Below are 83,044 nucleotides of genomic sequence, written 5' to 3' on the forward strand. Positions count from 1 at the left end.
ATCCGGAAGTCGTGCGCGTAGACGAAGACCGTGCGGCCCTCGACCGTGCCCCAGCCGGTGATCACACCGTCCGTGTACGGCTTCTTCTCCTCCAGGCCGAAACCGGTCGCCCGGTGCCGGCGCAGTTGCTCGACCTCACGGAACGACTCCGGGTCGAGGAGGAGCTCGATCCGCTCCCGCGCCGTCAGCTTGCCCTTGGCGTGTTGTGAGGCCGTCGCCTTGTCACTGGGTCCGCGCAGCGCCAGCTCACGAATCTCGTGCAGCTCGGCCACGCGGCCACGGGCGTCGGTGGGCTCGCCTCCGGTGGATCCGGCATCGTCCAAAACGGTCATGTAGCGACCTTACGAAGCCGACCAACGAAAACGGGCCGTCGACTCCTCACAGTCTCGGGCCCGTTTTCCTGGTACCCCCGGACAGAAGCCGGACGGGTTGCAGCTGATGTGACTGCTTGGATCGGCGTGGCGTTGTAGGGGTCACACAACGACCTCGCGGGGCGGTCCGGCGTCGCCCCGGTTGCCGTGCCCGGCGCTCGCAGGACGATGGAGGGTGGCGGCGAGGCCGTTGAGCCTCGCGAGCCGACGGGCGCCGCAGTCAGTCGTACACCTCATTCCGTCCGTTTCCAAGGAGCAGCTCAAAGGAGCATGTCATGGGTCTCTTCGGCCGCAAGCAAGAGAAGGAAACCACCGCCCCCGCAGCCGAGGTGAACCCCGAGCTCGCTGCGCTCACCGGCGACTACACGCTCGACCCGATGCACACCACGATCGGCTTCGTCGCCCGGCACGCCATGGTCACCAACGTCAATGGCGCCTTCCACGACTTCGAGGGCACGCTGCACCTCGACGGCTCCGACCCGGGGAATTCGACGGCCACCGTCGACGTGCAGGTGGGCAGCATCGACACCGGGGTAGAGGACCGCGACACCCATCTCAGGAGCGCCGACTTCTTCGACGTCGAGAAGTTCCCGACGATGAGCTTCCGCTCCACCAAGTCCGAGGTCGTGGGCGAGAACACGTACCGGCTCACCGGCGATCTCACCATCAAGGACGTCACCAAGCCGATCACCCTCGACCTGGAGTTCAACGGCTCGGCCACGGACCCGACCGGCAACGAGCGCGTCGGCTTCGAAGGGGAGACCGAGATCCTGCGCTCCGAGTGGGGTCTGAGCTGGAACGCTGCCCTGGAGACGGGTGGCTGGCTGGTCTCGGACGAGATCAAGCTGAACCTCGACATCTCGGCCATCAAGAGCACCTCGGACTGAGCCGACTCCCCCTCAACTCCCGTTCCGCGCACGTACGATGCGCCGATGCCGGAGTTCATACAACAGCTTCCCGCGCTGCTCGGCGTGGTGATCGGTGCCCTGGGTTCGTACGTCGCGATCATGCGGGGCGACCGTGCCCGGTTCCAGCGCGAGCAGACGGCGCGCTGGGAGGAGCGGCGGCTCGCCGTGTACACCGACTACGCGCGCTCGGTGAAGGCGACCGTCACGCTCACCTATCGGATCGCCGCCCACCTGGGAGACGATCCGCACCCCCACCCGCTGACGCCCGAAGAGGCGGCCCCGCTGCTCGCCCAGGCGCTCGACGCGCGCGATCCGTCCGGTGAGGCGCTGCTGATGCTGGGCAGCGCGGAGGTGGTGGAGAAGGCCCGTGCCTGGGTGCTCACGGCGATCGAGATGGAGCAGTTCGTAGGGCGCCGGACGCATGACCCGGATGCCTGGCAGGCCCTGCTCGCCCGGCAGCGGGTCGGCCGCGAGGGCTACTACGCGGCCGTTCGGCGTGACTTGACGCTGCCGCCCGGGCACTCGGGGCGGTGGCGGCTTCCGGTCCCGCGGCCGGAGGTCCAGGAGCGCGGCTGAAGCCCTAGAACCCGCCGCCGAAGTCCCCGAAACCGCCGCCGAAGCCGCCGCCGTCGCCGAACCCGCCGCCGAAGTCGTCCCCGTGGAAGTCGGTGCCGGACATGTCGCCGCCCTCGTACCCGGCGCCGTAACCGTCCGCCGCGTACGCCGGGCCGTGCATCATCGAGCCCAGCATGGTGCCGATGAGCAGGCCGGGCAGCAGGCCGCCGCCGAAGTAGCCGCCCGCCCAGGGGGCGTAGGCCGGACCGGCGTCGTAGTAGGGGCGGCGGCCGTACTCGGTCTCGACGGTGCGGACCGCCGGGTCCTCGCCGTCGTCGATGCGGGCCTTGTCCGCGGCGCAGACCGGCACGTCGCGCGGGGTGCCGAGCTCCGGGGCCCAGCGGGCGTCGGTCACCGACGGGCCGTGGCGCGGGTCGAAGAAGCAGGGCGGGCGGCGCTCAGGGAGCGGCCTGCCCTCGCGGCGCGCGTCGAGCACGGCGAGCGAGAAGCGGCCGTCCTCCAGGGTCTGGGTGACGCCGCGGACGTCGCCCGGGTGCTGGGCCGCGCCCATGATCGACTTGGCCTTCTCGTACGCGTCGAGGCCGTGCTCGTAGTCGGTGCGCATCTCGTCGGTGGCGCCGGGCTCGCCGGGGTGGAAGTCGAGGCGGTCCAGCTCCTCACCGAAGGCGGTGATGTCCTCGTCGACGACCACGCGCAGCTTCTCCAGCGCGTCCTGCTCGGCCCGCTCCCTCTTCTTGCGGTTGCGCCGGACGATCGCGTACGCGCCCGCACCACCGGCCAGGGCGACCGCGCCGAGGCTGATCAGACCGGCGCCGACGTCCTGCCCGGGCTCCTGGGACGTGCCGCCCCCGGCGTCCCGGATCGCCAGGTCGGTGAACCGGTCGAGCTGAGCCGTGACGTCGTCCATGCCCTGGACCGTGGTGGCCAGGTTGGTCACGGCGTTCGGGGAGAGCACGCTGCGGTCGGCCCGGACGTCGAACTGGTCGCCGAGGCGCACGCCGTACACGCCCGTGATGCCGGTCTCCGCCCGGAGGTCGCCGAAGAGGTTCTCCGACGGGACGCTCGCGGGCAGCACGGCTATGAAGACCGGCTTGCCGGAGTTCTCGATCTTCTCCGACAGGGCGTCGGCCTCCGTCGTGGACACCTGGTCCGTCATGGCCGGATCGACGTAGACGTGGTCTTCGCGCAGCTCGGCGGCCGCCCGTACGACGGTGTCGTCCGGGGCCGCCCCGGCCCCGGGGGCCGCCACGAGGACGACGCCCAGGATCAGTAGCAGTCCGGAGAGCGCTACGAGGATCCGTTTCACCGGATTCCTCATAGTTCGAGTCTGCCTCAGTCCGGGCCCGAAGGGGAGGGGAGCGGGGCGGCGGTTTACTCGGCGGGCTCCACCCCGGCGCGCAGCAGGCCATAGGTGTACGCGTCCTCCAGGGCCTGCCAGGACGCGGCGATGACGTTCTCCGCGACGCCGACGGTGGACCACTCCCCCGCCCCGTCCGTGGTGGAGATGAGGACCCGGGTGGTGGAGGAGGTGCCGTGCTTGCCCTCCAGGATGCGGACCTTGTAGTCGACGAGCTCCAGCTTGGCCAGCTGCGGGTAGAACCGCTCGAGGCCCACGCGCAGCGCCCGGTCCAGGGCGTTGACCGGGCCGTTCCCCTCGGCCGTGGCGACGATGCGCTCGCCCTTGGCCCAGAGCTTCACGGTGGCCTCGTTGGCGTGGGTGCCGTCGGGGCGGTCCTCGACGATGGCGCGCCAGGACTCGGTACGGAAGTAGCGGCGGGGACGGCCCTCGGCCTCCTCGCGGAGCAGCAGCTCGAAGGAGGCGTCGGCGGCCTCGTAGGTGTAGCCCTTGAGCTCGCGCTCCTTGACCCGCTCGACGACCCGTCCGACCAGGGCGCGGTCGCCGCCGAGGTCGACGCCGAGCTCCTTGCCCTTGAGCTCGATGGAGGCGCGGCCCGCCATGTCGGAGACGAGCATCCGCATGGTGTTGCCGACCCGCTCCGGGTCGATGTGCTGGTACAGGTCCGGGTCGACCTTGATCGCGGAGGCGTGCAGGCCCGCCTTGTGCGCGAAGGCCGAGACACCGACGTACGGCTGGTGCGTGGAGGGGGTCAGGTTGACGACCTCGGCGATGGCGTGCGAGATCCGGGTCATCTCGCTGAGCGCGCCCTCGGGCAGCACCTTCTTGCCGTACTTGATCTCCAGGGCGGCGACGACCGGGAACAGGTTGGCGTTGCCGACCCGCTCGCCGTAGCCGTTGGCGGTGCACTGGACGTGGGTGGCGCCCGCGTCCACCGCGGCCAGGGTGTTGGCGACCGCGCAGCCGGTGTCGTCCTGGGCGTGGATGCCGAGCCGGGCGCCGGTGTCGGCGAGCACGGTGGAGACCACGGCCTGGACCTGGGCGGGCAGCATGCCGCCGTTGGTGTCGCAGAGGATCACCACATCGGCGCCTGCCTCGTACGCGGTACGGACCACGGACTTCGCGTAGGCGGGGTTGGCACGGTAGCCGTCGAAGAAGTGCTCGCAGTCGACGAAGACGCGGCGGCCCTGTTCGCGGAGGTACGCCACCGTGTCGGCGATCATCGCGAGGTTCTCGTCGAGCGTGGTGCGCAGGGCCAGTTCGACATGGCGGTCGTGGGACTTGGCGACCAGCGTGATCACCGGGGCGCCGGAGTCGAGCAGCGCCTTGACCTGGAGGTCGTCGGCGGCCTTGACACCCGCCCTGCGGGTGGCGCCGAAGGCGACCAGCTGGGCGTTCCGGAAGGTGATCTCCTGGGCGGCGCGGGCGAAGAACTCGGTGTCGCGGGGGTTCGCCCCCGGCCAGCCGCCCTCGATGAAGCCCACGCCGAACTCGTCCAGGTGCCGGGCGATGGTCAGCTTGTCCGCCACCGTGAGGTTGATGCCCTCACGCTGCGCGCCGTCGCGCAGGGTGGTGTCGAAGACGTGGAACGCGTCCGCGCTGGTGTCCGTCATGGCTGTTCTGGCTCCTGTATCGGATCTCGGTCTACCGGAATGACCGGTTCCACCGTCCCTCCATGATCCCTCGCGCTCCGCCTCCGGCTGTGGTTGGGCCGGGAAACAGAAAAACCTCTCGCGGGTGCGAGAGGTCTGCGCGCGGGTCGAGGACGACGGTGTCCGCCCGTACCGGGTCGTACGTGGCGGTCACTGCGGACCGGCGCGCCTGCTGCCAATAATCATGGCCTGCGTGAGCACAAGGGGAGTTTGGCACAATTCCCCTGGCTCGGGGGCGGGGTCTCACGATGCGGGCGCTACGTGATACAGCCCACGCGGTCCGGAAGGCGGGCTCACTGCGCCGCCAGCCCCTCGTCCAGGAACTCCCGTACGTGGCCCAGGACATGATCACGGTCCGTGCCCGGCAGGCCCATCGCCACGTGGATGGAGAAGCCGTCGAGCAGCGAGCGCAGCCGGGTCGCGAAGCGTTCCGGGTCCACCGGGCGGAACTCGCCGCGTGAGACACCCTCGGCGAGCAGGGCGACCAGGTCGCGGTGCCAGGCGCCCTCGATGGCGGCCTGGCGGGCGCGGGCGTCGGCCTCCTCGTCGGCGTACTGCGAGCGGTTCCAGACCTCGAGCCAGAGCGTCCAGTGCGGGTCGCGTGGGCCATCGGCGACGTACAGGTCGACATAGCCGTCGAGCCGCCGCCGTGCGGCGCCGCGCTCGGCGAGCAGGGCGCGGCGTTCCTCGCCGAGCCGCCCCTCGCTCCACTCCAGGGTCTGGAAGAGCAGCTCGTCCTTGGACTTGAAGTAGTAGAGGAGGTGGCCGCTGCTCATGCCGACCTCGCGGCCGAGGGCGGCCATGGTGAGCCGGTCGAGGCCCGCGTCGGCGATCATCGCCATGGCGGCGGCGAGTACGTCGTCGCGGGGTGGTGCGTTGCGGCGGGCACGGGTGGCGCGGCCGGTCATCGCGCGCCCCCTTCCCCTGAGTCGCGTACGGGCAGGGCCACCGGTTCCGGCCGGTGGCGGGCGCTCACCGCGCGACGCTGTACGTTCACCCATCTGTTTTACCGGATGTGCTATCGGAACCGTGCGGCGGGCGGCGCCCCGGGCCGGGGCCCCCGGGAGGGAAAGGCCCCGATCCGCTGCTGTCCCGCACCGCCCGCCGCACGTCGACCGCGCGCCTCAGGGGCGCACGGACGGCTGTTGCTGCGTGATGCAGTGGATGCCACCGCCCGCAGCGAAGATCGTCCGGGCGTCGACCAGGGTGACCGTGCGGTCCGGGTAAAGGCGGCGGAAGATCCCGGCGGCGATCTCGTCGCGCGGGTCGTCGAAGGCACAGAGCACCACGCCGCCGTTGCACACGTAGTGGTTGATGTACGAGTAGTCGACCCAGCCGTCCTCGTCGGTGAGCACCGTCGGGGCGGGCACCTCGACGACCTGGAGGGTCCGGCCGCGCGCGTCCGTCTGGGAGGCGAGCAGCCCGATGATCTCCTTGCTGACCTCGAAGTCCGGGTGAGCGGGGTCCTGTTGGGAGTGGACCACGACGACCCCGGGGGCGGCGAAGGCGGCGACGATGTCGACGTGGCCGATGGTGCCGAAGCCGTGGCCCGGGTAGTCGGCGGTCAGGCCGCGTGGCAGCCAGATCGCCTTCTTGGTGCCCAGGTGGGCGTGGATCTCGGCCTCGACCTGCTCGCGGGTCCAGCCCGGGTTGCGCTCCGGACCGAGCTGCACGGTGTCGGTGAGCAGCACCGTGCCCTCGCCGTCGACGTGGATGCCGCCGCCCTCGTTGACCAGGCGGGATGCGTATGTGCGCGCTCCGGCGAGGTCGGCGACGTACGCCCCGATCTTGCTGTCGTGCTCCCAGCGCGCCCATTCCTGCGCGCCCCAGCCGTTGAACGTCCAGTCCACGGCGGCGAGTTCACCGCTGCCGTTGGTGAGGAAGGTGGGGCCGATGTCCCGCATCCAGGCGTCGTCGAGTTCGCGCTCGACGATCTCTATGGAGTCGTCGAGCAGTTCCCGGGCGTCCGCCGTACGGCCGGGGCCCGCGACGACGGTGACCGGCTCGAAGCGGCGTACCGCGCGGGCCACCGCGGCCCAGGCGTGGCGGGACTCCGCCAGGCTCTCGGCGTCGTCGAAGGTCGGGTTGGGCCCCGGCCACGCCATCCAGGTGCGGTCGTGCGGGGCCCACTCGGCGGGCATCCGGAAGCCGTCGGCGGCTGCGGTCATGGCGTACCCCTTCAAGGGAGTAGGGACGGGAGGGAGTTTGAGAACAGCAGGGGTGACACCGGGGGCCGTGGGCGGCCCGGCCGGTGTCTACAAAGAAGCGACGGCGGTACGTCGGTGGCTACAGGAAGTAGAGCCGGTTCAGGGACATCGACTCGGCGGCCTCCGAGCGGATCGGCGCCCCGTCGAGCGACACGAGCCCGGAGCTCTGGTCGACATCGACGGCGCCGATCCGGGCGTTGAGCCGCAGGTCGGCCGGGCCGATGCCGCGGGTGCCGCGGACCGGGACGCGGCGGCGCCGGGTGGGCAGTGTGTCGCCGCCCTGCTCGACCGCGGCCTGCGCGACGAAGGCCACCGAGATCTCGGCGGGGGTCGCGCCGTGCGCCCCGAACTGGGGCCCCAGGACGAGGGGTTCGCAGGTGTCGGTGGCGGCGTTCGGGTCGCCGGTGACGCCGTAGGCCGGGAAGCCGGACTTGAGCACGAGCTGCGGCTTGGCGCCGAAGTACTGCGGCGACCAGAGCACGATGTCGGCGAGCTTGCCGACCTCGATGGAGCCGACCTCGTGCGAAAGTCCGTGCGCGAGGGCGGGGTTGATGGTCAGCTTGGCCAGGTAGCGAAGGACGCGCGCGTTGTCGTCGTGCGCGCCGTCGCCGTTCTCCCCGTCATGGGGAAGAAGGGGCCCGAGCTCGGCCTTCATCTTCCCGGCCATCGCGAAGGTGCGGCGGACCGTCTCACCGGCGCGTCCCATGCCCTGCGCGTCGGACGAGGTGATGCCGATGGCGCCCAGGTCGTGCAGGACGTCCTCGGCGCCCATGGTGCCCGCGCGGATCCGGTCGCGGGCCATGGCGGCGTCGCCGGGCAGGTCGGTCTTGAGGTCGTGGACCGAGACGATCATGCCGTAGTGCTCGGCGACCGCGTCCCGGCCGAACGGCAGCGTGGGGTTGGTGGAGGACCCGATGACGTTCGGCACGCCCGCCATCTTCAGGACGTTGGGGACGTGCCCGCCGCCGCAGCCCTCGATGTGGAAGGCGTGGATGGTGCGGCCGTCGAGCACGCTCAGGGTGTCCTCGACGGACAGGCACTCGTTCAGGCCGTCGCTGTGCAGCGCCACCTGGACGTCGTGTTCCTCGGCCACCCGCAGCGCGGTGTCGAGGGCGCGGGTGTGCGCACCCATGTCCTCGTGCACCTTGAAGCCGCACGCGCCGCCCTCGGCAAGGGCCTCGACGAGAGGGGCGGTGCCGGAGGACGACCCCCGGCCCAGGAAGCCGATGTTGACCGGCCAGGCGTCGAACGCCCCGAAGGCGTGGCGCAGCGCCCAGGGCGAGTTGACGCCCACGCCCCACACGGGGCCGAATTCCTGGCCGATGATCGTCGTGACGCCGGAGGCCAGGGATGCCTCCATGACGCGCGGCGACAGCAGGTGGACGTGGGTGTCGATGGCACCGGCCGTGGCGATCAGGCCCTCACCGGAGACGATGCTGGTGCCGGTGCCGACCACGACGTCCACGCCGTCGAGGGTGTCCGGGTTCCCGGCCCGCCCGATGGCGTGGATCCGGCCCTCGCGGATGCCGATGGACACCTTGCGGATGCCCTGTACGGCGTCGATGACGAGGACGTTGCTGATGACCACGTCGCAGGTCTCGCGCACCGCCGCGGCCTTGAGGTGGAGCCCGTCGCGCGCGGTCTTGCCGAAGCCCGCGAGGAACTCGTCGCCGTGGCGCTGGGAATCGGACTCGACCCGGACCACGAGTCCGGAGTCACCGAGGACGACCCGGTCGCCCGCGCGGGGGCCGTGGACGGCCGCGTACTCCTGTGGATCGATGCTCATGCCTCGGCCTCCTCCGCCTCGCCGTTCGCGCCTTCGCTGGTACGGGTTTCGCTCCCGGCCCCCAGATAGCCGCAGGCCGCGGCCTTGCGCAGGGCTTCTTCCTTGGCCCCCGGCGCGTCCAGGGCCCCGTCCACCAGACCGGCGAAGCCGATCGCCACGCGCGCGCCGCCGATGGGCAGCAGGCCGACCTCGGTCGCGGCGCCCGGGTCGAAGCGCACCGAGGACCCGGCCGGGACGGCGAGGCGCATGCCGTACGCGGCCGAGCGGTCGAAGTCGAGACGCGGGTTGGCCTCGAAGAAGTGGAAGTGGGAGGTGACGCTGACGGGCACGGTCGCCGTGTTCCGCACGACGAGACGTACCGTCTCCTCGGGCTCCTCGTGGACCGGGCCGGGCAGCACGGCCCCGGGGGCGGCCTCCCCCAGCTCCCCGCCGCTGAGCGGTTCGGAGACGACCGCGAGCCGCGAGCCGTCGTCGAAGACGGCCTCCACGTGCACCTCGGTCACCACGTCCGCGACGCCCGGCAGGACGTCGTCGGGGCCGAGCACCGTACGCGCCCGCTCGATCGCCTCGGCGAGCCTCAGCCCGTCACGGGCCGCCTCGCACACGGTGTCGGCGATCAGCGCGGTCGCCTCCGGCACATTGAGCCGCAGCCCGCGGGCGCGGCGGGCACGGGCCAGCTCGGCAGCGCCGAAGAGCAGCAGCCGGTCGCGTTCGGTCGGGGTCAACCGCACGGCGCTCCACCTCTCAGGTCATGGTCACGCATGGTTCGAACGTCACTCTAACCCTGTGATTCTTTTTACGGAAGCATTGACCCACCACCTTGACGTGAGTCACATTGAACGTCGTTCAAATCGTTGAGCGCCATTCCAACCGAGGGGCGATAGAGCCTTCGGACCCCCACCACCCATCGCCCATCAACGCAGTAGGCATCTGTCAGGGGAGCCCTTCCATGCCGATAGAACAGCGCGGTGTCGACACCATCCCGGAAGCGGAGCGCACCAGCGGTCCTCGTGATCTCATCTCGATCCTGCTCGGCTCGAATCTCTGCCTCGGCGTGATCGTCTTCGGCTGGCTGCCGCCGTCCTTCGGGCTCGGTCTGTGGCCCTCGCTGGCCTCGATCGTGATCGGCACTCTTGTCGGCGTGGTGCTCACGGCGCCGCTGGCCCTGGTGTCGCTGCGCACGGCGACCAATCTGTCCACGTCGAGCGGTGCGGCCTTCGGCGTACGCGGCCGCCTGATCGGCTCGATCGTGGGCCTGCTGCTCTCGCTCGGCTACACCGCGCTGACGCTGTGGATCGGCGGCGACGTCATGATCGGCACCTTGGCGCGACTGACCGGGCTGCCCGACAACGGGATGATGCACAGCCTGGTGTACGCCCTGCTCGCGGGCGCCACCGTGGTCGCCGCGGTCTTCGGGTACCAGCTCCTGCTGCGCCTGAGCAAGGTGCTCGCGCTCGGCATGACGGGCCTGCTCGCGCTCGGACTCGTCGCGTACGCGGGTGACTTCACGACCGCGGCGCCGCCCGACACCCCGTATCTGCTCGGCTCCTTCTGGCCGACCTGGCTGCTCGCCACGGTGGCCGCCGGGCTCAGCGGGCCGGTCGCGTTCATCACGCTGCTCGGCGACTACACCCGCTATGTCTCGCCCCGCCGCTACTCCCAGCGCAAGGTTTTCCGGGCCACGTGTGTGGGCCTGACGGTGGGTCTGCTGGTGCCGCAGCTCTTCGGTACGTTCACGGCGCTCGCCGCGCGCGCCGGGCTCGACTACGCGGGGCCGCTGGTCGACGCGGCGCCCGGCTGGTACCTGGTGCCGCTGCTGCTCGCCGCCTCGGCCGGGTCGATCGGCAACGCGGGTCTGATGCTCTACTCCATGGGCCTCGACCTGGACGCCATCGTGCCCCGGGCGACCCGCACCCAGTCCACCGTGATCGTCGCCGTGGTCGCCACCGCCTTCGTCTTCGCCGGGCACTTCGCCTGGAACGCGCAGTCCGCGATGACGTCCTTCGTGCTGCTGCTCACGGCGATCGGCACGCCCTGGGCGGTCATCACGCTCATCGGACACCGGCGCCTGCGGGGCGAGTACGACGCCGAGGCGCTGCAGGTCTTCAACCGCCGCTCCAGGGGCGGCGCCTACTGGTTCCGCGGCGGCTGGAACGTGCAGGCCACCGTCTCCTGGACGGCGGGCGCGGCGGTCGGCCTGGCGGCCGTGTCGACGCCGATCTACGAGGGGCCGCTGCTCGGCCTGACCGACGGGGTCGACTGCAGCTTCATCCTTTCGGCTGCGGTCGGAGGGGTGTTGTATCTGGCCCTGACGTTGAAGGACACGCGCGGGGGGCAGGCGGCGCCGGTCACCTCAACCCCCGTACCGGACAACGCTCTTCACGAAGTTCGCAGCTGAGGACGGGCCCGAAGTCGGGCACACGTCCGAAAGGTTCGGACTTGCGCTCCCGCGCGCAGGTGTTCGCTCCTGTTGGATCCTGGCGGTTGATGGCCCGTCAGAACGATCCCGGTGATTCCCACAGGAGGCAGAGACATGCAACGTACGAAGACCTTGTCGGGCAGGCGGACCGTGCCCCTCGCACTCGGCTCCGCACTCGCGCTGCTCCCCGTCACCCTCGCCACGGTCCCGGCCTCGGCGGACGGGCCCCCGGCCCGCGCCGTGGTGGCCGGAACGCCCGCGCCGGGCGACGGGGTCCGGGCGAACGACGAGGTCCACCGCACCGCGAGCGACCTCGCACGGGAGCTCGGCGACCGCAGCGCGGGCAGCTATCTGGACGCCAAAACCGGGGAGCTGGTGGTCACCGTCACCAGCGAATCCGACGCTACAAAAGTACGGACGGCCGGAGCGCGGGCCGAAAAGGTCACCTATAGCGGCGCAGAACTGAAGGGCGCCATCGCCGCCCTGAAGAAGCGCGCCCAGACACCCGGCACCAGCTGGGGCATCGACCCCAGACGTAACCAGGTGGTGGTCGAGGCGGACCGCACCGTCTCCGCCGCCGAGCTCGACCGCGTCAAGAAGGTGGCCGCCGGACAGCGGGCCGCCGGACAGCGCGACGCGGTCCACGTCCGCCGGGTGGCGGGCACGTTCCGCCCCGAGGTGTCCGGCGGCGACGCGGTCTACGGCGGCGAGATCCGCTGCTCGGTCGCCTTCAACGTGGCGTCCGGCAGCACCCGGTACTTCCTCACCGCCGGGCACTGCACCAACGACGCCGCGGAGTGGCGGACCAACCCGGACGGCCCGGAGATCGGGCAGCGCACCGGCTCCAGCTTCCCGACCAACGACTACGGCATCGTCAAGCACACCGACGGCTCGAACCCGTACGGCAACGTCAACCTCTACAACGGCAACCACCAGGACATCACGTCGGCCGCGGACCCGGTGGTCGGCCAGGCCGTCAAGAAGAGCGGCTCCGCCACCAAGGTCACCTCGGGCTCGGTCACGCAGACGAATGTCACCGTCAACTACGGCAACGGCAACATCGTTCACGGCATGGTCAAGACCAACGTCTGCTCGGCGGGCGGAGACAGCGGCGGCGCCTACTTCGCCGGTTCCACCGCGCTCGGCATCCACTCGGGCAGCGCCGGCGACTGCAACAACGGCGTGGGCTCGGCGCTGTTCCAGCCGGTCAAGGAGGCGTTGGGGGCCTACGGCGTGAACGTGTACTGACCTCGCGTACGGCAGGAAGGCGCACAGCGCGAAGGCGCACACGCGCAAGGGGCCGCGCCCGGATCTCCCCGGGCGCGGCCCCCGCGTACCGCCGAACCCGTCAGCCCAGCTCGTGCATCCAGCCGTGCTTGTCCTCGGCCGTGCCGCGCTGGATGTCCAGCAGCGCCTCGCGGAGCTTCATCGTGACCTCGCCGGGCGTGCCGTCGCCCTGGGTCCACTCCGCGCCGTCCGTCTTCACCGTGCCGACCGGCGTGATGACCGCGGCGGTACCGCAGGCGAAGACCTCGGTCAGCGCTCCGCTCTCGGTGTCGCGCCGCCACTGGTCGATGGAGACCCGGGCCTCCTCGGACTCGTAGCCGAGGTCGCGGGCGACGCTGAGCAGCGAGTCACGCGTGATGCCCTCCAGGATGGAGCCGGTCAGCGTCGGCGTGACGATCTTGTCTCCGTACACGAAGTACAGGTTCATGCCGCCGAGTTCCTCGACCCACTTGTGCTCCACGGCGTCGAGGTAGCAGACCTGGTCGCAGCCGTGCGCCGCGGCCTGGGCCTGGGCGAGCAGCGACGCGGCGTAGTTGCCGCCGGTCTTGGCGTCGCCCATGCCGCCGGGGACGGCGCGCACCCGGTCCTGCGAGGCCCAGATGGAGACCGGCTTGACGCCGCCGGGGAAGTAGGCGCCGGCCGGGGAGGCGATCACCGCGAAGAGGTACTCGCTCGCGGGCTTCACACCGAGCCCGACCTCCGTGGCGATCATGAACGGGCGCAGGTACAGGGACTCCTCGCCGCCGTGCGCGGGCACCCACTCCTTGTCGTGCTGGACGAGCAGGTCGCAGGCCTCGACGAAGGTCTCGACGGGCAGTTCGGGCATGGCGAGCCGACGCGCCGACTTCTGGAAGCGCTCGGCGTTGGCCTGGGGCCGGAAGGTGGCCACGGAGCCGTCGGGCCTGCGGTACGCCTTCAGGCCCTCGAAGATCTCCTGGGCGTAGTGCAGCACCATCGTGGCCGGGTCGAAGGAGAGCGGGCCGTACGGCACCAGCTGGCCGTCGTGCCAGCCGCGGCCCTCGGTCCACCGGATCGTCACCATGTGATCGGTGAAGTGGCGGCCGAAACCGGGGTTGGCCAGGATCGCCTCACGCTCCGCGGCGGACAGCGGGTGCGAGGAGGGCTTGAGCTCGATCGAAGGCGTCGAGAGAGCCGAGGGCGTCGAGGGCGTCGTCATGAGTGCTTGTCCTTCACCGGTTTGTGTGTGACGGACCGCGCCCACGCCGCTGCTCAGGCGGAACGGCTGAACGGCTGCGCTGTCACGCTTACCCGCATACCGCGGCCCCGCGTTCGATTATCGCGCGTGCGGGGGCGTGGTGGAAGCGGCGTGCGTCGCGGCCCAGGGATCGATGGTGGCACCCGGCGGCGCATACGAGAAGCCGCCGGGTGCGGATGCGACCCGGCGGCTCGGTCCAACGAGGAGTCCTACGAGGAGAACTTCGGAGACCTGCGCAGCCCTACGCAGACCTCCACGGAGTGGAACCGACGGGTCAGCCGGTTACTCGTCCGGCGAGCGCGTCGCCGATCTCATCCGTGGTACGAGACGATCCGTCCCGCTCCGCGAGGTCGGCCGCGACGGCCTCCTCGACCCGCGCGGCCTCGGCGTCGTACCCGAGGTGGCGCAGGAGCAGCGCGACGGACAGGACCGTGGCGGTCGGGTCGGCCTTGGCCTGGCCCGCGATGTCGGGCGCGGAGCCGTGCACGGGCTCGAACATGGACGGGAACTCGCGGGACGGGTTGATGTTCCCGGAGGCCGCGACGCCGATGCCGCCGGAGACGGCCGCGGCGAGGTCGGTGATGATGTCGCCGAAGAGGTTGTCGGTGACGATCACGTCGAACCGCTCGGGCTGCGTGACGAGGAAGATCGTCGCCGCGTCCACGTGCAGGTAGTCGGTGGTGACCTCGGGGAACTCGGCGGCCACCTTGTTGAAGATGTTGGTCCAGAGGTGACCGGCGTACGAGAGCACGTTGTTCTTGTGCACCAGGGTCAGCTTCTTGCGCGGACGCGCCTGCGCGCGGGCGAAGGCGTCGCGGACCACGCGCTCGACACCGAAGGCGGTGTTGACCGAGACCTCGGTGGCGACCTCGTGCTCGGTGCCCTGGCGGATGGTGCCGCCATTGCCGGTGTACGGACCCTCGGTGCCCTCACGGACGACCACGAAGTCGATCTCGGGCTGGCCCTTGAGCGGGGTCTCGACACCGGGGAGCAGCTTCGACGGCCGCAGGTTCACGTGGTGGTCGAAGAGGAAGCGGAGCTTCAGCAGGAAGCCGCGCTCCAGGACGCCGGACGGGACCGAGGGGTCACCGATCGCGCCGAGCAGGATCGCCTCGTGCTGCTTGAGCGCCTCGACATCGGCGTCGGTGAGGGTCTCACCGGTCGCGTGGTAGCGCTTCGCGCCGAAGTCGTACTCCTTGGTCTCCAGCTTCACGTCCTGAGGCAGGACGGCAGTGAGGACCTTGAGGCCTTGGGCCACGACCTCGGGGCCGATGCCGTCGCCGGGGATGACTGCGAGTTTGATGCTGCGAGACATGGAGCGAGCGTACGCCTCGTCTTAGGCCTTGACATAGGCTGTCCGCGATGTGGACGTCAGGTGTTGACCGCCCTCTGACCTCACCCCGGCCTCATCCCCAATCACCGTACGGGCTTGGGGTTTTCACCACACGTTCACTCGAAAGCCTGGCCCCAGTTCTAAGTTACTGGGAAGTTCAGAGCTCATGACTGCACACTCCAGGGGGACACCCCCCGGACCCCCCGTCCCTAACGTCGGCATCCCTGAGCAGCTCGCCAAGCGTCTCAGCATGCCGGAGCAGCACGAGTATCTGCGCGCCAAGCACGCCCGCCCCAAGGTCTCCCGGCGTGGTGCGATCATCGGTGGCCTGGTGACCGCCGGGGCCGCCGGTGGTGGCGGTCTCCTGGTCGGTACGGGGACGGCGAGCGCCCAGTCGCCGACGCTCGCCGCGTCGGCCGCCACCGCCGAGGTGGACGGTTCGCTCGTGGCCCCCTTCGGGCGGCATCTGGCCTTCGGGGCCGATCCCAAGACGCAGATGCGGATCTCCTGGCAGGTGCCGTTCGCGGTGAAGAACCCGTACATCCGGGTGGGCACCACTCCGTGGGAGCTGAGCCGGAAGATCGAGGCGGAGGTGCGGCCGCTGCACACCCCGGCGCTGTCCGCGAAGCTGCCGGAGGTGGACCAGTTCTTCCTGCACGCCGCGCTCGACGGTCTCAAGCCCGGCACGACGTACTACTACGGCGTCGGGCACGACGGCTTCGACCCGACGTCGCCGGAGCGGATGGGCACCCTCGGCACCTTCCGCACCGCGCCCGCGCAGCCGGAGAAGTTCGTGTTCACGGCCTTCGGCGACCAGGGCGTGAGCTACCACGCGCTCGCCAACGACCAGTTGATCCTGGGTCAGAACCCGTCCTTCCATCTGCACGCGGGCGACATCTGCTACGCGGACTCCAGCGGGCACGGCAAGGAATCGGACACCTACGACGCGCGCGTGTGGGACACGTTCCTGGCGCAGACCGAGTCGGTGGCGAAGTCGGTGCCGTGGATGGTGACGACCGGCAACCACGACATGGAGGCCTGGTACTCGCCGAACGGCTACGGCGGCCAGTCGGCCCGCTGGTCGCTGCCCGAGAACGGCTTCGACCCGAAGGCCGCGCCGGGCGTGTACTCGTTCACGTACGGCAATGTCGGGGTGGTGGCGCTCGACGCGAACGACGTCTCGTACGAAATACCGGCCAACAAGGGCTATTCGGACGGGAAGCAGACCGAGTGGCTGGACAAGCGGCTGCGCGAGCTGCGGGCGGACGCGAGCATCGACTTCATCGTGGTCTTCTTCCACCACTGCATGTACTCGACGGCGACGCACGCCTCGGACGGCGGGATGCGCGACGCGTGGCTGCCGCTGTTCACCAAGTACCAGGTGGACCTGGTGATCAACGGCCACAACCATGTGTACGAGCGCACCGACGCCATCAAAAACGGCGAGGTCGGCAAGCCGGTGCCGATCGGCGAGACGACGGATCCGACCCGCGACGGCATCGTCTATGTGACGGCGGGCGGCGCGGGCAAGGAGCTGTACAGCTTCGGCCCGGGCGTGCCGGACAGCTACGAGGGCGCGGTGGACGATCAGGAGACGATCGTCACGTTCCACTGGACGAAGCTGCGGGTGCCCGACCCGGACACCGTGGAGTGGTCACGCGTCAGGTACACCGGCTACTCGTTCCTCGCGGTGGAGGTGGAAACGGGTGCGCAACCCCGGATGACGGTCTCCGCGCTCGCCGAGAGCGGCAAGCGCGTGGACCACTTCGAGATTCGGCGTTCCGGCGGTACGTCGGCTCAGTGACGGCTCAGTGACCGGTGGCGCCGCCGTTGTCCCTGCGGTCGAGGGCACGCTGCAGGGCGGCGGCGGCGTTCTTGCGCTCGTGTTCGCTCGTACGGGAGAGGCGGCGGACGCGGCGGGCGGGGGCGACGGTCGTCTCGGACATGGTGCATCGACTCCTTGAGCACACGACGGCGTGCGGAGAGGGGGTGTTTCGAGACGCCGGAAGGGGCGGGGAGGCGCGGTCGCAGGGGTTGCCTGCTTCGGTGACCGGCTCACATCCGCCGTTCGCTTGATCGAGCGAGACGTTCGGCTTCTACAAAGTTAGGACAGCCGCGGGCTTCTGTCTCCACAATTACTCGGACTTCCTACTATCTGAGACGACGATCACGCGCGAGCCGCTGCGGCCCTCTGGTCAGGGTGGAGCGGCGGGCGGCACACTCGGCCGCATGCCAGAGACAGTTGAACGCTGGACACCGATCCACGGACAGCCGTATCGCCCCGTCCCGTACCGCCCCGAGCGGATGCCGCAGGAGGAGTCCCGCAGGCGCGCGGCCGAGCTGCGGGAGCGGATGGGGGCCCGCAGGACCGTCCGCCAGTTCGCGCCGGACCCGGTGCCGGACCAGGTGGTGCGCGACGCCATCGCCTGCGCGGCGACCGCGCCGTCCGGGGCGCATCAGCAGCCGTGGACGTTCGCGCTGGTCCGTGACCCGGAGATACGCCGCCGGATCCGCGAGGCCGCGGAGCATGAGGAGCAGATCAGTTACGACGGGCGGCTCGGCGAGCAGTGGCTCGCGGCGCTGCGGCCGTTGGGCACGGATGAGGTGAAGCCGCATCTGACGGATGCGCCCGCGCTGGTCGTGGTGTTCAAGGAGCGGTACTGGCTGGGGGACGACGGCACGAAGCACAAGCACTATTACGTCGACGAGTCGGTGGGCATCGCGGTCGGCATGCTGCTCTCGGCCCTGCACCTCTCGGGCCTCGCGGCCCTGGTCCACACGCCCAGCCCGATGCGCTTCCTGTCGGAGGTCCTCGGCCGCCCCGAGAACGAGAAGGCGTTCGCGGTGATCCCGGTGGGCTATCCGGCGGACGACTGCCAAGTGCCGGACCTGGTGCGCAAGTCGCTGGATCAGGTGCTGGTGGAGGTCTGAGCGGGGGGCTGGCCGGGGGCGTTTCCCCAGCGCCGGAGGGGCTACCAACAGCCCGTCCGGCGTTTGAGGACGACGCCCTCCCCCAAGCTCTCGGCTTCGCTCGAGCAGGGAGGTACCCCCCTGGGCGGACATGGGGGTCTGGGGGCTTGCCCCCAGTTACGGGAAGGGGCGGGCTGGGGAAGAAAGAAGCCGCCCCCGGACGGCACGGGGGGAGTCCATCCAGGGGCGGCGTTGACGGGGGCGTCAGCCCATGTGCGGGTGTCAGCCCATGTGCGGGTACGTGTAGTCCGTCGGCGGGACCAGGGATTCCTTGATGGCGCGGGTCAGGGTCCAGCGCATCAGGTTCTGCGGGGCACCCGCCTTGTCGTTGGTGCCCGAAGCGCGGCCACCGCCGAAGGGCTGCTGGCCGACGACCGCACCCGTCGACTTGTCGTTGATGTAGAAGTTGCCGGCCGCGTAGCGGAGCTTGTCCATGGCGTCGCGCGCCGCCGCACGGTCGGACGCGATGATCGAGCCGGTCAGGGCGTATGCCGACACCGACTCCATCTGCTTCAGCATCTCGTCGTACGCCTCGTCCTCGTAGACGTGCACCGCGAGGATCGGGCCGAAGTACTCGGTCGTGAAGACCTCGTTCTCCGGGTCCGAGCACTCGATGACCGTCGGACGGACGAAGTAGCCGACCGAGTCGTCGTACGTACCACCGGCGATGATCTTGCAGGTGGGGTCCGCGGCCGCACGGTCGATCGCCGCCTTGTTCTTCGCGAACGCGCGGTCGTCGATCACGGCGCCGATGAAGTTCGACAGGTCGGTGACGTCACCCATCTTGATGCTGTCGACCTCGGCCGCGAACTCGTCGCGCAGGCCACCCTCCCAGATCGAGCGCGGCACGTACGCACGCGAGGTGGCCGAGCACTTCTGGCCCTGGAACTCGTAGGAGCCACGGGTCAGCGCGGTCTTGAGGACCGCCGGGTCGGCCGACGGGTGGGCGACCACGAAGTCCTTGCCGCCGGTCTCACCGACGATGCGCGGGTACGACTTGTACTTGTCGATGTTGTTGCCGACCGTCTTCCACAGGTGCTTGAAGGTCTTGGTCGAGCCGGTGAAGTGGATGCCCGCGAGGTCCGGGTGCTCCAGGGCGACCTCCGAGACCGCCAGGCCGTCACCCGTGACCAGGTTGATGACGCCCTTCGGCAGACCGGCCTCCTCCAGGAGCTGCATGAGCAGCACGGCGGCGTGGGTCTGCGTCGGGGACGGCTTCCAGACCACCACGTTGCCCATCAGGGCGGGGGCGGTGGGCAGGTTGCCCGCGATGGCCGTGAAGTTGAACGGCGTGATCGCGTACACGAAGCCTTCGAGCGGGCGGTGGTCCAGACGGTTCCAGACGCCCTTGGAGTTGGCCGGGGGCTGCTCGGCCAGGATCTTGCGGGCGTACGCGACGTTGAACCGCCAGAAGTCGATCAGCTCGCAGGGGGTGTCGATCTCGGCCTGCTGGGCCGTCTTCGACTGCCCGAGCATGGTCGACGCGGCCAGCGTCTCGCGCCACGTCGTGGAGAGCAGCTCGGCGGCGCGCAGGATGATCGCGGCGCGGTCGTCGAAGGACGTCGCGCGCCAGCCGGGCGCGGCGGCGAGCGCGGCGTCGATGGCGTCCTGCGCGTCCTGCTGCGTCGCGTTGCGATACGTGCCGATGACGGCCTTGCGGTTGTGCGGCTGCACGACCTGGAAGGTCTCGCCGCCACCCATGCGCTTCTCGCCGCCGATGGTGCACGGCAGGTCGATCGGGTTCTCGGCCAGCTCCTTGAGCTTGGCCTCGAGACGGGCCCGCTCGGGGGTGCCCGGGGCGTAGGTGTGCACCGGCTCGTTCACCGGGGTGGGGACCTGGGTTACAGCGTCCATGGCTTCCTTGACTCCTTGTCGAGGGTGGAGGGCTCCTCGGCCCTGGGGTCGGTCGCGGTACTCGGCGCGGTGATCAGTTCTTGGTGATCATCGAGCGGGCGAAGAAGAGCAGATTGGCCGGCTTCTCGGCGAGGCGGCGCATGAAGTATCCGTACCAGTCGGTGCCGTAGGCGGTGTAGACGCGCATGCGGTGTCCCTCCGCTGCCAGGCGAAGGTGCTCGTCGCTGCGGATCCCGTACAGCATCTGGAACTCGTAATCGTCGAGCTTGCGCCCGGCGCGCCGGGCCAGCTCCTGGGCGATGGAGATCAGACGCGGGTCGTGGGACCCGATCATCGGGTACCCGTCGCCCTCCATCAGGATTTTCAGGATGCGGACGTACGCCTTGTCGATTTCCGCCTTGTCCTGGATCGCGACGGAGGCGGGCTCTTTGTACGCCCCCTTCACGATACGCACGCGGCTGCCGTTCGCGGCAAGCCTCCGGGCGTCGTCCTCGGTACGGAAGAGGTAGGCCTGGATGACGCAGCCGGTCTGCGGAAAGTCCTTCCGCAGCTCCTCGTGGATGGCGAACATCGAGTCCAGGGTGGTGTGGTCCTCGGCGTCCAGGGTGACGGTGGTGCCGATCCGCGCGGCGGCCTCGACGACCGGGCGGACGTTGGCGAGGGCCAGCTCGTGGCCTCCCTCGAGCGCCTGGCCGAACATGGAGAGCTTCACGGACATCTCGGCGCGCTCGCCGAGGCCGAGGCCCGCCAGGTGCTCGATCAGATCCAGGTAGGCGTCACGGGCGGCGGCGGCCTGCTCCGGCGTGGTGATGTCCTCGCCGACCACGTCCAGGGTGACCTCAAGCCCCTTGGCGGCGGCGTCCTGCACGACCGGAATGACCTGATCGACGGTCTCTCCGGCGATGAACCGTTCGACGACCTGCTTGGTGCCGGGCGCGGCCGAGACGAAGCGGCGCATCTTGTCGCTGCGCGACGCGGCGAGGATCACGGGAGCCAGCACGGGGCACCTCCAAGTGGGCAGGGATTGAGCCGCCACCGACCGGTCGCCCCTCGGGGACCCCCTTGGGGAACGAAGCAGCAACGGTGCGGGAGCAGCACGGAGAACCACCGTGAAACCTAAGGATCGCTCCGATCGTGGACCATCGACACCTGTCACGCATCCGTGGCCCGGATCTCAGACAGATGTATGAGGAAGCGCGCGGGGTGGCGCAGAATGGGCGGCGTGAAAGGCGATTACCAGGACCTGGTCGATGAGATCTCCGCGCTGCTCGGCGCCCCGGCGACCCTGGAGAACCGGGACTTCGGCCTGATCGCCTTCGGCGCGCACGAAGGCGGCGGGGAGCTGGACGAACTCGAGCTCGACCCGGTGCGCACCCGGTCGATCCTCACGCGCCGCTCGACGCCCGCGGTGCGCACCTGGTTCGAGGGCTTCGGCATCACGCGCGCCACGGAACCGGTGCGGATCCCGGCGGCCCCGGAGGCGGGCGTGCTGCGCTCGCGACTCTGTCTTCCGGTACGGCATCGGGGCGTCGTGTACGGGTACGTGTGGCTGCTCGACTCGGACCCGGGCCCCTCGGAGGACCAGCTCGCGGCCGCCATGGAGGTGACCGAGCGGATCGGGGTGCTTCTCGCCGACGAGGCGTCCGTGGAGGACGACGCGGCGCGCGAGTTCCGCGCCGTGCTCATGGCGGGCCGCGGGCGGCAGGGGGCCGCCGGTGCGGAGGCGTCGCTGGCCGCGCTGCGCACCGCCCTCGGGCCGGACGCGGACGCGCTGCACGCGGTCGTCTGCGTCACGCCGTGGCCGGGCGAGGACACCCTGGGCGCCCGGCGCGCGCCCGGGATCGCGGCGGTGTGCGTGGTGCCCTCGCCGGAGGAGGGTGCCGGGGGTGCGGCGGGCTCGGTGGGTGCCGCGGGTGCGGCCGGTTCTTCGGGGGTGGCGGGAGGCGCCGGTTCCGTGGGGCCGCCCGCGCCGGGCGTGAGCAACGGCCGCGGCGGCCGTTTTAACGGCTCCGCGCAGCACGCCGTGCCCGACTCCCCCGCGCCCGGCGGCGCGGCACGCGGCGGCACCGGGTACGCCCTGGCCGCCCTCGTCCGGCTCCGTTCCGCCGAGTCGCTCACCCCACCGCGTACCGCCGCGGAGCGCCTGTTGCGGGCGGCCGGAGGCCCGGCCACCGCGGGTATCTCGGCGCCCCGCCGTGGCCTGGCCGAACTCCTCGACGCCTGGCGGGAGTCGGGGGCCGCGGCGGCCACCGCGGCGGTCCGCGGCGCGGGGCACGGTCCGGGGAACGGCACGGCAGGGCGTACGACCAAAGCCACCAAAGCCACAGCGGGCACGCGCACCGGGCCGGGCGCCGAGCCCGGCTCCCGTATCGCCGAATGGGCCTCGCTCGGACCGTACCGGCTGCTCACCGCGCTCCCCCGCGAGATCGCCCACGACCCGAGCGTCCGCGAGCTGCTCCGCCACCCCGAACTCGCCCGCACCGCCGAGGCGTTCCTCGACCACGCGGGCCAGGCGGGCCGCACGGCGGCGGCGCTCGGCGTGCACCGGCAGACGCTCTACTACCGGCTGTCCCGCGTGGAGGCGCTCACCGGCCTCGACCTGGACGAGGGCGAGGACCGTCTGCTGCTCCACATGGCCCTGAAGTCGGCACACCTGTAGGCCCCACCGGCCCACGCCTGTAGGCCCACCGGCCCTCACCGCGTCGGCGAGCCGCGCACCCGCCCCGCGGCTACCGTGGAAGGCAGGGCGCCGCCTCCGCGCCGGACGGGTCGGCCCCCTGTGGGAGGCCCCGGTGTCCGCACAACCGCTCGATCCGACGACCGTGACGGCCCTGGTCGCGAATGCCGCCGCCGCACCCTCCCTGCACAACGCACAGCCGTGGACCTTCCGCTTCCACAGCGGCAGTCGTACGTTCCACGTCCGGGCGGATCTCGAACGGGCCATGCAGCACGCCGACCCGAGCACCCGCGGCCTCCATATCGGCTGCGGCGCGGCCCTGTTCAACCTGCGCGTAGCCGCCGCGGACGCGGGCTGGGAGCCCACCACCCGGCTGCTGCCCGACCCGGCGGACCCGGGGCTGCTCGCGACGGTCGAACTCGTCGGCCCCACGCTCCCCGAGACCGATCTCGCCCCGCTGCATCCCGCGATCGCGCGCCGCCACACCAGCCGCGCGCCGTTCTCGGACGAGGAACTGCCCGAGGAGATCCAGGACGGCCTCCGCGGCGCCGCCGTCGCGGAGGGGGCCCGCCTGGTCTTCCCCGACCCCTGGCACGTGGAGGAGATCCTGGATCTGGTCCACGACGCCGAGGCCCGCGACACGCTCGACGCCCCAGGGCCCGGTGTGGACGAGGACACGGCCCGCTGGACGCACACCGGCACCAGCTCCGATACGGAGGGGATCCCCGCCTACGCCTTCGGCCCCACTCAGCGGGACGGCCGGGCCCCCGTACGGGACTTCGCGGGCCGACGCCCCATGCCGCACCGCGAAAAGGCGACGTTCGAGAAGGAGCCCCACCTGGCCCTGCTCGGCACGGCCGAGGACCAGCCGCGTGACTGGCTGATCGCCGGGCAGGCCCTGGAGCGCGTACTGCTCCAGGCCACCCTGGACGGCCTGGCGACCTCGCTCACCTCGCACGCCCTGGAGTGGCCCGAACTGCGGTGGGCCGTACGGGATCCGCTGTCATCGATGGGGTACGTACAGATGGTGCTGCGGCTCGGATACGTGGATCCCCGATACGGGGAGAAGAGCCCCGCTACGCCGCGCCGCCCGGTGGGCGAGGTGCTCGACGTGCTCGACATCTCCTAGGCCGACCCGTCAGGGTCGTGGGCCGACCCCTCAGGCGGCAAGGCGGCGGATCGCCTCCACGATGTCCTTGCCCTTGGGCGCGACCTCCGGGTCGAGCGCCATCTGCACGACCATGCCGCTGACCAGCGTCATGTAGAAGGACCCGAAGATCCGGATGTCCTCCTCCGAAAGGTCTTCCTCCGCAAGCCCGTTGAACATCGCGACGAGCCCCGCGCGCCCCTCCGGCTGCGCCTTGACGAAGGCCGCACGCATCTGTGGGTCGGTGTCGCTGCGCATGATGGCCTCGAACTGCGCCCGCCACAGGCCCCGGTGCTTCCCGAACACCTCGACGGCGAGATTCCACCCCGACTCGAAGCGCTCCCCGAGGCTCGCGTCCGGGCGCACCCTGCGGTGCATCGCCGCCTCGATCTCGTCGCCCCAGTCGCCCATCGCCGCGAACATCGCCTCGCGCAGGAGCGCGTCCTTGGACCCGTAGTGGTAGCCGATCGAGGCGAGGTTGGTTCCGGACTCGGCCACGATGTCGCGCGCCGTCGTGCGCCAGCCCTTCTCGATGAGGCAGCGCTTCGCGCCTTCGAGCAGGTCTTCCCGGTGTCCCATGCGGCCAGCATAGGGCCCGCCCCGGACACCCGTACAAGACGGCCGTACATGACAGGCGTACATGACAGCCGCACAAGACGGCCGTACAAGACAGATGTCTCATACGCTCGTACTAGACATGCGTTTAAGACGCTCGTACATTGACCGTCATGACTGAATCCACGGAACTCCGCGCCGGCCGCAAGGAGTGGACCGCCCTCGGCGTCCTGATGCTCCCGCTGCTGCTGGTCTCGATGGACGTCTCGGTGCTCTACTTCGCGATCCCCGCGATCAACGCGGACCTCGCACCGAGCGGCACCGCGCAGCTCTGGATCTTCGACATCTACGGCTTTGTGCTCGCCGGACTCCTGATGACGATGGGCTCGCTCGGCGACCGCATAGGCCGCCGCAAGCTCCTCCTGATCGGCGCCACCGCCTTCGGCGCGGCCTCCGTCGCGGCCGCCTACGCGCAGAGCGCCGAGATGCTGATCGCGGCCCGGGCCGTGCTGGGCATCGGCGGCGCGACCCTGATGCCGTCGACGATGGGCCTGGTCCGCAATCTCTTTCAGGACGCGGGGCAGCGCGCGAAGGCGATCGGGGTGTGGTCGGCCGTGATGACCGGTGGGGTCGCGCTCGGCTCAATAATGAGCGGGGTGCTCGTCGAGCACTTCTGGTGGGGCTCGGTGTTCCTCGTGAACCTGCCCGCGATGGTGCTGCTGCTCGTTCTGGCCCCGGTCCTGATACCGGAGTTCAAGGCCGAGCGGCCGGGTCGCTTCGACCTGCCCAGCGTGCCGCTCTCGATGGCCGCCGTCCTGCCGGTCGTCTACGCCCTCAAGGAGCTGCCCGCGCACGGCGTGCGGGGTGAGTATCTCGGGGCGCTCGCCGCCGGTCTGTTCTTCGCGGTGCTTTTCGTACGGCGGCAGCGCACCGTCGCCGAACCGCTGATCTCTCCCGCCCTGTTCCGCGGGCCCGGCTTCGGCCCGGCCGTCTCGGTGAACCTCGTCGCGGCCTTCGGCATGATGGGCTCGGCCTTCTTCACCACGCAGTATCTACAGTCGGTGCTCGGCAACAGCGCGATGGAGGCCGCCCTGTGGTCGCTGCTTCCGTCGGTGCCCATCGGGGTCGCGGCACCGGTCGCCACCGGGCTCGTGCAGCGCGGCATACGGCGGGCGTACGTCGTCGGGGCGGGCTTCGTCATCGCGGCGACCGGGTTCGGGCTTCTGGCCCTGACCGGCACCGACTCGCTCTGGCTGGCGCTCGCCGGATGCGGGGTCCTGGCCTCCGGTCTCGTCATGGTGTTCTCCCTGGTGACCGATATGGCCCTGAGCGCGGCCCCACCGGAGCGCGCGGGCTCGGCGTCCTCGCTCCTGGAGACCGGGCAGGAGTTCGGCGGGGCGCTCGGGATGGCGGTACTCGGCTCGGTCGTCACCTCGGTGTACGCCCACGGGATGCCCGCGGGGGCGCCCGCGGCGGCACGCGAGACGCTGGGCGGGGCGGTCGCGGTGGCCGGGGAGCTGCCGGGCCGGTCCGGCACCGCGCTGCTCGCGGCGGCGCGGGAAGCGTTCACCACGGGGATGCACGTCGCCGCGCTGGCCGGGGCGGGGGTGCTTGTCGCCGCGGCGGTCCTTGCGGCGGTGACGCTGCGGCGGGCGGGGGCCGGGGCGTCGGGAGGTGAGACAGGGGCGCCGGAAGACGAGCCAGCAGCCGAGACCGGCAGCGGCACCGGCACCGGCACCGCCGTATCTCACACCGCCCCAACTCACACCGCCGCCGGGCGCGTTGCCGCCAGCGGAAAGTGACCCTTACTTCCGCAGCCGTACGTCGAACGCGTCCCGCAGCCCGTCCCCGATGAAGTTGAACGCGGCGACGACCAGGACGATCGCGATGCCCGGCGGGAAGATCAGCCACCAGTAGCCGTTCTGCGTATAGGTGATCCCGGCCGAGAGCATCGAGCCCCAGTCCGCGGACGGCGGCGGGATGGACAGGCCGAGGAAGGCGAGGTAGCTGACGTAGAGGATCGCGTCGGCGATCTGGAACGTGCAGTTGACGATGACCGTGCCGATCGCGTTCGGCACGATGTGCCGGAAGACGGCGCGCGCACCGCCGCCGCCCATCATGCGCATCGCCTGGATGTACTCGCGGTTGCTGAGGGACAACGCCTCGCCGCGTACCAGACGGGCCGGGGAGAGCCAGGCGACCCCCGCGATGATCACCACGAGGACGCCCTTGCTCGGCGTGATGATCGCCGCGACCACGACGAGCAGGAACATCGCCGGAATGGCGAGCGCCGCGTCCGTGATCCGCATCATCACGGCGTCGAGCCAGCCGCCGAAGTACCCCGCGACCGCGCCGTACACGGTGCCGAACAGGGTGGCCAACAGACCGGCGGCCAGGCCGATTTCGAGCGAGGTCTGCCCGGCGACCATCAGCCGCCCGAGCAGGTCGTAGCCGAGGTCGGTGGTGCCGAGAAGATGGCCGTCCGTGCCGGGCGAAAGGTTCGCCCGGGACAGGTCGGTGTGGATCTGATCCGTCGGGTGGAGCAGCGGCCCGAGATAGCTGAAGGCGAGCAGGAGGACCAGGAGCACCATGCCGGTCAGGGCGAGCTTGTTGCCGGTGAACACCCGCAGGGTGCGGCGGGCCAGCGAGGGCGTGGTGGTGGCCTGCGCAGCGTCCTCCTGGCCCGGCTGCTCGGTGCCGGGGACGGTCGTCGTCGTACTCATGCCACGCTCCGGATCCGGGGGTCGAGGACGGCGTACAGGACGTCGGTGAGCAGCGAGCCGAGCACGGTGGCGACCCCGACGACCAGCGTCACGCCGAGCAGCACGGGGAAGTCGGAGCCCTGCGCCGCGTTCCAGAACAGCAGCCCCATGCCCGGGTAGTTGAACATCGACTCGACGACGAGGGCGCCGCTGAACAGCGTCGGCAGATACAGGCCAAGGAGCGTGGCCAGCGGGATCAGGGCGTTGCGCAGCACATGGCGGACCAGGACGCGGCGGCTCGACATGCCCTTCGCCATCGCCGTACGGACGTAGTCCTCGGTGAGGTGGTCGAGGACCGCCGAGCGCATATAGCGGCTGAACATCGCCACGATCCCGAAGGCCATGGTGACCACCGGAAGCACCAGACCCGGGAAGCCGCCGAGGAGTTCACCGATGGACCCGCCCTGCGGGGCCTCCGCCGGGAAGACCGGCATGACCTGCGCGAACAGGATGATCATGATGAGGCCGAGGAAGAACACCGGCGTCGCGTAGAGCAGAAAGGCGAGCCCGGTGAGCACATAGTCCGAGGCCTTGCCCCGCCGCACCGCCTGAAGCAGGCCCAGCGGGATCGCGATGAGCACGGCGAGTACGGTCGAAAGGACCGTCAGAAGCAGCGTCTTGGGGAGGCGCTGCGCGAGGAGATCGAAGACGGGCGAGTTGAGCTTGAACGACTCCCCCAGGTCCCCGGTGAGCAGCCGCTCGAGGTACATGAGGTACTGCGTCGGCAGCGAACGGTCGTAGCCCTGCTGGTGGTTGAAGTGCGCGATCTGCTCCGCGGTGCCCTTGGGCCCGAGGATGGCGCGGGCCGGGCCACCCGGGAGCATATGAAGCAGGACGAAGACGATGACGGAGACGAGGAAGAGGACGACGAGCGCCTGCAGGAAGCGCTTGACCAGAAACCCGGCGAAGCCGTTCACGAATCGCCCCCCTCCTTCTGTACGGACTTCTTGACGAAGTACCAGTGCTGCGGCGCCAACGTGACCGTCGGGTTCTGCTCGATGCCGCGCAAGTCATTGCGGATCACCGACACTTGGTACGCCGGGTTCGGCATCCACATCACGGGCAGCTGCTCGGCCAGGTACTCGCCGTACGCGTGCACCGGCTTCATGCCGGGCTCGTACTGCACCGCCCTGATCAGACGGTCGGCCTTCTTGTCGCTGTAGTTGCCGAAGTTGGCGGACGCCCCGGTGGAGAAGAGCTGCTCACCGCTCGGGTTGAGCGGGTAGTACCAGCTGCCCGCCGTCCCGAAGAACGACATGTCCCACGCGCAGCCGGGGTCCTTCGCCGTGCAGGGAACGGAATTGCCGAGCACGGAGTTGAGCGGCTGCTCTCGCACGGTCAGCTGGATACCGGCCTTGCCGAGGGAGGACTTGAGCTCCTGCATCATGTTCGTCGTCTCGGTCGAGCCGGACTGCGAGAGCAGCGTGAGTTCGAGCGGCGCGTTCCGCTCGATGCCCCGGCCGCACTCGGTGGGACCCGTTCCGGGGCGGACGCAGCGCGCGGTGCCGTCCTTGGTCCGCCAGCCGTGCGCGGCGAGCAGCTCGCGGGCTTTGTTCACGGAGAAGGGGTACTTGTTTCGCTCCATGTCCTTGGACAGGTACTGGCTCTTCGGCGTCGCCGGCACCGGACCGAGCGTCGGTGTCGCGCTCCCCTGCCAGATGACCTCGCTCATCGCCTTCTGGTCGACCAGGTGCTGCATCGCCTGGCGGAGGTAGAGCTGGTCGATCAACGGACCCGCGTGCGTGGAGTTGAAGTTGTAGACGATGTACGTCGCCGCCCAGCCCTCCCACGGGTCCACCCGGTACCCCCTGCCCTGGAACTTCTCCTTCTGCGCGAGCACGGACGGCGGGATGTAGCCGTAGTCGACGCCGCCGGAACGCAGCACGTTGTACTCGGAGTCGGCGGTCGTAAAGGGCTTGAAGACCACCTTGTCGAGGTGCGGCCGCTCCGAAGACGGCCCGGTGTACTTCTTGTTGGGTATGAGGGTGACCTGGCCACCGGCCGTCCAACCCGCCAGCTTCCAGGGGCCGTTGATCGTCTGCCACAGCGGGTCGGAGGCGTACCGGCCGAGGTTCTTGGCGTGCCGGGTGAGCCGCGCGAAGACCGCCTTGGCACCCTTCGCCGTGCGGTCCCAGTCGCCGATCTTCCCGCCGTCCCGCTGGGCATCCCAGGCGTGCTGGGGCAGGGCCCGCATCAAGGTCAGCTGGTTGGCGGTGAACCAGTCCGGGTTGTACGCACGGTCCAGGTGCAGTCGTACGGTGTGGTCGTCGACCGTCTCGAACCGCTGGACGTTGTCCGGCATCGTCCCGACCGAGTAGTTGCCCCAGTCCGCCTTGTTGGCCTTGACCAGGTTGAACCAGAACTCCACGTCACGGGCGGTCACTTGGGTGCCTTCGGACCAGGTCACGCCCTTGCGCAGCGGCACCGTGACGGTCTTGTTGCCGTCGGAGTAGTGCGGCTTCAGGCCGAGCGTGCCCGGGCCGTACGAGGTCAGCTCGCCCTCCGCCGCGTCCTGCACGGCGCTGTACACCGGCAGGAACAGCAGCTGGTAGATGCCGCTGTTGTACGAGGCGCCATAGCCGGGCGCACCGATCGGGAAGATCCAGTTCGGGGTGGCGGCCGGGGGCAGCGCCATGGTCGCCGTACCGCCCTCGACGGGCACCCCGCCGGTGGGGCCCATGTCGATGCGGCCGCCCTCGCGGGTGCACCCCGTGAGCAGGAGCACCGCGAGCGCGAGCGCGGCTGCCGCCGCGGATCTGAGGGAGCGCATGCTGAAGGGGCCTCCATGGTGTGGACGGAGGGGCGCCCGAACGCTAGGACCGACGAGAAAAACAAGTCAATAGCTTCGTTCGCCTAAACGCCACCTCTGGTCAACTTCCTTTTGTTCGCCCTACGGTTGGGACCGTTACCGAAAGAAGTAGGAGGGCGGCGGCGTGGCCGGAACGACAGTCGGCGAACCAGGGTCCGAACCGGGGTCGACGCAGCACATCCTCCAGCTGGTCTCCTCGGGCGCCGCCTCCTCCCGGGCCGATCTCGTACGGGAGTTGAGGCTGGCCCCGTCGACGGTGTCGGCCCGGGTGCAGGAACTCGTCTCCGCGGGCCTGCTCAGCGAGTCCGGCGAGGGCGCCTCCCGCGGCGGCCGTCGGCCCCGGCTGCTTCGCGTGCGCGCGGAGGGCGGCGTCGCGCTCGCCGCCGACCTCGGCAGCCACCACGCGCGGCTCGGCGCCGTCGACCTCGGCGGCACCGTCCTTGAGGCCGTCGACCTGCCCCACGACATCACCGCGGGCCCCGAGTCCGCCGTCGACTGGCTCTGCGAACGCGTCACCCAACTCGCCGACGCGCAGCGCGAGTCGGGCAGTACCGTGCGCGCCCTCGGCGTCGCCTTCCCCGGCCCCGTACAACCCGGCGAGCAGCGCGTCATCAGCCCGTCCCGGATGCCGGGCTGGCACCGCTACCCGCTGCGCGAGGTCCTGTCCGAGCGCCTCGGCATGCCCGTGACCGTCGGCAACGACGCCACGATGATGGCCGTGGGCGAGCACCAGGCCGCACGGCCCGAACTCGATCACCTGGTCGTGGTCAAGGCGGGCCGCGGCATCGGCAGCGGCGTCATCACCGCGGGCAAGCCGCACGACGGCGCCAGCGGCTGTGCGGGCGACATCAGCCACGTACGCGTGGACGCGGCGGGCGACCGGCCGTGCAGCTGCGGCAACATCGGCTGTCTGGAAACCGTCGCCAGCGGCGCCGCCCTCATCCGTGAACTGGCCCTCCAGGGCGTGCAGGTGGCGGACACCAGCGCCCTGCTCCGCCTGATCGCCGACGGCGACCCGCAGGCCACCACCCTCGTCCGAGCCGCGGGACGGCATATCGGCACGGTCCTGTCCGTCGTCGTGAACTTCTTCAACCCGCAGGTCGTCGCGCTCGGCGGCGCCCTGTCCACCGCCGAACCGCTCGTCGCCGCCGTACGGGGCGTGCTCTACGAGCGCTGTCTGCCGCTCGCCACCGCGGACCTGGAGATCACCACCACGGTGACGGGGCGCGACGCGGGCCTCCTCGGCGCGGGCCTCACCGCCCTGCGCCGCCACCTCCCCACCACCCCGGACAAGCCGTCCCCGCCCGTGGCCCAGGAACCCCAGGGGCCCCAAGAACCCCAGGAAGAGAGCGTCCCCGTATGACCAGGACGCGGACCCGCACGCATCCGCACCCCGGACGCCGTCTGCGCATCGGCATCGGCGGTATCGGCATCGAGTCCTCCACCTTCTGCCCGCACCGCTCCACCACCGACGACTTCCGCCGGACCCGCGGCCAGGAACTCCTCGACCGCTACACCTGGACCCACCCCGACAGCGAGCTCGCGGACGCCGTCGAGTGGGTGCCCCTGCTGCACGCGACCTCGCTGCCCGGCGGCCCGGTGGAGGCGGAGTCGTATCTGATCCTCAAGGACGAACTCGTCGCGCGCATAAGGGAGTCGGGTCCCCTCGACGGCCTCGTGTACGACATCCACGGCGCCATGAGCGTCGTCGGGCTCACCGACGCCGAGGCCGATCTGACCGAGGCCGTCCGCGCGGCCCTCGACCACATCGGCACCCCCGACGGCGGCCGCCCCATGATCTCCGCCGCCATGGACCTGCACGGCAATGTCTCGCGCCGCTTCGCCGAGCCGGTCGACCTGCTCACGGCGCACCGGCTCGCCCCGCACGAGGACGCCTGGGAGACCCGCGAACGCGCGGCCCGCACCCTCATACGCTGCCTGCTCGAGGGCACCCGGCCGCACCGCGCCTGGGTCCAGATCCCCGTCCTGCTACCCGGCGAGAAGACCAGCACCCGCCTGGAGCCCGCCAGGTCCCTGTACGCCTCGCTCGCCGATATCGAGCGGCTGCCCGGCATCCTCGACGCCGCCCTGTGGATCGGCTACGCCTGGGCCGACGAGCCGCGCTGCCGGGCCGCCGTCGTCATCACCGGCGACGACCCGGGGCTCGCCACCGCCGAGGCCGAGAAGCTCGCCCGGCGCTACTGGGACGCGCGCCGCGACTTCGCCTTCGTCGGCCCGACCGGCACCGCCGAGGAGTGCGTCGAGTACGCCGTCGCCTCACCGAAGCGGCCGTTCCTGATCAGCGACTCGGGCGACAACCCCACCGCGGGCGGCGCCGGCGACCTCGCGTACATGCTCGGCAAGCTCCTGGAGAACGACGCGATCCGCACCGGCCGCGTCACCGCCGTCCACCCCGGCATCACCGACCCGGCCGCGGTCGCCCAATGCTTCAGGGCGGGCATCGGCGCCGAGGTCACCCTGTCCGTCGGCGGCAAGGTCGACCCGCACCACGGCGGACCGTACGAACTCACCGGCACCGTCACGGCGTTGCAGCGCGCCACCGACAAGCCGGACCGCGCCGAAGGCGGTGCGTACGACCGCGGTGTCGACATGGCCGCGGTACGCGTCGGCGGCCTCACCCTCATCCTGGTCGAGCGCCGCAAGCCCTTCCACACACTCGCCGACTTCATGGGCCCCGCCGACGGCGGCCTCGGGATCGACCCGCGGACGTACGACCTGGTGGTCGTGAAGATCGGCTACCTGGAGCCCGAGCTCTACGCCATGGCGGCCGACTGGCTGCTCGCCCTCACCCCGGGCGGCGTCGACCAGGACCTGCTCCGTCTCGGCCACCACCGCGTGCGGCGCCCGCTGTACCCCTTCGACGAAGACGCGTACGACACCGGTCCGGGCCCCGACCTCACGGCGACCCTCCTGAAGCCGCTGGCAACGCCGCCCGCCCCGCACGCATAACGCGCGGGGCCGGGGCCACCCTGAAGGTGACCCCGGCCCCGACCACGTACCGCCAGTCGCCCGTACTAGTCGACCAGGTTGACCGACCGCGCCGACGTCGCGCCGATCTCCGCCGCCAGTTCCGTCAGGACCGTCGCCGGGACCGTGTCGTCCACGGTGAGGACCGCGAGGGCCTCGCCGCCCGCGGCCGCGCGGGAGACCTGCATGCCCGCGATGTTGATGCCGCCCTCGCCGAGGACCCGGCCGACCCTGCCGACGACGCCGGGACGGTCCTCGTACCGCAGCACCACCATGTGCTCGGCGAGCGCCAGGTCGATGTCGTGCTCACCGATCGCGACGATCTTCTGGAGGTGCTTCGGCCCGGCGAGCGTGCCGGAGACCGAGACCTCCTCGCCGCTGCCGAGCGTGCCGCGCACGGTCACCACATTGCGGTGGTCCGGCGACTCCGAGCTGGTGGTCAGGCGCACCTCGACACCGCGCTCCTGCGCGAACAGCGGCGCGTTGACGTACGACACCGTCTCGTCGACGACGTCCTCGAACACGCCCTTCAGAGCGGAGAGTTCGAGCACCTTCACATCGTGCTGGGTGATCTCGCCGTACACCTCGACGTCGAGCCGCACCGCGACCTCGCCCGCGAGCGCGGTGAAGATCCGGCCGAGCCGCTCGGCAAGGGGCAGGCCCGGACGGACGTCCTCGGCGATGACGCCGCCCTGCACGTTCACCGCGTCCGGCACCAGCTCACCGGCGAGCGCCAGGCGCACCGACTTGGCGACCGCGATGCCCGCCTTCTCCTGCGCCTCGTCCGTGGAGGCACCGAGGTGCGGGGTGCAGACGACCTGGTCGAACTCGAAGAGCGGGGAGTCGGTGCACGGCTCCTTCGCGTACACGTCCAGGCCCGCGCCCGCGACCCGGCCCTCCTTGAGGGCGGAGAACAGCGCCTCCTCGTCGACGATGCCGCCGCGCGCGGCGTTCACGATGCGCACGGTCGGCTTGACCCGGTGCAGCGCCTCGTCGCCGATCAGGCCGAGCGTCTCGGGGGTCTTGGGCAGGTGCACCGTGATGAAGTCGGAGACCTCGAGGAGCTCGTCGAGCGAGAGCAGCTTGACGCCCATCTGGGCGGCGCGCGCGGGCTGGACGTACGGGTCGTACGCCACGACCTTCATGCCGAAGGCCGACATGCGCTGCGCGACCAGGACACCGATGCGGCCGAGGCCGACGACGCCGAGGGTCTTCTCGCTGAGCTCGACGCCGGTGTACTTGGAGCGCTTCCACTCGCCGTTCTTGAGCGCGGTGTTGGCCTGCGGGATGTTCCGCGCGGTGGCGACGATGAGGCCGCAGGCGAGCTCGGCGGCGGTGACGATGTTCGACGTGGGGGCGTTGACGACCATCACGCCGGCCTTGGTGGCGGCGGAGACGTCGACGTTGTCGAGGCCGACCCCGGCGCGGGCGACGACCTTCAGCTTGTTTGCGGCCGCGATGGCCTCGGCGTCGACCTTGGTCGCGGAGCGGACCAGGATGGCGTCGACGTCGGCGATGGCGGGGAGCAGTTCGGCGCGGTCAGCGCCGTTGCACTGCCGGATCTCGAAGTCCGGTCCCAGGGCGTCGACCGTGGCCGGCGACAGCTCCTCCGCGATGAGTACGACGGGTTTGGCAGGGTTCGAGCTCACGTGTGTCCTCACATGTCCAATGCGGACGGCCGTCCCGACGGCCGCATGCGGTGGAGGGTGGCAAGCCGCGTGGAAGACGCACGACGCTGTGGGCCTGACGCGTATTGGTTCAAGAGTGTAGTGGTGCTACGGACCAGGTTTTCAGCCTGTTCGGAAGGATCACTCGTCCGTGGTTGGACATACAGTCCAACCACGGACGAGTGATCTCCGGGAAGGCTCAGGCCTCGTCGTTCTGCACCCAGCTCATGAGCTTGCGCAGTTCCTTGCCCGTGGTCTCCAGGAGGTGCTCGGAGTCCTGCGTCTTGTACGCGTCGTACTTCTTCAGGCCGCCGTGGTACTCGTCCATCCAGTTCTTGGCGAAGGTGCCGTCCTGGATCTCGGCGAGGACCTTCTTCATCTCGGCCTTGGTGGCGTCGGTGATGATCCGCGGGCCGGTGACGTAGTCGCCCCACTCGGCGGTCTCGGAGATCGACCAGCGCATCTTCTCCAGGCCGCCCTCGTACATGAGGTCCACGATGAGCTTCAGCTCGTGCAGGCACTCGAAGTACGCGATCTCCGGCTGGTAACCGGCCTCGGTCAGGGTCTCGAAGCCCGCCTTGACCAGCGCGGCGGTGCCACCGCAGAGGACGGCCTGCTCGCCGAAGAGGTCGGTCTCGGTCTCCTCGGTGAAGGTCGTCTTGATGACACCCGCGCGGGTGCCGCCGATGCCCTTGGCGTACGACAGGGCGAGCGCGAAGGCGCTGCCGGAGGCGTCCTGCTCGACGGCGGCGATGCACGGAACGCCGCGGCCCTCCTCGTACTGGCGGCGGACCAGGTGGCCCGGGCCCTTCGGGGCGACCATGCAGACGTCGACGTTCTCCGGGGCCTTGATGAAGCCGAAGCGCACGTTGAAGCCGTGGCCGAAGAACAGCGCGTCGCCGGCCTTCAGGTTGTCCTTGATGGACTCCTCGTAGACCTGGGCCTGGATCGGGTCCGGGACCAGGATCATGATGACGTCGGCCTCGGCGGCGGCCTCGGCCGGGGTCACCACGCGCAGGCCCTGCTCCTCGGCCTTGGCCTTGGACTTGGAGCCCTCGTGCAGACCGATCCGGACATCGACGCCCGAGTCGCGCAGGGACAGCGCGTGGGCGTGGCCCTGGCTGCCGTAACCGATGACCGCGACCTTGCGGCCCTGGATGATGGACAGGTCGGCGTCGTCGTCGTAGAACAGCTCGGCCACTTCAGGTCTCTCCTTGCATATGGCGGGGTTCGCGCTTAGGGCCACACAGTACGTGGGCCCGGGGTGTGAGGGTTTGCGAGTCTCGGAATGCGGTCCGAGGCCTCGGGGGGACTCGGCCAGAACTCAGGCGGAACGGTCCAGGGCGCGCAGCGAGCGGTCCGTGATGGAGCGCGAGCCGCGGCCGATGGCGATGGTGCCGGACTGGACGAGTTCCTTGATGCCGAAGGGCTCCAGCATCTTCAGCATGGCCTCCAGCTTGTCGCTGGAGCCGGTGGCCTCGATGGTGACCGCCTCGGGCGAGACGTCCACGGTCTTGGCGCGGAACAGCTGCACGATCTCGACGATCTGCGACCGGGTCTCGTTGTCGGCGCGGACCTTCACCAGAACGAGTTCACGGTGAACGGCCTGGGCCGGTTCGAGTTCGACGATCTTCAGCACGTTGACGAGCTTGTTCAGCTGCTTGGTGACCTGTTCGAGCGGCAGGTCCTCGACGTTCACCACGATGGTGATACGGGAGATGTCGGGGTGCTCGGTGACGCCGACGGCGAGCGAGTCGATATTGAAGCCGCGGCGCGAGAACAGGCTGGCGATCCGGGCGAGGATGCCGGGGGTGTTCTCGACCAGGACGGAGAGCGTGTGCTTGGACATGTCGCGTCAGTCTCTTTCTTGAGTTCCGCTCTCGGACTCAGTCGTCTGCCATGTCGCCGAAGTCCGGGCGGACGCCGCGGGCGGCCATGACCTCGTCGTTGGAGGTACCGGCGGCGACCATGGGCCACACCTGGGCGTCCTCGTGGACGATGAAGTCGATCACGACGGGGCGGTCGTTGATCTCGTTCGCCTTGGCGATCACCGAGTCGAGTTCGGCCGGGTCCTCGCAGCGCATCGCGACACAGCCCATCGCCTCGGAGAGCTTCACGAAGTCCGGCACCCGGGTGCCCTGGCGGGTCCCCGCGCTGGCACCGACCTGGGAGCCGGTCGACTCGTGGCCGGTGTCGTCGGCGTGCAGCACGGTGTTGGAGTAGCGCCCGTCATAGAACAGGTTCTGCCACTGGCGCACCATGCCGAGGGCGCCGTTGTTGATGATCGCGACCTTGATCGGGATGTTGTTCAGGGCGCAGGTGACCAGCTCCTGGTTGGTCATCTGGAAGCAGCCGTCGCCGTCGATCGCCCAGACCGGGGCCTGCGGCTTTCCGGCCTTGGCGCCCATCGCGGCCGGGACCGCGTAGCCCATGGTTCCGGCGCCGCCGGAGTTGAGCCAGGTCGCGGGCTTCTCGTAGTCGATGAAGTGCGCGGCCCACATCTGGTGCTGGCCGACGCCCGCCGCGAAGATCGTGTCCGCGGGGGCGAGTTCACCGATGCGCTCGATGACCTGCTGCGGGGCGAGGCTGCCGTCCTCGGGCAGCTCGTAGCTGAGCGGGTAGGTCTCGCGCCAGCGGTTGAGGTCCTTCCACCAGTCCGCGTAGCCGGAGCCCGCGGCCTCGCCGACGGTGCCCTCGGCGTGCTCGGCCTGGACGGCCTGGACCAGGTCGGCGATGACCTCGCGGGCGTCGCCCACGATCGGCACATCGGCCTCGCGGTTCTTGCCGATCTCGGCCGGGTCGATGTCCGCGTGGATGACCTTGGCGTACGGCGCGAAGCTGTCCAGCTTGCCCGTGACGCGGTCGTCGAAGCGGGTGCCCAGGGCGATCAGGAGGTCCGCCTTCTGGAGCGCGGCGACCGCGGTGACGGCGCCGTGCATGCCGGGCATGCCCACGTGCTGCGGGTGGCTGTCGGGGAACGCGCCGAGCGCCATCAGGGTGGTGGTGACCGGGGCCTTGGTCAGCTCCGCGAGGACCTTCAGCTCGGCGGTGGCACCGGCCTTGAGGACGCCGCCGCCGACGTACAGGACCGGGCGCTTGGCCTGGGCGATCAGCTTCGCGGCCTCGCGGATCTGCTTGGCGTGCGGCTTGGTCACGGGGCGGTAGCCCGGCAGGTCCATGGCCGGCGGCCAGCTGAACGTGGTCGGCGCGGTCAGCGCGTCCTTGGCGATGTCGACCAGGACCGGGCCCGGGCGGCCGGTGGAGGCGATGTGGAAGGCCTCGGCGATCGTCCGCGGAATGTCCTTGGCGTCCTTGACCAGGAAGTTGTGCTTGGTGATCGGCATGGTGATGCCGCAGATGTCGGCTTCCTGGAAGCCGTCCGTGCCGATCAGGTGGGTGGCGACCTGGCCGGTGATCGCGACCAGCGGCACCGAGTCCATGTGCGCGTCCGCGATCGGCGTGACCAGGTTGGTGGCGCCGGGACCGCTGGTCGCCATGCAGACGCCGACCTTGCCGGTGGCCTGCGCGTACCCGGTGGCCGCGTGGCCCGCGCCCTGCTCGTGCCGCACCAGCACATGCCGGACCTTCGAGGAGTCCATCAGCGGGTCGTACGCCGGCATGATCGCGCCGCCCGGAATCCCGAATACCGTCTCGGCCCCGACCTCCTCGAGAGCACGGATAAGGGCCTGCGCACCCGTCACGTGCTCGGTGGGGGCGGACTGCTGGCTGGAAGGTCGGGGCCGCGGCTGCGGATGAGCTGCCCCGGTGGCCTGCTCGGTCATCGGCGTCTCTTCTCGATGCGTGTTTTGCGAGAGTTTGTGAGCTTATGGAGGGCGGTGCCAGTGCAACAAAAAACCCCTCGTGCCCGGAGGCAAGCGAGGGGAGCGCGTCGGTGCGGTCGCCAGGTCTTCATGGACCTGATCTCAGCCGACGCGCTTTCCAAGTACGAGAATTCGGGTGCGCATGGCACAGACCCTCCCCCTACCCCCTATCGACTGTCAAGCAGGTGGGACGGCCGTCTCATTATGTGAGCGTGTTGTGGTGCTGCCTTCCATGGCTCCCATACCTCCCCGACCTGCGACGCCGACCCCGCCGCCCCCGATGAACACCGGCTCGACCGGGGTGTGCGGCAGCGGATAGCGCCCGCCGACCAGGGCCCGGCGCAGCCGGTGCTCGTCGAGCGGCCCGGCGAAGGCCGCGCCCTGCCCGTGGGTGCAGCCCATCGCGCGCAGCGCGATCACCTGCTCGGGCAGGTCGACCCCGTCGGCCACCGAGTGCAGCCCGAGATCGGTGGCGATCCGAAGGAGACCGCTGGTGATCTTGTAGAGCCGGGCCGACTCCACCACGCCCTCGACCAGGGACCGGTCCAGCTTCAGTACGTCGACGGGGAGCCGCCGCAGCGCACTGATCGCCGCATGGCCGCTGCCGAAGCCGTCGAGCGCGATCCGCACGCCGAGGCGGCGCAGCGCGGTGAGCCGCCGCTCCAGGTCGTCGAAGGACACCCGCGGGTCACTGTCGGCCAGCTCGATGACGAGGGCACCGGAGGGCAGGCCGTGCCGGGTCAGGAGCGCCTCGATGGAGCTGAGGGGCATCGACCGGTCGAGCAGCCTGCGTGCGCTCATCCGTACCGCCACCGGCACGGCATGGCCGGTGCGGCCGCGCTCGGCGGCCTGCTGCACGGCCTGCTCAAGGACCCAGCGGCCGAGCTCGGCGGTGCGCTCGCTGTCGTCGGCCACCCGCAGGAACTCGGCGGGCGTGAAGAGTATCCCCTGGGCGGAGCGCCATCTGGCCTGGGCGGCGACGGCGGCGATCCGGCCACCGTCCAGCGAGACGACCGGCTGGTGCAGGAGCGCGAACTCACCCTCGTGCAGCGCCGAGCGCAGCCGGGTGGCGAGCTCGGCCTTGCGGACCACCTCGGCCTGCATCTGCGGGGCGTAGAGCACCACACGGCCCTTGCCCGCGGCCTTCGCGCGGTACATCGCCAGGTCGGCGTTGCGCAGCAACTCCCCCGCGGTGACGCCGGGTTCGGCAAAGGCCACGCCGATGGACGCGGCCACCCGTACGTCCTGATGGCCGTCGATGGCGTACGGCTGGGACAGTCGGACCCGGAGGCGGTCGGCGAGCTCGTGGATGTGGCGCTCGCGGGCGGTGCGGTCCCGGGTGCCCTCGCCGAGGATCAGGGCCGCGAACTCGTCGCCGCCGAGGCGCGCCGCGGTGTCCCCGGCGCGCACGGATTCGGCCAGTCTGCGGGCGGCCTGGACGAGGAGTTCGTCACCGGCCTGGTGGCCGATGGTGTCGTTGACCGCCTTGAAGCCGTCCAGGTCGATGAAGAGGACGGCGGTGCCCCGGTCGGTGCTTCTGCGCCCGCTCAGCGCCTGCCCGACACGCTTCGTGAACAGGGCGCGGTTGGGCAGGTCGGTGAGCGGGTCGTGCTCCGCGCTGTGCTGCAACTGGGCCTGGAGGCGGACGCGTTCGGTGACGTCACGGCTGTTGAAGATGAGGCCGCCCTGGTGCCGGTTGACCGTCGACTCGACGTTCAGCCAGGTGCCGGTGCCGGACTTGAAGCGGCACTCGATCCGGGCGGCGGGCTCGTCCAGGGGCTTGGCGGCGAGGAACCGGCGCAGCTCGTGGGCCACCCGGCCGAGGTCCTCGGGGTGGATGAGCGTGGCCAGTTCGGAGCCCACCAGTTCGTCGGCCTCCCGGCCCCAGACTCCGGCGGCGGCCGGACTGACGTACCGGAGGATGCCGTTCGGCGCGGCGATCATGATGACGTCGCTGGAGCCCTGCACCAGGGAGCGGAAGTGGTTCTCCTTCTGCGCCAGCTCCTGGGTGAGCGTGATGTTGTCGAGCAGCATGATGGCCTGGCGTACGACCAGGGAGAGCACCACCGTGCAGGCGGTGAAGAGCACGACCCGGTCGATGCTGCGGCCGTTGAGGGTGTTGTAGAGGATCCCCAGGGTGCAGACCGCGGCGGCGAGATACGGCGTGAGCGCGGCGAGCGACCCCGCGAGCGGCCGTGGACCACGGGGGCCGCGCCCGGACCAGACCGGCTGCGCGGGCTCCGCCGCACTGTCCGGGCGCCCGGCTTCGGGGCGCTGCGTCTGTGGTTGACCCGTGCGGGGCGTGACCCATGGGGCGTAGGCGAGCAGCAGCGATCCCGCGAACCAGCCCGCGTCCAGGATCTGCCCCGAGCGGTACGTCTCGCGCAGCAGCGGCGAGGTGAACAGGGCGTCGCACATCACGGTCAGGGCGAGCGCGGCGATCGCGGTGTTGATCGCCGAGCGGTTCGCCGCGGAGCGCCGGAAGTGCAGCGCGAGCACCATGCTGACCAGGACGATGTCCAGGAGCGGATACGCCAGGGCCAGGGCGGCCTGCGAGACGCTGACGTCCCCGAACTCCGCGGTGTGCGCGAGCGCGAGGCTCCAGGACAGGGTGAGCAGCGAGCCGCCGATCAGCCAGGAGTCGAGCGCCAGACAGACCCAACCCGCGCGTGTGACGGGCCGCTTGGCGAGCACGAGCAGGCCGACGATGGCGGGCGGTGCGAAGCAGAGGAAGAACAGGTCGGCGAGGCTCGGGCTGGGCACCGGGCGGGCCAGGACGACCTCGTACCAGCCCCAGACAGCGTTGCCCAGCGAGGCCATCGCGGAGGACAGCGCGAAGAGCAGCCAGGCGGGTCGAAAACGGCAGCCGGGCCTCCGCGCATACCGGAAGCAGGACACGGCGGCCACGCCCGCGGCCACGCTCAGGCCGAAATCCCCCATGAACAGGGAGAGTTGGTCCGAACCCCAGCCGAGCGCGGAACCCGTGGCGTACCCGCCGCACACGAGGGCGAGAAGCAGTTGGGGCAGGAACCCCGGCCTGCTCTGCCGCGATGGCGCGCTACCGGCCAGCAACGCCCACGGGGCGCTCACGAGATCGCCCTCTTCGGACCGGTCCGGCAGGTGGCCCTCGGGCCGCCGGGTCGGCGGGGCCCCCTCGGGCCGCGGGGCCGACAGCTCGGCCCCGGGCCGGTCCGGCAGGTTCCGTTGCGCGGGTGTCCGTGCGTCCGCGCGTGCCAGGGCCGCCGTCGGCGGCCTCGCCGCGTCGGAGTGTTCATCCATAGGCCGTGCATCGCCCGTCGCCCCCCTCGCGTGTCTCGTCTCTCCCCTGGCGCCGAATCAGTCCACGGCGCAAGCCCCTGCCCGGGACGATACACCAGGATCGTCACTCAGGGACATAGTCTCTCTACGCTCCGTGACGACCAGCAAGGATGCGGGCACAGGGTGCATGTGGACGGTGGCGGAGCGTGCGCGAAGAGGGGGTCACGCGCCCCCGGAGCGCCGGCGCGACTCCCGGCGGACGGACGCGCGCCGGGGCTCGGGGCGCGGGTTCAGGGCGGGCCCGGGACCGGGCTCGGGACGTGGCTCAGGGCGTCGTGAGGACGACGTTGTCGAGCGGCTCCCCGGCGGCCCAGCGGGTCAGTTGACGGACGAGCAGACGCTTGGCACGGGGCAGGAACGCCGAGCTGCTGCCGCCCACATGAGGGCTGATGAGGACGTTCGGGGCGTGCCAGAGCGGGTGGCCCGGAGGCAGCGGTTCCGGGTCGGTGACGTCGAGCGCCGCGCTGATCCGGCCGGTCCCCAGCGCGGCGAGCAGCGCGTCGGTGTCGACGACCGGGCCGCGGGCGACGTTCACCAGGAGCGCGCCGTCCTTCATCCGGTCCAGGAAGGCGGCGTCGACGAGCCCCGTGGTCGCCTCGGTGAGCGGGGTGCACAGGACCACGACGTCGGCTTCGCCGAGGAGTTCGGGCAGAGCGGTGAGCGGGTGCACGGGGCCGCGCTCCGTAGCGCGGGCGGAGCGCGCGAGGCGCGCCACCCGCGCGCACTCGAAGGGGGCGAGCCGGTCCTCCACGGCGGCGCCGATCGACCCGTACCCCACGATGAGCACGGACTTGTCGGCGAGCGCCGGATAGAACCCGCCCCGCCACTCCTCGCGCTGCTGCCCGGTGACGAATCCGGGGATGCCGCGCAGCGAGGACAGGATCAGGGTCAGCGCCAGCTCGGCGGTGGACGCCTCGTGCACACCGCGCGCGTTGCACAGCCGTACGCCCGCGGGCAGCACGTCGACGCCGGGAAGGATGTGGTCCATGCCCGCGGTCAGGGTCTGCACGACGCGTACCGACTTCATCGCGGCGAGCGGCCGCACCGAGACGGCGCTGCCCTTCATGTACGGCACTACATAGAAGGCGCAGTCGGCGGGGTCGGCCGGGAACTCCTCCTCGCCGTCCCAGAAGCGGTACGTGAACGCGTCCGGCAGACCGGGCACGGAGTCGGCCGTGAACGGGAGCCATACGTCTGCGGTGTTCATGACCAGGAGGCTAACCGCAGGGCGCGTGGCCGGGCCTCTCGGGGAGGCTGGGCGCGGTGGTCGGGGCGGCAGAGGTTACGTTGGGGCGCGGGTCGGCACGTGGGGAGGCAGGAGTCGGTGGAGCGCAGGACGATCGGGGCTGCGGCGCTCGAAGTGGGGGCGGTCGGGCTCGGGTGCATGCCGATGAGCTGGGCGTACACCGGCTCGCAGCAGCGCGGTGAGCAGTCCCTGCGGGCGCTGCACGCCGCGCTCGACGCCGGGGTCAGCCTGCTCGACACGGCCGACATGTACGGGCCGTTCACCAACGAGCTCCTTGTGGGGCGGGTACTGAAGGAACGGCGCGCGGACGCCTTCGTCTCCACAAAGTGCGGGCTCCTCGTGGGCGAGCAGCACATCGTGGCCAACGGCCGCCCGGGCTATGTGAGGCGGGCCTGCGACGCCTCGCTGCGCCGGCTGCAGACGGACGTCATCGACCTCTACCAACTGCACCGGGCCGACCCTGAGGTGCCCATCGAGGAGACCTGGGGCGCGATGGCCGACCTGGTCACCGCGGGCAAGGTGCGCGCGCTCGGCCTGTGCGCGGTGGGCGCGCGGGCCTCGCGCCGGTCGGGGGCGCGGCTGCACGACGCGACGGTGCGGCAGTTGGAGCGGGTGCAGCAGGTGTTCCCGGTGAGTGCGGTCGAGGCCGAGCTGTCGGTGTGGTCCCCGGAGGCCCTGGACGCCCTGATGCCGTGGTGCACCGCGCGGGGCGTGGGCTTCCTGGCGGCGATGCCCCTGGGGAACGGTTTCCTCACCGGCACGCTCCGGCCGGGCGAGGGCTTCGAGCCGGACGACGTGCGGGCCCGGCACCCGCGTTTCACCGCCGAGATGATGGCGGCCAACCAGCCGGTCGTGGCCGGTCTCCGCAGGATCGCGGAGCGGCACGGGCCCGAGGTCACCCCGGCCCAGGTGGCGCTCGCGTGGGTGCTCTCGCGGGGGCCGCACGTGGTGCCCGTACCGGGAACGAAGCGCGCCCACTGGGCACGGCAGAACGCGGGGGCCGCTGCGCTCACGCTGACGGATCAGGACTTCGCGGAGATTGCGGGGTTGCCTGCGGCGCGGGGGTCGTGGGACTAGGACCCCCGCCGTACGGGTCACGGTCCGTGCCGGGATTTACTCCCCGGCCCCGCTCCTTCCCGACAGTGTCGATATGCGGCTAACGCCGCGTGGCTGACGGAGCTTCGGGGGCTCCGCCCCCGGACCCCCGCTCCTCAAACGCCGGAGGGGCTGATTGCGAACGCCGGACGGGCTGTTGTTGCTGTAAGAACGGTAGTGGCCGCTCCGTACGCCCCGAAGGGACCCCCGCCGTGCAACGAACCGCCGTCACCGCCCTGTTGGCCACCGCCGCCCTGCTCCTCTCCGCCTGCACCGGGGGCGACGGAGCCACCCCCGAGCAGGACGGAACCTCGGCGTCCAGCCCCGGACACACCGGCTCCGGCAACGGCTCACCCCCGTCCGGCCGGGCCGCGCCGCCCGCGAAGGGCTCGGCGAAGGTCGTGAACACGGTCGCCGAGGACCTCAAGTCGCCCTGGGGACTCGCCGAGCTGCCCGAGGGCGACCTCCTCGTCTCCTCGCGCGACGAGGCCACGATCACCCGGGTCGACGCCAAGACCGGCGAGAAGACCGAGGTCGGCGTGGTGCCCGGGGTCGTGCCCGGCGGCGAGGGCGGCCTGATGGGCCTCGCGCTCTCCCCGTCGTACGCCCAGGACCGGCTGGTGTACGCGTACTTCACCACTGCCTCGGACAACCGGATCGTCCGCTTCCTCTACGACCCGGAGAAGCCCGAGGGAGAGCGGCTCGGCGCGCCCGACACGGTCCTCAAGGGCATCCCGAAGGGCTCCAACCACGACGGCGGCCGCATCGCCTTCGGCCCCGACAAGCTGCTCTACGCGGGCACGGGCGAGACCGGCGACGAGGAACTCGCGCAGGACAAGGAGTCCCTGGGTGGCAAGATCCTCCGGATGACGCCGGACGGCGACCCCGCCAAGGGCAATCCGGACCCGGACTCGCTGGTCTACTCGTACGGCCACCGCAATGTGCAGGGCCTGGCCTGGGATGCGGACAAACGCCTGTGGGCGTCCGAGTTCGGGCAGGACACCTGGGACGAGCTGAACCTGATCCAACCGGGGAAGAACTACGGCTGGCCCGAGGTCGAGGGCATCGGCAAACGGGAGGGCTTCGTCGATCCGGTCGCGCAGTGGCGCACCGCGGAGGCGTCCCCCAGCGGCATCGCGTACGCCAAGGGCTCCATCTGGATGGCCGGGCTCCGCGGGAAGCGGCTCTGGCGGATCCCGCTCGACGGCACGAAACCGGTCGCCGAGCCGGAGCACTTCCTGGAGGGCGAGCACGGGCGGCTGCGCACGGTCGTACCCACGGGCGACGACGAACTCCTCGTGGTCACCAACGAGACGGACAAGCGGGGCACACCGGAGCCCGGGGACGACAAGATCCTCCGGGTGAAGGTGTCCTGAAGGGCGGAGAGGGCGGAGGGGCCGGAGAGGGCGGAGAAGGCGGAGAGGCCGGAGAGGCCGCGGGGCTTGCGGCCCTCCAGGGCCTCCAGGGCCTCCAGGGCTTCAAAGGATTTTGCCCGTACGCCAACGGGGGCCTCAGGCGCGCAGGAGGGGGGTTGCGCACACCCGAGGCCCCCGGTCCAAGGGGCGGGCCGGAAGCGGCCCTCGGGCCATCAAGATGCCGACGGCAGTCCGAGTACGAGCCCGGTGTACTTGGCGACGGCGAGCAGCAGGCCGAGCACGCCGAGCGCGACGCCCGCCCACGCCACGGACTTGATCCACGGCGCCTGCGGCACACGGCCGGGCGTGCCGAACGCGGGCCGCACCAGGACCAGGGCGCCGGTGACGAGGGCGAGCAGCGCGAAGGCGCCACCGACCATGGCGATGAGCTGCCACTGGTTGCCGTAGAGCGCCTGGACCTGCTCCGCGACACCGGCCGACTGGGCGGTCTCGAGCTGCCCGATGATGTTGGACCGGGCGGCGGCCACGGTGCCGATCCAGCTGCCGGTCAGGGACACGATGCCGAGCCCGGCCGCGACAACGGCTGCGGCGCCCTGGCCTACTCCGGTGGGCTCGGGCTTCTCGGCACCGGTCTGATCCGCGTCATCGGTCTCGGCCTCGGTTTCGGCCTCGGTTTCGGCTACGGCTACGGCTACGGCGTCGGTATCGGTATCGGTCTCGGCATCCTCGCCCTCGGCGGCCGAACCAGCCGTATCAGCCGCATCAGGCCCATCAGGCGCATCAGCGGTGTCCGCCGTCTCTACTGGAACAGCAGCCTCAGCGGCCTCGACCGCCTCAGCCGCCTTCGTAGTCCCGGCCTCGTCGAGGCCGTCGGTCTCGCCGCCCTTGTCCGTCTTCGTCTTTGCACTCATCTGCCGCACGCTAGGTGCCGCGTCTGAGAGCTTCCTTAACGACCTGGAACGGACCCGACGACCTGGAACGACCCGACGCTCGTGGAACGGACCCGGCGCTCGTGGAACCGATCAGCGCAGCGCCGCCGTCTTCGCGTCCTCCCGCGGCGCAGGCATCTCGGTCTCGGACGGGTCGTCCGCGGCGGCGCGGCACTCCGGCGCCTCGATGCTGATCCGGGGCAGCCAGCGGTCGAGCCACCGGGGCAGCCACCAGTTGGCGCCGCCGAGCATGTGCATCAGGGCCGGGACCAGCAACGTACGCAGGACGAAGGCGTCGAGTGCGACCGCCGCGGCGAGGGCGATGCCGAACATCGCGATCACCCGGTCCCCGCTGAGCACGAAGGCCAGGAAGACCGAAATCATGATCACGGCCGCGGAGTTGATCACGCGGCTGGTCTCGGCGAGGCCGACCCGGACGGCCCGGCGGTTGTCGCCGGTCTCCAGCCACTCCTCGTACATCCGGCTGACCAGGAACACCTGGTAGTCCATCGAGAGCCCGAAGAGCACCGACACCATGATCACCGGCAGGAACGGCTCGATCGGTCCCGCGCGGCCGAGGCCTAGCAGCTCGCTCCCCCAGCCCCACTGGAAGACCGCTATGACGACCCCGAAGGCCCCTGCCACGGCGGCGACGTTCATCGCGGCCGCCTTGAGCGGGATCCCCACGGACCGGAAGGCGAGCAGGAGCAGCAGGCTGCCGAGGCCGATCACGACGCCCACGAAGAGCGGCAGCTTGCCGACGATGATCTGGGCGAAGTCGTCGTACGAGGCCGTGATGCCGCCGACGTGGACCTTGAGCGAGGTGCCGTCGGCCGCCTTCGGCAGGACGTCGCCGCGCAGCTCGTCGACGAGTGCGCTGGTGGCATCGGACTGCGGGGCCGAGTCGGGGACGACGGTGAGTTGGCCGATCCGGCCGCTGGTGTCGTACGTGACCGGGGTGACGGCCGCGACGTTGTCGGTGCCGCGCAGGGTGTCCGCGAGCCGGTCGAGGGCGAGCTTGTCCTCGGCGCCGTGCACCTCGCCGACGAGCGTGAGCGGGCCGTTCACACCGGGTCCGAAGCCGTCCGCGAGCTGGTCGTACGCCTGGCGCGTGGTCTTCGACGTGGGGTGGTTGCCCTGGTCGGAGGTGCCGAGGCGGAGGCCGAGCGTGGGCAGCGCCAGGAGCGCGACGAGGAGCAGGGCGAGGCCGCCGAGCAGCCGGGGGTGCTTCTCGACGAAGGTCGACCAGCGGGCGGCGAGCCCGGTGGGCGTCTCGGGCTGCGGCCCCTCATCGGCGAACCTGCGGCGCTCGCGCCGGGACAAGGCGCGCGTGCCGATGTACGAGAGCAGCGCGGGCAGCAGCGTCACGGACGCGGCGACGGTGAGGATCACGGTGAGCGACGCGGCGATGGCGACGCCGTTGAGGAAGCTCAGTCGCAGGATGAGCATGCCGAGCAGGGCGATACACACAGTGGCGCCCGCGAAGGCGACCGCCCGTCCTGTAGTAGCGACGGCGTTCTGCGCCGCCTCTTCTACAGTCAGGCCTCGTTTCAGGTCGCGCCGGTGCCGGGTCACTATGAAGAGCGCGTAGTCGATGCCCACCCCGAGGCCGATGAGCATGCCGAGCATGGGCGCGAAGTCCGCGACGTTCATGACGTGGCCGAGCAGCACGATGCCCGCGTACGCGGTCCCGACGCTGACCAGGGCGGTCGCGATGGGCAGCAGGCTGGCGGCGAGCGAGCCGAAGGCGAGGAACAGCACGACGGCGGCGACGGCCACGCCCACGGCCTCGGCGGTGTGGCCGCTGTCCGACTCGGTGAGGGCGACGGCGCTGCCGCCGAGGGCCACCTGGAGCCCGTCGCTACGGGCCGTCTCGGCGGCGTCGACGAGCGCCTGGGCCTCGGAGCTGTCGATGTCCCATGCGGCCTCTTCGAAGGTGACGGTGGCGTACGCGGTACGGCCGTCCTTGCTGATCTGACCGGCGCCGTCGGCGTGGTACGGGCTGACGACGGAGGCGATGCCGGGCAGCTGGGCGATGTCGTCGAGGGTCCGGGTCATCGTCTGCTGCACGTCGGCGGCGTTCACGGTGCCGGGGCCGGTGTGCCAGACGACGGTGTTGCTGTCCCCGCCGAGGCCGGGGAAGCCGGTCTTCAGAAGCTGGGTGGCGCGGCCCGATTCGGTGCCGGGGACCTCGTAGTCGTTCGAGTACGAGGGTCCCGCGAGGGCCGCCGCGGCACCGACGCCGACCAGGGCGAGTAGCCAAAGCAGTACGGCGATGAGCCGGTGTCGTACGCACCAGCGGGCCAGTACTGCCACGTGCCGCTCCCTGATATTCCGTGGTTCTGGGTCGGGAACAGCGCGGGTGGTGCGAGTGCTCCTGACGGGCGATCGTCCAGTTTACGAGCGCCCTTACTGCGGCCCACTTTCGCAGCAATAACTGATCCTTTGCCCGTTTCGTGGCCTTACTCACAGGGCCGATGGGGTGCTTCAGGACGTTGGTCCCGGGACCGGCGCGGTGGCCGGGCCCCGGGACCCACGGGTTTTCACCCCTTCGGGGGACGCGAAATGGGCGAGGCGGAGGCTCAGCCGGAGACGCTGGCCTCGCCGTTCTCGATGTGACCCATCAGACGCCGCCGGAAGCCCGGCTTCCCGTCGGCCGCCTGCGCGGTCACCTCGAGGTCGTACCAGCCGTGGGCCGCGGCGGCCGGGTGCACCACGGTGAGGCTACGGCCCGGGCGGACGGTGATCTTCCGGGGCTCGGGCTTGGCGTACGCGAGCGGCCGGACCGTGAACTCCAGGGCGGCGTCGCCGCTGTTGCTGAGCGTGAGGCTCAGCTCACGCTTGCGGGCGTCCAGTTGGCCGGTCAGCCCGGCGGCGTCCTCGGCGCTCCCGGCGAACTCGCGGCGGAAGCCGTTCGGTCCGGTCACCGTCACGTTGTAGGTGCCCTTCGTCAGGGGCACGTCCCATTGCGCCTTGCCCCTTACATCGGTGTGCTGCGGCTCGGCGAATTCGCCCGCGTACGGATAGAGCGCGAGGTGCGCGGACGAGCTCCCGCTGTTGGACAGCGCGAGCCGCAGCACCGGCTTGCCGCCCTTGCCGCCATCCGGCACGACGGTGCCGTGGGCGTCCGGCTGGTACGACAGCGGCCGGGCCGGGCGGCGACCCGGCTCCTGCTCGGGCATCTTCTGGTCGAGCGGCGGCTGCGGCGACCAGCGCCCGGTGAACGGCGGCACCGCGCCGGGCCGCTCGACGTCGGGCTGCGGCCGACCGCGCGTGAAGTCGAAGGCGCCGGTCAGATCGCCGGTGACGGAGCGCCGCCAGGCGCTGATGTTGGGCTCCTCGATGCCCGTCCAGCGCTCCAGAAAGCGCACGACAGACGTGTGGTCGAACACTTCGGACGAGACATAGCCGCCCACGGTCCACGGCGAGATCACCAGCATCGGCACCCGGATCCCGAGCCCGGTGGGCAGCCCCTGCCAGCGCTCGTCCGGGTCGTCGACCGGGGGCACCGGCGGCGGCACGTGGTCGAAGAACCCGTCGTGCTCGTCGTAGGTGAGGAAGAGCGCGGTGTGCCGCCACACCTCGGGGTGCGAGGCGAGCGCGTCGAGCACCTTGTAGACGAGGGTGGCGCTCTGCACCGGCGAAGAGCCGCTGGGGTGCTCGGAGTCCAGCTGGGAGGGGACCAGGTAGGAGACCTCGGGCAGCTCGCCCGCGGCGATGTCCTTGGCGAACTCCTCGGCCAGCTTCCCGGTCGGCACCCGGCGAAGCCCGCGCTCGAAGAGCGACCGCTCGCCGTCGTTCAGGGTGGCGACGCCCTCTTCGAGGACGGCGAGCAGCTTCTCGCGCTCCTCGTCGGACTCGGCGGCGCGCACCTGGGCGTAGAAGGACTCCATGTAGGTGTGCTCGGTCTGGGCGAGCACCTTGCGCGCGATGTTCTTGAAGGTGGTGAAGAACTCGATCTGGTTGTCGGTGAAGTTCTCCCACTCGGTGTACGTGCGCCAGCTGCGGCCCGCCTTCTCCAGGCGTTCGGCGTACGTGGACCAGCCGTACCCCGGGTGCTTGCCCTCGTCGTAGGCGTCGTTGCCGACGGCACGCGAACCGTCCGCCTCGTAACCGGTTTTACCGGACCACAGGTGGTTGCGATTGGGGCTGGTGGAGGTCTGGATCGAGGAGTGATAGGCGTCGCAGACGGTGAAGGTGTCGGCGAGCTCGTAGTGCAGCGGGATGTCCTCGCGGGTGTAATACGCCATCGTGGCGGCGGTCTTGGCGCTGATCCAGCCGTCCGACCAGCCCTTGTTCCACGCCTTGGCGCCGCCCTCCCAAGAGTGGTCGAGGGCGCCGATGTACTGGAGGTCCTTGTTCTGGGCCTCGGCCGCCTCACGTACCGGGAAGGGAAGCACGGTGCGCAGCGGCCCGGGCTGCTCGAACACCGGCTTGCCGCTGGGCAGTTGGACCGCGTTGCGGTCGCCGAAGCCGCGTACGCCGCGCAGCATGCCGAAGTAGTGGTCGAAGGACCGGTTCTCCTGCATCAGGATCACCACGTGCTTGACCGCGTCGAGGCCGCCGCGCGGAGGCTCTTGAGCGAGGGCGGCCTGCAGGGACGGGGGCAGGAGCGAGCCCACCGCCGCGGCACCGAGGGCGCCGCCGCCGAGTGCCATCAGGCGCCTGCGAGATATCTCTGGGGACACTGCCGACCTCCGCTTCGAGAGCCAATGGTTCTCTGCCGATCCATTGGGTGGTTCGGGCGGGACGGTAGTGACGTCCGGTTTCCCTGTGAAGACCTGCGGACGAAGTCGCGGTGAATGCCCAAGAGTTCGGCCTGGAACCAACCGCGTCCGCATACGCGAAGAGGGCGGAACCGGGTCGCTCCGGTTCCGCCCTCCCTACGTACGCAGGCGAGGCCGTCAGCCCTCGACGCCGAGCTTCTCCAGGATCAGCTCCTTGACGCGGGCCGCGTCGGCCTGGCCGCGGGTGGCCTTCATGACCGCGCCGACCAGGGCACCGGCCGCGGCCACCTTGCCGCCGCGGATCTTGTCCGCGATGGCCTGGTTGGCGGCGATGGCCTCCTCGACGGCGGTGGTCAGGGCCCCCTCGTCGGAGACGACCTTCAGACCGCGCTTCTCGACCACCGTGTCCGGGTCGCCCTCGCCCGCGAGCACGCCCTCGATCACCTGGCGGGCCAGCTTGTCGTTGAGGTCACCGGCGGCGACCAGGGCGCACACCCGGGCCACCTGCGTGGGCGTGATGTCCAGGTCCTCGAGCGCCTTGTCCTGCTCGTTGGCGCTCCGGGCCAGCGAGCCCATCCACCACTTGCGGGCCTGGTCCGCCGGGGCGCCCGCGTCGATCGTGGCCACGATGAGGTCGATGGCACCGGCGTTGAGCAGCGACTGCATGTCGTGCTCGGAGATGCCCCACTCCTCGCGCAGCCGGTTGCGGCGCACCCGCGGCAGCTCCGGCAGACCGGCGCGCAGCTCCTCGACCCACTCGCGCGTCGGCGCCACCGGCACCAGGTCGGGCTCCGGGAAGTACCGGTAGTCCTCGGCCTCTTCCTTCACCCGGCCGGACGTCGTGGAGCCGTCGTCCTCGTGGAAGTGCCGGGTCTCCTGCACGATCGTGCCGCCGGACGACAGGATCGCGGCGTGCCGCTGGATCTCGTACCGGGTGGCGCGCTCGACGCTGCGCAGCGAGTTGACGTTCTTGGTCTCGCTGCGGGTGCCGAACTTGTCGGTGCCGTTGGGGCGCAGCGACAGGTTCACGTCACAGCGCATCTGGCCCATCTCCATGCGGGCCTCGGAGACGCCGAGCGCCTTGATGAGCTCGCGCAGCTCGGCGACGTACGCCTTGGCGACCTCGGGGGCGCGCTCACCGGCGCCGACGATCGGCTTGGTGACGATCTCGATCAGCGGGATACCGGCCCGGTTGTAGTCGAGCAGCGAGTGCTGGGCGCCGTGGATACGGCCGGTCGCGCCGCCGACGTGCTTGGACTTGCCGGTGTCCTCCTCCATGTGGGCGCGCTCGATCTCCACGCGGAAGACCTCGCCGTCCTCGAGCTGGACGTCCAGATAGCCGTTGAAGGCGATCGGCTCGTCGTACTGGGACGTCTGGAAGTTCTTCGGCATGTCCGGATAGAAGTAGTTCTTCCGGGCAAAGCGGCACCACTCGGCGATCTCGCAGTTGAGGGCGAGACCGATCTTGACGGCCGACTCGACGCCGGTCGCGTTGACCACCGGCAGCGAGCCGGGCAGGCCGAGGCAGGTGGGGCAGGTCTGCGTGTTGGGCTCGGCGCCGAGCTCGGTGGAGCAGCCGCAGAACATCTTGGTGCGGGTGCCGAGTTCGACATGGACTTCGAGGCCCATGACGGGGTCGTACGACGCCAGCGCGTCCTCGTACGACACCAGGTCGGTGGTGACAGTCACGGTGAAACTTTCCCTCTCAGCCCAACAGGACGTCGTCGTCGCCGAGGCGCTTCAGCTCGCGGTAGAGCAGGGCGAGGCCGGTGACGATGGCGGCGGCGGAGACGACGGCGTCGACCAGCTTGAGCGTGTCGTGCTCGGCGCGGGCCTTCTTGGCCTGCTTGGCGACGTTGATCGCCCCGAACGCGGTGGTGCCGATGGACAGATACGTGCCGGTCTTGGACTTCTTGAAGCCCTTGGCCTTGGACAGCGCTTTGCTCACAGCGACGGTGCCTCCTCAAGGAGCGGGTGGCCCCACTTTTCCACGAAGGCGGCCTCGACGGCGGCGCCCACCTTGTACAGGCGGTCGTCCTTCATGGCGGGGGCAATGATCTGCAGACCGACCGGAAGGCCGTCCTCCGGCGCGAGGCCGCAGGGCAGCGACATGGCGGCGTTGCCCGCCAGGTTCGTGGGCAGCGTGCAGACGTCCGCGAGGTACATCGCCATCGGGTCGTCGACGCGCTCGCCGATCGGGAAGGCGGTGGTGGGCGTGGTCGGCGAGACGATCACGTCGACCTGCTCGAAGGCCTTCTCGAAGTCCCGGGTGATGAGCGTGCGGACCTTCTGCGCGGAGCCGTAGTACGCGTCGTAGTAGCCGCTCGACAGGGCGTAGGTACCGAGCATGATGCGGCGCTTGACCTCGTCCCCGAAGCCGGCCTCGCGGGTGAGCGCGGTGACGTCCTCGGCGGACTTCGTTCCGTCGTCGCCGACCCGCAGGCCGTACCGCATGGCGTCGAAGCGGGCCAGGTTCGAGGAGCACTCGGACGGCGCGATCAGGTAGTACGCGGACAGGCCCAGGTCGAAGGACGGGCAGTCCAGCTCGACGACCTCGGCGCCGAGCTCCTTGAGCAGCTCCACGGACTCGTTGAACCGCTGCACCACACCGGCCTGGTAGCCCTCACCGGCGAACTGCTTGACGACACCGACGCGCATCCCGGCCACCGAGCCGTTCCGCGCGGCCTCGACGACCGGCGGGACCGGGGCGTCGATGGAGGTGGAGTCGAGCGGGTCGTGCCCGGCGATCGCCTCGTGCAGCAGGGCCGCGTCGAGGACGGTACGGGCGCACGGGCCGCCCTGGTCAAGGGAGCTGGAGAACGCGACCATGCCGTACCGCGAGACCCCGCCGTACGTCGGCTTGACGCCGACCGTGCCGGTGACGGCGGCGGGCTGGCGGATGGAGCCGCCGGTGTCGGTGCCGACGGCGAGCGGCGCCTCGAAGGAGGCGAGGGCGGCGGAGGAGCCACCGCCGGAGCCGCCGGGGATGCGGGTCAGGTCCCACGGGTTGCCCGTCGGGCCGTACGCGCTGTTCTCGGTGGAGGACCCCATGGCGAACTCGTCCATGTTGGTCTTGCCGAGGATGACGACGTCGGCTTCCTTGAGCTTCTTCGTCAGCGTCGCGTCGTACGGCGGGATCCAGCCCTCGAGGATCTTGGAGCCGACCGTGGTCGGGATGCCCTCGGTGGTGAAGATGTCCTTCAGCGCGAGCGGCACGCCCGCGAGCGGGCCGAGCTTCTCGCCGCGGGCCCGCTTCTCGTCGACGGCGCGGGCCTGCGCGAGGGCGCCCTCGCGGTCGATGTGCAGGAAGGCGTGCACCTTCTCGTCGACGGCCTCGATCCGGGCCAGATGGGCCTCGGTGACCTGGACGGCGGTGAGCTCACCGGCCGCGATCTTGCCGGCGATCTCGGCGGCGGTGAGCTTGATGATGTTGCTGTGCTCCGTCATGCGACTCAGTCCTCCCCCAGGATCTGCGGCACCTTGAAACGCTGCTGCTCCTGGGCCGGAGCGCCGGAGAGCGCCTGCTCGGGGCTGAGCGACGGACGCACCTCGTCGGCGCGCATGACATTCGTCAGCGGCAGCGGGTGGGAGGTCGGCGGTACGTCTTGGTCGGCGACCTCGGAGACGCGGGCGACCGCGCCAATGATGTCGTCGAGCTGGCCCGCGAAGTGATCGAGCTCTTCGGGCTTCAGCTCCAGACGCGCCAGCCGGGCGAGGTGGGCAACCTCCTCGCGCGTGATGCCAGGCATGCGGATCCTCACTGGGTGAGCGTGATGGTGGTGTCTGGCCCAATCCTATGGGGCCCGGCGCGGTGCGCGTGAACGGCTTCCGACGGCTGTGGATAACCGCTGTGCCCACGGCTCAGGGCACCGTCACGTACGCCCCGGCCCCGGCACCCCGAGGGCTTACTGCACCACGTGCCCGGACGACCGCTCCGCGGCCTCCAGCTCCGCCGGGCGCCGCCACCCGTCGGCACCGCGCGCACGCAGCCACGCCGTCGTCTCCTCCGGCGGCATCGCCGCCGCGACCAGCCAGCCCTGGACCGCGTCGCAGCCGAGGTCGCGCAGCCGCTCCCAGGTCTCGTCGTCCTCGACGCCCTCGGCCACGACGAGCAGCCCGAGGGAATGCGCGAGGTCGACGGTGCAGCGGACGATCTCCGCGTCCTCGTTGTCCACCGCGAGCCGCGCCACAAAGGAACGGTCGATCTTCAGCTCGCTCACCGGGAGCCGCCGCAGGTGCACCAGGGACGAGTAGCCGGTGCCGAAGTCGTCGAGCGACATCTTCACGCCGTGCCCGGTGAGCCCGGCCATCGTGTCGGCGGCCCGCTGCGGGTCCTCCAGGAGCACATGTTCCGTGATCTCCAGCTGTAGCGCCCCCGCGGGGACGCCGTGCCGGGCCAGGCGCGCGGCCACCGCGCCCGCGAACCCCGGGGTGTGCACATCGCGCGGCGATACGTTCACGGCCACCGGGACCTTCAGACCAGCCGCCTGCCAGCGCGCGACCTGTGCGAGGGCGGTCTCCAGGACGTACTCCGTGAGGTGCGGCATCAGGCCGGACGACTCGGCGATGGCGATGAACTCGTCCGGCGGGACCTTGCCGCGCTCCGGGTGCACCCAGCGCACCAGGGCCTCGAGCCCGGCGACCTGGCCGTCGAAGCGGACCTTGGGCTGGTAGTGCAGCTCGACGTCCCCGGCGTCCAGGGCCCGGCGCAGGTCGCCCAGCAGGCCGAGCCGGTCCGGGGTGTTGGAGTCCCGCTTGGACTCGTACACCTCGACGCCCGTACGGTCCCGCTTCGCCTGGTACATCGCCACGTCGGCCCGGCGCAGCAGCCCCTCGGCGTCCGGCGCGTGCTCGGGGAAGACGGCGAGCCCGGCGCTGGCCTCCAGGACGAGGGTCAGGCCGTCGAGGTCGAGCGGCGAGCTCAGCTCGGCGACGAGGGTGCGCGCCACCCGCTGGGCGCTGGTGATGGAGTCGCAGGTCGGCAGGAGCACGGCGAACTCGTCGCCGCCGAGCCGGGCCGCCTCCGCGCCGCGCGGCAGCGCCTGCCGCAGCCGGTCCGCGATCTGCAGGAGCAGCCGGTCCCCGGCGAGATGACCGAGGGTGTCATTGACGGAACGGAAGCGGTCGAGGTCGATCAATACGAGGGCCGAACGCGCCCCGATGCGTTCGGCATCGTCAAGCGCGGTCCAGGTGCGCTCCAACAGCCACTGCCGGTTGGGCAGCCCGGTGAGCGGGTCGCGCAGCTGCTCCTCGGCCCGGGCCCGGGCGATCCACAGCGTGGAGTCGAGGGCGATCAGGGGCACCGCGAACAGCGGAAGCAGGATCGGCAGGGCGACCGCGACGACGCAGATCAGCGGGGCGATACCGAGCAGCGCGACGCCGACGAGGGCCTGTCTGACGAAGGCGGTGCGGGCGACGGTGGGCAGGCCGAGGGCGTGCGGCGCGTGCACGTACCAGAGGAGCAGCCGGGTCACCACGAGGTACGCGAAGGCGACCAGGGCGATCTCCGGGCCGGACCAGAGGGTCCAGCTCTCCGGCTCCCAGGGGTCCTCGACCGTCGGCGCCTGCCCGAAGGCCGCCATGACCAGGGCGCCCGCGCCGATGCCGAGGATGTCCACGGCGCCGTGCAGAACGCCCTGGCGCCAACGGTGCCGCCGGGCCAGGCCGACCAGGACGACGACGGTCAGGCTGACGAGGCCCGCGGGCACCCAGCCGTAGAGCAGCAGCACGGCGAGGGTGAGGGCGGCGCCGGAACCGGTGCCGCCCCACCAGCGTTCCCGCCCGAGCGCCACCAGGTGGCCCACGATGACGCCGGTGAGTACGGCAAGGGACCAGCCCGGGACGGAGCCGGGGAACACGGCGTGGTCATCGGTGAGTGCGCGGATGACGCCCGCGCCGAGGGCGAGCGCGGCCACCGCCATGACGACGGCCGGCAGCGGAGGGACGGTCAACCGGCGCAGCCCTGACACCGGATCGGCGCTTTCGGTCGGTTTCATTCCCGTCCCTCTCACTGCCGGCGGTGCCCACGCCACGCGGCCTCGTGCCAGATGCCGCCGCGTCCGAAACCCTTCCCCAAGCTCTAAAGGAGCAGGGGAGGCCCCATTCGCAGCTGGGCACGGCAGGCGCACATCTTCAACAGTAGGCCGCGGAAGGCTTACTCGGGCAGCGGTCGCCCATGGTTGCCCGAATGCGACCCGGCCACCCATATGCATCTGGTATGCGCCGAACGGGTGGCCTTCAACCGCTACTCCTCGGTCGGAAGCGCCACTTCCCGTGCCGCGTCCGGGCCTTGTTCGAGGAGAACGGCGAAACCGTCCTCGTTCAGAACCGGCACTTTGACCTGCATTGCCTTGTCGTACTTCGAGCCCGGGTTGTCTCCGACGACCACGAATGAGGTCTTCTTCGAGACAGATCCGGTCACTTTCGCGCCACGGCTCTGCAGTGCTTCCTTTGCGCCGTCCCGCGTATGGCCCTGGAGGGTTCCGGTCACCACGACCGTCAGGCCCTCGAGCGGGCGCGGGCCCTGGTCCTCGGCGCCCTCTTCCTCCATCCGCACCCCGGCGGCCCGCCACTTGCGCAGGATCTCGCGGTGCCAGTCCTCCTCGAACCACTGCTTGAGCGAGGCGGCGATGGTCGGCCCGACGCCCTCGACGGCGGCCAGCTCCTCCTCGCTCGCCTCCTCGATCCGCTCCAGGGAGCGGAATTCGCGGGCCAAGGCCTCGGCGGCGACCGGCCCGACATGACGGATCGACAGGCCGGTGAGGATGCGGGCAAGCGGCCGTTCCTTGGCTGCCTCGATGTTCTTCAGCATCGCCAGGGTGTTGGCCTTGGGCTCGCCCTTCTGGTTGGCGAAGAACGTGACGACCTTCTCCTCGCCGGTCTTCGGGTCCCGCTTGGGAAGCCCGGTGTCCTGGTCGAGGACGTACGACTTGATCGGCAGGAGCTCCTCGACGGTGAGGTCGAACAGGCCACTCTCGTCCCGCAGAGGCGGCTCAGCGGGCTCCAGGGGCTGGGTGAGGGCGGTGGCGGCGACGTACCCGAAGTTCTCGATGTCCAGGCTCTTGCGGCCCGCCAGGTAGAACAGGCGCTCGCGCAACTGGGCCGGACAGGAGCGGGAGTTGGGGCACCTCAGGTCGATGTCCCCTTCCTTCATGGGCCGCAGCGCGGTGCCGCACTCGGGGCACCCCGCGGGCATCACGAATTCCCGCTCGGTGCCGTCCCGCAGGTCCGCGACCGGGCCGAGGATCTCCGGGATCACGTCCCCGGCCTTGCGCAGCACGACCGTGTCGCCGATGAGGACGCCCTTGGCCTTGACCACGTCCTGGTTGTGCAGGGTCGCGAACTCGACCTCGGAGCCCGCGACGGTGACCGGCTCCACGCACGCGTACGGCGTGACGCGGCCGGTGCGGCCGACGCCGACGCGGATGTCCACCAGCTTGGTGTTGACCTCCTCCGGCGGGTACTTCCAGGCGATCGCCCAGCGCGGCGCGCGCGAGGTGGAGCCGAGGCGTCCCTGGAGCGGGATCTCGTCGAGCTTCACGACGACACCGTCGATCTCGTGCTCCACGGAGTGCCGGTTCTCGCCGTAGTACGCGATGAACTCGCGTACGTCTTCGATGCCCTTCACCACCTTGTTGTGCAGGGCGGTGGGCAGGCCCCACTCCTTGAGCAGGTCGTAGCCGTGGCTGAGGCAGTCGAGGTCGAAGCCCTCGCGGGCGCCGATGCCGTGCACGACCATGTGGAGCGGGCGCGTCGCGGTGACGCGCGGGTCCTTCTGGCGCAGCGAACCCGCCGCCGCGTTCCGCGGGTTGGCGAAGGGCTTGTCGCCGTGCTCCACCAGGCGGGCGTTGAGCTCCTCGAACTTCTCCATGGGGAAGAAGACTTCGCCGCGGATCTCCACCAGGTCCGGGATGCGGTCGCCGCTCAGGCGCTCGGGGATGTCCGAGATCGTCCGGATATTCGGCGTGATGTCCTCGCCGGTGCGGCCGTCGCCGCGGGTCGCGGCGCGGGTGAGGCGGCCGTGTTCGTACGTCAGGTTCACGGCCAGGCCGTCGACCTTCAGTTCGCACAGGAAGTGGTAGGAGCCGGTGCCGACCTCCTTGGCGACCCGGTCGGCCCAGGCGGTGAGCTCCTCCTCGTCGAAGGCGTTGTCCAGGGAGAGCATCCGCTCGCGGTGCTGGACCTCCGCGAAGTCCGTCTCGTACGTACCGGCGACCTTCTGGGTCGGTGAGTCGGGGGTGCGCAGCCCGGGGTGCTTCTCCTCCAAGGCCTCGAGCGAGCGGAGCAGCTTGTCGAACTCCGCGTCGCTGATGACCGGCTGGTCCTTCACGTAGTACCGGAAGCGGTGCTCCTCGATCTGCTCGGCGAGGCGCGCGTGCTCCTCGCGTGCCTTCGCGGGCACGCTCTGCGCCGCTGTCGCAGTCTGTGCGTCCTTGTCGCCGGCCACCGTATGTCCTCCCGTTACTGAGGGTTGTCCGCGAGTGATCTCGCGCCCGCGACGCAGTGGGCAAGGGCCTTACGGGCGTACGCGGGAGAGGCCCCCGCGAGACCGCACGACGGCGTGACCACGACCGATTCCGCGAGGGAACCCGGAGGCAGCCCCAGCCTGCGCCACAGCGTCCTGACACCACTGACGGTACTGGCAGGGTCTGACAATGCGGTGTCGGTGGACGGCACGACGCCGGCGAACAGCCGCAGGCCCGCCTCCACGGCCTCGCCGATCGCGTCGTCGTCACGCTCGGTGAGCAGTCCGGTGTCGAACGAGACCGCGGCCACCCCGGCCCGGCGAAGCAGCGCGAACGGCACGTCCGGCGAGCAGGAGTGGACGACGACCGGCACTCCGGCGACGTCGGTGTCATCGGTGTCGTCGGTGTCGTCGGCGGCATCGATCAGGTCCCGCAGCGCGGACTCGACCACCTGCCGGTCGACGGCGCGGTGGGTGCGGTAGCCGGAGGCCGTCTTGACCTGCCCGCGCAGTACGGCGGTCAGGGACGGCTCGTCGAGCTGGAGCACCGGGCGGGCGCCCGGGATCCGGCGGCGTACGTCCGCGAGGTGTGCGCGCAGGCCCTCGGCGAGCGAGCCGGTGAGGTCCCGGCAGGCGCCGGGGTCGGAGAGCGCGGCCTCGCCGTTCTTCAGTTCCAGGGCGGCGGCAAGCGTCCAGGGTCCGACGGCCTGCACCTTCAGCGGGCCCGCGTAGTCCTGGGTGAACTCCTCCAGGGCGTCGAGGTCCTCGACGAGCCAGGAGCGGGCGCGCCGTGTGTCCATACCGGGCCGGTCGCCGATCCGCCAGCCGCTGGGCTCCACGCGCGCGTAGACGTCCACGAGCAGCCCCGCGGTGCGCCCGATCATGTCGGCGCCGGGGCCGCGGGCGGGCAGCTCCGGCAGGTGCGGGAAGTCCTCGAAGGTGCCGGTGACGGCCTTGGCGGCCTCGCGGGCGTCGCCGCCGGGCATCGAGCCGACGCCGGTGGCCGGGCCCCAGACGGGCGGCGTACGCGGCGTATGTGGCGTGCTTTCGCTGTGCTCGCTGTGCTCGGTCATCGGCCCGGCCGCACCGTCAGGTCGTTGACCTCGGCGTCGCGCGGCAGGTCGAGGGCCATCAGGATCGTGGTGGCCACCGACTCGGGGTCGATGAAGCGCTCGGCGTCGTACTCCTTGCCCTCCTGCTGGTGCACCTTGGCCTGCATGGGGCTGGCGGTGCGGCCCGGGTAGACCGAGGTGACGTGGATGCCGTGGGGCTTCTCCTCCTGGCGCAGCGCGTCGGCGAGCGCCTTGAGGCCGTGCTTGGAGGCGGCGTACGCGGACCAGTCGGCGTGCGCGGTCAGGCCCGCACCCGAGTTCACGAAGATCACCTTGCCGTGGGTGAGCCGGAGTTGGGGCAGGAAGTGCCGGGTGATCTCGGCCGGGGCGATGAGGTTCACGTCGAGCTGGGCGCGCCAGACCTTGGGGGTGAGGTCGCCGACCGCGCCGAGGTCGACGATGCCCGCGATGTGCAGCAGCGAGTCGACCCGGTCGGGCATGGTCTGGTGCGAGAACGCCCAGGAGAGGCGGTCGGGTTCGGCCAGGTCGCCGACGAGGGTGCGGGCGCCGGGGTAGCGCTCGGCGAGCTCCTTGGCGCGGCCCGCGTCGCGCGCGAGCAGCACGAGGTCGTCCCCGCGCTCGTGCAGACGGCGCGCGACGGCCGCGCCGATACCGGAACCGGACCCGGTGATCACATGTGTAGCCATGCGGCACATTGTCGCAACAGCCCGGTCCGGGTTGTTGAACAGGCAGGCGGTTGCCCAGGTCAGCGGGTGCCGACGGCGCCTTCCAACCAGGCGAGCGCCTCGGCGGGCTCATCGGCGAAGAACACCAGGTCGGAGAGGGGCACCGGCAGGAAGCCCTCGTCCTCCATGCGCCGGAACTGGGTCCTGAGGCCGTCGTAGAAGCCCGCGGTGTTGAGCAGCACCACGGGCTTGTCGGTCCTGCCGTGCTTCTTCAGCTCCAGGATCTCGGTGGCCTCGTCGAGGGTGCCGGTGCCGCCGACCATGATCACGACGGCGTCGGCCTTGGCCAGGAGCAGCGCCTTCCGGTCGGCGAGGTTCTTGGTGATCACCATCTCGTCGGGCGCGGTCACCGGCCGCGCCTTCTCGGAGAGGAACTCGACGGAGACGCCGACGAGTCGGCCGCCCTTCTCCTGTACGCCGTCCGCGACGACCTTCATGAGACCGGCTTCCGAGCCGCCCCACACCAGGGTGTGCCCGGCCTTGCCGAGGCGTTCGGCGAACTCGCGGGCGGGGCGGGTGTAGCGGTCGTCGAGGTCGGCAGCGGAGAGGAAGACGCAGATGTTCATGCGCTCACCGTACGGTCCACGCGCGCGTGCGTAATGCGGATTTTGGACTGGCCGTGCGGCCTCTTCTCCCAGTCCGCCATGAACCGCGCCTCCAGGCCGTACTCGGCGGCGAGCCGGACCAGCGTCTCGGTGCGGTAGTAGAAGTCCTCGCGCAGGACGTGGTGTTCCTCGCCCTCGGTGCGGTCGAAGGTGAAGTCGAAGAAGCCCTCGGGGGCGAGGATGCGGCCGATGTGCGCGAAGCACTCCTCGATGACGTGCAGCGGCGAGTGCGAGAAGACGCTGTGCGCGTGCACGACGTCGAAGGACGCGTCCGGCAGGAAGTCGAAGGTGAGGTTGTCGGTCACGGTCAGATACGGCAGCTTCTCCTGTAGTCCATAGCGCACGAGGGTGCGTTTGGCGGCGATCAGGATGTCCGGCGAGATGTCGATGCCGTAGTAGTTGCCGGGTTCGAGGAAGTCGATGAAGAGCCGCCCCGCGCGCAGGTTGCCGCAGCCGATCTCCAGCATCCGGTGCTTGGGCGCGAGGCCGTGTTCCACCAGGTAGTCGAACTGCATCTGCCCGATCTCGCGCCAGCGGGCCGTCGAGGGCCCGCCGCCGACCGCGGCCTCCGCGCTGCGCGCCGCGTCGGAGGCCATCACGGCGCGGTAGTACGCCACGTGGTCCCAGCGGTGCCGTACGCGCAGGATCGCGTCGCGCGCGGAGCGGCGCAGATGGGCGGGTACGCGGCCGGGGTGCCGGACCGCGTAGCGGATCTTGTGTCGCAGGCTCCCGCGGTTGCGGGACAGGGCGCCGGGTTCCATGGATACCTCCACCGGGATCACCATTGACGGCAGATCTACCGCCTATGACAAGTGGCCGAATCCACACCGTAAAGGACAGATCAGTGACTGAAGGACACGTGATCACCGTCGAGCAGGGCACGCAGCACGTACGCGTGGTGCGTGACGGGCAGGTCATCGCGGAGAGCTCCCGCCCCTTGGTGCTGCGCGAGACGGGCTATCCCGCGCGCTACTACCTCCCTGAGGACGACGTCCGCACCGACCTGTTGACCCCGTCCGAGACCCACACGTACTGCCCGTTCAAGGGCACCGCCTCCTACTGGTCCCTGCCGGACGCCCCCGACCTGGTGTGGGCGTACCCGGACCCGAAACCCGAAGTGGCCGACATCAAGGGCCACTTCTGCTTCTACGAAGTAGAGACGCTCGCGTAGCACAGCCCTACCGGGGGCGACCAGCCCTACGCCGCCGTCGTAGTACGGCGGACCGTGGACGCGATGGTGGCCGAGCCCACCACGCGCGTGCCGTCGTACAGGACGATCGCCTGGCCCGGGGCGACGCCACGGACCGGCTCGGCGAAGGAGACATGCAGCTCGTCGCCGACCGGCTCCGCGGTCACCGGGGTCTCGTCGCCGTGGGCGCGCAGCTGCGCCGTGTACGCGCCGGAGCCCGCCGGGGCGGCGCCGCACCAGCGGGGCTTGATCGCGGTGAGCCCGGTGACGTCGAGCGCGGCCACCGGGCCGACCGTCACCGTGTTGTTCACCGGCGAGATGTCCAGGACGTACCGCGGCTTGCCGTCCGGGGCCGGGGTGCCGATCCGCAGGCCCTTGCGCTGGCCGATGGTGAAGCCGTACGCGCCCTCGTGGGTGCCCAGCTTCGCGCCGGACTCGTCGACGATGTCGCCCTCCGCCTTGCCCAGGCGGTTCGCGAGGAAGCCCTGGGTGTCGCCGTCGGCGATGAAGCAGATGTCGTGCGAGTCCGGCTTCTTCGCGACCGCGAGGCCGCGGCGCTCGGCCTCGGCGCGGATCTCTTCCTTCGTGGTGACGGTGTCGCCGAGCGGGAACATCGCGTGCGCGAGCTGCCGGTCGTCCAGGACCCCGAGGACGTACGACTGGTCCTTGGCCATGTCGGAGGCGCGGTGCAGCTCGCGGGTGCCGTCCTGGTTCTCGATCACCTTGGCGTAGTGACCCGTGCAGACCGCGTCGAAGCCGAGCGCGAGCGCCTTGTCGAGCAGCGCCGCGAACTTGATCTTCTCGTTGCAGCGCAGACAGGGGTTGGGGGTGCGACCGGCCTCGTACTCGGCGATGAAGTCCTCGACCACGTCCTCACGGAACCGCTCGGCCAGGTCCCAGACGTAGAAGGGGATGCCGATCACGTCGGCGGCGCGGCGGGCGTCACGGGAGTCCTCGATGGTGCAGCAGCCGCGGGCGCCGGTGCGGAAGGACTGCGGGTTCGCCGAGAGCGCGAGGTGCACTCCGGTCACGTCGTGGCCCGCTTCCGCGGCGCGGGCGGCGGCGACGGCGGAGTCGACCCCACCGGACATGGCGGCGAGGACGCGGAGGCGGCGCTGAGAGGCAGGGGTATCGGCACTCATAACTGTTCCAGAGTAGTCGGAACCTTTTGAAGCTCTTGCTTCGTTTTTACGATCACGGGATGGCACACGAGCGCTACATGGCATACGAGCACTACGGGGGAAGCGGTGGCCGAGGGCACTGATGCGAAGGCCGAGGGCACTGAGAAGAAGGGCGTGAGCAGACGCAAGCTGCTCGTCGGGGGCGGCTCCGCGGTCGTCGCGGGCGCGGCCGCGCTCACCTTCCAGGAGGAGCTGTCCCGCCTCTGGTGGCGGATCCCCGGGGTCGACAAGCAGCGGACCGAGGGCGAGGTGGACCAGTCGGGCGCGCGCTGGGTGGCGGCCTCGCGCGGAAATCTGCGGTACGCGGACCGGCCCGCGGACTACCGGATCGACCGCGTCATCGTGCATGTCACGCAGGGCAGCTACGCCACCGCGATCCGCGTCTTCAAGGACCCGCTGCACGCGGCGGCCGCGCACTATGTGATCCGCGCGAAGGACGGTGAGATCACACAGATGGCGCGCGAGCTGGACGTCGCCTTCCACGCGGGGAACCGGGGGTTCAACGAGCGGAGCATCGGCATCGAGCACGAGGGCTTCGTGGACAGGCCGTCGTCGTTCACGGACGTCATGTACCGGTCGTCGGCGCGGCTGTGCGCGGACATCTGCGCGCGGTACGAGATCCCGGTCGACCGCGAGCACATCCTGGGGCACAACGAGGTGCCGGGCGCCACGCACACCGATCCGGGCCCGCACTGGGACTGGGACCGGTACATACGGCTCGTACGGAAGGCGGCACGGGCCGCGTAACGCCAGGCCCTGTCTCCCCGATCTCCGCGGGCCCGCGACGCCGCCGTGACATCAGCCGCTGGTGCGGCGGGCGCACTCTCGCCGCACCAACTGCATCCATCGGCCGCTCCGCGGCGGGCGCGGTCCGATCCGCGGCGACCGGGGAGACAGGGCCAGGTCAGCTCAGGCCCGCCGACTGGGCCCGCTCCACCGCCGGGCCGATCGCCGCGGCCACCGCGTCGACGTCCGCCTTCGTCGACGTATGGCCGAGCGAGAAGCGGAGCGTGCCGCGGGCCAGGTCCGGGTCGGTGCCGGTGGCGAGCAGGACGTGGCTCGGCTGGGCCACGCCCGCGGTGCAGGCCGAGCCGGTGGAGCACTCGATGCCCTGCGCGTCGAGCAGGAGAAGCAGCGAGTCGCCCTCGCAGCCGGGGAACGTGAAGTGGGCGTTCGCCGGGAGGCGGTGGGCCGGGTCGAGCTCCGGGTCGCCGCCGAGGATCGCGTCCGGGACGGCCGTACGCACCGCCGTGACGAGCGCGTCCCGCAGGCCGCCGATCTCCCGCGCGAACCACTCGCGGCGCTCGGCGGCGATCCGCGCGGCCACCGCGAACGCGGCGGTCGCGGGCACGGCGAGGGTCCCGGAACGGACCTGCCGCTCCTGGCCGCCGCCGTGAAGCACCGGCACCGGGGTGTACTCACGGCCGAGCAGCAGCGCGCCGATGCCGTACGGGCCGCCGATCTTGTGGCCGCTGACGGAGAGCGCGGCGAGCCCGGAGTCCGCGAAGTCGACCGGGAGCTGACCCACGGCCTGCACCGCGTCGGCATGCAGCGGAATGCCGAACTCCGCGGCCACCTCCGCCAGTTCGCGGACCGGCATGACGGTGCCGATCTCGTTGTTGGCCCACATCACGGTGGCCAGGGCGACGTCATCGGGGTTGCGGGCGATGGCCTCGCGCAGCGCCTCCGGGTGCACCCGGCCGTACGCGTCGACGGGCAAGTACTCGACGGTTGCGCCCTCGTGCTCGCCCAGCCAGTGCACCACGTCCAGGACGGCGTGGTGCTCCACGGGGCTGGTGAGCACCCTCGTGCGGGCCGGGTCGGCGTCGCGCCGGGACCAGTAGAGCCCCTTCACGGCGAGGTTGTCCGCCTCGGTGCCGCCGGAGGTGAGGACGACCTCGCTGGGCCGGGCGCCGAGCGCCTCGGCGAGGGTCTCGCGGGCCTCCTCGACGGTGCGCCGGGCCCGCCGCCCCGCGGCATGCAGCGAAGAGGCATTACCGACGGCGGTGAGCTGGGCGGTCATCACCTCGACGGCTTCCGGGAGCATCGGGGTCGTCGCGGCGTGGTCTAGGTAGGCCATGGTGCGTCGATTCTACGAGCCGCAGTAGGGGAAATGACCAGACACCGATGTAAGGAGCTACTAGAGTTACGGTCATGACACAGGACATGGCGCGAGAAGACATGGCACAGGAACAGGAACAGGACATGGCACCGGACTGGATCCTTGACCGCACGTTCCCCAGCTCCGCCGGCGAGGTCCGCTGGGCCGAGCTCGGCGCACCGGACCTGCCGCCCGTGGTCCTCGTCCACGGCACCCCGTTCTCGTCGTACGTCTGGCGCGATATCGCCCGGGCGCTCGCGCGGGACCATCGGGTGTTCGTCTGGGATCTGCCCGGCTACGGGCAGTCGGAGATGCGCGACGGGCAGGACGTCTCGCTGCGCGCCCAGGGGAAGCTGTTCGCCGAACTCCTCGACCACTGGGGCCTGAACGGCCCGGACACCGACCCCGCCGCCGAACCCGTCGTCGTGGCCCATGACTTCGGCGGCTGCGTCGCGCTGCGCGCCCATCTGCTGCACGGGGCGCGCTACCGGCGCCTCGCCCTGGTCGACCCGGTGGCGCTCGCGCCGTGGGGCTCACCGACGTACCGCCTGCTCGGCGAGCACGCCGAGGTCTTCGGGCGCCTCCCGGCCCCGCTGCACGAGGCCGTGGTACGCGCGTATCTGAGCTCGGGCAGCCACCGCGGCCTGCACCCGGAGACGCTGGACCGGTTCACCGCGCCGTGGTGCACGGACGAGGGCCAAGCCTCGTTCTATCGGCAGATCAGCCAGAACGACCAGCGGTACACCGATGAAATCCAGGGCAAGTACGGCGAGTTGGAGCTGCCCGTCCTGGTCTGCTGGGGCATCGAGGACACCTGGATCCCGGTGGCGAAGGCCCACGAGCTGGCCGCGGCGGTGCCCGGCGCCGAGCTGCGGCTGTTCGAGGGCGCGGGCCATCTCGTCCAGGAGGACGCACCGGCCGAGCTGACGGCGGAGCTGATGCGGTTCTTCGCCGCCAAGGCGTAGCGGCCCGTCAGCCGATGTGCCAGGCCACCGCGCCGTTCGCCGTGACCAGGGCGGCGAGCACCGCCAGGTCGGCCACGCCGAGGCCGAGCCCGAGGAGGGCGCGGCCCCGGCGGGCGGTGCCGCCGCGCAGCGCGACGCAGGCGAGCGCGATGGCGAGCGGCCCCAGGATGACGTTCAGGACCAGGAGGCCGACGAGGCCGAGGACGAAGGAGGCGACGGCCGCGCCGTCGCTCGAACGGACCGCGCCCGAGGACGCCTTGGCGGTACGGGATGCGCTGAGCATGGCAGTCACGGCACTCACTTCGAACGGTGGTGGGCGAGGTGTTCCCGCACGGCGAAGGCGGTCAGCCAGCCGCCGATGACCGCGGCGGCCACGAAGGAGGCGGCGAGCGGGAGCTGAGCGACGGCGCCGAGCACGACACCTAGGAGGAGAAGTGCGGCAACCAGGACGATCACGAGAGCCCCTTCAGCGTACGACTGTTCACTGACTCCTCAGTCTAAACCCGCACTCCGCTCCCGCATTTCAGAAAACGGTTGTTTACTGAATGTCATGAGTCACACCGCCGCCGAAGCCTGCGCCCCCGCCGCACCCGCCGCACCCGCCGCACCCGCCCCCGAAGCCGTGGGCGCCCGTCAGGCGCAGAAGCTGAGGACCCGCCAGGCGCTGCTCGCCGCGAGCCTGGAACTTCTGGAGCGGCAGAGCCTGAGCAGCCTCGGGCTGCGCGAGGTGACCCGGGCCGTGGGCATCTCACCGGCCGCCTTCTACCGGCACTTCGCGGACATGGCGGACCTCGGGGTCGCGCTCGTCGAGGAGACCCTGGGCAGCCTGCACGGCGTGGTCGGCGCGATCCTCGCGGAGACCGGGGACAGCGAGGAGCGGGTGGCCCGCACCGTCGAGGTGATCGCCCGTCAGGTACGGGAGCAGCCGGGGCACTTCCGCTTCATCGTGCGCGAGCGGTACGGCGGCGTCGCGCCGGTACGCGAGGCCATCGCGGCCCAACTGCGCCGGTTCGCCGAGGAAGTGGCGGCGGCGCTCGCCGGGGAACCGGCGTCGGCGGGCTGGAGCCAGGAGGATCTGCGGATGCTGGGCGGGGTGTACGTCGGGCACATGGTGATGACGGCGGCGGACTTCCTGGAGGCGGGGCCCGAGGGCGCCGAGGAGGCGGCACAGGTCGCGCGGCGCAGGCTGCGGCTGGTGGCGGTGGGGCGGGAGCACTGGCTGGACGAGGCGTAGTTCGCGACGGAGCTCGGCCTCCTCGGCCTCCTCAGTCCCGGTACAGCAGTCTCCTCAGTCCCGGTACAGCTCGGTGATCGCCTGCGCCGCCCGGGCCAGTTCCGCTCTGGCTTCAGGCGGGTCCAGGACCTCCACCCGGTCCGCCAGGGAGAGCAGTTGGCGCACTTCGCGGACGTCGCCGAAGGCGAGGCGGACCCTGGCCCATCCTCCATCGCGTTCCGGTTCCGGATCCGCCACCAGAAACGCCCCATTCATCCGTACGAACATGTCCAGCCACCGCGCCCGCACCCGGGCCGTCACCATGACCGCGCCCGAGCGGTCCTCCACGCGGCGGCGCAACACCTCCCACGCATCGGCCAGTTCGACGCCCGGGCGGCGCCGTACCGGGTCCTCCGTCACCGTCGCCGTGTCGACGCGGTCCGCGCGGAACAGGCGCGGGGCGCCGCGATGGTCGGCGATCAGGTACCAGACGCCCGCTTTCAGGACCAGGCCGTACGGGTCCACGGTGTAGCGGCGCACCTCCCGCTGCCCGCTGTGCCGGTAGCGCAGCGCCAGGCGGCGGTCGCTGAACACCGCGTCCTGGAGGACGTCCAGGGCGTCGACCGCCTGGCGCGGGCCGCTGAGCCAGCGCACCGGGTCGACCAGGACGCGGCGGGACGTCAACTCGGCGGCGGGCCGGTGCGGTTCGGGCAGCGCGGCCATCACCTTGCGCAGGGCCGAGCCGAGCGCGGCGTCGAGCCCGAGGGCGGCGTGCGCGCCCTCGGCCGCCAGGATGAACAGGGCCCGCGACTCGTCGGCCGTCAGGCCCGTGACATCCGTACGGAATCCGGGGAGCAGCGCGATGCCGCCGTGCCGCCCGCGCTCGGCGTAGACCGGCACGCCGGTCGCGGACAGCGCCTCGACGTCGCGGTAAATGGTGCGTACGGAGACCTCGAGGCGCTCGGCGAGCTCATGGGCGGGGACGCGTCCGCGGGTCTGGAGCAGCAGGAGGATGGAGAGCAGCCGGTCGGACTTCACGGGTTCAGGATGCCGTCCCCGGTCCGGCCGTCGAACCGGCCCTACCGCGTGCGCGGCGCCCGCGCCAACTGCCGTGACTGGGCCACCAGGCGGTCCGCGCTGTCCCAGACCTCGGCGTCCTCCTCCAGGAAGCCACCCGCGAGGTTGCGTGTGCTGATCGCCACGCGCAGGGGGCCGGGTGCGGGCCTGCGCCGGACGTGCACGGTCAGTTCGACCGTGGGTACCCAGCCCTTCAGGCCCAGCTCGAAGGCGGTGGGCGGCAGTGCGTCCACGGCGAGGAGCAGGGACAGCGGGTCGTGGTCGCGGCCGTCGGCGAGCCCGAACCAGGCGCGCATCTCGCCGTTGCCGGACGGCTGCCCGAGCGCCCAGCCGAGGGTCGCGGGGTCGAGTTTCAGCCAGAGCCGGTCGGCGATCGCGGAGCTGCCGGGCACCGGCGGCCCGTCGGCCGGGGCGTCCTGCGGGCCGAAGCACTGCTCGACGGGCGGGATGGCCGGGGGCTCGGCCGTCGTACGGATCTCGTCGGTGAGGTCGTCGAGCGCGCCGTACGTGGCGAGCACCCGGATGCGTTCGACCTCCTGCCCGTCCTCGTCGCGCTGGACGAGCGACGCGGTGCCGGTGGAGAGGGTCCGTCCGGTACGGATCACGTCGGTACGGATGACCGCGGGGCCGGGCTGCGAGGCGGTCAGGTAGTGCGCGGAGACCGTGAACGGGTCGGAGTGCGGCAGCGCCGCGCCGAGCGCCCGGCCGAGCACGGCGAGGAGATAGCCGCCGTTGACCGCGTTGATGATGGTCCAGCCCGCGGAGAGCTCGGCGTCGTACACGCCGGGCTCGCGCAAGGTCACCGCGGTGTCGCGGTCGAATTCGCTGTCACCGATCGCGGCGGGGGCCGCCGTCGCACTGCCCTGATTCATGCGCAGCACCGTACAACACGAAACTACTAAGCGGTAGCTTTCTCGCGACGGCCCTGCCCGCTCTCACGGCTCCTCCGCCACCGTCACCCTGCGGTTCCAGGCGCGCGGGGCCCGCCAGCGGAACCGGAGGGCGAGCAGCCGGAGCACGAAGGCGAGGGCGGCGGCGAGGGTGCTGGTCACCGAGTTCAGGACGTCGAAGCTGATGCAGAGCGCCACGGAACCGGCGCCCACCATGGCCGGGACCGCGTACAGGTCGCGGTCCCAGCGCAGCAGCGACGGCACCTCATTGGCCAGGACGTCGCGGAGCACCCCGCCGCCGACCGCGGTCGCGAGACCCAGAGCGGCCGACGCGGTGAGCCCGAGCCCGTACTCGTACGCCTTGATCGTGCCCACCACACAGAAGAGGCCGAGGCCCGCGGCGTCGAAGACGCTGACGGCGCCGTTGATCCGCTCCACCTCGGGGTGCAGGAAGACCACCAAGGCCGCGGCGATCAGCGGGGTCACGAAGTAGCCGAGGTCCGTGAAGGCGGCGGGCGGGACCGCACCGATCATCACGTCCCGGAAGATGCCGCCACCGAGCGCGGTGGCCATCGCGAGCACGGCGATCCCGAAGACGTCGAAGTTCTTGCGGACGGCGAGGAGGGCGCCGGAGATCGCGAAGACGAAGATGCCGGCGAGGTCGAGGGCGTGCTGGATGGAGGGGGTGAAGAGATCCGTGAGGTCCTGGAACACGGACTGATTGTGCCGGGTGGCGGGGGCCGGGCTCGGCGTGGGCGGGCCCGCGGCGCCTTTTCCCCAGCCCCGCCCCTTCCCGGCTGTGCCGATATGCGGCTAACGCCGCGTGGGGGGCCTTGCCCCCGGACCCCCGCTCCTCAATCGCCGGAGGGGCTCTTTATGACGTCCTCCGTCGACGCAAGCAGCTTCGTGTCCCCGGGCTGCTGATCCGCGAAGTTCTCCGGATGGTGGCAGGCCACCTGGTGCCCGGTCCGGAGGGCCGTCAGCGGCGGCTCCGCCGTCCTGCAGATCTCCGTCGCCTTCCAGCAGCGCGTGTGGAAGCGGCAGCCGGGCGGCGGGGACAGGGGGGACGGCACGTCCCCGCGGAGCAGGATGCGGCCGTTGCCGTTGGTCTTGGCGGCGCGGCGCTTCGGGTCCGGGACCGGGACCGCGGAGAGCAGGGCCCGGGTGTACGGGTGCATCGGGGTGTCGTAGAGCGACTTGCGGTCGGCCAGCTCGACGATCTTGCCGAGGTACATCACCGCGATCCGGTCCGAGACATGGCGGATCACCGAGAGGTCGTGGGCGATGATCAGGTACGTCAGTCCGAGCTCGTCCTGCAGGTCGTCCAGGAGGTTGACCACCTGGGCCTGGATGGAGACGTCCAGGGCCGAGACCGGCTCGTCCGCGACCACCAGCTTGGGGCGCAGGGCCAACGCCCGTGCGATGCCGATGCGCTGGCGCTGGCCGCCGGAGAATTCGTGCGGATAGCGGTTGTAGTGCTCGGGGTTGAGGCCGACCACCTCGAGGAGGCGCTGCACCTCCTTCCTGACCCCGCCCTCCGGCGTGACGCCCTGAAGCTTGAACGGCGTCGAGACGATGGTGCCGACCGTATGCCGCGGATTCAGCGACGAGTACGGGTCCTGGAAGATCATCTGGACGTCGCGGCGCATCGGACGCATCGCGCGCACGCCCAGGTGCGTGATGTCGCGGCCCTCGAACTCGACCTGCCCGGCGGTGGGTTCGAGCAGCCGGGTGATCAGGCGGCCCATGGTGGACTTGCCGCAGCCCGACTCGCCCACCACGCCGAGGGTTTCACCCGAGCGCACGTCGAAGTCGATGCCGTCGACGGCCTTGACCGAGGCGACCTGGCGCTTGAGCACGCCCTTGCGGACCGGGAAGTGCTTCTGGAGCCCGGTGACCCTGAGCAGCGTCTCGCCCGGTGCCGGGTCCTCGGCAAGGGCCGCCGAGCCCGCCGAGCCGTCTTTCGCGGGGATGGTCACAGCCTTGTCCTGCTTGTCTTCGCTCACAGCTTGGGCGCAATCTCTTCGGTCCAGATACGTTCCCGCTGCTCCTGCGAGAGGTGGCAGGCGCTCCAGTGCCCGGACCCGGTCTCGGCCAGCTCCGGGCGGACGGTGCGGGTGACATTGCCCTTGGGCAGATCGGCGTACGGGCAGCGCGGGTTGAAGGCGCAGCCGGACGGGATGTTGATCAACGAGGGCGGGGAGCCCTTGACCGGGATCAGGCGGTCGGTCTGCTCCTTGTCGATGCGCGGCATCGAGCCCAACAGGCCCCAGGTGTAGGGGTGTTGCGGTTCGTAGAAGACCTTCTCCGCGGATCCGCGCTCGACGCAGCGGCCGCCGTACATCACCAGGATGTCGTCGGCGAGCTCGGCGACCACGCCCAGGTCGTGGGTGATGACGATGACGGCCGAGCCGAACTCCTTCTGGAGGTCCCGGATCAGGTCGAGGATCTGCGCCTGCACGGTCACGTCGAGCGCCGTGGTCGGCTCGTCCGCGATGAGCAGGTCGGGGTTGTTCACGAGCGACATCGCGATCATGGCGCGTTGGCGCATGCCGCCGGAGAACTCGTGCGGGTAGGAGTCGACCCGCTTGTCGGGCTGCGGGATGCCGACCCGGTCGAGCATCTCGATGGCCCGCTTGCGCGCGGTCTTCTTGTCCACGTCGTGGTGGACGCGGTACGCCTCCACGATCTGCTTGCCGATCGTGTAGTACGGGTGCAGCGCGGAGAGCGGATCCTGGAAGATCATCGACATCTCGCGGCCGCGCAGGCGACGTACCTCTTGCGGATCGGCGGTGAGCAACTCCTGGCCGTCCAGCCAGATTTCGCCGGAGAGCTGGGCCTTGCGCTTGCCGTACTGGCCCGCCGTGTGCAGGCCCATGATGCCGAGCGAGGTGACGGACTTGCCGGAGCCGGACTCGCCGACGATGCCGAGGGTCTTGCCCTTCTCCAGCTTGAAGCTGAGCCCGTCGACGGACTTGACCAGGCCGTCGTCGGTGGGGAAGTGCACCTTCAGATCGCGCACTTCGAGGAAGGCGGTGGGGGCGGCCGACGCGCCCGTGGACTCGGGTTCTCCGAGTGCGGCGCCGGTCTTGTTCAGGTCGGTCATCCGAGCCTCACTCGCGGGTCGATCACGGCGTACATCAGGTCAACGACGAGGTTGGCCAGGGTGATGGCGAGCGACATGCACAGCGTCACACCGAGGATCATCGGCAGGTCCTTGCCGTCGATCGCCTGCACCGCCTCACGGCCGAGCCCCGGCAGGTTGAAGGTCGTCTCGGTGAGGACGGCACCGCCCATCAGGATGCCCAGGTCCAGGCCGAAGACGGTGAGGATCGGGGTCATGGTGGAACGCAGCGCGTGCCGCCGGATGACCACGGGCTCCTTCACGCCCTTGGCCCGGGCGGTGCGGATGTAGTCCTCGCCGAGCACCTCCAGCATGGTGGCCCGGGTGAGCCGGGCGTACATCGCGGCCTGGAGGAAGGCGAGCACGATCCAGGGCAGGATCAGGGTCTCCACCCAGGTGCCGAAGGAGTCGTTGGTGGTGAGGCTGTCGTCGATGTGCACCCAGCCGAGGCTGTGCACGAAGATGCCCATGGCGATCATGCCGGTGAAGAAGATCGGCATCGAGACGCCGGAGAGCGCGGCCACCATCGCGGAACGGTCCCAGATCGAACCGCGCTTGAGCGCCGAGATGACACCGACGGCGACACCGCCGAACAGCCACAGGATCGCGGCGCCACCGGCCATCGCGGCGGTCACCGGCAGGGCGTCCTTGATGGTCTCCCACACCGGGGCCTCGGTACGGAAGGAGTAGCCGAGGCACGGCGACGGGCAGTGGGTCACGCTGTTGCCGCTGCCGAAGTCCCGGCCGAACGGGATGCCCTTGACGAACTCCGCGAACTGCACGAGGAGCGGGTCGTTCAGGCCCAGCTTCTCCCGGATTCCCTCGAGTTGCTCGGCGCCGGAGTTCTTGCCCGCGAAGAGCACGGCAAGGTCCTGCCCCGCCCACTTGGGCAGCATGTAGAAGATGGTGAACGTCGTGAGCAGCACGACAAGCACCATCACGATGACGGCGCCCAGGCGCCGGATGAGATAAGCAAGCACTGTGCGCGGCCCGCCGGCGGCCGGAATTCCGGGTTGCGGAGTTCCGGCCGCCGACCGGGGCCATCACCTGCCCTTCGGACTGGCGGGGTTCGGCGAGAGTGGACGGGCCAGCGGGCCGGTGACGATTACTTCACGCCGAGCGTGACGTAGTCGTAGCGGCCGCTGTAGGCGGCGGAGGAATAGACGTTGGTCAGCCGCGAGCTGCGCCAGGTGATGTTCTTCTCCTGCAGGAACGGCATCCAGTAGGCCTGGTCGATCACGCGGTGGCTCATGCCCTTGTAGATCTCGGCGGCCTTCTCCGGGCTGTCCGCTGCGATGGCGTCGTCGAAGAGCTTGTCGATCGTCTTGTCCTTGATCTCGGACTCGTTGTAGTTGCCGTTCTCGTAGATGAAGCGGCTGTCCCACAGCGGCTGGCCGAAGCCCTGGCCGGACGGGAAGTCCGGGCCCCAGCCGCTCATGATCATGCCGTAGCCGCGACTCTTGACCACCGAGGGGGAGCCGGTGATGCTCGGCGACTCGGAGCCGATGATGGTGTCGACCTGGAGCTTGATACCGACCTTGCCGAGGCTCTCCTGCAGCTGCGTGGCGGCCTCCTTCTCACCCGGGTTGTCGTTCCGCGCGGTGACCTTGGTGGAGAAGCCGTTCGGCTTGCCGCACTCCTTCAGCTCCGCCTTGGCCTTGGCGGCGTCCGGCTTGCCCTTGCGCTCCAGAATGCCGTACGGGTCGTACTCCGGGTCCGAGCCGGGGATGGCCTTGGGCAGCGGGCTCACCGCGATGTCACCGGCCGCGAGCTTGCCGCCGCGGACCTTCTGCAGCGCCGCGAAGTCGGTGGCGTAGAAGACCGCCTTGCGGCAGTGGACGTCGTCGAGCGGCTTGGCGGCCGTCACCAGGGCGACATAACGGATGAAGTCCGTCTGCATGTTGTCAACGTTGTCCTTGTGGTCCTGCATGGCCGTGATGCGACCCGACTGGGTCATGCCCGTGCCGTTCATGTCGAGGTCGTACTCGCCCGCGATCAGCTTCTTGTCGTTCTCCTCCTTGTTCGGGGAGAAGGCGACCGTGATCTTGTCGGGCAGGGCCGGGCGGATCGGGTCCGACTCCTTGTTCCAGTGCTTGTTGCGAACCAGGACGGCGCTCTTGCCCGGGCGGTAGGACTGGAACTTGTACGGGCCGTTCGAGAAGGGCTCGTTGGCGTACTTCGCCTTGGTGTCCTTCTCCTTCTTCACCGGCGAGCCGGACGGCATGGCCAGCATGTTCTCGAAGTCGCTGTTGGGCTCCGGGAGGTGGAAGATGATGGTCTTGTCGTCGGGCGTCTCGATCGCCTTCAGGCCCTCTTCGGAGTCGTCCTCGTAGGGGCCCTTGTACTTGCCCTCGGGGTCGAGCACGCTCTTCAGATACGCCGGGCCGCCGGTGATCACCTTGGTGGCCCAGGCGCGCTCGATGCCGTACTTGATGTCCTTGGAAGTCAGCTTGGAGCCGTCCTCCCAGGTGAGCCCGTCGCGCAGGGTGTACGTGTAGGTCTTGCCGTCGTCAGTGATCTTGGCGTTGTCCGTGGCCAGGTCCGGGACCAGCTTGTTGGACGCCTCGCCGGGCTTGGTGTCGTACGTGACCAGCTGGCGGGTGAAGAAGCGCATCGCGTCCCACGTCATGCCGTAGTAGGCGCGCTGCGGGTCGAGGGAGTCGAACGGCTGCTTCGCGATGAACTTGAGCGTGCCGCCCTTCTTCTTCGAGGGGTTGGCGACCTTGCCGATGCCCGCGTTGTAACCGGCGCCCTTCTTGGTCTCCTCGTCACCGCCGCCGCACGCGGTGGTGGTCATCAGCGCCGCTACCACGAGGGCCGCGCCCGCGGTGAGCCTTCGTTTGGTGAAACCTGTGGGCATTTCTCGCATCCTCCGAGATTCGCGGTCCCTGGCTCTGGTGCCGGAGAACCATGTGGAAGAGCCGCCTGACGGTACGGCAGGGGCAGGTCGGTCAGGGCTGTTCAGCGGGTTCCCTTGGGGTCCAGGGCGTCGCGCAACCCATCACCGAAGAGGTTGAAGGCAAGGACGGTGATGAAGATCGCCAGACCCGGGAAGACCATGAACATCGGGTCGTGCTCGTACACCTGGAGGGCGTCCCGGAGCATGCCGCCCCAGGAGGCGGTGGGCGGTCGCACACCGGCGCCGAGGAAGCTCAGCGCCGCTTCGGTGAGGATGTTGGTGGGGATCATCAGCGTGGTGTACACGGTGATGGGGGCCACCAGGTTGGGCAGCAGCTCCTTGAACAGGATGTGCCGGGAACCGCCGCCCAGGCTGCGGGCCGCCTCGACGTACTCCCGCTCGCGCAGCGACAGCGTCTGGCCGCGCACGATCCGGCCGATGTACGGCCAGCCGAACAGGCCGATGACCAGGATGAGGGTGGCGATCCGCACCCCGCTGCCGGTGAGTCCGAAGAGATCGTCCGGCAGCACCGAGACCAGGGCGATGATGAAGAGCAGCTGCGGGAACGAGAGCAGGACGTCCATCACCCGGCTGATCAGCGCGTCCACCCAGCCGCCGAAGAAACCGGCGATGATCCCGAACAGGGTGCCGAGGGCCACCGCGACCAGGGCGGCGAGCACGGCGACCAGCATCGAGACCCGGGCCCCGTAGACGATCCGGCTGAACACGTCCCGGCCGGTGTTCGGTTCGACACCGAACAGGAAGTCCCCGCTGATGCCGCCGAGGGCGCCCTTGGGCAGGTTGGTGATGTCCTCCAGCTGGTCCAAGTGGCCCTGGTTCGGGGGGTGTCCGAAGAGGCTCACGAGGAGCGGCGCGAAGACGCTGACCAGGACGAGCACGACGACAACGACCGCTCCGGCGAGCGCCACCTTGTCCTGCTTGAGGCGGTTCCAGGCGATCTGCTTGAGCGAACGCCCTTCGACCTTCTTGCCCGCGGCGTCGGCTGCGCCCTCTACGGGCGCGGCCTTCTCCGCGTCCGTGGCTGTGTCATGCATTGGCGCCGTCATCGTGGCAGGGTCCCCTCTCAACCGGTGGTGACCGGCCCGCACTTGCCGCTGTAGCGGCGGTTCCGTAGACGGTGCGAGCGACATCGACGCACTGGCCGACTGGTCGGTCTGCTCGCACACAGGCCCGAAAGGCCGTACATGCGGGGAGTCTTCAATGTGGCCGCGATCACCCGCCAGCCCTGTCCGTGAATGGATGCGCAACCGTGATGTGGCCAGCAGGCTTCCGCTATGCGAACAACTTGATCGCTTCAGCGGTTCACGACTGGGGCCCCAAACTGCCCCTAAAACGGTGGAGTTGGGCACGGGGGTCCAGGGGGCGCTGCATCCATCAGCGGCTTCGCCGCGGGCCCCTGGAGAAAGGTCCTCACTACCTTCAGTACGCGCCGGGCGCCGCGGGCGGATAGCCGTACCCGCCTGCCCCGATCTGCGCCGCAGGCGCCCCGTGGGCCTCACGGTCGTAGAACGGCCGGGCGTTGGCCCGCAGCCACAGGGCGACCGGGTCGAACTCGTCGGCCATCGCGACCGTCGACACCGCGAGCCCGTCCGGCACCGTGGCGACGGACTGCTGCATCATCGCGCGCACCGCGTCCACCGAGGCGGGATCGGTGGCGTACACGTCGAGACCGATCGCCAGATACGGGGTGCCGAGCGCCGGCTGCACCCAGGCACGGCGCAGCGCGCGTACGGCCGGGGTGCGATGGGCGTTCTGCGCGAGGTGGGCGTAGAACTGCGGGACCTCGATGGTGGGTTCGGAGATCCGCAGCGGTCCGGCGGGCAGCCGGTCCAGGCCCGTGGCGATGCGGCGCAGGTCGAGCCAGGGGACACCGACGCCGCCGCCGGGGGCGTGCGGATTGAGCCAGAGGCCGTAGTGGTCCGGGTATAGGGTGCGGGCCACGTCGAGGCCGGGGACGACCTCGTGGGCGCGGTTCCAGCCGGAGGCGGCGAGCTCCTGCGCGGAGGTCACGCAGGGCGCGTAGCCGTAGCCGTCGACCTCCATGTTCCCGTACTGCGCGTCGGGGGAACCGGCCTGGCCGTGCCAGAGCAGCATCCAGACGCGGTCCTGGGCGAGGGCGCCGAGCAACGCCTCGTACGCGTCATAGCGCCCGGGCGTCACCTGGCGCAGCATGTGCTCGACCTTCCCGGCCGCAGCCGTGCCCGACGCACTCACCGTAGACCGGCCCCCTTGGCGTGGTGTTCCGTACTCGATCCGCCCCCGGTCGTGGGGCGTTGGCTGGGAAACAGCTTATGGCGCGGCGGGCGGAACGCGGATGCGGCCCGGCCGCCCGAGCCGCGACTCATTGGTCCTGGCGATGGTCCCGGCGGTAGAAGGGGCGTACCTTCTCGGTCATCCAGGCGCCCACCGGGTCCTGGGCCACGTCAAGCAGGACCAGGTTGACCGGCCAGGGCACCGGGGCGCGGCCGAGCGCGCGGCCCAGGGCGTCCATGGGGAGGTTGCGGGCGGCGCCCTCCCATTGGGAGAGCTCGACGCCGACGAACATCACCGGCTTGTCGCCCTCGATGCTGGCCAGGCAGCGGCGGGCGCTGAGCACCACGCCGGTGGCCTCGAACTCCTCGCTCGTGACGGCCAGGAAGTCCACCGGGTCGTCCTGCCAGTCCGGTTCGAAGAGCCGGACGCGGCCGCCGCTGGCCGGGCCGTCGAGCGGGGTGCGCCCGTAGCGGCAGAGCTCGGCGACGGCGGGCGGCGGCAGCAGCGTGCCGACCGCGCCGGGGCCCGCGTCCGGGTTCACTGCGATGCCGAGCAGCGGCGGCAGGCCGCGGGCGAACTCCACGGCGGGCGCCGCGGTGAAGCTCATGTGATCGCCGACGATCTGCCGCAGGCGCTGCTCGGAGCTGAAGACGGGGACGTACGCCCGGTCGTCGATGGTGACGGTGGGCAGGTCCAGGTTCGGGCTGTCCGGGCCGCCGCCGTTCGGCAGCGGCACCCAGACCTTGCCTCGCCCCAGGGCCTCCACGATGCGCGGGCCCGCCGACTGGGCAGCGTGCGCCGCGGCTTCCGGTGAGCCCGCGGCGGAGGCGGCGAGGACCTCCTCCAGCTCGTTGGCCGGCCATCCGGGGTGCGGCCCGTCGGGCCCGCCCGGAGTCCCCTGTACCGGAATGTCCATCAATGTCCTCGTCGTCCCCTGTGTACCTCTGTGCGCTTCCGCTCGCGGTGCTGACCCGCGACGCCCACGACCTTAACTCCGCAAGCCGCCACGCTTCACGGGGCGGGCGGACGGACGGGCGGACGGGCGGACGGGCGGACGTCATTCCCCGAAGTCGACGCCCACCAGGGCCCCCGCCGCCTCCCGGTCCAGGAGCACCGCCGAGCCGCAGCCCCCGGGGATACGGCCGCGCTCCGCGTCCCGGACGAGCCGTCCGACCGCCCTGCGGTGCCGGGCGAAGGCGTACCGGGAGACCCGCCGCCCGCGCTCCCGCTGCCCCGCGAGCGCGACCTGCGGCGCGACGTCGAGCAGCAGGAGGTGCAGCACGCGGCCGCGGCGCCGGGCCTCGCGGGCGAGCCAGCGGCGCACCCAGCGCTGCGTACCGCAGTCGTGCACGACGACGCTGGCGCCGGAGCGCAGCGCCCGCCGCAGGTGCGCGTAGTGCGCGAGCCGGACGAGGGGGCGGTACGTCGCGTACGGCAGCTTCCGGGGCAGTCGGCGGGCCCAGCGGTCACGGGCGTCCTGGGAGTCGAAGCGGGGGGCCGCCACCGCCCGCTGGATCAGCGTGCTCTTGCCGCTGCCCGGCAGCCCCGAGACCACGACCATGTCGCCCTCGCCGAAGTGCAGCCTGCGGGGCGTGCGCCCGGCACGGCCGCGCAGGTCACGGACGATGGGCACCGGCCCGACCGCTCCGGCGGCCGCTGCCGCAGTGCGGGCGTCGGCCTCCCGCTGTCCCGGCACCACGACGCCTGTCGTGGGCACCCCTGCGTACGCGCCGGCCTCGTGCACCGTGATCGTCCTCCCCCTCCGCAGCGTGACTGTCTCCTTACCGCCGAGTGTAAAGAGCCGGTAATGCGGCACAAGCTCTTTCCACACAGACGGGACGTGCAATGATGTCCGCGCCAACTGCATACCGGCCGCTTGAATCCGCGCGGGAGAGCTCCCAGTCACGCACTGGGGCGCCGAAGGAGCAAGTCCCTCCCTTGAATCTCTCAGGTCCCGATACCGCGCGGGCGAGGCAGATCTGAAAAGCGGGCCCGTCCCGGCACTGCGCCGTACGGCCCCACCCAAGGTGCAAGTCGCGCCGTCCTTCCAGGGGAGCGCAGCGCGACGAACCTCTCAGGTTTATGACAGATGGGGAGGAACGACCTCACCCGTCATGCCCTGGGAGCCAGACACATGACAGATTCTTCGCACATCCCGCGCAAGACCGCGCTCGATGCCCTGCATCGTTCGCTCGGCGCGACCATGACCGACTTCGCGGGCTGGGACATGCCGCTGCGGTACGGCAGTGAGCGCGACGAGCACAACGCCGTACGCACCAAGGCCGGGCTCTTCGACCTCTCCCACATGGGTGAGATCACCGTCACCGGCGCGCAGGCCGCGGACCTCCTTGACTACGCCCTCGTCGGCAACATCGGCGGAGTGAAGCCGGGCCGGGCCCGCTACACCATGATCTGCCAGGAGGACGGCGGCATCCTCGACGACCTGATCGTGTACCGGCTGGGGGACGCCGAGTACATGGTGGTCGCCAACGCCTCCAACGCCCAGGTCGTCCTGGACGCCCTGACCGAGCGCGCCGCCGGTTTCGACGCCGAGGTGCGCGACGACCGCGAGGCCTACGCGCTGCTCGCGGTACAGGGCCCGGACTCCCCCGCCATCCTCAAGGCGGTCACGGACGCCGACCTGGACGGCCTGAAGTACTACGCGGGTCTGCCCGGCACCGTCGCCGGGGTCCCGGCGCTGATCGCGCGCACCGGCTACACCGGCGAGGACGGCTTCGAGCTGTTCCTGAAGCCGGAGCACGCCGAGACCGTGTGGCAGGCGCTGACCGCGGCCGGTCAGTCGTACGGCCTGGTGCCGTGCGGGCTCTCCTGCCGGGACACGCTGCGCCTCGAGGCGGGCATGCCGCTGTACGGGCATGAGCTGTCCACCTCGCTGACCCCGTTCGACGCGGGGCTCGGCCGGGTCGTCAAGTTCGAGAAGACCACGAACGACGGGAAGTTCGTGGGCCGCGAGGCGCTGGAGCGGGCCGCCGAGCGGGCCGAGCAGAACCCGCCGCGCAAGCTCGTCGGCCTGATCGCCGAGGGCCGCCGGGTGCCCCGTGCCGGATACGCCGTGGTCGCCGAGGGCGCCCCGGTCGGCGAGGTCACCTCGGGTGCCCCGTCCCCGACGCTCGGCAAGCCGATCGCCATGGCGTACGTCGACGCGGCGCACGCCGAGCCCGGCGTCAAGGGCGTCGGCGTCGACATTCGCGGTACCCACGAGCCGTACGAGGTCGTGGCGCTGCCGTTCTACAAGCGCCAGAAGTGACACTCGGTCCGGCCACGCCCGGCCGCACCGTCCTCAGGTTCCTCACCACTCCCCCGCGTACAGGAGAATTCAGGCCATGAGCAATCCCCAGGAACTGCGTTACAGCAAGGAGCACGAGTGGCTGTCGGCCGCCGCTGACGGCGTCTCGACGGTCGGCATCACCGAGCACGCGGCCAACGCGCTCGGCGATGTGGTCTTCGTCGACCTGCCGGAGGTCGGCGCGACGGTGACCGCGGGCGAGACCTGCGGCGAACTGGAGTCCACCAAGTCCGTGAGCGAGCTGTACTCGCCGGTGACCGGTGAGATCACCGAGGTCAACGAGGACGTGGTGAACGACCCGTCCCTGGTCAACTCGGCCCCGTTCGAGGGCGGTTGGCTGTTCAAGGTCCGCGTCTCGGAGGAGCCGAAGGACCTGCTCTCCGCCGACGAGTACACCGAGTTCTCCGGCTCCTGAGCCGCGTAGGCCGCCCTTAAGGACGTAACGCATGTCGCTTCTCAACACCCCGCTGCACGAGCTCGACCCGGATGTCGCCGCCGCTGTCGACGCCGAGCTGCACCGCCAGCAGTCCACGCTCGAAATGATCGCCTCGGAGAACTTCGCCCCGGTCGCGGTCATGGAGGCCCAGGGCTCGGTCCTCACCAACAAGTACGCCGAGGGCTACCCCGGCCGCCGTTACTACGGCGGCTGTGAGCACGTCGACGTGGTCGAGCAGATCGCCATCGACCGCATCAAGGAGCTCTTCGGCGCCGAGGCCGCCAACGTCCAGCCGCACTCCGGTGCGCAGGCGAACGCGGCCGCGATGTTCGCGCTGCTCAAGCCGGGCGACACGATCATGGGTCTGAATCTCGCGCACGGCGGGCACCTGACCCACGGCATGAAGATCAACTTCTCCGGCAAGCTCTACAACGTCGTCGCCTACCACGTCGACGACCGGACCGGCCA

The 83,044-nt window shown here is 70.7% G+C and carries 69 protein-coding genes, 1 pseudogene and 2 riboswitches; of the genes and pseudogenes, 20 read left to right on the forward strand and 50 right to left on the reverse strand.

The window, feature by feature from the left end; translation table 11 throughout:
- A partial coding sequence (locus ACWD10_RS30790) for a carboxyl transferase domain-containing protein (protein ID WP_451096850.1) occupies nucleotides 1–332 on the reverse strand: 332 nt, incomplete at its 3' end.
- 314 nt (nucleotides 333–646) lie between these two features.
- Between ACWD10_RS30790 and ACWD10_RS30795 the strand changes: the two genes are divergently transcribed.
- Together ACWD10_RS30795 and ACWD10_RS30800 are read left to right on the forward strand one after the other, a co-directional pair.
- Nucleotides 647–1,258: a YceI family protein gene (locus ACWD10_RS30795; RefSeq protein ID WP_451096852.1), complete on the forward strand. Its 612-nt coding sequence runs from the start codon at nucleotides 647–649 to the stop codon at nucleotides 1,256–1,258.
- A 45-nt stretch (nucleotides 1,259–1,303) separates the two neighbouring features.
- Nucleotides 1,304–1,855 carry a hypothetical protein gene (locus ACWD10_RS30800; protein ID WP_451096854.1) on the forward strand — a complete coding sequence of 184 codons (552 nt, stop codon included), beginning with the start codon at nucleotides 1,304–1,306 and terminating at the stop codon, nucleotides 1,853–1,855.
- A gap of 4 nt (nucleotides 1,856–1,859) precedes the next feature.
- Here the strand turns inward: ACWD10_RS30800 and ACWD10_RS30805 are convergent, their stop codons facing one another.
- The 6 genes from ACWD10_RS30805 to ureA form a co-directional block, all read right to left on the reverse strand.
- Nucleotides 1,860–3,173 (reverse strand): hypothetical protein, encoded by a 1,314-nt coding sequence (locus ACWD10_RS30805; RefSeq protein ID WP_451096856.1) that lies wholly within the window; start codon nucleotides 3,171–3,173, stop codon nucleotides 1,860–1,862.
- Between the two features lie 53 nt (nucleotides 3,174–3,226).
- On the reverse strand, nucleotides 3,227–4,825 hold the full coding sequence (cimA, locus tag ACWD10_RS30810) for a citramalate synthase (protein WP_451096858.1): 1,599 nt from the start codon (nucleotides 4,823–4,825) through the stop codon (nucleotides 3,227–3,229).
- Nucleotides 4,826–5,157: 332 nt separating this feature from the next.
- Nucleotides 5,158–5,772 (reverse strand): TetR/AcrR family transcriptional regulator, encoded by a 615-nt coding sequence (locus ACWD10_RS30815; RefSeq protein WP_451096860.1) that lies wholly within the window; start codon nucleotides 5,770–5,772, stop codon nucleotides 5,158–5,160.
- A 216-nt stretch (nucleotides 5,773–5,988) separates the two neighbouring features.
- Nucleotides 5,989–7,032 carry an agmatine deiminase family protein gene (locus ACWD10_RS30820; protein ID WP_451096862.1) on the reverse strand — a complete coding sequence of 348 codons (1,044 nt, stop codon included), beginning with the start codon at nucleotides 7,030–7,032 and terminating at the stop codon, nucleotides 5,989–5,991.
- Nucleotides 7,033–7,150: 118 nt separating this feature from the next.
- A complete protein-coding gene (locus ACWD10_RS30825; RefSeq protein ID WP_451096864.1) occupies nucleotides 7,151–8,857 on the reverse strand; it encodes an urease subunit alpha in 1,707 nt (568 codons plus the stop codon).
- A complete protein-coding gene (ureA, locus tag ACWD10_RS30830) occupies nucleotides 8,854–9,588 on the reverse strand; it encodes an urease subunit gamma (RefSeq protein WP_451096866.1) in 735 nt (244 codons plus the stop codon). Before ureA ends, ACWD10_RS30825 begins: the two co-directional genes overlap by 4 nt.
- A gap of 218 nt (nucleotides 9,589–9,806) precedes the next feature.
- On the opposite strand from ureA, the gene ACWD10_RS30835 reads away from it, so the two are divergent.
- Both ACWD10_RS30835 and ACWD10_RS30840 read left to right on the forward strand, forming a co-directional pair.
- Nucleotides 9,807–11,255, forward strand: a complete 1,449-nt coding sequence (locus ACWD10_RS30835) for a cytosine permease (protein WP_451096868.1) — start codon at nucleotides 9,807–9,809, stop codon at nucleotides 11,253–11,255.
- 135 nt (nucleotides 11,256–11,390) lie between these two features.
- Nucleotides 11,391–12,524 carry a S1 family peptidase gene (locus ACWD10_RS30840; protein ID WP_451096870.1) on the forward strand — a complete coding sequence of 378 codons (1,134 nt, stop codon included), beginning with the start codon at nucleotides 11,391–11,393 and terminating at the stop codon, nucleotides 12,522–12,524.
- Nucleotides 12,525–12,624: 100 nt separating this feature from the next.
- Here the strand turns inward: ACWD10_RS30840 and ACWD10_RS30845 are convergent, their stop codons facing one another.
- Both ACWD10_RS30845 and ACWD10_RS30850 read right to left on the reverse strand, forming a co-directional pair.
- Entirely contained in the window at nucleotides 12,625–13,740 is a 1,116-nt protein-coding gene (locus tag ACWD10_RS30845; RefSeq protein WP_451096872.1) for a branched-chain amino acid aminotransferase, read from the reverse strand.
- A gap of 313 nt (nucleotides 13,741–14,053) precedes the next feature.
- Nucleotides 14,054–15,094 carry a 3-isopropylmalate dehydrogenase gene (locus ACWD10_RS30850; RefSeq protein WP_451096874.1) on the reverse strand — a complete coding sequence of 347 codons (1,041 nt, stop codon included), beginning with the start codon at nucleotides 15,092–15,094 and terminating at the stop codon, nucleotides 14,054–14,056.
- Between the two features lie 268 nt (nucleotides 15,095–15,362).
- Here ACWD10_RS30850 and ACWD10_RS30855 point away from each other — a divergent pair, with 268 nt between their 5' ends.
- Nucleotides 15,363–16,916, forward strand: a complete 1,554-nt coding sequence (locus ACWD10_RS30855; protein ID WP_451096876.1) for a purple acid phosphatase family protein — start codon at nucleotides 15,363–15,365, stop codon at nucleotides 16,914–16,916.
- A gap of 4 nt (nucleotides 16,917–16,920) precedes the next feature.
- Here the strand turns inward: ACWD10_RS30855 and ACWD10_RS30860 are convergent, their stop codons facing one another.
- The gene (locus tag ACWD10_RS30860) at nucleotides 16,921–17,058 is read right to left on the reverse strand and encodes a hypothetical protein (protein ID WP_451096878.1); all 138 of its coding nucleotides are present in this window, start codon (nucleotides 17,056–17,058) and stop codon (nucleotides 16,921–16,923) included.
- A 283-nt stretch (nucleotides 17,059–17,341) separates the two neighbouring features.
- Here ACWD10_RS30860 and ACWD10_RS30865 point away from each other — a divergent pair, with 283 nt between their 5' ends.
- Nucleotides 17,342–18,043, forward strand: coding sequence for a nitroreductase family protein (locus ACWD10_RS30865; RefSeq protein ID WP_451096880.1), 702 nt, complete (start codon nucleotides 17,342–17,344; stop codon nucleotides 18,041–18,043).
- A 261-nt stretch (nucleotides 18,044–18,304) separates the two neighbouring features.
- Here ACWD10_RS30865 and pruA read toward each other — a convergent pair whose 3' ends face one another.
- Both pruA and ACWD10_RS30875 read right to left on the reverse strand, forming a co-directional pair.
- Nucleotides 18,305–19,936 carry an L-glutamate gamma-semialdehyde dehydrogenase gene (pruA, locus tag ACWD10_RS30870; protein ID WP_451096882.1) on the reverse strand — a complete coding sequence of 544 codons (1,632 nt, stop codon included), beginning with the start codon at nucleotides 19,934–19,936 and terminating at the stop codon, nucleotides 18,305–18,307.
- 73 nt (nucleotides 19,937–20,009) lie between these two features.
- Entirely contained in the window at nucleotides 20,010–20,936 is a 927-nt protein-coding gene (locus ACWD10_RS30875) for a proline dehydrogenase family protein (protein ID WP_451096884.1), read from the reverse strand.
- A 222-nt stretch (nucleotides 20,937–21,158) separates the two neighbouring features.
- Between ACWD10_RS30875 and ACWD10_RS30880 the strand changes: the two genes are divergently transcribed.
- Nucleotides 21,159–22,595, forward strand: coding sequence for a PucR family transcriptional regulator (locus ACWD10_RS30880; RefSeq protein WP_451096886.1), 1,437 nt, complete (start codon nucleotides 21,159–21,161; stop codon nucleotides 22,593–22,595).
- Nucleotides 22,596–22,728: 133 nt separating this feature from the next.
- Nucleotides 22,729–23,742, forward strand: a complete 1,014-nt coding sequence (locus tag ACWD10_RS30885) for an Acg family FMN-binding oxidoreductase (protein ID WP_451096888.1) — start codon at nucleotides 22,729–22,731, stop codon at nucleotides 23,740–23,742.
- Between the two features lie 30 nt (nucleotides 23,743–23,772).
- On the opposite strand, the gene ACWD10_RS30890 is transcribed toward ACWD10_RS30885, so the two are convergent.
- On the reverse strand, nucleotides 23,773–24,339 hold the full coding sequence (locus ACWD10_RS30890) for a TetR/AcrR family transcriptional regulator (protein WP_451096890.1): 567 nt from the start codon (nucleotides 24,337–24,339) through the stop codon (nucleotides 23,773–23,775).
- A gap of 149 nt (nucleotides 24,340–24,488) precedes the next feature.
- Between ACWD10_RS30890 and ACWD10_RS30895 the strand changes: the two genes are divergently transcribed.
- The gene (locus ACWD10_RS30895; RefSeq protein WP_451096892.1) at nucleotides 24,489–26,117 is read left to right on the forward strand and encodes an MFS transporter; all 1,629 of its coding nucleotides are present in this window, start codon (nucleotides 24,489–24,491) and stop codon (nucleotides 26,115–26,117) included.
- Between the two features lie 3 nt (nucleotides 26,118–26,120).
- Here the strand turns inward: ACWD10_RS30895 and ACWD10_RS30900 are convergent, their stop codons facing one another.
- From ACWD10_RS30900 to ACWD10_RS30910, 3 genes are read right to left on the reverse strand one after another with little or no spacing between them, the layout of a single operon-like run.
- Nucleotides 26,121–27,038, reverse strand: coding sequence for an ABC transporter permease (locus tag ACWD10_RS30900; RefSeq protein WP_451096894.1), 918 nt, complete (start codon nucleotides 27,036–27,038; stop codon nucleotides 26,121–26,123).
- The gene (locus ACWD10_RS30905) at nucleotides 27,035–27,994 is read right to left on the reverse strand and encodes an ABC transporter permease (RefSeq protein WP_451096896.1); all 960 of its coding nucleotides are present in this window, start codon (nucleotides 27,992–27,994) and stop codon (nucleotides 27,035–27,037) included. The genes ACWD10_RS30900 and ACWD10_RS30905 overlap by 4 nt, the downstream gene beginning before the upstream one ends.
- Nucleotides 27,991–29,847, reverse strand: coding sequence for a peptide ABC transporter substrate-binding protein (locus ACWD10_RS30910; RefSeq protein WP_451096898.1), 1,857 nt, complete (start codon nucleotides 29,845–29,847; stop codon nucleotides 27,991–27,993). Before ACWD10_RS30910 ends, ACWD10_RS30905 begins: the two co-directional genes overlap by 4 nt.
- Before the next feature lie 163 nt (nucleotides 29,848–30,010).
- Here ACWD10_RS30910 and ACWD10_RS30915 point away from each other — a divergent pair, with 163 nt between their 5' ends.
- Nucleotides 30,011–31,249, forward strand: coding sequence for an ROK family transcriptional regulator (locus tag ACWD10_RS30915; protein ID WP_451096900.1), 1,239 nt, complete (start codon nucleotides 30,011–30,013; stop codon nucleotides 31,247–31,249).
- A complete protein-coding gene (locus tag ACWD10_RS30920; protein ID WP_451096902.1) occupies nucleotides 31,246–32,856 on the forward strand; it encodes a M81 family metallopeptidase in 1,611 nt (536 codons plus the stop codon). Before ACWD10_RS30915 ends, ACWD10_RS30920 begins: the two co-directional genes overlap by 4 nt.
- A 65-nt stretch (nucleotides 32,857–32,921) precedes the next feature.
- On the opposite strand, the gene serA is transcribed toward ACWD10_RS30920, so the two are convergent.
- The 6 genes from serA to ACWD10_RS30950 form a co-directional block, all read right to left on the reverse strand.
- Entirely contained in the window at nucleotides 32,922–34,523 is a 1,602-nt protein-coding gene (gene serA / locus ACWD10_RS30925) for a phosphoglycerate dehydrogenase (protein ID WP_451096904.1), read from the reverse strand.
- A gap of 217 nt (nucleotides 34,524–34,740) precedes the next feature.
- Nucleotides 34,741–35,742 carry a ketol-acid reductoisomerase gene (ilvC, locus tag ACWD10_RS30930; protein WP_451096906.1) on the reverse strand — a complete coding sequence of 334 codons (1,002 nt, stop codon included), beginning with the start codon at nucleotides 35,740–35,742 and terminating at the stop codon, nucleotides 34,741–34,743.
- Between the two features lie 123 nt (nucleotides 35,743–35,865).
- Nucleotides 35,866–36,390 (reverse strand): acetolactate synthase small subunit, encoded by a 525-nt coding sequence (gene ilvN, locus ACWD10_RS30935; protein ID WP_451096908.1) that lies wholly within the window; start codon nucleotides 36,388–36,390, stop codon nucleotides 35,866–35,868.
- A gap of 37 nt (nucleotides 36,391–36,427) precedes the next feature.
- Nucleotides 36,428–38,323 carry an acetolactate synthase large subunit gene (locus ACWD10_RS30940; RefSeq protein ID WP_451096910.1) on the reverse strand — a complete coding sequence of 632 codons (1,896 nt, stop codon included), beginning with the start codon at nucleotides 38,321–38,323 and terminating at the stop codon, nucleotides 36,428–36,430.
- A 216-nt stretch (nucleotides 38,324–38,539) separates the two neighbouring features.
- Nucleotides 38,540–41,641 carry a putative bifunctional diguanylate cyclase/phosphodiesterase gene (locus ACWD10_RS30945; protein WP_451096912.1) on the reverse strand — a complete coding sequence of 1,034 codons (3,102 nt, stop codon included), beginning with the start codon at nucleotides 41,639–41,641 and terminating at the stop codon, nucleotides 38,540–38,542.
- A 304-nt stretch (nucleotides 41,642–41,945) separates the two neighbouring features.
- Nucleotides 41,946–42,887 carry a 2-hydroxyacid dehydrogenase gene (locus ACWD10_RS30950; protein ID WP_451096914.1) on the reverse strand — a complete coding sequence of 314 codons (942 nt, stop codon included), beginning with the start codon at nucleotides 42,885–42,887 and terminating at the stop codon, nucleotides 41,946–41,948.
- Between the two features lie 117 nt (nucleotides 42,888–43,004).
- Here ACWD10_RS30950 and ACWD10_RS30955 point away from each other — a divergent pair, with 117 nt between their 5' ends.
- Entirely contained in the window at nucleotides 43,005–44,003 is a 999-nt protein-coding gene (locus ACWD10_RS30955; protein WP_451096916.1) for an aldo/keto reductase, read from the forward strand.
- A 230-nt stretch (nucleotides 44,004–44,233) separates the two neighbouring features.
- On the forward strand, nucleotides 44,234–45,397 hold the full coding sequence (locus ACWD10_RS30960) for a PQQ-dependent sugar dehydrogenase (protein ID WP_451096918.1): 1,164 nt from the start codon (nucleotides 44,234–44,236) through the stop codon (nucleotides 45,395–45,397).
- 212 nt (nucleotides 45,398–45,609) lie between these two features.
- On the opposite strand, the gene ACWD10_RS30965 is transcribed toward ACWD10_RS30960, so the two are convergent.
- The 13 genes from ACWD10_RS30965 to ACWD10_RS31025 all read right to left on the reverse strand — a co-directional run bounded on the left by ACWD10_RS30965 (nucleotide 45,610) and on the right by ACWD10_RS31025 (nucleotide 62,681).
- On the reverse strand, nucleotides 45,610–46,308 hold the full coding sequence (locus ACWD10_RS30965; RefSeq protein ID WP_451096920.1) for a hypothetical protein: 699 nt from the start codon (nucleotides 46,306–46,308) through the stop codon (nucleotides 45,610–45,612).
- Between the two features lie 111 nt (nucleotides 46,309–46,419).
- Nucleotides 46,420–48,642 carry an MMPL family transporter gene (locus tag ACWD10_RS30970; RefSeq protein ID WP_451096922.1) on the reverse strand — a complete coding sequence of 741 codons (2,223 nt, stop codon included), beginning with the start codon at nucleotides 48,640–48,642 and terminating at the stop codon, nucleotides 46,420–46,422.
- Between the two features lie 266 nt (nucleotides 48,643–48,908).
- Entirely contained in the window at nucleotides 48,909–51,014 is a 2,106-nt protein-coding gene (locus ACWD10_RS30975) for a phosphocholine-specific phospholipase C (protein ID WP_451096924.1), read from the reverse strand.
- Between the two features lie 216 nt (nucleotides 51,015–51,230).
- Nucleotides 51,231–52,742, reverse strand: a complete 1,512-nt coding sequence (gene gatB / locus ACWD10_RS30980; protein ID WP_451096926.1) for an Asp-tRNA(Asn)/Glu-tRNA(Gln) amidotransferase subunit GatB — start codon at nucleotides 52,740–52,742, stop codon at nucleotides 51,231–51,233.
- A gap of 16 nt (nucleotides 52,743–52,758) precedes the next feature.
- Nucleotides 52,759–53,001, reverse strand: coding sequence for a hypothetical protein (locus ACWD10_RS30985; protein ID WP_451096928.1), 243 nt, complete (start codon nucleotides 52,999–53,001; stop codon nucleotides 52,759–52,761).
- Nucleotides 52,998–54,500 (reverse strand): Asp-tRNA(Asn)/Glu-tRNA(Gln) amidotransferase subunit GatA, encoded by a 1,503-nt coding sequence (gatA, locus tag ACWD10_RS30990; RefSeq protein WP_451096930.1) that lies wholly within the window; start codon nucleotides 54,498–54,500, stop codon nucleotides 52,998–53,000. The genes ACWD10_RS30985 and gatA overlap by 4 nt, the downstream gene beginning before the upstream one ends.
- A gap of 5 nt (nucleotides 54,501–54,505) precedes the next feature.
- Nucleotides 54,506–54,802 (reverse strand): Asp-tRNA(Asn)/Glu-tRNA(Gln) amidotransferase subunit GatC, encoded by a 297-nt coding sequence (gene gatC / locus ACWD10_RS30995; protein WP_451096932.1) that lies wholly within the window; start codon nucleotides 54,800–54,802, stop codon nucleotides 54,506–54,508.
- Between the two features lie 156 nt (nucleotides 54,803–54,958).
- Entirely contained in the window at nucleotides 54,959–57,049 is a 2,091-nt protein-coding gene (locus ACWD10_RS31000; RefSeq protein ID WP_451096934.1) for a putative bifunctional diguanylate cyclase/phosphodiesterase, read from the reverse strand.
- A 248-nt stretch (nucleotides 57,050–57,297) separates the two neighbouring features.
- The gene (ligA, locus tag ACWD10_RS31005) at nucleotides 57,298–59,499 is read right to left on the reverse strand and encodes an NAD-dependent DNA ligase LigA (protein ID WP_451096936.1); all 2,202 of its coding nucleotides are present in this window, start codon (nucleotides 59,497–59,499) and stop codon (nucleotides 57,298–57,300) included.
- Nucleotides 59,500–59,513: 14 nt separating this feature from the next.
- Nucleotides 59,514–60,590, reverse strand: coding sequence for a methionine synthase (locus ACWD10_RS31010; RefSeq protein ID WP_451096938.1), 1,077 nt, complete (start codon nucleotides 60,588–60,590; stop codon nucleotides 59,514–59,516).
- Entirely contained in the window at nucleotides 60,587–61,285 is a 699-nt protein-coding gene (locus tag ACWD10_RS31015) for an SDR family oxidoreductase (RefSeq protein WP_451096940.1), read from the reverse strand. Before ACWD10_RS31015 ends, ACWD10_RS31010 begins: the two co-directional genes overlap by 4 nt.
- A 50-nt stretch (nucleotides 61,286–61,335) precedes the next feature.
- Nucleotides 61,336–61,881, reverse strand: a complete 546-nt coding sequence (locus ACWD10_RS31020) for an LOG family protein (RefSeq protein WP_451096942.1) — start codon at nucleotides 61,879–61,881, stop codon at nucleotides 61,336–61,338.
- Nucleotides 61,878–62,681: a class I SAM-dependent methyltransferase gene (locus ACWD10_RS31025; RefSeq protein WP_451096944.1), complete on the reverse strand. Its 804-nt coding sequence runs from the start codon at nucleotides 62,679–62,681 to the stop codon at nucleotides 61,878–61,880. The genes ACWD10_RS31020 and ACWD10_RS31025 overlap by 4 nt, the downstream gene beginning before the upstream one ends.
- 83 nt (nucleotides 62,682–62,764) lie before the next feature.
- Between ACWD10_RS31025 and ACWD10_RS31030 the strand changes: the two genes are divergently transcribed.
- Nucleotides 62,765–63,091: a DUF427 domain-containing protein gene (locus tag ACWD10_RS31030; RefSeq protein ID WP_451096946.1), complete on the forward strand. Its 327-nt coding sequence runs from the start codon at nucleotides 62,765–62,767 to the stop codon at nucleotides 63,089–63,091.
- A gap of 26 nt (nucleotides 63,092–63,117) precedes the next feature.
- Here ACWD10_RS31030 and mnmA read toward each other — a convergent pair whose 3' ends face one another.
- Entirely contained in the window at nucleotides 63,118–64,251 is a 1,134-nt protein-coding gene (gene mnmA, locus ACWD10_RS31035; RefSeq protein WP_451096948.1) for a tRNA 2-thiouridine(34) synthase MnmA, read from the reverse strand.
- 105 nt (nucleotides 64,252–64,356) lie between these two features.
- Here mnmA and ACWD10_RS31040 point away from each other — a divergent pair, with 105 nt between their 5' ends.
- On the forward strand, nucleotides 64,357–65,037 hold the full coding sequence (locus tag ACWD10_RS31040; protein ID WP_451096950.1) for an N-acetylmuramoyl-L-alanine amidase: 681 nt from the start codon (nucleotides 64,357–64,359) through the stop codon (nucleotides 65,035–65,037).
- A 157-nt stretch (nucleotides 65,038–65,194) separates the two neighbouring features.
- Here ACWD10_RS31040 and ACWD10_RS31045 read toward each other — a convergent pair whose 3' ends face one another.
- The gene (locus ACWD10_RS31045) at nucleotides 65,195–66,370 is read right to left on the reverse strand and encodes a cysteine desulfurase family protein (RefSeq protein ID WP_451096952.1); all 1,176 of its coding nucleotides are present in this window, start codon (nucleotides 66,368–66,370) and stop codon (nucleotides 65,195–65,197) included.
- A 125-nt stretch (nucleotides 66,371–66,495) separates the two neighbouring features.
- Between ACWD10_RS31045 and ACWD10_RS31050 the strand changes: the two genes are divergently transcribed.
- The gene (locus tag ACWD10_RS31050; RefSeq protein ID WP_451096984.1) at nucleotides 66,496–67,356 is read left to right on the forward strand and encodes an alpha/beta fold hydrolase; all 861 of its coding nucleotides are present in this window, start codon (nucleotides 66,496–66,498) and stop codon (nucleotides 67,354–67,356) included.
- Nucleotides 67,357–67,363: 7 nt separating this feature from the next.
- Here the strand turns inward: ACWD10_RS31050 and ACWD10_RS31055 are convergent, their stop codons facing one another.
- A complete protein-coding gene (locus ACWD10_RS31055; protein ID WP_451096954.1) occupies nucleotides 67,364–67,639 on the reverse strand; it encodes a DUF4190 domain-containing protein in 276 nt (91 codons plus the stop codon).
- Nucleotides 67,640–67,653: 14 nt separating this feature from the next.
- On the reverse strand, nucleotides 67,654–67,812 hold the full coding sequence (locus tag ACWD10_RS31060; protein WP_451096956.1) for a hypothetical protein: 159 nt from the start codon (nucleotides 67,810–67,812) through the stop codon (nucleotides 67,654–67,656).
- Nucleotides 67,813–67,906: 94 nt separating this feature from the next.
- On the opposite strand from ACWD10_RS31060, the gene ACWD10_RS31065 reads away from it, so the two are divergent.
- Nucleotides 67,907–68,590: a TetR family transcriptional regulator gene (locus tag ACWD10_RS31065; protein WP_451096958.1), complete on the forward strand. Its 684-nt coding sequence runs from the start codon at nucleotides 67,907–67,909 to the stop codon at nucleotides 68,588–68,590.
- Between the two features lie 54 nt (nucleotides 68,591–68,644).
- Here the strand turns inward: ACWD10_RS31065 and ACWD10_RS31070 are convergent, their stop codons facing one another.
- From ACWD10_RS31070 to ACWD10_RS31120, 11 genes are all read right to left on the reverse strand, one after another.
- Nucleotides 68,645–69,607, reverse strand: coding sequence for a helix-turn-helix transcriptional regulator (locus ACWD10_RS31070; protein ID WP_451096960.1), 963 nt, complete (start codon nucleotides 69,605–69,607; stop codon nucleotides 68,645–68,647).
- Between the two features lie 41 nt (nucleotides 69,608–69,648).
- Entirely contained in the window at nucleotides 69,649–70,518 is an 870-nt protein-coding gene (locus ACWD10_RS31075) for a thioesterase family protein (protein ID WP_451096962.1), read from the reverse strand.
- Between the two features lie 63 nt (nucleotides 70,519–70,581).
- Nucleotides 70,582–71,250 (reverse strand): trimeric intracellular cation channel family protein, encoded by a 669-nt coding sequence (locus tag ACWD10_RS31080; protein ID WP_451096964.1) that lies wholly within the window; start codon nucleotides 71,248–71,250, stop codon nucleotides 70,582–70,584.
- Between the two features lie 140 nt (nucleotides 71,251–71,390).
- Nucleotides 71,391–72,509, reverse strand: a complete 1,119-nt coding sequence (locus ACWD10_RS31085; RefSeq protein WP_451096986.1) for an ABC transporter ATP-binding protein — start codon at nucleotides 72,507–72,509, stop codon at nucleotides 71,391–71,393.
- 29 nt (nucleotides 72,510–72,538) lie between these two features.
- A complete protein-coding gene (locus ACWD10_RS31090; protein WP_451096966.1) occupies nucleotides 72,539–73,642 on the reverse strand; it encodes an ABC transporter ATP-binding protein in 1,104 nt (367 codons plus the stop codon).
- Entirely contained in the window at nucleotides 73,639–74,640 is a 1,002-nt protein-coding gene (locus tag ACWD10_RS31095) for an ABC transporter permease (RefSeq protein WP_451096968.1), read from the reverse strand. The genes ACWD10_RS31090 and ACWD10_RS31095 overlap by 4 nt, the downstream gene beginning before the upstream one ends.
- A gap of 125 nt (nucleotides 74,641–74,765) precedes the next feature.
- Entirely contained in the window at nucleotides 74,766–76,520 is a 1,755-nt protein-coding gene (locus tag ACWD10_RS31100) for an ABC transporter substrate-binding protein (protein ID WP_451096970.1), read from the reverse strand.
- A 101-nt stretch (nucleotides 76,521–76,621) separates the two neighbouring features.
- Nucleotides 76,622–77,626, reverse strand: a complete 1,005-nt coding sequence (locus ACWD10_RS31105; RefSeq protein ID WP_451096972.1) for an ABC transporter permease — start codon at nucleotides 77,624–77,626, stop codon at nucleotides 76,622–76,624.
- A 373-nt stretch (nucleotides 77,627–77,999) separates the two neighbouring features.
- Nucleotides 78,000–78,794 carry an enhanced serine sensitivity protein SseB C-terminal domain-containing protein gene (locus ACWD10_RS31110; RefSeq protein WP_451096974.1) on the reverse strand — a complete coding sequence of 265 codons (795 nt, stop codon included), beginning with the start codon at nucleotides 78,792–78,794 and terminating at the stop codon, nucleotides 78,000–78,002.
- Nucleotides 78,795–78,921: 127 nt separating this feature from the next.
- Complete coding sequence (locus ACWD10_RS31115; RefSeq protein WP_451096976.1) at nucleotides 78,922–79,749, reverse strand: enhanced serine sensitivity protein SseB; 828 nt, start codon at nucleotides 79,747–79,749, stop codon at nucleotides 78,922–78,924.
- Between the two features lie 141 nt (nucleotides 79,750–79,890).
- Nucleotides 79,891–80,577: an AAA family ATPase gene (locus ACWD10_RS31120; protein ID WP_451096978.1), complete on the reverse strand. Its 687-nt coding sequence runs from the start codon at nucleotides 80,575–80,577 to the stop codon at nucleotides 79,891–79,893.
- A 133-nt stretch (nucleotides 80,578–80,710) separates the two neighbouring features.
- Nucleotides 80,711–80,806: riboswitch (glycine riboswitch) on the forward strand.
- A riboswitch (glycine riboswitch) is annotated at nucleotides 80,807–80,932 on the forward strand.
- 35 nt (nucleotides 80,933–80,967) lie between these two features.
- Between ACWD10_RS31120 and gcvT the strand changes: the two genes are divergently transcribed.
- From gcvT to ACWD10_RS31135, 3 genes and pseudogenes are all read left to right on the forward strand, one after another.
- Entirely contained in the window at nucleotides 80,968–82,101 is a 1,134-nt protein-coding gene (gene gcvT, locus ACWD10_RS31125) for a glycine cleavage system aminomethyltransferase GcvT (RefSeq protein ID WP_451096980.1), read from the forward strand.
- 76 nt (nucleotides 82,102–82,177) lie between these two features.
- Nucleotides 82,178–82,555: a glycine cleavage system protein GcvH gene (gene gcvH, locus ACWD10_RS31130; RefSeq protein ID WP_451096982.1), complete on the forward strand. Its 378-nt coding sequence runs from the start codon at nucleotides 82,178–82,180 to the stop codon at nucleotides 82,553–82,555.
- Nucleotides 82,556–82,586: 31 nt separating this feature from the next.
- Nucleotides 82,587–83,044 (forward strand): annotated as a pseudogene (locus tag ACWD10_RS31135) (serine hydroxymethyltransferase); the annotation flags it as partial.

Source organism: Streptomyces sp. NPDC002851, assembly GCF_053591935.1.

What these genes read in the sequence shown, in the direction of transcription:
- mnmA (WP_451096948.1), bottom strand. Translation starts at nt 64,251, where the DNA reads ATGAGTGCCGATACCCCTGCCTCTCAGCGCCGCCTCCGCGTCCTCGCC.
- ACWD10_RS30815 (WP_451096860.1), bottom strand. Translation starts at nt 5,772, where the DNA reads ATGACCGGCCGCGCCACCCGTGCCCGCCGCAACGCACCACCCCGCGAC.
- ACWD10_RS31105 (WP_451096972.1), bottom strand. Translation starts at nt 77,626, where the DNA reads ATGACGGCGCCAATGCATGACACAGCCACGGACGCGGAGAAGGCCGCG.
- ACWD10_RS31075 (WP_451096962.1), bottom strand. Translation starts at nt 70,518, where the DNA reads ATGAATCAGGGCAGTGCGACGGCGGCCCCCGCCGCGATCGGTGACAGC.
- ACWD10_RS30920 (WP_451096902.1), top strand. Translation starts at nt 31,246, where the DNA reads ATGACCAGGACGCGGACCCGCACGCATCCGCACCCCGGACGCCGTCTG.
- ACWD10_RS30795 (WP_451096852.1), top strand. Translation starts at nt 647, where the DNA reads ATGGGTCTCTTCGGCCGCAAGCAAGAGAAGGAAACCACCGCCCCCGCA.
- ACWD10_RS30800 (WP_451096854.1), top strand. Translation starts at nt 1,304, where the DNA reads ATGCCGGAGTTCATACAACAGCTTCCCGCGCTGCTCGGCGTGGTGATC.
- ACWD10_RS31010 (WP_451096938.1), bottom strand. Translation starts at nt 60,590, where the DNA reads ATGACCGAGCACAGCGAGCACAGCGAAAGCACGCCACATACGCCGCGT.
- cimA (WP_451096858.1), bottom strand. Translation starts at nt 4,825, where the DNA reads ATGACGGACACCAGCGCGGACGCGTTCCACGTCTTCGACACCACCCTG.
- ACWD10_RS30940 (WP_451096910.1), bottom strand. Translation starts at nt 38,323, where the DNA reads ATGACCGAGCAGGCCACCGGGGCAGCTCATCCGCAGCCGCGGCCCCGA.
- ACWD10_RS30835 (WP_451096868.1), top strand. Translation starts at nt 9,807, where the DNA reads ATGCCGATAGAACAGCGCGGTGTCGACACCATCCCGGAAGCGGAGCGC.
- ACWD10_RS30865 (WP_451096880.1), top strand. Translation starts at nt 17,342, where the DNA reads ATGCCAGAGACAGTTGAACGCTGGACACCGATCCACGGACAGCCGTAT.
- ACWD10_RS30910 (WP_451096898.1), bottom strand. Translation starts at nt 29,847, where the DNA reads ATGCGCTCCCTCAGATCCGCGGCGGCAGCCGCGCTCGCGCTCGCGGTG.
- ACWD10_RS31000 (WP_451096934.1), bottom strand. Translation starts at nt 57,049, where the DNA reads ATGAAACCGACCGAAAGCGCCGATCCGGTGTCAGGGCTGCGCCGGTTG.
- ACWD10_RS30825 (WP_451096864.1), bottom strand. Translation starts at nt 8,857, where the DNA reads ATGAGCATCGATCCACAGGAGTACGCGGCCGTCCACGGCCCCCGCGCG.
- ACWD10_RS30945 (WP_451096912.1), bottom strand. Translation starts at nt 41,641, where the DNA reads ATGGATGAACACTCCGACGCGGCGAGGCCGCCGACGGCGGCCCTGGCA.
- ACWD10_RS30860 (WP_451096878.1), bottom strand. Translation starts at nt 17,058, where the DNA reads ATGTCCGAGACGACCGTCGCCCCCGCCCGCCGCGTCCGCCGCCTCTCC.
- ACWD10_RS31025 (WP_451096944.1), bottom strand. Translation starts at nt 62,681, where the DNA reads ATGGAACCCGGCGCCCTGTCCCGCAACCGCGGGAGCCTGCGACACAAG.
- ACWD10_RS30820 (WP_451096862.1), bottom strand. Translation starts at nt 7,032, where the DNA reads ATGACCGCAGCCGCCGACGGCTTCCGGATGCCCGCCGAGTGGGCCCCG.
- ACWD10_RS30890 (WP_451096890.1), bottom strand. Translation starts at nt 24,339, where the DNA reads ATGGGACACCGGGAAGACCTGCTCGAAGGCGCGAAGCGCTGCCTCATC.
- ACWD10_RS30965 (WP_451096920.1), bottom strand. Translation starts at nt 46,308, where the DNA reads ATGAGTGCAAAGACGAAGACGGACAAGGGCGGCGAGACCGACGGCCTC.
- ACWD10_RS30950 (WP_451096914.1), bottom strand. Translation starts at nt 42,887, where the DNA reads ATGAACACCGCAGACGTATGGCTCCCGTTCACGGCCGACTCCGTGCCC.
- gcvT (WP_451096980.1), top strand. Translation starts at nt 80,968, where the DNA reads ATGACAGATTCTTCGCACATCCCGCGCAAGACCGCGCTCGATGCCCTG.
- ACWD10_RS31050 (WP_451096984.1), top strand. Translation starts at nt 66,496, where the DNA reads ATGGCACCGGACTGGATCCTTGACCGCACGTTCCCCAGCTCCGCCGGC.
- ACWD10_RS31020 (WP_451096942.1), bottom strand. Translation starts at nt 61,881, where the DNA reads ATGAACATCTGCGTCTTCCTCTCCGCTGCCGACCTCGACGACCGCTAC.
- ACWD10_RS31090 (WP_451096966.1), bottom strand. Translation starts at nt 73,642, where the DNA reads ATGACCGACCTGAACAAGACCGGCGCCGCACTCGGAGAACCCGAGTCC.
- ACWD10_RS31055 (WP_451096954.1), bottom strand. Translation starts at nt 67,639, where the DNA reads ATGCTCAGCGCATCCCGTACCGCCAAGGCGTCCTCGGGCGCGGTCCGT.
- ACWD10_RS31115 (WP_451096976.1), bottom strand. Translation starts at nt 79,749, where the DNA reads ATGGACATTCCGGTACAGGGGACTCCGGGCGGGCCCGACGGGCCGCAC.
- ACWD10_RS30845 (WP_451096872.1), bottom strand. Translation starts at nt 13,740, where the DNA reads ATGACGACGCCCTCGACGCCCTCGGCTCTCTCGACGCCTTCGATCGAG.
- ACWD10_RS30900 (WP_451096894.1), bottom strand. Translation starts at nt 27,038, where the DNA reads ATGAGTACGACGACGACCGTCCCCGGCACCGAGCAGCCGGGCCAGGAG.
- ACWD10_RS30840 (WP_451096870.1), top strand. Translation starts at nt 11,391, where the DNA reads ATGCAACGTACGAAGACCTTGTCGGGCAGGCGGACCGTGCCCCTCGCA.
- ilvN (WP_451096908.1), bottom strand. Translation starts at nt 36,390, where the DNA reads ATGTCCAAGCACACGCTCTCCGTCCTGGTCGAGAACACCCCCGGCATC.
- gatC (WP_451096932.1), bottom strand. Translation starts at nt 54,802, where the DNA reads ATGCCTGGCATCACGCGCGAGGAGGTTGCCCACCTCGCCCGGCTGGCG.
- ACWD10_RS30805 (WP_451096856.1), bottom strand. Translation starts at nt 3,173, where the DNA reads ATGAGGAATCCGGTGAAACGGATCCTCGTAGCGCTCTCCGGACTGCTA.
- gatA (WP_451096930.1), bottom strand. Translation starts at nt 54,500, where the DNA reads ATGACGGAGCACAGCAACATCATCAAGCTCACCGCCGCCGAGATCGCC.
- ACWD10_RS30850 (WP_451096874.1), bottom strand. Translation starts at nt 15,094, where the DNA reads ATGTCTCGCAGCATCAAACTCGCAGTCATCCCCGGCGACGGCATCGGC.
- ACWD10_RS30895 (WP_451096892.1), top strand. Translation starts at nt 24,489, where the DNA reads ATGACTGAATCCACGGAACTCCGCGCCGGCCGCAAGGAGTGGACCGCC.
- ACWD10_RS31015 (WP_451096940.1), bottom strand. Translation starts at nt 61,285, where the DNA reads ATGTGCCGCATGGCTACACATGTGATCACCGGGTCCGGTTCCGGTATC.
- ACWD10_RS31045 (WP_451096952.1), bottom strand. Translation starts at nt 66,370, where the DNA reads ATGGCCTACCTAGACCACGCCGCGACGACCCCGATGCTCCCGGAAGCC.
- gcvH (WP_451096982.1), top strand. Translation starts at nt 82,178, where the DNA reads ATGAGCAATCCCCAGGAACTGCGTTACAGCAAGGAGCACGAGTGGCTG.
- ACWD10_RS30855 (WP_451096876.1), top strand. Translation starts at nt 15,363, where the DNA reads ATGCCGGAGCAGCACGAGTATCTGCGCGCCAAGCACGCCCGCCCCAAG.
- ACWD10_RS31100 (WP_451096970.1), bottom strand. Translation starts at nt 76,520, where the DNA reads ATGCCCACAGGTTTCACCAAACGAAGGCTCACCGCGGGCGCGGCCCTC.
- pruA (WP_451096882.1), bottom strand. Translation starts at nt 19,936, where the DNA reads ATGGACGCTGTAACCCAGGTCCCCACCCCGGTGAACGAGCCGGTGCAC.
- ACWD10_RS31065 (WP_451096958.1), top strand. Translation starts at nt 67,907, where the DNA reads ATGAGTCACACCGCCGCCGAAGCCTGCGCCCCCGCCGCACCCGCCGCA.